Source organism: Xanthomonas sp. 3793, from assembly GCF_024806835.1.
Classification (GTDB): Bacteria; Pseudomonadota; Gammaproteobacteria; order Xanthomonadales; family Xanthomonadaceae; genus Xanthomonas; species Xanthomonas arboricola_F.
On sequence record NZ_JANTYU010000007.1, the window covers coordinates 1 to 113,636 of the forward strand.

Annotated in this window: 102 protein-coding genes and 1 other RNA gene (1 of these 103 running past the window's edge); 55 read left to right on the plus strand and 48 right to left on the minus strand. The window is 65.6% G+C overall.

Annotation, left to right across the window (positions count from 1 at the left end):
- Positions 1-193 precede the first annotated feature (193 nt).
- The 5 genes from FHY18_RS19780 (at position 194) to FHY18_RS19800 (ending at position 3,079) form a co-directional block, all read left to right on the plus strand.
- A complete protein-coding gene (locus tag FHY18_RS19780) occupies positions 194-559 on the plus strand; it encodes a hypothetical protein (protein WP_259159331.1) in 366 nt (121 codons plus the stop codon).
- A gap of 7 nt (positions 560-566) precedes the next feature.
- On the plus strand, positions 567-1,106 hold the full coding sequence (locus tag FHY18_RS19785; protein ID WP_259159332.1) for an RDD family protein: 540 nt from the start codon (positions 567-569) through the stop codon (positions 1,104-1,106).
- Between the two features lie 124 nt (positions 1,107-1,230).
- Entirely contained in the window at positions 1,231-2,040 is an 810-nt protein-coding gene (locus tag FHY18_RS19790; protein WP_259159333.1) for a hypothetical protein, read from the plus strand.
- A 298-nt stretch (positions 2,041-2,338) separates the two neighbouring features.
- On the plus strand, positions 2,339-2,521 hold the full coding sequence (locus FHY18_RS19795) for a hypothetical protein (protein ID WP_259159335.1): 183 nt from the start codon (positions 2,339-2,341) through the stop codon (positions 2,519-2,521).
- A 180-nt stretch (positions 2,522-2,701) separates the two neighbouring features.
- On the plus strand, positions 2,702-3,079 hold the full coding sequence (locus FHY18_RS19800; protein WP_259159336.1) for a DUF5329 domain-containing protein: 378 nt from the start codon (positions 2,702-2,704) through the stop codon (positions 3,077-3,079).
- 209 nt (positions 3,080-3,288) lie between these two features.
- Here FHY18_RS19800 and FHY18_RS19805 read toward each other — a convergent pair whose 3' ends face one another.
- From FHY18_RS19805 to FHY18_RS19815, 3 genes are all read right to left on the minus strand, one after another.
- Positions 3,289-5,388, minus strand: coding sequence for a methyl-accepting chemotaxis protein (locus FHY18_RS19805; RefSeq protein WP_259159337.1), 2,100 nt, complete (start codon positions 5,386-5,388; stop codon positions 3,289-3,291).
- Positions 5,385-5,882: a hypothetical protein gene (locus FHY18_RS19810; protein ID WP_259159339.1), complete on the minus strand. Its 498-nt coding sequence runs from the start codon at positions 5,880-5,882 to the stop codon at positions 5,385-5,387. The genes FHY18_RS19805 and FHY18_RS19810 overlap by 4 nt, the downstream gene beginning before the upstream one ends.
- A gap of 449 nt (positions 5,883-6,331) precedes the next feature.
- Entirely contained in the window at positions 6,332-6,769 is a 438-nt protein-coding gene (locus tag FHY18_RS19815) for a helix-turn-helix domain-containing protein (RefSeq protein ID WP_259159341.1), read from the minus strand.
- A gap of 135 nt (positions 6,770-6,904) precedes the next feature.
- On the opposite strand from FHY18_RS19815, the gene FHY18_RS19820 reads away from it, so the two are divergent.
- The 5 genes from FHY18_RS19820 (at position 6,905) to FHY18_RS19840 (ending at position 12,082) form a co-directional block, all read left to right on the plus strand.
- Entirely contained in the window at positions 6,905-7,792 is an 888-nt protein-coding gene (locus FHY18_RS19820; RefSeq protein ID WP_259159343.1) for an SDR family oxidoreductase, read from the plus strand.
- A 504-nt stretch (positions 7,793-8,296) separates the two neighbouring features.
- The gene (locus FHY18_RS19825; protein ID WP_259159345.1) at positions 8,297-9,748 is read left to right on the plus strand and encodes an OprO/OprP family phosphate-selective porin; all 1,452 of its coding nucleotides are present in this window, start codon (positions 8,297-8,299) and stop codon (positions 9,746-9,748) included.
- Positions 9,749-10,370: 622 nt separating this feature from the next.
- Complete coding sequence (locus FHY18_RS19830; protein ID WP_259159348.1) at positions 10,371-10,766, plus strand: DUF1801 domain-containing protein; 396 nt, start codon at positions 10,371-10,373, stop codon at positions 10,764-10,766.
- Positions 10,767-10,967: 201 nt separating this feature from the next.
- A complete protein-coding gene (locus FHY18_RS19835; RefSeq protein ID WP_259159350.1) occupies positions 10,968-11,600 on the plus strand; it encodes a dihydrofolate reductase family protein in 633 nt (210 codons plus the stop codon).
- A gap of 74 nt (positions 11,601-11,674) precedes the next feature.
- The gene (locus FHY18_RS19840; RefSeq protein WP_259159352.1) at positions 11,675-12,082 is read left to right on the plus strand and encodes a DUF4259 domain-containing protein; all 408 of its coding nucleotides are present in this window, start codon (positions 11,675-11,677) and stop codon (positions 12,080-12,082) included.
- Between the two features lie 323 nt (positions 12,083-12,405).
- Here the strand turns inward: FHY18_RS19840 and FHY18_RS19845 are convergent, their stop codons facing one another.
- The 3 genes from FHY18_RS19845 to FHY18_RS19855 all read right to left on the minus strand — a co-directional run bounded on the left by FHY18_RS19845 (position 12,406) and on the right by FHY18_RS19855 (position 15,075).
- Complete coding sequence (locus tag FHY18_RS19845) at positions 12,406-13,404, minus strand: NADP-dependent oxidoreductase (RefSeq protein WP_259159355.1); 999 nt, start codon at positions 13,402-13,404, stop codon at positions 12,406-12,408.
- Positions 13,405-13,462: 58 nt separating this feature from the next.
- Complete coding sequence (locus tag FHY18_RS19850; protein WP_259159356.1) at positions 13,463-14,323, minus strand: oxidoreductase; 861 nt, start codon at positions 14,321-14,323, stop codon at positions 13,463-13,465.
- A 158-nt stretch (positions 14,324-14,481) separates the two neighbouring features.
- A complete protein-coding gene (locus FHY18_RS19855) occupies positions 14,482-15,075 on the minus strand; it encodes a TetR/AcrR family transcriptional regulator (RefSeq protein ID WP_259159359.1) in 594 nt (197 codons plus the stop codon).
- Positions 15,076-15,321: 246 nt separating this feature from the next.
- On the opposite strand from FHY18_RS19855, the gene FHY18_RS19860 reads away from it, so the two are divergent.
- Together FHY18_RS19860 and FHY18_RS19865 are read left to right on the plus strand one after the other, a co-directional pair.
- A complete protein-coding gene (locus FHY18_RS19860) occupies positions 15,322-16,611 on the plus strand; it encodes an NAD(P)-dependent alcohol dehydrogenase (protein ID WP_259159360.1) in 1,290 nt (429 codons plus the stop codon).
- 1 nt (position 16,612) lies between these two features.
- A complete protein-coding gene (locus tag FHY18_RS19865) occupies positions 16,613-17,311 on the plus strand; it encodes a YafY family protein (protein ID WP_259159363.1) in 699 nt (232 codons plus the stop codon).
- 104 nt (positions 17,312-17,415) lie between these two features.
- Here the strand turns inward: FHY18_RS19865 and FHY18_RS19870 are convergent, their stop codons facing one another.
- From FHY18_RS19870 to msuE, 4 genes are all read right to left on the minus strand, one after another.
- Positions 17,416-18,153: an SDR family oxidoreductase gene (locus tag FHY18_RS19870; RefSeq protein WP_259159365.1), complete on the minus strand. Its 738-nt coding sequence runs from the start codon at positions 18,151-18,153 to the stop codon at positions 17,416-17,418.
- 688 nt (positions 18,154-18,841) lie between these two features.
- Positions 18,842-19,873 (minus strand): methionine synthase, encoded by a 1,032-nt coding sequence (locus tag FHY18_RS19875; protein ID WP_259159368.1) that lies wholly within the window; start codon positions 19,871-19,873, stop codon positions 18,842-18,844.
- Positions 19,874-19,901: 28 nt separating this feature from the next.
- Complete coding sequence (locus FHY18_RS19880) at positions 19,902-20,885, minus strand: DUF1852 domain-containing protein (RefSeq protein ID WP_259159682.1); 984 nt, start codon at positions 20,883-20,885, stop codon at positions 19,902-19,904.
- A gap of 163 nt (positions 20,886-21,048) precedes the next feature.
- Positions 21,049-21,645, minus strand: a complete 597-nt coding sequence (gene msuE / locus FHY18_RS19885; protein ID WP_259159371.1) for an FMN reductase — start codon at positions 21,643-21,645, stop codon at positions 21,049-21,051.
- A 97-nt stretch (positions 21,646-21,742) separates the two neighbouring features.
- Between msuE and FHY18_RS19890 the strand changes: the two genes are divergently transcribed.
- The 3 genes from FHY18_RS19890 (at position 21,743) to FHY18_RS19900 (ending at position 25,863) form a co-directional block, all read left to right on the plus strand.
- Positions 21,743-22,657 (plus strand): LysR family transcriptional regulator, encoded by a 915-nt coding sequence (locus FHY18_RS19890; RefSeq protein WP_259159372.1) that lies wholly within the window; start codon positions 21,743-21,745, stop codon positions 22,655-22,657.
- A gap of 101 nt (positions 22,658-22,758) precedes the next feature.
- Entirely contained in the window at positions 22,759-23,634 is an 876-nt protein-coding gene (locus FHY18_RS19895) for a methylenetetrahydrofolate reductase (protein WP_259159374.1), read from the plus strand.
- A gap of 276 nt (positions 23,635-23,910) precedes the next feature.
- Positions 23,911-25,863, plus strand: a complete 1,953-nt coding sequence (locus FHY18_RS19900) for a choice-of-anchor X domain-containing protein (protein WP_259159375.1) — start codon at positions 23,911-23,913, stop codon at positions 25,861-25,863.
- A gap of 61 nt (positions 25,864-25,924) precedes the next feature.
- On the opposite strand, the gene FHY18_RS19905 is transcribed toward FHY18_RS19900, so the two are convergent.
- From FHY18_RS19905 to FHY18_RS19935, 7 genes are all read right to left on the minus strand, one after another.
- Entirely contained in the window at positions 25,925-26,272 is a 348-nt protein-coding gene (locus FHY18_RS19905) for an HIRAN domain-containing protein (protein ID WP_259159376.1), read from the minus strand.
- A gap of 153 nt (positions 26,273-26,425) precedes the next feature.
- Positions 26,426-27,277 (minus strand): formyltetrahydrofolate deformylase, encoded by an 852-nt coding sequence (gene purU / locus FHY18_RS19910; protein ID WP_259159377.1) that lies wholly within the window; start codon positions 27,275-27,277, stop codon positions 26,426-26,428.
- Positions 27,278-27,494: 217 nt separating this feature from the next.
- The gene (locus FHY18_RS19915) at positions 27,495-27,887 is read right to left on the minus strand and encodes an XVIPCD domain-containing protein (RefSeq protein ID WP_259159379.1); all 393 of its coding nucleotides are present in this window, start codon (positions 27,885-27,887) and stop codon (positions 27,495-27,497) included.
- Positions 27,888-28,085: 198 nt separating this feature from the next.
- Positions 28,086-28,961, minus strand: a complete 876-nt coding sequence (locus tag FHY18_RS19920; protein WP_259159381.1) for an NAD(P)-dependent oxidoreductase — start codon at positions 28,959-28,961, stop codon at positions 28,086-28,088.
- 39 nt (positions 28,962-29,000) lie between these two features.
- A complete protein-coding gene (locus FHY18_RS19925; protein WP_259159382.1) occupies positions 29,001-30,131 on the minus strand; it encodes an NADH:flavin oxidoreductase/NADH oxidase in 1,131 nt (376 codons plus the stop codon).
- Positions 30,132-30,179: 48 nt separating this feature from the next.
- Entirely contained in the window at positions 30,180-31,061 is an 882-nt protein-coding gene (locus FHY18_RS19930) for an NAD-dependent protein deacetylase (RefSeq protein WP_259159383.1), read from the minus strand.
- Positions 31,062-31,332: 271 nt separating this feature from the next.
- Positions 31,333-32,259 (minus strand): alpha/beta hydrolase, encoded by a 927-nt coding sequence (locus FHY18_RS19935; protein WP_259159384.1) that lies wholly within the window; start codon positions 32,257-32,259, stop codon positions 31,333-31,335.
- Positions 32,260-32,347: 88 nt separating this feature from the next.
- On the opposite strand from FHY18_RS19935, the gene FHY18_RS19940 reads away from it, so the two are divergent.
- Positions 32,348-32,776, plus strand: coding sequence for a MerR family transcriptional regulator (locus FHY18_RS19940; protein WP_259159386.1), 429 nt, complete (start codon positions 32,348-32,350; stop codon positions 32,774-32,776).
- A gap of 101 nt (positions 32,777-32,877) precedes the next feature.
- On the opposite strand, the gene FHY18_RS19945 is transcribed toward FHY18_RS19940, so the two are convergent.
- Both FHY18_RS19945 and FHY18_RS19950 read right to left on the minus strand, forming a co-directional pair.
- On the minus strand, positions 32,878-33,258 hold the full coding sequence (locus tag FHY18_RS19945; protein ID WP_259159685.1) for a VOC family protein: 381 nt from the start codon (positions 33,256-33,258) through the stop codon (positions 32,878-32,880).
- A 1-nt stretch (position 33,259) separates the two neighbouring features.
- Positions 33,260-34,615, minus strand: coding sequence for an MFS transporter (locus FHY18_RS19950; protein WP_259159687.1), 1,356 nt, complete (start codon positions 34,613-34,615; stop codon positions 33,260-33,262).
- 16 nt (positions 34,616-34,631) lie between these two features.
- Between FHY18_RS19950 and FHY18_RS19955 the strand changes: the two genes are divergently transcribed.
- Together FHY18_RS19955 and FHY18_RS19960 are read left to right on the plus strand one after the other, a co-directional pair.
- Positions 34,632-35,540: a LysR family transcriptional regulator gene (locus FHY18_RS19955; protein ID WP_259159387.1), complete on the plus strand. Its 909-nt coding sequence runs from the start codon at positions 34,632-34,634 to the stop codon at positions 35,538-35,540.
- Positions 35,541-36,146: 606 nt separating this feature from the next.
- Positions 36,147-36,815: a hypothetical protein gene (locus FHY18_RS19960; protein WP_259159388.1), complete on the plus strand. Its 669-nt coding sequence runs from the start codon at positions 36,147-36,149 to the stop codon at positions 36,813-36,815.
- Positions 36,816-37,075: 260 nt separating this feature from the next.
- Here the strand turns inward: FHY18_RS19960 and FHY18_RS19965 are convergent, their stop codons facing one another.
- Positions 37,076-37,882 (minus strand): TatD family hydrolase, encoded by an 807-nt coding sequence (locus FHY18_RS19965; protein WP_259159389.1) that lies wholly within the window; start codon positions 37,880-37,882, stop codon positions 37,076-37,078.
- Between the two features lie 258 nt (positions 37,883-38,140).
- The gene (locus tag FHY18_RS19970) at positions 38,141-39,058 is read right to left on the minus strand and encodes a LysR family transcriptional regulator (protein WP_046962928.1); all 918 of its coding nucleotides are present in this window, start codon (positions 39,056-39,058) and stop codon (positions 38,141-38,143) included.
- A 126-nt stretch (positions 39,059-39,184) separates the two neighbouring features.
- Between FHY18_RS19970 and FHY18_RS19975 the strand changes: the two genes are divergently transcribed.
- The 10 genes from FHY18_RS19975 to FHY18_RS20020 all read left to right on the plus strand — a co-directional run bounded on the left by FHY18_RS19975 (position 39,185) and on the right by FHY18_RS20020 (position 51,991).
- Positions 39,185-40,237, plus strand: a complete 1,053-nt coding sequence (locus FHY18_RS19975) for an aromatic ring-hydroxylating dioxygenase subunit alpha (RefSeq protein ID WP_259159393.1) — start codon at positions 39,185-39,187, stop codon at positions 40,235-40,237.
- Between the two features lie 17 nt (positions 40,238-40,254).
- Positions 40,255-41,214, plus strand: coding sequence for a PDR/VanB family oxidoreductase (locus FHY18_RS19980; protein ID WP_259159395.1), 960 nt, complete (start codon positions 40,255-40,257; stop codon positions 41,212-41,214).
- A gap of 398 nt (positions 41,215-41,612) precedes the next feature.
- A complete protein-coding gene (locus tag FHY18_RS19985; RefSeq protein ID WP_259159396.1) occupies positions 41,613-42,929 on the plus strand; it encodes an NCS2 family permease in 1,317 nt (438 codons plus the stop codon).
- 117 nt (positions 42,930-43,046) lie between these two features.
- Entirely contained in the window at positions 43,047-44,591 is a 1,545-nt protein-coding gene (locus FHY18_RS19990; RefSeq protein ID WP_259159397.1) for an adenosine deaminase, read from the plus strand.
- A 352-nt stretch (positions 44,592-44,943) separates the two neighbouring features.
- The gene (locus FHY18_RS19995) at positions 44,944-46,404 is read left to right on the plus strand and encodes an AtzE family amidohydrolase (protein ID WP_259159398.1); all 1,461 of its coding nucleotides are present in this window, start codon (positions 44,944-44,946) and stop codon (positions 46,402-46,404) included.
- Positions 46,404-47,984, plus strand: a complete 1,581-nt coding sequence (locus tag FHY18_RS20000; protein ID WP_259159400.1) for a gamma-glutamyltransferase — start codon at positions 46,404-46,406, stop codon at positions 47,982-47,984. Before FHY18_RS19995 ends, FHY18_RS20000 begins: the two co-directional genes overlap by 1 nt.
- 295 nt (positions 47,985-48,279) lie before the next feature.
- Complete coding sequence (locus tag FHY18_RS20005; RefSeq protein WP_259159402.1) at positions 48,280-48,645, plus strand: hypothetical protein; 366 nt, start codon at positions 48,280-48,282, stop codon at positions 48,643-48,645.
- Between the two features lie 261 nt (positions 48,646-48,906).
- Positions 48,907-49,200: a hypothetical protein gene (locus FHY18_RS20010; protein WP_259159403.1), complete on the plus strand. Its 294-nt coding sequence runs from the start codon at positions 48,907-48,909 to the stop codon at positions 49,198-49,200.
- A 342-nt stretch (positions 49,201-49,542) separates the two neighbouring features.
- Positions 49,543-50,001 (plus strand): gas vesicle accessory protein GvpU, encoded by a 459-nt coding sequence (gene gvpU, locus FHY18_RS20015; RefSeq protein WP_259159405.1) that lies wholly within the window; start codon positions 49,543-49,545, stop codon positions 49,999-50,001.
- Between the two features lie 397 nt (positions 50,002-50,398).
- Complete coding sequence (locus tag FHY18_RS20020) at positions 50,399-51,991, plus strand: hypothetical protein (protein WP_259159406.1); 1,593 nt, start codon at positions 50,399-50,401, stop codon at positions 51,989-51,991.
- Positions 51,992-52,141: 150 nt separating this feature from the next.
- Here the strand turns inward: FHY18_RS20020 and FHY18_RS20025 are convergent, their stop codons facing one another.
- On the minus strand, positions 52,142-54,646 hold the full coding sequence (locus FHY18_RS20025) for a prolyl oligopeptidase family serine peptidase (protein WP_259159408.1): 2,505 nt from the start codon (positions 54,644-54,646) through the stop codon (positions 52,142-52,144).
- Positions 54,647-54,759: 113 nt separating this feature from the next.
- The gene (locus tag FHY18_RS20030; protein WP_326521226.1) at positions 54,760-55,647 is read right to left on the minus strand and encodes an alpha/beta hydrolase; all 888 of its coding nucleotides are present in this window, start codon (positions 55,645-55,647) and stop codon (positions 54,760-54,762) included.
- Between the two features lie 365 nt (positions 55,648-56,012).
- On the opposite strand from FHY18_RS20030, the gene FHY18_RS20035 reads away from it, so the two are divergent.
- Both FHY18_RS20035 and FHY18_RS20040 read left to right on the plus strand, forming a co-directional pair.
- Entirely contained in the window at positions 56,013-56,903 is an 891-nt protein-coding gene (locus tag FHY18_RS20035; protein WP_259159413.1) for a LysR family transcriptional regulator, read from the plus strand.
- 142 nt (positions 56,904-57,045) lie between these two features.
- Complete coding sequence (locus FHY18_RS20040; protein ID WP_259159414.1) at positions 57,046-57,495, plus strand: nuclear transport factor 2 family protein; 450 nt, start codon at positions 57,046-57,048, stop codon at positions 57,493-57,495.
- A 150-nt stretch (positions 57,496-57,645) separates the two neighbouring features.
- Here the strand turns inward: FHY18_RS20040 and FHY18_RS20045 are convergent, their stop codons facing one another.
- Together FHY18_RS20045 and FHY18_RS20050 are read right to left on the minus strand one after the other, a co-directional pair.
- Positions 57,646-58,845, minus strand: a complete 1,200-nt coding sequence (locus tag FHY18_RS20045) for an MFS transporter (protein WP_259159416.1) — start codon at positions 58,843-58,845, stop codon at positions 57,646-57,648.
- 523 nt (positions 58,846-59,368) lie between these two features.
- Positions 59,369-60,262 carry a LysR family transcriptional regulator gene (locus FHY18_RS20050; RefSeq protein WP_259159418.1) on the minus strand — a complete coding sequence of 298 codons (894 nt, stop codon included), beginning with the start codon at positions 60,260-60,262 and terminating at the stop codon, positions 59,369-59,371.
- A gap of 686 nt (positions 60,263-60,948) precedes the next feature.
- Here FHY18_RS20050 and FHY18_RS20055 point away from each other — a divergent pair.
- The 8 genes from FHY18_RS20055 (at position 60,949) to FHY18_RS20090 (ending at position 67,681) form a co-directional block, all read left to right on the plus strand.
- On the plus strand, positions 60,949-62,220 hold the full coding sequence (locus FHY18_RS20055) for an allantoate amidohydrolase (protein WP_276577375.1): 1,272 nt from the start codon (positions 60,949-60,951) through the stop codon (positions 62,218-62,220).
- Positions 62,210-63,466, plus strand: coding sequence for an alanine--glyoxylate aminotransferase family protein (locus FHY18_RS20060; protein ID WP_259159421.1), 1,257 nt, complete (start codon positions 62,210-62,212; stop codon positions 63,464-63,466). Before FHY18_RS20055 ends, FHY18_RS20060 begins: the two co-directional genes overlap by 11 nt.
- Positions 63,463-64,353: an allantoinase PuuE gene (puuE, locus tag FHY18_RS20065; protein WP_259159422.1), complete on the plus strand. Its 891-nt coding sequence runs from the start codon at positions 63,463-63,465 to the stop codon at positions 64,351-64,353. Before FHY18_RS20060 ends, puuE begins: the two co-directional genes overlap by 4 nt.
- The gene (gene hpxZ / locus FHY18_RS20070) at positions 64,350-64,745 is read left to right on the plus strand and encodes an oxalurate catabolism protein HpxZ (RefSeq protein ID WP_259159423.1); all 396 of its coding nucleotides are present in this window, start codon (positions 64,350-64,352) and stop codon (positions 64,743-64,745) included. The genes puuE and hpxZ overlap by 4 nt, the downstream gene beginning before the upstream one ends.
- Positions 64,742-65,233 (plus strand): 2-oxo-4-hydroxy-4-carboxy-5-ureidoimidazoline decarboxylase, encoded by a 492-nt coding sequence (uraD, locus tag FHY18_RS20075; RefSeq protein ID WP_259159424.1) that lies wholly within the window; start codon positions 64,742-64,744, stop codon positions 65,231-65,233. The genes hpxZ and uraD overlap by 4 nt, the downstream gene beginning before the upstream one ends.
- On the plus strand, positions 65,230-66,651 hold the full coding sequence (gene hpyO, locus FHY18_RS20080; RefSeq protein WP_259159425.1) for an FAD-dependent urate hydroxylase HpyO: 1,422 nt from the start codon (positions 65,230-65,232) through the stop codon (positions 66,649-66,651). The genes uraD and hpyO overlap by 4 nt, the downstream gene beginning before the upstream one ends.
- Positions 66,648-66,980 (plus strand): hydroxyisourate hydrolase, encoded by a 333-nt coding sequence (gene uraH / locus FHY18_RS20085; protein WP_259159426.1) that lies wholly within the window; start codon positions 66,648-66,650, stop codon positions 66,978-66,980. Before hpyO ends, uraH begins: the two co-directional genes overlap by 4 nt.
- Positions 66,981-67,207: 227 nt before the next feature.
- Positions 67,208-67,681 (plus strand): DUF1456 family protein, encoded by a 474-nt coding sequence (locus tag FHY18_RS20090; protein ID WP_259159427.1) that lies wholly within the window; start codon positions 67,208-67,210, stop codon positions 67,679-67,681.
- Positions 67,682-68,339: 658 nt separating this feature from the next.
- Here FHY18_RS20090 and FHY18_RS20095 read toward each other — a convergent pair.
- Entirely contained in the window at positions 68,340-70,457 is a 2,118-nt protein-coding gene (locus tag FHY18_RS20095) for a methyl-accepting chemotaxis protein (RefSeq protein WP_276577376.1), read from the minus strand.
- 306 nt (positions 70,458-70,763) lie between these two features.
- Here FHY18_RS20095 and hrpB point away from each other — a divergent pair, with 306 nt between their 5' ends.
- Entirely contained in the window at positions 70,764-73,265 is a 2,502-nt protein-coding gene (gene hrpB / locus FHY18_RS20100) for an ATP-dependent helicase HrpB (protein ID WP_259159429.1), read from the plus strand.
- Positions 73,266-73,569: 304 nt separating this feature from the next.
- Positions 73,570-74,001, plus strand: a complete 432-nt coding sequence (locus tag FHY18_RS20105; RefSeq protein ID WP_259159431.1) for a hypothetical protein — start codon at positions 73,570-73,572, stop codon at positions 73,999-74,001.
- Between the two features lie 384 nt (positions 74,002-74,385).
- Here FHY18_RS20105 and FHY18_RS20110 read toward each other — a convergent pair whose 3' ends face one another.
- Both FHY18_RS20110 and FHY18_RS20115 read right to left on the minus strand, forming a co-directional pair.
- A complete protein-coding gene (locus FHY18_RS20110; RefSeq protein WP_259159433.1) occupies positions 74,386-74,961 on the minus strand; it encodes a pseudouridine synthase in 576 nt (191 codons plus the stop codon).
- 318 nt (positions 74,962-75,279) lie between these two features.
- Positions 75,280-76,134 carry a methyltransferase gene (locus FHY18_RS20115; RefSeq protein ID WP_259159692.1) on the minus strand — a complete coding sequence of 285 codons (855 nt, stop codon included), beginning with the start codon at positions 76,132-76,134 and terminating at the stop codon, positions 75,280-75,282.
- A 233-nt stretch (positions 76,135-76,367) separates the two neighbouring features.
- Between FHY18_RS20115 and FHY18_RS20120 the strand changes: the two genes are divergently transcribed.
- The 4 genes from FHY18_RS20120 (at position 76,368) to FHY18_RS20135 (ending at position 79,921) form a co-directional block, all read left to right on the plus strand.
- Positions 76,368-77,336, plus strand: coding sequence for an aldo/keto reductase (locus FHY18_RS20120; RefSeq protein WP_259159694.1), 969 nt, complete (start codon positions 76,368-76,370; stop codon positions 77,334-77,336).
- Between the two features lie 105 nt (positions 77,337-77,441).
- Positions 77,442-78,470 (plus strand): NADP-dependent oxidoreductase, encoded by a 1,029-nt coding sequence (locus tag FHY18_RS20125; protein WP_259159434.1) that lies wholly within the window; start codon positions 77,442-77,444, stop codon positions 78,468-78,470.
- Between the two features lie 62 nt (positions 78,471-78,532).
- Positions 78,533-79,336: a 2,5-didehydrogluconate reductase DkgB gene (gene dkgB / locus FHY18_RS20130; RefSeq protein ID WP_259159436.1), complete on the plus strand. Its 804-nt coding sequence runs from the start codon at positions 78,533-78,535 to the stop codon at positions 79,334-79,336.
- A 282-nt stretch (positions 79,337-79,618) separates the two neighbouring features.
- The gene (locus FHY18_RS20135; RefSeq protein ID WP_259159437.1) at positions 79,619-79,921 is read left to right on the plus strand and encodes a hypothetical protein; all 303 of its coding nucleotides are present in this window, start codon (positions 79,619-79,621) and stop codon (positions 79,919-79,921) included.
- A gap of 379 nt (positions 79,922-80,300) precedes the next feature.
- On the opposite strand, the gene FHY18_RS20140 is transcribed toward FHY18_RS20135, so the two are convergent.
- From FHY18_RS20140 to FHY18_RS20175, 8 genes are all read right to left on the minus strand, one after another.
- A complete protein-coding gene (locus FHY18_RS20140) occupies positions 80,301-80,717 on the minus strand; it encodes a hypothetical protein (protein WP_259159438.1) in 417 nt (138 codons plus the stop codon).
- 498 nt (positions 80,718-81,215) lie between these two features.
- Positions 81,216-81,917, minus strand: a complete 702-nt coding sequence (locus tag FHY18_RS20145; protein ID WP_259159440.1) for an alpha/beta hydrolase — start codon at positions 81,915-81,917, stop codon at positions 81,216-81,218.
- A gap of 525 nt (positions 81,918-82,442) precedes the next feature.
- Positions 82,443-83,474, minus strand: a complete 1,032-nt coding sequence (locus FHY18_RS20150; protein ID WP_259159442.1) for an alpha/beta hydrolase — start codon at positions 83,472-83,474, stop codon at positions 82,443-82,445.
- 17 nt (positions 83,475-83,491) lie between these two features.
- The gene (locus FHY18_RS20155) at positions 83,492-83,920 is read right to left on the minus strand and encodes an organic hydroperoxide resistance protein (RefSeq protein WP_005989061.1); all 429 of its coding nucleotides are present in this window, start codon (positions 83,918-83,920) and stop codon (positions 83,492-83,494) included.
- Between the two features lie 99 nt (positions 83,921-84,019).
- A complete protein-coding gene (locus FHY18_RS20160) occupies positions 84,020-84,481 on the minus strand; it encodes a MarR family transcriptional regulator (RefSeq protein ID WP_259159444.1) in 462 nt (153 codons plus the stop codon).
- 379 nt (positions 84,482-84,860) lie between these two features.
- The gene (locus FHY18_RS20165) at positions 84,861-85,541 is read right to left on the minus strand and encodes a hypothetical protein (protein ID WP_259159446.1); all 681 of its coding nucleotides are present in this window, start codon (positions 85,539-85,541) and stop codon (positions 84,861-84,863) included.
- Entirely contained in the window at positions 85,538-86,632 is a 1,095-nt protein-coding gene (zapE, locus tag FHY18_RS20170) for a cell division protein ZapE (RefSeq protein ID WP_259159447.1), read from the minus strand. Before zapE ends, FHY18_RS20165 begins: the two co-directional genes overlap by 4 nt.
- A gap of 78 nt (positions 86,633-86,710) precedes the next feature.
- The gene (locus FHY18_RS20175) at positions 86,711-87,373 is read right to left on the minus strand and encodes an alpha/beta hydrolase (RefSeq protein ID WP_259159448.1); all 663 of its coding nucleotides are present in this window, start codon (positions 87,371-87,373) and stop codon (positions 86,711-86,713) included.
- Between the two features lie 66 nt (positions 87,374-87,439).
- Between FHY18_RS20175 and FHY18_RS20180 the strand changes: the two genes are divergently transcribed.
- Positions 87,440-88,321 (plus strand): EamA/RhaT family transporter, encoded by an 882-nt coding sequence (locus FHY18_RS20180; RefSeq protein WP_259159449.1) that lies wholly within the window; start codon positions 87,440-87,442, stop codon positions 88,319-88,321.
- Between the two features lie 71 nt (positions 88,322-88,392).
- Here FHY18_RS20180 and FHY18_RS20185 read toward each other — a convergent pair whose 3' ends face one another.
- On the minus strand, positions 88,393-89,718 hold the full coding sequence (locus FHY18_RS20185) for a GTP-binding protein (RefSeq protein WP_259159450.1): 1,326 nt from the start codon (positions 89,716-89,718) through the stop codon (positions 88,393-88,395).
- A gap of 60 nt (positions 89,719-89,778) precedes the next feature.
- Between FHY18_RS20185 and FHY18_RS20190 the strand changes: the two genes are divergently transcribed.
- Positions 89,779-90,165 carry a MerC family mercury resistance protein gene (locus FHY18_RS20190; protein ID WP_259159452.1) on the plus strand — a complete coding sequence of 129 codons (387 nt, stop codon included), beginning with the start codon at positions 89,779-89,781 and terminating at the stop codon, positions 90,163-90,165.
- Between the two features lie 286 nt (positions 90,166-90,451).
- Here FHY18_RS20190 and FHY18_RS20195 read toward each other — a convergent pair whose 3' ends face one another.
- A complete protein-coding gene (locus tag FHY18_RS20195) occupies positions 90,452-92,170 on the minus strand; it encodes an ExeM/NucH family extracellular endonuclease (protein ID WP_259159455.1) in 1,719 nt (572 codons plus the stop codon).
- A gap of 281 nt (positions 92,171-92,451) precedes the next feature.
- Entirely contained in the window at positions 92,452-92,970 is a 519-nt protein-coding gene (locus tag FHY18_RS20200) for a c-type cytochrome (protein WP_039412147.1), read from the minus strand.
- 281 nt (positions 92,971-93,251) lie between these two features.
- Here FHY18_RS20200 and FHY18_RS20205 point away from each other — a divergent pair, with 281 nt between their 5' ends.
- The 4 genes from FHY18_RS20205 to FHY18_RS20220 are packed head-to-tail and all read left to right on the plus strand — an operon-like array spanning position 93,252 to position 96,186.
- A complete protein-coding gene (locus FHY18_RS20205) occupies positions 93,252-93,896 on the plus strand; it encodes a DUF4198 domain-containing protein (RefSeq protein WP_259159456.1) in 645 nt (214 codons plus the stop codon).
- Between the two features lie 30 nt (positions 93,897-93,926).
- Positions 93,927-94,238, plus strand: a complete 312-nt coding sequence (locus FHY18_RS20210; protein WP_259159458.1) for a DUF3649 domain-containing protein — start codon at positions 93,927-93,929, stop codon at positions 94,236-94,238.
- The gene (locus FHY18_RS20215; protein ID WP_259159460.1) at positions 94,235-95,854 is read left to right on the plus strand and encodes a PepSY-associated TM helix domain-containing protein; all 1,620 of its coding nucleotides are present in this window, start codon (positions 94,235-94,237) and stop codon (positions 95,852-95,854) included. The genes FHY18_RS20210 and FHY18_RS20215 overlap by 4 nt, the downstream gene beginning before the upstream one ends.
- The gene (locus FHY18_RS20220; protein ID WP_259159462.1) at positions 95,851-96,186 is read left to right on the plus strand and encodes a DUF3325 domain-containing protein; all 336 of its coding nucleotides are present in this window, start codon (positions 95,851-95,853) and stop codon (positions 96,184-96,186) included. Before FHY18_RS20215 ends, FHY18_RS20220 begins: the two co-directional genes overlap by 4 nt.
- A 201-nt stretch (positions 96,187-96,387) precedes the next feature.
- Here the strand turns inward: FHY18_RS20220 and FHY18_RS20225 are convergent, their stop codons facing one another.
- From FHY18_RS20225 to FHY18_RS20235, 3 genes are all read right to left on the minus strand, one after another.
- Positions 96,388-96,915, minus strand: coding sequence for an RES family NAD+ phosphorylase (locus FHY18_RS20225; protein ID WP_259159463.1), 528 nt, complete (start codon positions 96,913-96,915; stop codon positions 96,388-96,390).
- Entirely contained in the window at positions 96,912-97,286 is a 375-nt protein-coding gene (locus tag FHY18_RS20230; RefSeq protein ID WP_104611827.1) for a DNA-binding protein, read from the minus strand. Before FHY18_RS20230 ends, FHY18_RS20225 begins: the two co-directional genes overlap by 4 nt.
- Positions 97,287-97,373: 87 nt before the next feature.
- A complete protein-coding gene (locus FHY18_RS20235; RefSeq protein WP_259159464.1) occupies positions 97,374-97,991 on the minus strand; it encodes a TetR/AcrR family transcriptional regulator in 618 nt (205 codons plus the stop codon).
- A gap of 129 nt (positions 97,992-98,120) precedes the next feature.
- On the opposite strand from FHY18_RS20235, the gene FHY18_RS20240 reads away from it, so the two are divergent.
- From FHY18_RS20240 to FHY18_RS20255, 4 genes are all read left to right on the plus strand, one after another.
- Positions 98,121-99,284: an isovaleryl-CoA dehydrogenase gene (locus FHY18_RS20240; RefSeq protein ID WP_259159466.1), complete on the plus strand. Its 1,164-nt coding sequence runs from the start codon at positions 98,121-98,123 to the stop codon at positions 99,282-99,284.
- Between the two features lie 10 nt (positions 99,285-99,294).
- Positions 99,295-100,905: a carboxyl transferase domain-containing protein gene (locus tag FHY18_RS20245; protein WP_259159468.1), complete on the plus strand. Its 1,611-nt coding sequence runs from the start codon at positions 99,295-99,297 to the stop codon at positions 100,903-100,905.
- A gap of 203 nt (positions 100,906-101,108) precedes the next feature.
- Positions 101,109-103,136: an acetyl/propionyl/methylcrotonyl-CoA carboxylase subunit alpha gene (locus FHY18_RS20250; RefSeq protein WP_259159470.1), complete on the plus strand. Its 2,028-nt coding sequence runs from the start codon at positions 101,109-101,111 to the stop codon at positions 103,134-103,136.
- A 102-nt stretch (positions 103,137-103,238) separates the two neighbouring features.
- Positions 103,239-105,332, plus strand: a complete 2,094-nt coding sequence (locus FHY18_RS20255) for a S9 family peptidase (protein ID WP_259159471.1) — start codon at positions 103,239-103,241, stop codon at positions 105,330-105,332.
- Positions 105,333-105,585: 253 nt separating this feature from the next.
- Here FHY18_RS20255 and FHY18_RS20260 read toward each other — a convergent pair whose 3' ends face one another.
- Entirely contained in the window at positions 105,586-106,830 is a 1,245-nt protein-coding gene (locus FHY18_RS20260) for a putative peptide maturation dehydrogenase (RefSeq protein ID WP_259159472.1), read from the minus strand.
- Here FHY18_RS20260 and FHY18_RS20265 point away from each other — a divergent pair.
- Entirely contained in the window at positions 106,829-107,140 is a 312-nt protein-coding gene (locus tag FHY18_RS20265) for an NHLP-related RiPP peptide (protein ID WP_259159473.1), read from the plus strand. The two genes, FHY18_RS20260 and FHY18_RS20265, sit on opposite strands and share 2 nt — an antisense overlap.
- 27 nt (positions 107,141-107,167) lie before the next feature.
- Here FHY18_RS20265 and FHY18_RS20270 read toward each other — a convergent pair whose 3' ends face one another.
- The 5 genes from FHY18_RS20270 to aceB all read right to left on the minus strand — a co-directional run.
- Complete coding sequence (locus FHY18_RS20270) at positions 107,168-109,660, minus strand: putative peptide modification system cyclase (RefSeq protein ID WP_259159474.1); 2,493 nt, start codon at positions 109,658-109,660, stop codon at positions 107,168-107,170.
- 3 nt (positions 109,661-109,663) lie between these two features.
- Positions 109,664-110,731 carry a GGDEF domain-containing protein gene (locus tag FHY18_RS20275; protein ID WP_259159475.1) on the minus strand — a complete coding sequence of 356 codons (1,068 nt, stop codon included), beginning with the start codon at positions 110,729-110,731 and terminating at the stop codon, positions 109,664-109,666.
- A gap of 193 nt (positions 110,732-110,924) precedes the next feature.
- Complete coding sequence (aceA, locus tag FHY18_RS20280; RefSeq protein WP_259159477.1) at positions 110,925-112,220, minus strand: isocitrate lyase; 1,296 nt, start codon at positions 112,218-112,220, stop codon at positions 110,925-110,927.
- A gap of 172 nt (positions 112,221-112,392) precedes the next feature.
- Positions 112,393-112,468, minus strand: a non-coding RNA gene (locus FHY18_RS20285) — sX9 sRNA.
- A gap of 60 nt (positions 112,469-112,528) precedes the next feature.
- Positions 112,529-113,636, minus strand: partial view of a malate synthase A gene (gene aceB / locus FHY18_RS20290; RefSeq protein WP_259159480.1) — the 3' portion only. The gene runs 509 nt beyond the window's last position; the window shows 1,108 of its 1,617 coding nt (coding positions 510-1,617); its start codon lies off the right edge, out of view; the stop codon is at positions 112,529-112,531.

Consider the following 113,636-nt stretch of genomic DNA (forward strand, 5'->3'; position numbering starts at 1 on the left):
AACTCCGCCGTGAACCGCTGCCGCTTCTGCATCGAACACCTCCGTGCGAGGATTGTCCTCGCTTTCAGGTGTCCGAGTTATCAGGGGTGGCTCAGAAATCGGGGGTAGCTCAGCCAGGCCCTTTTTTCCGCTAGCCGCTCACCCCAAGCATGAGACGCAACGACATTGTTTGCACAATCGGAACCTCGCACACGTGTTTGAGATAACTGCATTGATTTCATCGATTCTGTCGACGCTTATCGGGATTACCTGGATTGCAAAACCGGATGTCTTGTTGAAGAAGTGGGCAGTGCGCCAAGCAAGTTCTGGCTACATCGTTGAGCATCGACTCGGCGCGTTATTGATCACGGTTGGCGTCATCCTCTTTCTAAGCAGTGGGTCAGGCCCATCCGCTGCAAGAACCGCGATCTCCTGCGGAGTCATCTTTGGCTGTGCGACCTTATTTGTGCAGAACCTTCAGTCCTTACGATCGGGATCCATCGGAAAAGGGATCCTTCCAGGGATGCTATTGCAGGCAATGGCCATCGCAGCTTTCTCCTTGTCGGAATTTGTATTCTGATCGCGCGATGATGTACGTTGGCGCGCACCTGCCTGGGCCAAGCGTTGGCGAAAGCGATCCCATGCTTGGTGCAGACATCAACGTTGAAACAAGGAAGAGTATGGAGCGTTCGGGTATGGACTACGTTGGATTCTGGCCTCGTCTGGGCGCATCGCTCATCGATACCGTCATCGTGTGCTTGATCACCTTTCCGCTGCTCACACTCGTCTATGGACGGTCGTACTGGATTAGCGACAAGTTCATCCACGGGCCGGCAGATCTGGTGATCAGCTGGATTCTCCCGGCGGTCCTGTGCATCTGGTTATGGGTCGCAACAGGCCAGACCCCAGGGAAGATGGCGATTGGAGCGGTCATCGTTGATGCCGGTACCGGGCAAAGAATCACTGTGGGTAAGGCGGTGCTGCGCTACCTGGCGTACTTCCTCAGCATGATCGGCCTTTTCATCGGATATCTTTGGGTTGGCTTGGACCCGAAGAAGCAGGGCTGGCACGACCATATCGCCGGTACCGTTGTGATCAAAAAAGCAACGGCATCACCACACAGGTAGGCCTTGCACATTGGCCTCTCACACCGCCGCCGCTCTCCGGCGCAACGTCGGCTGACGCGTTTGACACTGCAGGCGTTCCTGCTCTGCCACGCTCGCGCCCAGCGCTCCAATCTGTCGTTCCAGCATGGCCGTCAAGGAAAGCATGTTCTCCATCTTCAAGAAGAAGGCCACTCCGTTACTGATCGTTCGAGCAAATGGACAGGAGTTGTGTCGTGTTACCCAGGGCGATGTCCCGTGCGAGATCAAGCCTTCTGCTTGGTTGAAAGCCGATAGCGTCCTGGAGTTTGCCGACTCGGCGGGAGAGGTGCATCGGCATGAACTTGGTGCCGCGACCGGGTGGTTCCACTTCTCGGTTCGCGTACACCCCAACCTCGGTTGCCAGGCGGACTGCGTCGTTTCGCAGAGCGAGCAGCTCGATCCAGACGCGTTTGCCAACGGCCAGGCATCCGGGATCAGGTTTCAGCCGTTCTTTCTCCCGGGTGCCAGCGTCAGCAGTTCCGCACTTGCTGGCAAGGGGCTTTTTGCAAGGGGTCTGCACTTCAGCGGATTGGTCACCGGTGGCAACGTGGTGCTTTCCTGCGAGTGCGACTACTGCAAGCGTTCGTTCCTGATCCGCTCCTATCACGCGGGTTTCAGCAACGCGGGATACCTCTACTCGGCGTCCGGCAGTTACACCATCACGGTCGATAGCCATCTGCCCGGCAGTCCTGTAGCGCTGTCCGAGCCTGATACCGAAGCGCTTGCTGCGCTGGAAGATGCACTGCCGTTGGCACCGGATGGGTCCCGCTACGCCTACCTCAATCCCTTTCGCTGCCCGCATTGTTCCGAGGCTTACATCGATTTTGAAGCGAACCCCGGGCTGCGGCCGAGCGAGTACTACGGGAACTACTTCGACGGTTCGATGCTGCTGCGATACGCTCCGGAAGATGTCTAAGCATCCTTCCTGATGACTCCATTGTTACGTTGCTGCTGGTCTGGCCTTGGTCGCTGAGGAACGCTTTACTAACGGTGCTGAGCCCGCTTGAGCAGGCGTCCAGCAATGCATCGCCCGCTGAAACATCGGCCTTTTTGCTGTGGTGGTGTCACGCTACCGCTGACACGACACACAGGCCTGGTGTTGCAACGCGGGCCCAAGACATTAAAATCAAAACCGTGGCGTGCGTCAGTGGCCGCCTGCGCAGTGACGCGCTATCGCCAGATGGATCGGTTCAACCATCAACGAAGGAATGCTCATGTTGAAGCCAGCAAATACCAAGCTCTATTCCAGGTTGGTCGGTACCAGCATTGCCATCGGTGCTGGCGTGGGATCGGCTCTTGGGGCAGCGATGGGCAACCTGCCTCAAGGCATCGCCATCGGTCTCTCATTTGGCGTCGCGCTCGGTATTGTCTTGGCGCGACGGCGTGGTGCCGTTTGACGCCTGCATGGCGTGATACGTGTCGTGCCGTGCGGCCGACTGTGGTTTGTCGCCGGGGCCGACGTTGACACCGCCTGATGGCGGCGGTGAAGTGCCTCACGGACTACGCATGCGCAGCGATCGCGCCAATGAATCCGGAGACTGGCGGAAAAGGGGACGTCATGCGCTACCATCCGGTCGATGAACGCTAACGCTTTTCTTGCCCTACCCATGCTCGCTGTCCTCATGCTCGGTGCGTCTGCCTCTGCATCTGCCCAGGGGGTTTCGCCGGCCACAACGCGTGAGGTCGGCCAGCTTTTCAAGGTCCTTGCGCAATCCAACTGCGAGTTCTCCCGCAATGGGTCCTGGTACGCGGCGCCCAAAGCCAGCGAACACTTGCAACGCAAGTACGACTACCTGCAGAAGAAGGGGCTGGTGACCTCCACCGAGTCGTTCATCGAGCTTGCCGCCACCAAGAGCAGCATGTCGGGCAAGCCGTATCAGGTTCGTTGCGGCACCGCTGCGCCGGTATCGAGCCAGTCCTGGTTTACTGGCAAGCTCCGGGAGCTGCGCAAGTAATCGGCAAACGTCGGCACCATGTCTGCGCGGTCGCATCCGCCTTGCGTCACAGCCTGATGCAGCACCGACCATTGCACTGGACCGTTTCTGTCACCCAGCCAACCCAAAGCAGTGGCTGCACAATCGGCTGTGAATACCCGGCGTCAACTCCCACGATGCGGCAAGATCGCCCGTGGCGCGGTCACGCGCCGACGATGCGCCAACCTTGATCAGGCCACACGCAGCCGCTGCACTGCGTCAGCGCCGGCATCGCGTTCATCGGCCACAAACGTACTCACCGCATCTTCCAGCTGCGCGGCGTGGTCGCTCATCGCGCGTGCGGCAGCGCTGGCGCCCTGCATCCGAGTGAGGCCGTCGCGCATGTCGGTGTCCACCTCGGTGAGGGTGTGATGCACCTGCGCGATGCTGCCGGCCTCCTGTTGCGAGGCGACGGCGATCTTGCTGAGCGTGCTGCTGACCTGTCCGATAGTGGCGACGATGTGCTGCATGCCGTCGCCAGCATGGCGCACTTGCTGCACGCCTGCCTGCATATGCGTGACCGACTCGCCGATCAGCGTCTTGATCTGGCTGGCTGCGGTGGACGAGCGTAGCGCCAGCGCGCGCACTTCGCTGGCCACCACGGCAAAACCACGGCCTTCGTCGCCGGCGCGTGCGGCTTCCACTGCGGCGTTCAAGGCCAGGATATTGGTCTGGAACGCAAGACCGTCGATCACCGAGATGATGTCCTGGATGCGGCGCGATGCGTGCTCCATCTGCTGCATGGTGCCCATCGCCTGCTGCATGGTGTCGCCGCCGCTGCGCGCAGCCTCCGATGCAGCGGCGGTGAGCTTGTCCGCATCCGCTGCCTGCGCGGTATGTTGCTGCATGGTGGCGAGCACCGTCTGCATCTGGGCCGCGGTGCGGCCCAGGGTTGCCGACTGGCGCTGTACCTGCTGCTCCAGTGCATCGTTGCGGGTGAGGATGTGGCCTGCGGCCTGGTTGATGGCGGTACTAGAGCTGCGGATCTGCGCAATGATGCGCGCCAGCTCATCGGCGGTGGCGTTGGCATCGCGCTTCATCTGCTCGAACACGCCTTCGCACTGGCGGTCGATGCGTTGCGACAGATCGCCGCGCGACATCGCAGCCAGCATCTGGCGCATGTCCTGCAGGCTATCGTCGGTGATGGCAAGAAAGCGGTTGACGCCTTCGGCCAGCTGGCCGAGCGTGCCGCCATTGGCATGCCCGTGCAGGCGTGCCCCCAATTCGCCGCGCGTTGCCTGTGCGATGACCGTCGCCAGCTGCTCTTCCAGCACCAGATCCTGAGTACGGTCCTGCCACTCCACCACCACGCCCAGCGAGCTGCCGTCGTGATCGTGCACAGGCGTGATGTTCTCCTGCAGCTGCAGTGCGGCCAGTGCGCGCGTCCTGCTGGTGCCGGTGGCATGCCCCAACTGCACCGCATCGGCCAGCGCGGTCTCCAGCACATCGGTGTCGACGTGCGTGCTCAGGTGCTGGAACGATTGGTTGCGATAGATGGCGGTGCCCTGCCCGTCGACGATGGCCACGGCCATCGCCGAGGCATCCAGTGCCAGACGGATGCGGCGGTTTTCCAGCAAGAGGCGTTGTTGCTGGGCGATGCGTTCTTCCACCTGCACGCTCATGCGCACCAGCGCTTGCGCCAGCGATCCGCTGCGGAAGGTCTGCTGCATGATGGCCGGCGGCAAGGTCGCACCGGTCGCCAACGTGTCGGCCAGTTCCGCCAATGCGTCGGCCTCGTGATCCAACGCATCGACCTGGCGCCGCAGTTGGATGGCCATCACGCAGACGAAGGCGGTTTCCACGATCACGTAGCCGGCATGCAACAGCACGATGCCGAAGCCGCTGCCGGCAGTGAAGGCCTGCACCGGCATCCCGCGCGCTTGCAGCCAATAGAACGCAAGATGGTGTACGGCGATGGCGCCGGCAGCCACCACCACCGGTAACCAGTCGCGGTAATACAGCAACAACGCCAGGATCACGAACACGCCGAAGTGCATTTCCACCAGGCCATGCGCCTGCTGGATGGTGGCAGCAACCAGGGCCATCAGCACCAGCGCGTTGGTGATGCGCGTCAGGCGCGTGCCGGGGTTTGCATGCACTTGCCAGGCCATCAGCATCAGGCTGGGCAGCGTGACCGCCAGAAAGGTGGTCCATTGGCCCTGGCTCCAGGCCAATGCCAGCGAGCCTGCGCTCTGCAGCACCGCCAGCCACAGGAACAACCGGTCGGCCTTGATGGCCAGACGCGTGGCGTAGTTGGAGGTCGGCGGCGCCGATGCGGACAGTTCCATCATGACAACGACTCCACGGCACACGGACAAGGGGACGCCACCGCCGCACTTGCCGCGCGGCTCAATACATCGGGCAACCAGCGCGACCATGCCGCCGCGCCGGCAGTCCCGCAGACCGCACCACCGTCCGCGGGGCCGGCATAGCGCGGTTGACCATCGGCACCGAGCAGCCACACCGCGTAGCCGCTGCCATGCAGTGCCGGGCGGTCGAGCAGCCGCACCTGGCCGCCGCGGGCGCGCACCGCGTCGCTGAGCACCACCCAGGCGCGATCCGATGCGAGATCGGTACAGGCGCAGGCGCCCACCACGCCGATCAACATCGGCGACGGCTGCGAGACTGGCAGGCTGGCCTGGACCTGCGCCCAGGCACCGCCCAGATCACCGGCCTGCGCGCGCGGGGTTGTCCAGGCCACGGCAATCCAACCGCACCACAGCGCGAGCAGGGCAGCGCCCAGGGTGCGTCGCGACGCGGAGGACAGGCTGCCGAAGATGGGCATGGAAGATGGGCTCGGCGAGATAAGGTGAGCCCTTATCGGACAAGGCGGTTTGCGCTTGAGCCAGCTTGCGATTGAAGTTTGCGATGGTTGCGATAGCCGGATGCGTGGCCATTGCGCTGCAAGGGTTTGCCGTCCGGCGCACCAATCTAGAGGCGATCGGGCGTTTAGCTGACGCGGGATTTTGTGAGCACGCGTTCACACAATCGCAGGTGCCTGCATCCATTTGAAACGCTGCTGTATGCGGGAAGCGCCGTCGCTCTGCGCGCCGGTCATCCCTGATGCGCCGTTGCTCCCGCAGATGCCACCAGGCGGCTGCCCTCGCCCTGCCATACGCCACCGGAGCTGAGCGCTGGCAGCGCGGGGCGCATCCGGCCACCAGACAGTCTGCGGCAGCCGGCAGCCACGCCGCAAACGTCGTCCGGCCGTCAGCGCAGCGGCAACTGTCGCCCTTACGCCTGTGCCATGGCCTCTTCGGCATCCAGCGCGACATGCGGCTGCTGGGCACGATCGAAGCGTTCGCGGGCGGCACGGATGCCGGCATGGTTTTCGCCGGCCCAGTTGAGCAGTTGCGAGACCGGGCCGAGCAGGGCGACGCCGAGCTTGGACAATGCGTATTCCACGCTGGGCGGCTTGGTGGCGTAGACCTTGCGGGTGATCATGCCGTTGCGCTCGAGGTTGCGCAGGGTCTGGGTCAGCATCCGCTTTGAGATGTCCGGCACGGCGCGCTGGATGGCACTGAAGCGGGATGGGCCGGGGATCAGCGTCAACAGGATCAGCAAGGTCCACTTGTCGCCGATCTGATCGAGCACATCGCGCACCGGGCACTTGGTGGCATCGAAGGGGCCTTCCAGGGAGGGCGGCGGTGGGAACAAGGCAATCGCATTCACTGGGGTATCTCACAGTAACCAGGGGGAGTAAAACTGCCTCCTTGCGAAGGACCGGGCGGTCCTGACAATAGGCTCGCTGACCACAAGGTCTAGATACTAGACCAAACCTCTTCTCTAAACCTATTGGAGCACGACATGGCACATGCCTCCCCCCTGATTCTTGTCACCGGCGCCAGCGGGCAGCTGGGCGCGCTGGTCGTCGACGCACTGCTGAACCATGTGCCTGCCAGCCGCATCGTAGCAACGGCCCGTGATACTGCGTCACTTGCCGAGTTCGCAAAACGCGACATCACGGTGCGTCAGGCCGACTACGCCGACCCGCACAGCCTGGACCTGGCGTTTGCGGGCGTCGGCCGGGTGTTGCTGGTGTCGTCCAACGCGGTGGGCGCGCGCGTGGAGCAGCATCGCAATGTGATCGACGCGGCCAAGCGTGCCGGCGTGAAGCTGCTGGCCTACACCAGCATCCTGCATGCCGATACGAGCACGCTGTCGCTGGCCGCAGAGCATGTGGTCACCGAGGCGCTGCTGCGCGAGAGCGGCGTACCGCATGTGCTGCTGCGCAATGGCTGGTACACCGAGAACTACACCGGCTCGATCGCGGCCGAAGTGGCGCACGGCGGGGCGATGGGCAGCTCGGGCGAGGGCAAGATCAGCGCTGCCACACGTGCCGACTACGCGGCGGCCGCAGCCGCGGTGCTGGCCTCGGATGCACCGCAGGCCGGGCAGGTCTATGAGCTGGCCGGCGATACCGCCTTCACGATGGCCGAGTACGCAGCAGAGGTCTCCCGGCAGGCCGGCAAGCCGGTTGCTTACCATGACCTGCCCGAAGCCGACTATGCCGCAGCGCTGGTGCAGGTGGGCGTGCCTGCCGGGTTTGCGCAGGTGCTGGCGCAGTGCTCGGCGTCCTCGCGCGGCGGCAGCCTGTTCGACGACAGCCACACGCTGAGCCGCTTGATCGGCCGCCCTACCACGCCATTGCGTGACGCCGTGGTGGCAGCACTGGCAGCACAGCCGGCCGGGTGAGCCAGGGCCGGCCGCTAGACGCAGCGATGCGTTGAACGGCCGGCGGCGAAGACATGCAACGCCATGCCCGCGGGTGTGGCGTTTTTTTTGGCCAGTGCCCGCGCGATGCGGATGACGCACTCGGTGGGACTGGGTGTGCCGGCCGGATATGGCGTCGCTTTGCGGTTGCCGCCCGCTGGCGGCTGGGCGGCCGTGCCACGCCGGCATCAAGGCAGCCAGGCAGCCTGGGCTCCCGCCGTAGCGGGTCGCCGCCTCTTCTCGACATGGCGGGCGTCGCCAGACTGACATCTACCGGACACGCGGTTGACACAGTCGTCGGTCGGTTGCCGGTCCGGATGTCACCAAACTGACATCAAACCTAAATATAACTGCACCCCATCGCTGCTACGGCAGCAGTGCGGAGCGCCATGACGGTGCCCGGCGCCTGGCCGCACGCGCCCCCTGCGAGGGCGCCCCTGAAGGGCCACGCCACCGCCGCCCAGTTTCCCTTGCCGAGCCGTGTCCATGAAAAAACGCAATCTCGCCACCGTCCTGTGCGCCCTCAGCGCGACCGCCAGCGGCAGCACGCTGGCTGCCGAGCTGGAGCTGTACGTCGACCGCAAGACCAAGCAGATCTTCGCCGAGCCGGCGCCCGGGCGCGACAAGCTGGGCACCTTTGTGCAGGTGGACGAAAACGGCAAGCTGCCGGCCTCGGCGATGCCTGCCGCGCCGGCACAGTCCCTGCCACCGGCACCTGGCGCAACCGTGCCTGCCGATACCGGCATCGCGCAGGCCGCCCCTGCACCGGCGCCTGCCGCGGCACCGGCCAAGGCCGCCGATGCCGGCAAGAAGTGGTACGACAAGCTGAGCCTGCGTGGCTACACCCAGATCCGCTACAACCAGGGCATCGGCGGCGATGCCCAGGACTTGCGTGCGCCGGGCGACCGCTTTATCGGCAACGACCAGAGCCTGGGCATCCGCCGCGCGCGCCTGGTGCTGAGCGGCGATCTCAACGAGCACGTGTCGCTGTATTTCCAGCCGGACTTTGCGAGCACGCCTACCGGTTCCACCACCTCCAACTTCGCGCAGCTGCGCGATGCGTACGCCGATATCTTCTTCGACAAGAAGCGCGAGTACCGCGTGCGCGTGGGGCAGTCGAAGATGCCTTACGGCTGGGAGAACCTGCAGTCCAGCCAGAACCGTCTCACCCTGGATCGTGCCGACGCGCTCAACTCCGGCCTGCGCGACGAACGCGATATCGGTGCGGTGTTCTATTACAGCCCCACCGTGGCCAAGGCCCGCTTCCAGGACCTGGTCAAATCCGGCCTGAAGGGCTCGGGCGATTACGGTGTAGTGGGCGCGGGCGTGTACAACGGTCAGGGCGCCAACCGCGCCGAGCGTAACGACGGCATGCATGCGGTGGTGCATGCCACCTACCCGTTCAAGTTCGCCAATGGCCAGTACCTGGAAGTGGGCGCCGATGCGTACAGCGGGCGCTTCGTGCCGACCGCTGCGGCGGTGAACATTGGTGGCCGCAGTTTCACCCCGGCCATCACCGACCCCAATGGCTATACCGACCAGCGCGTTGCCGCGCACGTCATTTACTACCCGCAGCCGTTCGGCCTGCAGGCCGAGTGGACGGTGGGCCGCGGCCCGGAGCTGGATGTGGCGCAGCGCCGTATCCGTACCCGCTCGCTGAGCGGCGGTTATGTGCAGGCGATGTTCAAGCACGACTTCAATTACGGCACCCTGCTGCCGTACCTGAAATGGCAGACCTACCGCGGCGGCTCCAAGTTCGATACCAATGCGCCGCGCATGCGCCTGGACGAAGTGGAAGCCGGTGTCGAATGGCAGCCGATGGATGCGCTGGAGTTGGTGTTTGCGTATTCGAAGATGAAGCGCACCGATGTCACCACTGCGCCGTATCCGGTGGTGGAAGGCGATCTGCTGCGGTTGCAGTTGCAGGTCAACTACTGAGGCAGCTCACGCGGCCTGCGCCGCGCGCCCCAGGTCAGCGTTGGGCATGCTGCAACGCTGCCGTGCCGGTACTGCCAACGCCCCGCTCTCTGCGGGGCGTTGGCGTTGCGGGGCGTTTGCGTTGCGGCGCTGCGCATTGTGGTGTCGATGCGGTGGAGTCAGGTGCTGCATGCAGATTGCGTAGATCGCCGTCGCTTGCCGCTGCAAGCAAGCCAACCCTCCACGAGCGCACACGGTGACCGGCGTCTGCCCCGGGGCCGCAGCCGGCGATGCCTGGCAGCGTGTGTCGGCGTGCCGCCTCGGCACCACTCCGGCGCTTTCGCACCCGGCTCTGCCGCACCTCTCGTCAAAGCAACCGCGACCGTCTCTCATCCCTCACGACGTTCCCGCCTCGCCCTCGCCCTGCGCTTCTGTGTCCAGTGCCTTGGCCGCCGCCGCGCGTCCGCGATCCCTGGTCAGAACCGCGTCACCGGTGCGTGTGGCATGCTCGCATGCATCGCTGCTCGTGGCGGTCGGCAACGATCTGTGCCAACGGTCTATCGCACAGCCATTTGATTCTTCAGTCAGGCCGATACGCTTGGCGGTGCGGCCTTGCTCGGGTCTCGGACTCCACGGCAGCATCATGGCGACCAACACGACACTCGCAACGCTCGACGACATCTTGTCCATTGCAAAACCGCAGCCGCGCCTGGTTTGCGCGGTATTGCGCAGCAAGATCGTTTCGCTGCACAGCGACGTTGTCGAGCTTGCATGGCCAAAACTCAAAATCATCAGCTTCGGCATTGGCCCCAGGAAGATGACCGAGCACTACGTCTACATCTCGGTCCACGACGCCCATGTCAACCTGGGTTTTTACCATGGCACCTCGCTTGCGGATCCGCACGGCATCATGCAAGGGACCGGCAAGACACTACGCCATGTCAAGGTTCGAGATGTCTCGACGATCAACAGTGCGCCCGTCATCGAGCTGCTGCAGTTGGCGATCGCCGATCGCAAGTGGCATGCAAATCGCGCCTGACCAGCCGCATGGGCGGACGCGTGCGAATCGGTGCGGCACGGCCGCGCGCCAACACGCGCCAACGATCGCCTGGCCAGGGTGTGAGGTTCGCAGTTCATCCCGGCCAACCGCGGGGCTGAGCACGCATTCAAGCCGGCGTCGCCTCGCGCGCAGGCTGACGTCCCACGGTCGGCACTACACAGGCATATGAGAGGTGAAATCATGAGCAAGGTATTCGTCAGTATCGGCCTTAGCCTTGATGGCTACATGGCGCCGGAGGGAATGACCATGGACGACCCCCAGCACAAGAACTGGGGAGCCAAATGGGGCGCGATGATGGGTTGGCTGATCACATCGCAGTACTTTCGCGAGAACGTCCTCAAGCTTGCATCGGGCGGTACGACCGGCCCGGTCAATGACATGGTCCGCAGCACCTTCGCACGCATCGGCGCCAACATCATGGGCAAGCGAATGTTCGACCAGGGCGAGGTTGCCTGGCCAGAGGAGGCCCCGTTTCACACACCGGTCTACGTACTGACCCACGAGAAGCGCGCGCCTTGGGTGCGCCCCGGCGGAACGATCTTCCACTTCATCAACGACGGGCCGGAACGTGCGCTGGAACTGGCTCGCGAATCGGCAGGCAGCCGTGATGTTCGGATTGCCGGTGGCGCGGCTGTGATCCAGCAGTATCTGGCCCTGGGCGTTGTCGACGAGCTGGAGATTGCGTTGGCACCGGTCCTGTTCGGCAGCGGACGACGCCTGTTCGAAAACCTTGGCGAGCCCGGGACACAATTTCGTATCGACAAGGTCTTTGACGGGCCTGCGGCTACACACCTACGCTATGTGCGGCAGTGAGCTGAGGCATTCTCATCCATCAGGCGGGACGCCAACACGCGTCTGTTGCCACCAATTCGATCCGGAGAACGTTCATGGGGTGCTGGGGCATCGGTTCTTTTGACAACGACACTGCTGCAGATTGGGTCTGCGACCTCACCGAGGCTGGCGACTTGTCGCTCGTTCGCGAGGCAGTTGCAGCAGTCCTTGCAACCGACGGCGATGTGGATGCAACGGATGCAACCACTGCGTTGGCGGCCATCGAGGTGATCGCTGCAGCCTTGGGACGTCCTACCGCCGAGGCGCTGGATGAGCCGGATGTCGTGGAATGGATCGACAGAGTGAAGCCGCTCGCTGACGCCCGGTTGGCCAGCGACGCTGCGCAGGCGATTGATCGCATTCTTGGTCCAACCTCGGAGTTGCGCGAGCTGTGGGAGGACACCGATGACTTCGACGACTGGCAAGCGGACGTGCGTGGTTTGCGATCCCGGCTGCAGGCCTGACGATTCATGCGATCCGAGGCCGCCTAGCAGCGCGCCTTCATTGATCTGCGAAGCCGCCATGCGACATCTTCCCGTGCGTGATATTCCAGCGAGATTTCGTCGCGGCAAGTCGGTCGAGCAATTGCTTGGACGCAGCCCCATGCATCCGCACTACCTTCGCCCTGCCGGGTTGCGTCCCGTTGTGGGATCGATACAGATCTGGGTAGCCAGCCCCGTAGATGGCACAGACACAAACGGGGTGGGCACCCTGCCCTCCCCGTTGTCGCTTCAACCCACGGCAGCATCGCTATCACCGATGCTGCAGCAGTGGGTAATCGCTGCTGCTACAACGTCACCACGACCTTGCCTTTGACGCGGCCGGTGTCTACATGCGCCAGCGCTTCTTGCGCGCGCGCGAACGGATACACCGTGTCGATCACCGGGCGCAATGCACCGCTGTCGAGCAACGCTGCCAACGTCCGCAGCTGCGGACCATCGCCGCGCATGAACAGGAACGTGTAGGACACCCGGCGCTGTCTGGCCTGCGCACGCACCTTGCGGCTGAGCAGGCGCATCACCAGCCGGAGCGGAAACGCCAGGCCGAGCTGCTGCGCGAATGCGGGGGTCGGCGGACCGGACAGCGAAATCAGGCTGCCGCCGGGCTTGAGCAGCTGCAGTGACTTGAGCAGCGTCGGCGTATCCAGGCTATGCAGCACCACATCGTAATCGCGCACCAGCGCCTGGAAATCCTGCTGCGTGTAGTCGATCACCAGATCGGCACCCAACGACTTGACCAACTCCACATTGGCAGTGCTGGTAGTGGCGGCCACGTACGCTCCCAGATGCTTGGCAAGCTGGATCGCGATGGTGCCCACGCCGCCGGAGCCGGCATGGATCAGCACCTTCTGCCCTGGCTTGAGCGCAGCGGTTTCCACCAGTGCCTGCCAGGCGGTCAGGCCGACCAGCGGAAACGATGCGGCCTGCTCCATGCTCAGGCTGGCCGGCTTGGGTGCCACCACTGCCGCATCGATCGCCACGTACTCGGCCAGGGTACCGATGCGGCCGGGTTCGATCTTGGCGAACACCGCATCGCCGACCGCGATGTCGCGCACCGCGGTGCCGACCTGCGTCACCACGCCGGCCACATCGTTACCCAGCACGAACGGCGTCTTGAATGGCAGCAGCATCTTGAATTCGCCGTCGCGCACCTTGGCGTCCAGCGGGTTGAGGCTTGCTGCGCTGACCTTGATCAACACCTCGTTGGGCCGCAGCTGCGGCATCGGCATGTCGCCGATCCGCACCGGGCCATGTTTTTTGTATTGATCGACGATGACGGCTTTCATGCATGTCCCCCACAGGCGCGTGCGCCCATCTTGGCATCGGTGCGATCGATCCTGCGCATCATGCGCGCGCTCCCGCAGCGGACGGGCCACTGGCGCGGGCCGGCGATGCGACCTGATCCAGCTTGAGTTCCTTGCGCAGCGCCTTGCCGAGCATGCGGTTGGGCAACAGGCGACGTAGCAGGCTCAGCTGCCTGGCCACCTTGCCGGCGGTGTAGCGCGCCTTCGGTTGCGGATCCTGTGCTGCCTTCACCACAACCTCGGCCACCACGCTCGGCGCATCGGCCTTGCGCATCACCTCAGCGACGTGCGCGGCCAGATGCGTACGCATGGCACGGTAGATCTCCAGCGGCGCATCCGGCTGCAGCGAATTGGCATCGAACGGCGTCCTGGTATACGCAGGCTCGATCACCGAGACCCGGATACCCCAATCGCGCAGTTCGTGATCGAGCGATTCGCTGTAGCCCTCGATCGCATGCTTGCTGGCGACATACAGCGCCGTGTACGGAATCGGCACCAGCCCCAGCACCGACCCGATGTTGAGGATGCGTCCACCGCCCTGCTTGCGCATCTGGCCGATCACCGCATTGGTCATGCGCACGGTGCCGAAGAAATTGGTGTCGAACACCGACTGCGCCTGCGCGATGGAGCTTTCTTCCGCGGCGGCGGGCGCGACGCTGAAGCCGGCATTGTTGACCAACAGGTCCAGGCGGCCTTCTTTGCGCAGCAGGATGTCGATGGCGGCGGCCACCGACGCGTCGCTGGTGACATCCAGCTCCAGCATCTGCACCCCGGGCGTCGTGGAGGGGCCGCCGCGGCGGCTGGTGCCATAGACGGTATAGCCGGCCTGGGCCAGGTGGGCGGCGGTGGCTTCTCCGATGCCGGAGGAGGCTCCGGTCACGAGCGCGATCTTGCGGTTCATAGGTGGCTGGTCTCAGGTGATGTGCAGAAGCAAGCCATTGAGGCGCTGCCGTCGCACGGGTGGAGGTGGAAGCCGCGGCTGCGGCGGACTGCTGTCTGCACGTCTAAAATATTATGAACATCATATTTTTTGACCAACGACAAACCCGGGCGCGCTGCTCAGGCTGCGTCGAAGTGTTCGAGTGCCGCCTTGCGCATCGCGGCCGACAAAGCGGGGTCGTCGACGGCACGCGCCAGCATCAAGGTGCCGGCCATGGCGCAAACCGTCACCAGTGCCCGCGCATGCGCCTGCGGCGTTCCCCAGTCCGGCGACTGGCGGGCGGCCAGATCGATCATCTCCTTGATGCGGCGGGTTGCCGCCTGGCGCACTGCCGGTGCCTGCCGGTGCATTTCCGACCCCAGCGCGGCGATCGGACAGCCGGATTCGACGTTGCCGACGTGCCCATCGGAGAGATACGCCCGCATCAGCGCCTGCGCCGCCTGCTCCGGCGGCGCGGCGGCAGCGATCTGCGCGGAGGTGGCCACCGTCTGCGCCCCGGCATGGTCGGCAGCCTCGGCCAGCAGCGCCTCGCGCGATGCAAAGTGCGCATAGAAGCCACCGTGGGTCAGCCCGGCCTCTTTCATGATGTCGGCCACGCCGGTGCCGTCGTAGCCGGTGCGCCGGATCGCGCGCGCAGCGACTTCGACGATGCGTGCATGGCTGTCGGCCTTGCGGCCTGACGCTGCCCGGGAACGTGGCGAGGTCTTTTTCATGATGGTCATCATACATAAGATCGGCCGCGATGGACGCTGCGCCAGCTGCTGTCCGACGAGCGGTAGGAGGCGGGCTCAGGCCATCGCCGGCTTTCAGGAGCCAGCGGCGCCGGGGCGGCACACACAAGGCACTGGCAGTCGTACGCTTCCCTGAAACGATGGTCTGGCCGGGCGCGGGTTTGCCGGCCAACCGCATGGCGAGGCCGGGCTTGCGCATGGCGGCCGCCGGGACATGCAGTTGGTCCCATGGTGCCGCCGCCTGCTGTCGCAGTTGCGCATCGCCGCTGCAGGAAAGCATGGTGCCAGAATCTGTCACCACCGATTCCTACACTGGGCGCCCAACCCGAGGAATGTCCTGGTGACCATCATCACTCGCTTCCGCAGCAACGCCACTGCGATCACGCCAGCGCCCGATGCGCATGCGCCGACCCTGGTGCCATCGCATGCGGCCACGTCTGCGGCCTGCAGCGCTGGCTGGCCTGGCGTTGGTCGCCGCACCGGGCCTGCCGCCCATTCCGGCAACCCGGTCGGCCGACCAGGCGTGGATCCCGCCTGCCAGGTCACATCCGCACGCACCTCTGCCATCGGAGCACCGCGCCGATGAAGCGTCTTCAATACAACCGATATGGCGGCCAGGACGTCATGCAGCTGGCCGACGTCGCGCTTGCTGCGCCTGCAAAGGGCCAGGTCGCGGTGAAGGTGAAGTACGCCGCGATCAATCCGGTCGACTGGAAGATGCGCAACGGCGTCATGAAGATCGTGACCGGGCGGCAGTTTCCGCGTGCGATGGGCATGGATTTCTCTGGCGTGGTGCTCGCAGTGGGCGAAGGCGTCGCCCGCTTCAAGCCAGGCGATGCGGTGTTCGGCCTGGCGCGTTTCAAGGAGTGCGGTGCACTGGCCGAGGCGGTGATCACCACCGAAGAGAATCTGGTCAGCAAACCCGACAGCGTCTCCTACGAAAGCGCCGCGTGCCTGGGCACGCCCGGGGTCACCGCGTGGAATGGTCTGGTCGACAAGGCTGCGCTGAAGAAAGGCCAGCATGTGTTCGTCAACGGCTGTGCCGGCGCAGTGGGCGAAGCGGCTGTGCAGTTGGCGCAGCTGCTGGGAGCGACGGTATCCGGGAGTTGTAGCGCCGGATCGATGGAGCGGGCCGGATCGCTGGGCCTGAAACAGGTCTACGATTACAGGGTGACCCGACCGGAGGACATCCGTGAGCGCTTCGACGTCATCTTCGACACTTCCGCCGTCATGAAGGCAGCCACGGGATTGGCGCTGCTGCGCGACAAGCGCGGCAGCTTGCTGGATCTGGAACCGGACCTGGGAAAGTTCGTCCGCGCGGTAGTGGACCGCCGTTTCAAACTGGTGTTCTGCAAGCCCTCCGCCGCCATCCTGGCCCACCTCGCCAACGCGGCGAATGCCGGAACCTTCGGTTTGCCGATCGGGGAGATCGTTCCGCTGGAAGGGGCCATCGACTTGATGAACGCGCTTGAATCCGGCCAGAAGCGCCCGGGCAAGGGCCTGGTCAGAATGGACTGACATGTCGCGTAGCCAACGCCTGTTGGATCTATTGCAAGTCTTGCGGCGACATCGGGGAACCGTGTCCGGAAGCACGCTTGCGCAAGAGCTTGGCGTGTCGCTGCGCACGATCCGGCGCGATATCGCGACCTTGCAGGCAATGGGTGCCGATGTCGAGGGAGAGGCAGGCGTGGGATACATCCTGCGACCGGGCTTTGTGCTCCCACCCCTCGCCTTTACCGAGGAAGAACTCCGCGCGCTGGTCACCGGCGCGCAGTGGGTCAGCCGCCAGAGCGACGCGGCGATGAGCGACGCGGTGCACAATGCGCTGGCAAAACTCGACGGAGTGATCTCGCAGGAGATGCGCCTGGCGCTGGACGACAGTGCGCTGTATATCAGCCGGGCACCCCGGCCAGAATCCATCGTCGACCTTGGCAAGATCCGCAAGGCGCTGCATGCACAACGCAAACTGCGCATCGGCTATACGAGCAAGACCGGTGTGGTGTCGGAGCGCACGGTTTGGCCGATCATGCTGGGCCTGGTCGACGCACGGTGGAAGATCGCCGCATGGTGCGAAGCATGCGGCGATTTCCGCATCTTCCGCACCGAGGCCATCGACAGGATCGAGTATCTGCAGGAGCAGTATCAGCACAATCGCCGCCAGTTGGTGAAACGATGGCGGGCCAGCGAAAGCCATCCCTGCAAGCAGGGCGATTGCTGAGCGCTCGAACGTCAGCGCCCCTCCCGCCGACCGCTATCGCAGCCAAGACGTCGCTGATGGCGTTCTGCACGACGCAACCACCACCAGCGACGTTGCCCAACAAACTAGCGGTGATTCATCCGCTCGAACAAGGCTTCACCCAAGCGACGGGTGTCGGCCGAGATCCCGATCAGCACCTCGTCCTGACCGGCTTCAAGCTGGGCGATCGCCTCCTGGGCGAACTGCTCGGCGGGCATCATGTTGCGCGTGGCGGTGCCCGCACTGCGCATACCGCCACCCAGACCGGTATCGACGATGGGCGGCGCGATCTCGATCACGCGGACGGTGCTGTCCTTCAGCTGGTGACGCAGACTCAGGGTGAAGGAGTGCAGCGCCGCCTTGCTGGCACAGTAGACCGGCACATCGGCCATCGGCGAGAACGCCAGCCCAGAGGTGATGTTGATGATGGCCGCGTGCTGTTGCTGCCGCAGCAACGGCAGCAGCTCGGCAATCAGATGGATCGGCGCGGTCAGGTTGATGGCGATTTCCTGGTCGAGATCGGCCACAGCATCGGTGCCGGTGAAATCGCGATGCCGCTGCACGCCGGCATTGTTGATCAGCATGTTGCAATGCGGATGGTGTGCCCGCAACCAGTCCACCAGTGCCCGACGACTTGCCGTGTCGGCGATATCGCAGACCTGGGTGATCAGCGCTGGCAGCGTGTCCTTGGCCTGGCGTAACGCAGCGGCACTACGCCCACAGATGATGACGGTGTTGCCCTGCTCCACCAGCGCGCGTGCGAGCGCAAAGCCGATGCCGGTGGCACCGCCGGTGATCAAGAGGGTGTTGGAGGTGAAATTCATGCGCAATATCCTTCCAGGGTCAGTGGAGGCGCGCCGATGATGGGTCGTGAGAGATCAGCGGGCACACCTCGTTCCGGCAAGGCCGGTCTCGGTGTCGCGGATACCCTCGCGGGAGAGCTGGCCACCCTGATCGGATGGATGACCGGGCTACCATCCGGCCTGCACTCTTTCGACCGCGCAACTGTAGCCAAGCCATGCAACGCGGGCAATCGGGCATGGCGCAGTGACGAACGGGGGTTCAGCATCGTCACTGTGTCGGCTGCACTCACCGAGCGCGATCCGCTGGCCGCGATGGCGCCACGGCACGCGGCCATCAGGCCGACGGCAGCGGCGTGCACGCGCAGGAGATGACCAGGTGGTTCGCCACCGATGCCCCGCGTCTGTGCCTGGATGCAGTGGAAACCGCTGTCCCAGGGCACCGATGGACGGCTGAGAAAGCCGGAGTCGCGTATTCGTAGACGACGCTTAGCGACGTCTCGGCAGCGCCGTCTTCGGTGGTCTACGGCGACCTGCTGCGGTTGCTGTTGCAGATCACTCACCGAGTCCTGCAACCCGCTGGAAGACATCGAGTCTCCGCCTGCGGGGGCTCGATGTTGTTGCAGCACCGGTGTCGGTCACCGATTGCTGCGGCAGGAGGGAGCGCGTCGCCCCACTCCTTCGGCCGCCGATCGACGCCAGCAACGGCGCGTTAACGCGCCGACAGTTCTGCCCGGATGATGTCCGCGCCCGCACTGAGGGCCTTGAGCTTGCCCCTTGCGACGTCCCGGGCAAGCGGCGCCATCCCGCAGTTGGTGGACGGGTAGAGCTTGTCGGCATCGACAAAGCGAAGCGCCTTGCGCAGCGTATCGGCTACTTCCTCCGCTGTTTCGATCGTGGTGCTTGCCACGTCGATGGCCCCGACCATTACCTTCTTGCCGCGCACCAGTTCGATCAGATCGATCGGCACGTGCGAGTTGTGGCACTCCAGCGAGACGATGTCGATGCTGGACGCCTGCAGCTTGGGGAACGACTCTTCGTACTGACGCCATTCCGAGCCCAGGGTCTGCTTCCAGTCGGTATTGGCCTTGATGCCGTAGCCATAGCAGATATGGACGGCAGTCTCGCACTTGAGCCCTTCCACCGCGCGTTCGAGGGTGGCAACCCCCCAGTCGTTGACCTCGTCGAAGAAGACGTTGAAGGCCGGCTCGTCGAACTGGATGATATCCACGCCGGCCGCTTCCAGCTCCTTCGCTTCCTCATTGAGGATCTTCGCAAATTCCCATGCCAGCTTTTCGCGGCTTTTGTAGTGCGCGTCGAACAGGGTATCGATCATCGTCATGGGGCCAGGCAGCGCCCATTTGATCGGCTGCGCGGTCTGCTGGCGCAGGAACCTGGCATCGTCCACGAAGACAGGCCTGGGGCGGCTCACCGCACCAACGACGGTGGGGACGCTGGCGTCGTAGCGGTTGCGGATCCTGACGGTCTCGCGCTTTTCGAAATCGACGCCGCTGAGGTGCTCGATGAAGGTGGTGACGAAATGCTGGCGGGTCTGCTCGCCGTCGCTGACGATATCGATGCCGGCGTGCTGCTGTTCCTGCAGCGACAGGCGCAATGCGTCCTGCTTGCCTTCGCTCAGTTCCTCGTCCTGCAGCTTCCAGGGCGACCAGAGTTTTTCCGGCTGCGCGAGCCAGGACGGCTTGGGCAGGCTGCCGGCGGTGGAGGTGGGGAGCAGCTTTTTCATGATGAGTGATGTCTTGCGTTCTTGTTGATTAGACAGCGTGGTGGGAAACCCACTGCGCGAGAATCTTGCCGTAGGGCCTGATGAAGTGCTCCTCGGTGAATTTGCCCTGCGTCACCGCGAGCTGGCTGCGCTCTTCCCGGTCGTAGACGATCTGGGTAGAGGAATAATCCTGATGCTTCAGGCTCGGCTGGTAGATAGCCCCCGCCGCGGAATTGGCGTTGTAGATCTCCGGGCGGTAAATCTTCTGGAACGTCTCCATGGTGCTGATGGTGCCGATCAGCTCCAGATTGGTGTAGTCGTTGAGCAGGTCGCCGAAGAAGTAAAAAGCCAACGGGGCGACGCTGTTGGGAGGCATGAAGTAGCGCACCCGCAGGCCCATCTTCTCGAAGTAGCGATCGGTCAGGGAAAATTCGTCCTGCCGGTACTCGATGCCGAGCACGGGGTGCCGGTTTCCCGTTCGGTGATAGACCCTGCTGCTGGAGACGCTGATGCAGATGACAGGCGGTTTGGCGAAACGCGCGCTATAGGCGTCCGAGTTCACGAAATGCTTGAACAACTGTCCATGCAGGCTGCCGAAATCGTCCGGGATGCCGAATGCGGACCTGTCCTGGTTGTGGGCGGGCAGCAGCACGCTGAAATCGTAGTCGCGGACGTAGGAGGAAAAGTTGTTTCCTGCGATGCCATCGATGCGCGCGCCGGTCGTTCTGTCGAGGATGTTGGTCTTGAGGATCTCGATCAACGGAAACTCATCGCCCCGTTCGCTCCCGGCAACCGTCATCTGCACCGAGATGATGTCCAGTTCCACAGCGTAGCGGTCGCGCCTGGGGTTATCCCAATGCGCAAGGTCGTTGAAGCGGTTGTTGATCATCGCAAGCGTGTTGCGCAAGTTTTCCTGGCGACGCTCACCCCTGGCGAGGTTGGCGAAGTTCGTGGTGTTGCGCGTATTGCCCGCGGGACGATAGTCCTCGTCGAAGCGGAGGCTCTTGATGCCGAAGGTGAATTCTTGAGTCATTGCGAGCTGACGCCTTGTTTCCGAGATGAGACGGGCGGGCTTGCCTGCACAGGCGGCGATGCCTGCTGGAGGGAGCCCGGAAATCCGGATCGGCAGGCGATCGCCCGCTGATCCGGTGGCCGGCAAAGGGCGTTGCGGCCCGCCGGCCTTGGCCGACTGGCCCTCAGGCTGCGGCCACGTTTTGTGCTGCGTCGATGGTGCCTGCCGGCCGCGTCAATGCGATCAGCGGCAGTGCGCGCTGCACTGCCAGCCTGGCGCGCTCGGCCAGGGCCTCGTTGTGCACGCGGTAGTCCAGGAAGTCGCGGTCGGTGGCGTAGACGCCCAGCGGCAACGTGCGCGCCTGGAAGAAACTGAAAAGTGGCCGCAGCTGGTGATCGATCACCAGCGCATGACGCTCGCTGCCGCCGGTTGCCGCCAACAGGATGGGCGTGTCGATCAAGGCATCCTGATGGATGAAGTCGAAGAAATGCTTGAACAACCCGGTGAAGGAACCGCGATAGACCGGCGTGGTCACCACCACAACGTCGGCCTGCTCCACCGCCGACAGTGCCTGCTCCACCGTTGCCGGCAGCTGCGAGCGCCACATCGCACCAGCAAACTGCGGTGCCAACGCTCCGAGTTCGACCAGCTGTTGCTCGCACGGCACCGCATCGGCGATCAAGGCCAGCAGGTGCTCGGCCAGGGCGACGGCCTTGGAGGGACGTTGCAGCCCGCCGGAGACGGCGACGACGCGGAGCGGGTGTGGCACGTTGACAGTCATGCGGGGCGGCCTAGAACGACGAGTCCTGATGCTAGGGCTCGCATTCGATGAAGTAAAATGGTGTTATTTCAACAATCCATGAATTCGGATCATCTGAATGCTTGAGCGCATCCATCTCACCATCGTCCAGCAGGTCGAACAGCAAGGCTCGCTGACCGCCGCCGCCGGCGTACTGAACCTGACCCAGTCGGCGCTGAGCCACAGCATGAAGAAGCTGGAGCAGCAGCTGGGCACCGACGTCTGGCTGCGCGAGGGGCGCAGCCTGCGCCTGACCCAGGCCGGCCAGTACCTGCTGGCGGTGGCCAACCGGGTGCTGCCGCAACTGGACCTGGCCGAAGAGCGCCTGGGGCAGTTCGCACAGGGCGAACGCGGCGCGCTGCGTATCGGCATGGAGTGCCACCCCTGCTACCAGTGGCTGCTCAAGCTGGTGGCGCCCTATCTGGCCACCTGGCCGGACGTGGATGTGGACGTGAAGCAGAAGTTCCAGTTCGGCGGCATCGGCGCGCTATTCGGTTACGAGATCGATCTGCTGGTCACGCCCGACCCGCTGTACAAGCCAGGGCTGCGGTTCGAACCGGTGTTCGACTACGAGCAGGTGCTGGTGGTGGCCAAGAGCCATGCGCTGGCGTCGGCTGCCTACGTCAGGCCCCAGCAGCTGACGCGCGAAGTGCTCATCAGCTATCCGGTGGACCTTGAGCGCCTGGACATCTACAGCCAGTTCCTGTTGCCGGCCGGTGTCACGCCCAGGCGCCACAAGGCCATCGAAACCACCGACATCATGATGCAGATGGTGGCCAGCGGCCGCGGCGTGGCCGCCATGCCGCGCTGGCTGGTGGAGGAATACGCCTCCAGGATGGAGGTGGTGCCGGTGCGGCTGGGCGCGCGCGGCATCCCCAAGCAGATCTTCCTGGGCGCACGCGAAGCGGATATCGCCGTCGACTACCTGCGTGCCTTCATCGAACTGGCGCGCCAGCCTGCCAATGGCACCGCCATGACACCCGAAGCCCACTGACGGACATCACCACAACGCGCGCGCGCGCTGGCGCTTTTCCAGCTCGATCGGAGTGGACACACCTCAGCCACCCAATCATCACCTCAGAACGGCAAGAGCCTTTGATGTCTCCGGATACGCCCCGCCTGGCCAGCACCATCACCGACGCCTATTCCCTGGAGATCGGCGCAACCGACATTGCCGGGCTGACCGCGGCGGCGCCTCGGATCATGCGCGGCTCGACCATTGCCATCCCCTACCTGCCCAACCAGGACGACGACGCGCGACTGGCCGCTGCACGGAGGGTGCACACACTCGGCTTTCAGCCGATGCCGCACCTGTCCGCGCGCCGCATCGCCTCGCGCGAGGAGCTCCACACCTTCGTCAGGCGCGCCGTCGATGAGGCCGGCGTCGAGCGTTGCCTGGTGATTGCGGGCGATCCACCCGCTCCGAGAGGGCCGTTTGCGGACAGCTTGTCGCTGATCGCTACCGGGATCTTCAAGCGCTGCGGCATCCGGACCATCGCCGTGGCGGGGCATCCGGACGGACATCCGGACATGCCTGCGGCCGACCAATGGGATGTGCTGGAACGCAAGTGTCGCAGCATCGCCGAGCGCGGCATGACGCCGCTGATCGTCACCCAGTTCGCCTTCGACGCCGACCTGGTGCTGGCGTGGTTGCAGGCGCTGCGCGCGCGTGGCATCGAACATCGCGTGCGTGTGGGCGTTCCCGGTCCCGCGGGCGTGGCGGTGCTCGCACGCTATGCCGCACGCTGCGGTGTCGGCGCCTGTGCATCGATGCTGTCCAAGTACGGCATCTCGCTCGGCAAGTTGCTGGGGACCGCCGGGCCGGATCGCTTTGTGGATCGCCTGGCCACAGGCCTGACTGAAGCGCATGGAGACGTCAGCCTGCACTTCTATCCCTTCGGCGGCATCGCGCAGACTATCGCTTGGGTGGAGCACTACCGCTCCAGCACCGCGCGGGTCAGCGCGGGCTGACACCGCGCCGAATTGAGCGCTGCACATCGATCGCAACCCTCAGGCTTTATCAAGCGATGCGTCGAGTGCCTCGCCATGTGCACGACCTGGATCACAGTCCGTAGTATTTACTTCTGGCGTTTTTGTTTGCTGCGCGTGAGGTGCTGCAGCGCACAGCAGACCTGTCACAAGCGCGAGGTATAACCATCGGCGAATCGCGGCGAGGGGGCGCTGCATCCGGTGTCGCTGCACTGCGCAGCGGCATCGCTTCTGCAACGCTCAAGGAGAGATGTCGCCATGCCGAAGCCGTCGCTGTTGTCATTGCTGTGCACCCTGTCGATCGTGACCACGCCGCTCGCAGCAGCCGAGCTGCAGCCCAAACAACTGGCTGGCCCACCGGAGGAGTTCGCGCAGATGCGCGCGCCCGATCCGGCCGAGTCGGCGATCCTGTCCAAGAGTGCGTTGCTGCCGGTGGAACTGACGCCCGCAGGGACTGCAGCGCGGTGGCAAGGCACGCTGCCGGTGGAGAACGGCCACCTGCGCTTCATGGTGCTGGCGGGCGAACAGGCGTGGGATGCGGCGATCAGCGCGCCACGCGTTGCCGGCGCGCGCGCCGCTGCCGTTGCACCGCAACTGCAGGCACAGCGCACACTGCTAGGCACGGCCGAGAGCGGCGCCAGCGGCATGCGCTATGCCGTGGACACCGCCCAGAACGGCAATTGGTCGCTGACGCTGCACTCGGCATCACCAGTGGCGCAGCGTGGCTATGTGCTGATGGAAGGCGATGCGCGCACGCAGCTGGCCTCATACCCGCGCGATCGCCAGCAGTTGGTGGGCAAGTCGCTCACGCTCAACGCCATGCTCAGCGGCAACGACGCGCATGGAGCCACCTTGCTTGCGGGCCAGGCCGGCCAGATCGATGAAGCCAGCCTGCGCGTGATCGATCCGCAAGGCGGCGTGCGCGTTCTACCGATGGCCGACGATGGTGCGCATAACGATGGCGCCGCCGGCGACGGCGTGTATGGGGGCAATTTCCAGCCAACGCGCGAGGGGACCTGGATCGCGCAGGTGATCGTGCGCGGCCACGACCAGGCCGGGCAGGCATTTGTCCGCACCAGCGAACACGTGTTGCCGGTGCTGGATACCTCGCTGCGATTGCTCGGCAACGCGCTCAACGCACGTGCTGGCGAGGCTACGCGGCTGACGGTGGCACTGCCGGTGGCCGCGCGCGGCAATGCACCGTCGCACTATCGGGTGTTCGGGCAGGTGTGGGGTACCGATGCCAAGGGCAAGGACGTGCCGGTGGCGTGGATCGGCGGCATGCTGACGCCGCAGCAGGGGCAGTTGCCGCTGAGCCTGGACGAACGCTGGATCGCGCGTGCCGGTGCGCGTGCGCCGTTCACGCTGCGCGGACTGCGTATTGAAGATCCGGATCACTATATTCCACTGGTGCAGGCCGGCACGCTGCCACTGCAGGTGCCCACGTTGCGACGTGCCAGCATTGCGCGGTCCAGCGCGGCGATCGATGAAAGCATGCGCATGGGGCCGCGCCCGTCGACGCTGGCCACCGCGATGGCACAGCCGCAGGCAACGGGCTCGCAACTGGTGCTGGTGCACGGCTATTGCTCCAACGGCGTATGGCCGCAGGCGCAGTTCACCAATGCCTCGACATTCCTGGATGCCAAGCAAAACCGCAGCAACGATCAGTTTGCGCAACGCATCGCACAGTTCGCCAGCCAGTGGTCGTCGTTCTCCACGGTGGCGCACAGCCAGGGCGGCATGGCCGCACTGCATCTGTATGCGTACTACTGGAGCGGCCTGGATAACGCCAGCGGCGGGCGCGTGATGCAATCGGTGGGTACGCCGTACCAGGGCACCAATCTGTCGGGCGTGCTTGCTGCGGTGGGCTCGTGGTTCGGGGTGGGCTGCGGCACCAACACCGACCTCACCTACGACGGCGCCAAGGCCTGGCTGGCCGGCATTCCCGCCGACGCACGCGCCAAGGTCAACTACTACACCACCTCGTTCGCCAAGACCAACTGGTACACCAACGACTATTGCAACGCGGCCTCGGACCTGGTCTTGAACGACCCGGAAGACGGCACCGTGGAGCAGGTCAATGCGCAGCTGCCGGGCGGCGTGAATCGCGGCCACACCACCGGCCAATGCCACACCACCGGCATGCGCGACCCGGCGCAGTACCTGGACGCAAACCGCAACGCGGTGATGAACGCCAACGCGGCGCGGTGATGCTCAAAAAGACGTCAGCGCACTCGGTGGCCGGCGCGTAAGCACCGGCCACCTGCGGTCTTCAAGCCTTGGTGATCCTAAGATTGACGCCTAGTGACCGCTCGCTTTCAGATCCGCCAGTGATTTTAGAAACCACGGCCGTCACTTCCCCGCCGTGATCCAGGTGTCTTGCCATTTCAGCTGCAAGGTCTGCGGGGGGATAGCCGATCTGTACGGATGCGGAAAAGAAAATCAGCACCCGTGCAGTAATGAAGACAGCGACGGCGTTCGCGCCGTAAGGGTTTGCAGGCTCGCGCCGAAGCACGACAGGCATACCAATCCGACAAAACTTCTCGATAGAGGCTTGTCGGGATACTCCATTTGCATTGGAGACCGAGACGCCAACGACCTTGGTAGGAAACGTGCCCATGAAAGTTTCCAAATAGTCTTGGATGTCTCAAGCAAGGGCGAGGCGCAGGCGTGATGCAACGGCGCTGGGCGTGATGCATCGATCAAGGGTTGGATGCGTGCGCCGGTCTTCGCCCCAGGTCGCTTTCTACGTGCATCTTGTTCGTAGTCCGGTTCAGCGAAACACCACCGTACGATGGCCGTTGAGCACGATGCGATGTTCGACATGGCGGCGTACCGCGCGCGCCAGCACCAGCGACTCGGTGTCGCTGCCCAGGCGCACCAGATCGCGCGGGGTCATGGCGTGGTCCACGCGGGCGACGTCCTGTTCGATGATCGGGCCTTCGTCCAGGTCTTCGGTGACGTAATGTGCGGTGGCGCCGATGATCTTGACGCCGCGCGCGTGCGCCTGGTGGTACGGCTGCGCACCCTTGAAGCTGGGCAGGAAGCTGTGATGGATATTGATCGCGCGCCCGGCCAGCGCGCGGCACAGGCCCGGCGAGAGAATCTGCATATAGCGCGCCAGCACCACCAGATCGATGTGCAGGTCCTCGACCAAGGCGAGCAGCTGCGCTTCCTGTTCGGCGCGCGTGTCTGCGCTCACCGGCAGATGATGGAAGTCGATGCCATAGGACGCGGCCAGCGGTGCGAAATCGGCGTGGTTGGAGACCACTGCGACGATATCCACCGGCAGTTGCCGGCTATGGGTGCGAAACAGCAGGTCGTTGAGACAGTGGCCCTGCTTGCTCACCAGCACCAGCAGCCGCGCGCGGCGACGCGCGTCGTGCAACTGCCATTCCATCCGGAACGCGCCTGCCAACACCGAAAACTGCTGTTCCAGGCTGGCGATATCGGTTGACGGCGGTTTTTCGAAATGCACGCGCAGGAAGAAGCGGCCGCTTTCGTCGTCGCCGAATTGCTGGGCATCGAGGATGTTGCAATCAAGATCGAACAGCAGGCCGGTGACGCGGTACACGATACCGGTGCGGTCGGGGCAGGACAGCGTGAGAATGTAGTCGGAGCGCATCGGCGCAATGATAGCCAATGCATGGCAGCGCGGGCACAGTGCTTGCGTCGGTAACCGTTACATTGCGACGCCGCGCAACTGACACGGCCGCCGCACCGCAGAGAAGCGCGACGGCACGTTACCCGCCGTGCTGCGGATCAGCCGATCAGCGCATGGCGGGCGTTGCGCTGGTGGCGTGCGTGGCCAAAGGCGATACGCATGCCACTGCCAATAAGGATCAACGCGGCGGCAGGCGCAGCATCAGCCGGCGATTGATCTCGTCCAGTTGCGCCATTGAGGTCTCCACCGAGGTCTCCATCGCTTCCTGGGTGGTGATGTGCGCACGCAGATGTGCGGGGTCGGAGAGTTCGCCACGTACCAGAAATACGTTCTCGCCTACTTCGCCGAGGTGGCGGCTGAGCACCACGTAATCCACCTGATCAAAGCCGTGCTGCTTGGCCAGCGGCAGCAAGCGCGCGGCCATGCGTACGCTGGCCTCGTCGGTGGGCTTGTCCAACTCGGCGTCGAGCACGCCCACCGCTTCGCGGATCTGCGCAAACAGATAGTGATCCGGATGCTCGGGATGGTCCGGACCCACCGGGCCCTGGTCGACAACCGGTTCGGCGGTCATCGTGCGCCACCGGCGCAGGTCGGTGCGCGTGGTGCGCGCTCGGTCGAACCGAGCGTGATATGCAGGTGTCGCATCGCATCCTCCCTGGAGCGGCGGCTATAACGAGCCGGCATTTTAGAAGGTCCGCTGCATGTTCGGGTGAGCAAGAGGCATCGCAGGTCGCTTTCGAGTAAGGCGCGCGACACTCTTGCATCGCGATCAGGCCTGTCCCGCCCGCCGCGCCGACACCTCTGCCAGCACGGCCCAGTCGGCGTTGCCGTCGCCGTGCGCGATGGCCTGGTCCAGGCTGGCGCGCAACAGTTCGCCCAACGGCATCGGCACCTGCTTGTCGGCGCCGGCCTGGATGGCCAGGTCCACATCCTTGCGCCCCAGCGTGGCGGTGAAGCCGGCCGGTGTGTACTGGCGCTGCATGATGAGCTTGCCGTAGCCCTGGTACGCAGGTGCGGCGAACAAGGTGGTGGTGAGCATCCCCAGGAACTGGGTGGCGTCCACGCCATGCCCGCGCGCCAGTGCGCTGGCCTCGGCCATGGCGCCGATGGCGCTGGCCAGGCAGAAATTGGCCGCCAGTTTCACCGCGTTGGCCTGCTCCGGGGCATCGCCGATGTGCCAGGTCTTTTGCCCCAGCACATCCAACATCGGCTGCACCCGCGCCAGCGCCGCAGCATCGCCGGCAGCCAGGATGTTGAGCTTGCCGGCCTCGGCCACGTCGACGCGGCCAAGCACCGGCGCGGCGACGTAGGCGATGCCGCGCTCGGCATGCAGTGCGGTCAACTCGTGCGCCAGCGCCACCGAGATGGTGGCCATGTTGACGTGCACGCTGCCGGCCGGCAATGCGTCCAGCACGCCGCCGTCCAGCACGGTCTGACGGACCGCGGCATCGTCGGCCAGCATCGAGAACAACAGCGGGCCGCACGCCGCCCCCACCGGCGCATCCACCACCGTCGCCCCGGCATCGCGCAGGCTGCGCGCGCGTTCTGGCGAACGGTTCCAGACACTTATCTCGAAGCCGCCGCGCAGCAGGTTGTGCGCCATCGGCAGGCCCATCGTGCCCAGTCCCAGAAATCCTATCGGCATGCGTGTGCGTCCTCTTCGGTATGACGTCGGTGGCGTGCGTCAGCTGGCGAACACGCCGCGTGCATCGCGCGGCTCGCAACGCAGATACTGCGGGGCTGGCGTGACCGATGCACCCAGCGCGGCGGCGGCATGCCACGGCCAGCGCGGGTCGTACAGGATGCCGCGTGCCAGCGCGATTGCATCGACCTGGCCGTCCTGCAGGATCGCCTCGGCCTGCGCCGGCTCGGTGATCAGGCCCACGCCGATCACCGGCGTGGCGACCTGCGCACGAATCGCCTGCGCAAACGGGATCTGATAGCCGGCCTGCACCGGAATCTGCTGGCGCGGATCCAGTCCGCCGCTGGAGACATGGATGTAATGCGCGCCGCGCGCATCCAGCGCCTTGGACAAGGCGATGCTCTGCTCCAGATCCCAGCCGCCCTCCACCCAGTCGGTGGCCGAGATGCGCACGCCGACCGCGATGCGCCCGGACACCGCCGCACGCACCTCATCGAAGATGCGCAACGTCAAGCGCATGCGGTTTTCCAGCGAACCGCCATAGGCATCGTTGCGCTGATTGCTCAGCGGCGACAGGAACTGATGCATCAGATACCCGTGTGCGGCATGCAGCTCGATCAGATCCAGACCCAGACGTTCGGCGCGCGTTGCCGCAGTGACGAACGCGGCAACCACCGTATCGATCCCGGCCTCATCCAGCGCCTGCGGTACGGGCTTGCCCGGCTGGAACGGCTGCGCCGAGGCAGACACGGTCTGCCAGCCATGCGCGTGATCGGGGGCGATGGCCTGCCCGCCCTTCCACGGCACATCGGTCGACGCCTTGCGGCCGGCATGCGCGAGCTGGATGCCCACCGGCATCGGCGACCAGCGCCGCACCGACTGCAGCACCTCATCCAGCGCCCGCTCGGTGGCGTCGTCGTACAAGCCCAGATCGGCGTAGCTGATGCGCCCTTCCGGCAGCACCGCGGCGGCCTCCAGGATCAACAGGCCCGCGCCCGATTGCGACAGCGTGCCCAGATGGATGCGATGCCAATCGCTGGCGCGGCCGTCCTGTGCGGAGTACTGACACATCGGCGCGATCACGATGCGGTTGGCGAGCGCGAGCGGGCCGAAGGCGATGGGGGTGAACAACTGGCTCAAGGCAACATCCAGGCGCGAGGTGGGGGTGCCCATTGCACTGCGCCGCGCGCCGCCGCACAACCGCTGCGATGGATCACTGCGTCATGCAGAGCGCGCACTGTCGTACCTGGCCGGCACACTCTGCGGCGGGTCAGGCGGCTGCCGCAGAAAGGCCAGCGCCTGCGCGCACGACTGCTCCACCTTCAGGCTGAGCAAGTCGTCGGCGCGGGTACGCCCGAAATTGAGCGCGGCGATCGGCAGGCCGTTGCGCGCGGCAGTCTGCACGAAGCGAAAGCCCGAATACACCATCAACGACGAACCCACCACCAGCACCGCATCGGCGGCCTGCAAGTGCGCGAAGGCACGCTCCACACGCTCGCGCGGCACGTTCTCGCCGAAGAACACCACGTCCGGCTTGAGCACGCCGCCACATGCCGGGCACGGCGGCACCACGAAGGTCTCGAAGGCGACGTCGTCCAGATCCGCATCGCCGTCGGGCGCCTGCGCCGCGTCCAGCGCGACCCAGCCGGGGTTGTCTCGCTCCAGCAGCAGCTGAAACTCGGTCCGCGGCATGCGCTGCTCGCAGCCCATGCAACGCACCACATCGAGCCGGCCGTGCAGGTCGATCACCGCCTGACTGCCGGCCGCCTGATGCAGGCGATCGACGTTTTGGGTCAGCAGCAGTTCCAGCTGGCCGCGCGCTTCAAGCGCGGCCAGTGCGTGGTGGGTGGCATTGGGCTGCGCCAGCCCGAAACGCGGCCAGCCGACCAGGCTGCGCGCCCAATAGCGCTGGCGCGTGGACAGCTCGCCCATGAACGCCTGGAACGTCACCGGTTGCGGACGCTTCCAGCCGCCTTGCAGATCGCGGTAATCGGGAATGCCCGAGTCGGTGCTGCAACCGGCGCCGGAGAGCACGAACAGGCGCTGGTGGCGCTCGATGAAGTCCTGCAGCGCGCGGTGGTCTTGGGTAGGGACAGCGGTCATCTGGCCATTCCGGAAGCGATGGGATCACGTTGCGCCAACGGCAAGCGGTTCGCCCGCTGCGGCGCGGCGTCGACGGCCGTCACCGTGCGACTTGCGCGAAGTGCGTCGAACTGTCGCATGGAGCAGGGTGGTCGCAGCGTGCGGATCAAACCGTTGTACGCACCACGCGCCGGACTGGATGCATCCGTGAAGACGATACAGCATCGGGCCGCGTCCACGCAGTTGGTTCAGCCGTCCTGTTGCTGCAGGCCAGGGACGCGGTCACTGTCGCTCAGCGTGCAACCTGTGCCTGATCGACAAACTGCACCAGGTCCCGATTGAAACGCACGCTGTCCTCCAGGAATGGCGCGTGGCCTGCATCCGGGTAGAGACGCGTCTGCGCACGCGGCTGCAATTGCCGTGCACGCGCCAGCGTCGGCTCGGCAGTCACCAGCGCATCGCGCGCGCCATACACCAGCAACACCGGCAGGCGCGTGCGCTGCAGGCCGGCGACATCGATCGACATGCCTTGCACGGCACGCTGCATGTCCCAGGAGGCCAGTGATGCGTTGGCCAGCAATGTCTCGAAGACCGGCACAGACGGTTGGGTGGCGAAGCACAGCCGCAGGAAGTCGTGCACCGCCTGCAGATGCGTGCGCAAGTCGTCGGAGACCAGATCGCGATAGATCGCCGGATGCGAGCCCAGCTGTTCCGCGCGGAATTCGATCACGCCGTCGACATACACCACCCCGCCAAGCCCTTCATCGCCGTAACGTGCGAGGTAGTTCGTGACGACGGCGGCGCCCAGCGACCAACCGACCAGCACCGCGTCTGGCGTCTTTGCCGCTTTCAGCACGGCGTCAAGATCGTCGGCCCAGCGCATGCCGTCCCGATAGGCCGACGCTGCAGTCGGCTTGCCGGACAAGCCGTGCCCACGCAGATCGTAGGTGATCAATCGATAGCCTTGCAGGCGCGCATCGGCCAGCTGCGCGTCCCAATTGATGCGGCTACCGAGCAGGCCGTGCACGAACACGATCGCCGGAGCATCGCTGGCGCCGTGCTCCTGCACGGCCAGGGTGACGCCATCGGGCGCGGTCACGGCGTAACTGCGCGAAGCAGGGGTGACCGCCGCGGCCAGCGTTGAAGAAAACAGCAACAGGCAAGCCAGCGCGTAGCGCAGCGGCAGCATGCCGATGACCGGGAAGAAGCGAACAGGCATCGAGTGAGCTCCAGGCAATGAGAGCGTCCATCCTCCAGCCTGACACCAATGTGAGGGTCAAGCAGTGCTTGCAACGTATGCTTGGCGCATGGCAACGCCTCCCGAACCCTCGCTGCGCATTGGCGCACTGGCTCTGCAGACCGGCGCCAGCGTGCGTTCGATCCGTCACTACGACGCGCGCGGCCTGCTGACGTCCGCGCGCAGCGCCAATGGCTACCGGGTGTTTCCCGCTGCCTGCGTTGCACAGGTGCGGCAGATCCAGCGGCTGATCGCCACTGGCTTCAGCCTGGACGACATTCTCCGGTTTCCCGATTGCATGCGCCTAGTGGAAGGCGCGCAGATGTGCCCGGAAACCGCACATGCGCATCGCGCGCGTCTGCAGCAGATCGAGCGCCAGCTGGCCGATCTGGAACGGCGGCGTGGGCGCCTGCTGGAAACCCTGGCACAGGGTGCGGCCGATGCGGTCGCCGCGCCGCCTTCTGCAGCGCAGACGGCGCGCAGCAAGCGGGCACGCTAGATCGGAAGGGTGAGCGACAGCCATCGCTTCAAGGTTGCTTGCATCGCGCCACCTGCCACCTGCCACCTCGCACAGCGCACACACGGCACAGCAATCGGCCGCTACAGCAGGTTGCTGACCTCGATCAGGTTGCCGTCCGGATCGCGGAAATAGACCGACAACAACGCGCCGGTTGCGCCGGTACGCTGGATCGGCCCCTGCTCGATGGCGACACCGGCAGCGGCGATGTGGTCCTGCGCCTGCTGCAGTGGGGTTGTGGTGATCAGGCACAGGTCTGCCGATCCGGGCGTCGGCAACCGCGCCTTGGGTTCGAACTCGCGCCCGGCGGCGTGCAAGTTGATCTTCTGTTGCCCGAAGGCCAGCGCACGTCGCCCTTCACCAAAACTCACCACCTGCATGCCGAGCACGCGCGCATAAAAATCGCAGGTGGCTTGCACGTCGGCAACGGTGAGCACCAGATGGTCGAGCCGCTCGATCTGCATGTCATTCGCCACGCGCAGGATGCGGCGCAAACCGGCCATACGGGCGTGCATCATCGGCGCGTTGGCGCAACACATGCGCGGCGGCAAACGCCAGCACCAGCAGGGTCAGGCACATGCCGACCAGCCCGGCCCAACCGCCGTGTTGCCAGAACCAGCCGCCGAGCGCACCGATCACGCTGGAGCCGGCGTAATAGGCCAGCAGATACAGCGAGGCGGCATGACTGCGGTGCGCGCCGCCGAGCCGGCTCACCCAGGCGCTGGCCGCCGAATGCGCGATGAAAAAGCCGATCGTCAGCAACACGATGCCGCCCACCACCAGCGCCAGCGCATGCGCCAGCGTCAATGCCACGCCGAGCACGCACAGCACGATGCCGGCACTGACCACCGGCCCACGGCCGAAGCGATCCGACGCGGCCCCAGCCACCGATGAGCTGACGATGCCGAACACATAGGCGCTGAAGATCATGCCGATCTGGCTCTGGCTCAGGCCAAATTCCGGCCCGCCCAAGCGAAACCCGGCGTAGTTGTAGAGGCTGACGAACACGCCCATCAACAGAAACGGCAACGCAAACAACCACGGCAGGTTGCGATCGCGCAGATGCCCCGCCCAGGCACGCAGATGGAACCGCAGGTTGACCCCATGCCGGCGCACGAAATGGCGCGACGGCGGCAGCAGCCACACGAATGCGAAGGCACACAGCAGGTCGAATCCGCTCAAGAGCGCCAGTGCGGTGCGCCAATCGGTGTGGTCGGTCAGCACGCTCATCATGATGCGCCCGGTCATGCCGCCGAATGCATTGCCGGCCACGTACAGGCCGGTGGCCGCGCCAAGTTTGTTGGCCGGCAGTTCTTCGCCCAGGTACACCATCGCCACCGCGGGCACGCCGCCCAACGCGATACCGGACAGGGTACGCACCACCACCAGCGCGCCCCAGTGCGGCAGGAACGCCGAGACCAGGTTGAGCACCGCAGCCAGCGCGATGGAGGCGAACATCAAGCCGCGCCGCCCCAGGTTTTCCGAGACCGCACCGGCGCAGAAGATCGCCACTGCCAGCCCGCCGGTGGCCAGCGATAGCGGCAACGAGGCGACCGCCGCATCTACGCCGAAGACCCGCGCGAACTCGGGCAACACCGGCTGCACGCTGTACAGCAGCGAGAAGGTGGCAAAGCCGGCCAGGAACAAGGCCAGCCGGATGCGGCCGGTGGCGGGCGCAGCGGTCTCGGGAACGGCGGCAGTGGCCGGCGGGGCGCTGAAGCGAGAGTCGGAAGCAGGCACGGGTATCTGGATGAGACCGGGGACAGGAAGTATTCGCCTGCCACCACCCCCTGTCCAATATATGATGCTGGCAGTTTCCATATGCAGAACAGATACCATGGAGCTGCGTCACCTGCGCTATTTCCTGGCGGTTGCCGAGGAAGGCAATTTCACCCGTGCCGCTGCCCGGGTCGGCATCGGCCAGCCGCCGCTGAGCCAGCAGATCCAGACGCTGGAGCGCGAGCTGGGTACGCCGCTGTTCCGCCGCACCCATAGCGGTGCGGAGCTGACGCCAGCCGGCGAGGCCTTTCTCGGCGAGGTGCGCCGGGTGCTGGCCGATGTGGAGCGCGCCGCCGAAACCGCCCGGCGTGTGGCGCGCGGCGAATCCGGCCGCTTGCGCATGGGCTTCACCGCCTCGGCCGCCTTCAGTCCGGTGGTGCCGCGCCTGATCCGCGATTTCCGCCGGCAATGGCCGCAGGTGGAACTGCTGCTGGAAGAAACCAACACCGCCAGCCTGCTGGTGGGCCTGGCCGATGGCCGCCTGGATGCGGCATTCGTCCGCTACGGCTTGAGCACGCCACAGGACCTGCAGCTGCTGCGCTTTGCCGATGAGCCGATGAAGATCGCGGTGCCGGCGGCGCATCCGCTGGCGGCCCACCACAGCGCGCCGCTGGCGGCGCTGGCGGGCGAGCCGTTCATCCTGTTTCCGCGCAGCTTCGGCTCCAGCCTGTACGACGAAATCCTCGCCGCCTGCCGCGAGTCGGGCGTGACCTTGCGCATCACCCAGGAGGCGCCGCAGATGTCGTCGATCATCAACCTGGTCGCCGCCGAACTGGGCGTGTCGGTGGTGCCCGCCTCCACCGCACAACTGCAGCGTCCCGGGGTGCGCTACCTCGATATCGAAGGGCGCATGCCGCTGGCCCGTCTGGCCCTGGCGGTTGCGCCGGGTGCGCTGGACAGCACTCCGCTGGTGCGACATCTATGGGCGCTGGCGGAACTGATCACTGCCGATGAGGTAAGCCAGTGATCGCCACTGGTGGAGCTGGCATGCGTGATCCCGGCGGTTGGGCAATGACCGTTGCGCGGTGGTGGCCTGCTGGATGCGCCGGTTCTGACTGCATCGCACACATTGCGGGGAGCATGGGTAAGCACCGACAAGCGGCTGCGCAACCGTGGCGAGCACTCGTGAGCTGGGTGTGGATGGCGCACAGGCAGCACGGTTGTCCGAGTGATCCACGCCGCGCCGAGCAGCGGCCGTGCTCGCCCGGCAGTGAGCGCAGCAGTTCTGTTTGCCGCGCCTGGTCGGCCCCTGATCGAAGGACAACGTTACCGGTGCACCGTGCCGTGTCACGCTCTTGCCTGAACGCATCAATGCACGCTGCACGTGCGAAAAGCCACGCCCCGATCAGGGTGGCAGGCGAGATCGATCGATCCAAGGCCATCGCTGTAATTGCAGGTGCACACGCCACCGGAAGATGTCGCTCTGCGAGCACTCATCGCCACGACCGACGACGCGCAGCCCGCCCAGCCAGACACGACGCAGCAGCATCTGCGCCGACTTCAGGTGGCAGCGCTTGACCTCAACTGCGATTGAGGTTGTTCAATGCGGGCCTCTTCCATCGATCCGAGTGCCATGCATCTTCGTCATCTCCTGCTGCCCTGCCTGGATCCGGCACTGACCCGGCGTTTTTATCGCGATGTGCTGCAGCTGCCGTTGCACGGCGACACCGTCCACATCGGCTGGACCACGCTGGACTGCGTGCAGGCGCAACATCCGGTCGGCAGTGTGCATCTGGCCTTCAATGTCGCGCCCTCACGCTTCGAGGCCGCAGCGCGATGGATCGGCGCACGCGCCACGCTGCTCGCCGACCCGCAGGGCCGCCAGCGCTTCGCCCTGGACGGGGTGTGGCAATCGCAGTCGGTGTATTTCGCCGGCCCGGATGGTGCGGTGCTGGAGCTGATCGCGCGCGCTGCGCTGCACGATGTGGCGACCGGCAAGGGCGAGTTCCACGGCGAAGAATTGCTGTGCCTGAGCGAAATCGGCTTGCCCAGCAATGATGTCGATGCAGTGACCAGCAGCGTGGCCCATCATTTTGGCGTACAGCCGTTTGCGCCAGCCGTGGAGGGCTTTGCCGCGCTGGGCGACAATCATGGCCTGTTGATCGTGGTGGACCAGCGCCGGCGCTGGTTCCCGCAACAGCGCCAACTGCCGTGGGCCGACGGCTTGCGGGTCAGTGTCGATGCACCGCAACCGGGCCTGCGGCTACGCGATGCGCAGGGCTGGGAACTGCTGGCTGCGTAAGCGACGGCAACGCGCGGGCGTCGTATTTCAACGCGCTATCGAGCCGGATCGGTGCCACTTCCGCCATGCATGCCCTGCCCGCTGCCGGGCTTGTGGACGAGCGCCGCAGGTCCGCTTGCTGCCATCGCGCCATGCACTGCGCCACCGATGCGGCAGCGCAGTGCATGCACGCAACAGCACGCGATGGTATCGATCGCCAGCCTGCTCCCTTCCGCGTTGCGCCAGTTCGCCAATGCGGCAGCCGATGCCCGTGTGTGTCTTCAACTGTCCGGTTGAGCGGCCGGCAAACGGAAAAACGCACGTGCCGCAGCGGTGCTGTTGGCGGCGGTCACGGCGACGTCTTCGCCGCGGTCGCGCGCCAGTTCTTCGACGATATGCGACAGAAACATCGGCTCGTTGCGGCGGTCCTTGGGCATGGGCTTGAGCGTGCGCGGCAACAGGTAGGGCGCGTCGGTTTCGATCATCAAACGGTTGGCGGGGATATTGCGTACCAGCTCGCGCAGATGCGCGCCGCGGCGTTCGTCGCACAGCCAGCCGGTGATGCCGATGTAGTAATCGCGGTCCAGATAGGCGAACAGCTCTTCGCGCGTGCCGGTGAAGCAATGCACCACGGCCGCCCCCAGCTTGCCCTCTAAGCTGCGCATGATGGACAGGAAGTCCTCGTGCGCATCCCGCTGATGCAGGAACAGCGGCTTGCCATTGTCGGCAGCCAGTTGCAGCTGGCGCTCGAAGGCCTTGTGCTGTGCCGGGCGCGGCGCGAAATCGCGGAAGTAATCCAGCCCGCATTCGCCCACCGCCACCACCTGCGGATGCGCCTGCAAGGTGCGCATTTCGGCCTCGCACTCGGCGGTGAATTCCACGGCGTGATGCGGGTGTACGCCGGCGGTGGCATACAGAAATCCGGGATGTTGTTGCGCCAGTTGCAGGGCCAGCGGCGAATGCTCGCGGCTGGCGCCGGTGATCACCAACTGCGCCACACCCGCCTCGCGTGCGCGTTGCAGCACAGCATCGCGGTCGCGATCGAAGGAATCATGGGTGAGGTTGGCGCCGATATCAATCAACTGCATGGTTCGGGTGTCGCCTGAAAGAGCAGATGCGATTGTACTGGGTGGGCGTTGCCCTCATCCGCCCTGCGGGCACCTTCTCCCGCAGGCGGGAGAAGGGACATCTACAACGGGATCTGGATCTCCACGACAGGTTCTCCACAACGGGATCTGCATGCAGTCCGCCACACCTGCACACCATCAGCCTGCGCGAACGCCGTGCCTTTCCCCTCTCCCGCCTGCGGGAGAGGGGCAGGGGTGAGGGCCGCTTGCGCAGCACGCTCAGCCAACCACCGGCACCGCCATCGCATCGATCTTCGCCGCCAGCGCCTGGATCGCCAGCTGCGCCGAGCGCGAGAGCTGACGCTGCGGGGCCACGCACAAGGCCAGCGTCATCGGTTTGGTCAGGTGCTGACGGAACGGCACGAACGCCAATCGCCCGTCGGCCACGTCGGGCGCGGCGTCCAGCCACGACATCAGCCCCACGCCCGCACCGGCGCGCACCAGCCCGCGCAAGGTGCGCACGTCGTTGCAATGGGTGAGCCGCTTCACGTCGATATGCTGGCGCTGGTACAGCACCTTCGCGTGCTCGCCCACGATCAACGGCGCGGCCGGCAGCAGCAACCGGTGCTCCAGCGTCTCGCTCAGCTGCAGCTCGGTGCGCGTGCTCAACGGGTGGCCCACCGGCATGGCAATCCCCAGCGGGATATCCGCAAATGCGCGCACCTCCAGGTCCACGCTGCTCACCGGGTCCAGCAGCAGGCCGATGTCCACGTCCGCCGAGGTCACCATCTCCATCACCCGCTGGTTGCGCGCGGTGGACAGGTTGAAGGTGATGCCGGGGTACTCCTGCACCAGCGCGGCCACCGCCGCCGGCACCACGCCCTCGCTGAGCGCGTCGATCATGGCGATCTCCACGTGCCCGCGGCGCAGCCCCTTGAGCTCGTCGAAACGCTCCAGGGTGCGCGCGTAGGCCTTCTCCCAGCCGCGTACATCGACCAGCAACAGCTCGCCGGCGGCGGTCAGCCGCAGCCGGCCGGGCAGGCGCTCGAACAGCTGCGCGCCCAGCTCTTCCTCGGCCTTGAGGATCTGCCGGTCGATCGCCGAGGCCGACACATGCAGCACCTCCGAGGCCTTGCGGATGCTGCCGCAGCGGGCCACTTCGATGAAATAACGGGTGAAGCGGGAAAAGGTCAGCATGTGGCGGAGCCCGGTTGGCGTTGCATTTTTTGCAATGGCTTGGCTGAAAATCGATGTTTGATAACACACCCCCGGCTTCCTAGAGTCAATCCGGCACTGCTCCCGCCTCACGCCAGAGACCGCCCCATGGATGTCGCCGTTCCCACCCTGCCGCTGCACTGCACCTTCGAAGCCGCCGACTGGCAGCGCCTGGCCCAGCATTGGCACGCGGTGGCGCTGAGCAGCGAGGTGAGCGAGGCGCCGTTCAAGGCCACCCTGCTGGACGAGCCGCTGGTGCTGTACCGGCTGGGCGAGGAACTGGTGGCCGCGCGCGATGTCTGCCCGCACCGCGGCGTGCCGCTGAGCATGGGCACCGCCGATGGCGGCGGCGTGGTCTGCGCCTACCACGGGCTGCGCTTCGGCTCGGGCGGGCGCTGCAACCATATCCCCGCCAGCCCCAGCCAGAACATCCCGGCCAAGATGCGCCTGCACACCTATGCGGTGGCCGAGCGCTACGGCTTGATCTGGGTGTGCCTGTCCAAGCCGGCCGGGGTGAGCGAGGCCGAAGTGCAGATTCCGCCGATGCCGGGCTGGGACGAGGACGGCTTCCAGCAGATCGTCTGCCCGGCCTTCGACATCGGCGGCAGTGCCGCGCGCCAGCTGGAAGGCTTCATCGATGTGGCGCATTTCGCCTTCGTGCACACCGCCACCTTTGCCCAGCCGGACAAGCGCGAGGTGCCGGCCTACACCACCACCGAGACGCCGACCGGCTTCAATGCCGATTACCTCAGCAGCGTGGCGAACTATTCGGTGGACATGCCGTTGCCGGAGGTGGCGCCGGATTTCCAGTGGTTACGCCATTTCGAGGTGCATCTGCCGTTCACCGCAACGCTCACCATCCACTTCCCGGTGCCTGGCAAGCGCTTGGTGATCATGAATGCGGCCAGCCCGGTGTCCAAGCACAAGACCCGCCTGCTGGTGCCGATCGCGCGCAATTTCGACACCCATCTGCCGGTGGAGGACGTGCACGCCTTCAACCTGCGCGTGTTCGAGGAAGACCGCGCCATGGTCGAGGCGCAGCGCCCCGAATACCTGCCGCTGGACCCGCTGCTGGAGGTGCACATCCCGGCCGATCGCAGCTCGATCGCCTACCGCCGTGGCCTGCGCAGCCAGGGCTACAGCGACTTCTTCCTGCGTTGACCGCCAAGGAGCGCGCCATGAGCCTGCATGAAGTGCGTGTGGCCGCAGTGGCCGAGCAAGGCCACCGCCAGCGTGCGATCCGGCTGGAGCCGATCGACAGCGAGTTGCCCGCGTTCGAGGCCGGCGCGCATGTGGACCTGCACCTGCCCGATGGCTTGATCCGCCAGTATTCGATCGCCAGCGCGCCGCATGTGCGCGATCACTATCTGCTGTGCGTCAAATTGGCCGATGCCTCGCGCGGCGGCTCGCGACATCTGTGCGAGCAACTCAGCGCCGGCGATCGCCTGCAGATTTCCAGCCCGCGCAATCTGTTCCCGCTGCATCCGGGCGAGCGGCATGTGCTGCTCGCCGCCGGCATCGGCATCACCCCGCTGCTGTCGATGGCCGAGGCGCTGGAGGTGCGCGGCGAGCCATTCGTGCTGCACTACTACGCGCGCCGGCATGCCGACGTGGCCTTCGTGCAGCGGCTGCAACAAGGCTTCGCCCATGGGCAGGTGCATGTGCATCTGAGCGATGGCGGGCAAAGCCCGCGCGTGCATGTGCCCGACGCGCTTGTCCAGGCAGGCGCGCACGACCAACTGTATCTGTGCGGGCCGGCCGCGTTCATGGACCACTTCACGCAGCTGGCCAGGACGCATGGATGGGCTGACGCGCAGCTGCACCGCGAACACTTCGCTGCCGCCAGTGCCGGCCTTGCGCATGACGCCGACAGCGCCTTCGAGGTGGAGCTGGCTGCCAGTGGTCGCGTGGTGCAGGTGCCGGCCGATTGCAGCATCGCCAGCGCCTTGCTCGCTGCCGGTATCGAGGTACCGCTATCGTGCGAGCAAGGCATGTGCGGCGCCTGCCTGACCGGCGTGCTTGCCGGGACCCCGGATCATCGCGACAGCGTGCTCAGCGACAGCGAGCACGCCGCCAACACCCAGATCACGCTGTGCTGCTCGCGCAGCCGTTCGTCACGCCTGGTGCTGGATCTTTGAGCGCTGCGCGTGTGTTGCGCCTGTGCAGGCAGGACGACAGCGGGCGCGCAGGTGGCTGATGCCGGTCACGCCGCAGCGCGAAGCAGCCGCCAACGTTGCAGTGGCCTGTTGGATGGGCGTGGGCTGCGCATCGTCTTGCACGATGCGGTTGCTGCATGCACAAGGCAACGCGGGCGCAGCCGCGCCAGGCGCTGGCGATCATGCCACTGCGCTGCACAACAGGCGTTGCGCTGGCCACGCATTCCGTGCCCAAGGTCCGTGGCAATTGCCGTTGCGCAGTGCAAGATGTTCGGCCCGCGCGTCTGCGCAGCGACCGCGCGGGCCCCCCCTGTGCCAATGAGATGTCTGCCGATGGTCGTGTGTGTGATCGCCCTCCCCCACCGTTGCCGGAGCGTCCGATGAGGCGCTGGCCCGGATTTGCGCTGGCTGCCAATGGCAGCAGCGTGCGCACGGAGGTCCTGGCCGGCGCCACCACCTTCCTGACGATGGCCTACATCGTCTTCGTCAACCCCGACATTCTGGCCACCACCGGCATGGAGCACGGCGCGGTGTTCGTGGCGACCTGCCTGGCTGCCGCGCTCGGCTCGCTGCTGATGGGCGTACTGGCCAACTACCCCATCGGCATGGCGCCGGGCATGGGTTTGAATGCATTTTTCGCGTTCTCCGTGGTGGGCACGCTTGGCTACAGCTGGCAGCAGACGCTGGGGCTGGTGTTCGTGTCCGGCTGCGTGTTCCTGCTGCTCAGCGTCACCGGCGCGCGGCGCTGGCTGGTGGACGGCATCCCGGCCCCGTTGCGCAGCGCGATTGCGGCGGGCATCGGCCTGTTCCTGGCGTTGATCGGCTTGCAGAAGGCCGGCCTGGTGGTGGCGCATCCGCAGACGCTGGTGACCCTGGGCGACCTGCATCGGCCCGAGCCCTTGCTTGCGCTGGCGGGGCTGCTGCTGATCGGCGTGCTGGAGGTGCGCCGCGTGCGCGGAGCGATGTTGCTTGGCATCCTGGCGGTCACCGTCGCGGCACTGGCGCTGGGTCTGGTGCACTACCAGGGCGTGCTGTCGCTGCCGCCAAGCCTGGCGCCGACGCTGCTGCAGCTGGACATTGCCGGCGCCTTGCAAGGCCATGGCAGCGGTGGCGCATTGACCGCCGTGCTGCACGTGGTGCTGGTGTTCGTGCTGGTGGAAATGTTCGATGCCACCGGCACCTTGATGGGCGTGGCCCAGCGCGCCGGCCTATTGCACACACACACGCACCGTCGCCAGTTCGACCGCGCCCTGCTCGCCGACAGCACCGCCATCCTGGCCGGCTCGCTGCTCGGCACCTCCAGCACCACCGCGTACGTGGAGAGCGCTGCCGGTGTACAGGCAGGCGGGCGTACCGGGCTCACCGCACTGGTGGTGGCAGCGCTGTTTCTGCTGGCGCTGCTGTTCTCGCCAGTGGCGGCGATGGTGCCGGCGTATGCCACCGCTCCGGCGCTGATCTACCTGGCATCGGTGATGCTGCGCGAGTGCACGCAGATCCAGTGGGACGACGTCGGCGACGCGTTACCGGCCGCGATCTGCATGCTGGCCATGCCGCTCACCTACTCCATCGCTACCGGCCTGGCCTTCGGCTTCATCACCTATGCGGCACTGAAGCTGGGCAGCGGCCGCTGGCGCGCCGTGCATCCGGCCACCTGGGCGATTGCCGGCCTGTTCGTGCTGCGCTATGCGCTGGAGTGAGCGAGGCGCCGCGGGAGTTTTCTGCTCCTCCCACTGGCCACCCAACGCGCCGCGCGGCAAGCTGCATCGCAACCGGCGGCGCCGCAACGCCGCCGTCTCACTCTCAGAGCTCACCGCATGCCACATCGTTATCGCTGTCTGATCCTCGGCTTGTGCACCCTGTTGCCCGGCATGACGCTCGCACGCCCGGTGCAGGCGCCTGCGCAACAACGCGAGCAGCAGGTGGCGCAGCTGTTTCGGGACGCGGCCGCGCAACCTGCGCAATTGCGCGCATGGCTGCAGGCCATGCCCAAGGGCGGCGACCTGCACAACCACCTCTCCGGTTCGGTGTATGCCGAGAACTATCTGCACTGGGCCAGCGAAGACGGCGCCTGCGTGCAGCTGGACGACCTGAGCCTGCGCGCCGCGCCGTGCGGCAAGGGCCAGGAGCCCGCCCGCGGCCTGGCTGCGCGTAATGCAGACTTGTACGGCCGGGTGGTCGATGCGTTGTCGATGCGCAAGTTCCTGCCCAGTACGAGCCAACCCACCGGGCATGACCAGTTCTTCAGCACCTTCGGCAAGTTCGACGCGGTAGTGCGTGCGCGTGTGGCAGACACCGTGGCCGCAGTGCTCGATCAGGCCGCACGCGACCGCGTGCCGTATGTGGAGATCATCGCCAACCCGCCGCAGATGGCGCAGGCCGCACAGCGCATGCAGTCGCTGCCGTGGAATGGCGATGACGATGCCGCCAACCTGCGCGCCCTGCAGGACGCCCTGCCGCCGCTGGTGCAGGCCGCGCAACGCGAGCTGGCTGCCACCGACACGCAGGTGCGCCGCGTCCTGCACTGCGACCAGGCCGATGCGCGCCCCGGCTGCCGGGTGAGCTACCGCTACGTGCCGTATGTGCTGCGCGTCCTGCCGCAACCGATGGTGTTCGGGCAGATGGCGCTGGCGCATGCGCTGATCGCTGCCGGCGGCAGCCGCGCAGTGGCGGTGAACATCGTCGCGCCCGAGGACAACCCGGTGGCATTGGCCGATTACACCCGGCACATGGCCATGTTCCGCTTCTTCGCCACGCGCTATCCGGGGGTGCCGCTGTCCCTGCATGCCGGCGAGCTGACGCTGGGGCTGGTGCCGCCGGCGCAGCTGCGCTCGCATATCCGCCAGGCCGTGGACGCCGGGGCGCGGCGCATCGGCCATGGGGTGGACCTGCCCTATGAAGACGATGCCAATGGGCTGCTGCAACAGATGCACGGCAAACAGGTCGCGGTGGAGGTCAACCTCACCAGCAACGATGTGATTCTGGGCGTCAAGGGCGCCGCGCATCCGCTGGCGATGTATCTGCGCGCCGGTGTGCCGGTGGTGCTTTCCACCGATGATGCCGGCGTCTCGCGTGCGGACATGACGCACGAGTATCAGCGCGCGATGCAGGAGCAAGCCATCGACTACCCGACTCTCAAGCAGCTGGCACGCAATGGCCTGACCTACAGCTTCCTGCCCGGCGCCAGCCTGTGGACCGCCGAGGGCGCCGCCGTGCCGGACTGTGCGGCAGCGCTGCAGCACGACACCGACGACGCGGCCTGCAGCCAATTCCGCAAGGCCAGCGAAAAGGCACGTCTGCAATGGCAACTGGAAACCGATCTTGCGCAGTACGAGCGCACGCTGCTGGCGCAACGCAACTGAGGCCGACACCATCCCCATCAAACGCACGACCCAGGCACGCTGCTGTGATGCGACGCCCGCCCCATCGTCGCCGCACTGCAGTGCTTGCCACGACTACAGCGCAGTGATCCACCGGCATGCCGCCAGTACTCCGGACATTCCCCACCTATCGGGCACGCTTGCGCCCAATGCATCCCCCATCGGATGGGTCGGCAGGCCCGAACCGGACGCGCTGAGACAAAACCGCCGCACTTTCCCGCCGCAGCGTGCTTTGATCGTGTGTCCGCAGCGTCGCCTGGCCCCACAGCCGCAGGCGCAGCGGTCAAGCATCGCACCGCACACCCGCCGCTTCCCCAGCAACCCAAGGTGACCCATGCAACTCCCAGCGCAGTGGCAGGCCGGCATCGATCGCAATAGCGAGGTCCTACGCGGCCACGCACAATTACTCGCCAACTTCGTCGCTCCACGTCCCGCATCGCCGGACGCAGCCATTCCGCGCGGCCAGATCGCAGCGATCGTCAGCACCACCCGCAGCCAGCCCACGCTGGCCGCACGTCATGCCACCCAGACGCTGACGCGCATCAACCAAGCCAACGACCGGCTGTGCGCGATCACCCGCCTGCTACCCGCACGCACCGCTGCCGATGCGGCGCGGGTGCAGGCCGCACTGGCCTGTGGCAGCGATGGCGGTGGGTTGGCCGGGGTGCCGTTCGTGGTCAAGGACCTGTTCGATGTCGCCGGCCAGGTCACCACCGCCGGTGCGGTGATCCGCGCGCAGTGCGCCCCTGCCGTCCGCGATGCAGCGGTGGTGCAGCGCCTGTGCGATGCCGGAGCGGTGCTGGTGGGCACCGCCAACATGGACGAATTCGCCTACGGCTTTGCCACCGTCAACGCGCATTACGGCACAACCGCCAACCCGCACGATCACCGGCATCTGGCCGGCGGCTCGTCGGGTGGCTCGGCAGCGGCGGTCGCGGCCGGGCTGGTGCCGTTTGCGCTGGGCTCGGACACCAACGGTTCCATCCGCGTGCCGGCCGCGTTGTGCGGCGTGTACGGCCTGCGCCCAACCCACGGTGCGTTGCCGCTGGAGGGGGTCTTTCCGTTCGTCGATGCGCTGGATGTGGTCGGCCCGTTCGCCACCTCCGTGGCCGATCTGCGCCGCGTCTACGAGGTCATGCATGGCCATGCGCTGCGTCATTGCAACGTCGCCAACCTGCGTATCGCCCGACTCGGCGGCTGGTTTCAGCGCAATCTCGATCCCGAGCTGGATGCCGGCATCGGCGCCTTGCTGACCGCCTGCAACAGCACCACGCACATCCAATTGCCGGAAGCAGAACGCGCCCGCGCCGCGGCCTTCGTGCTCACTGCGGCCGAAGGCGGCCATCGCCATCGCACAGCGCTGGGCACGCACGGCGATCAATTCGACCCGGCCACGCGCGACCGCCTGTTCGCCGGCCTGCAGCTGCCGGCCAGCGCGGTGGCCGATGCACAGCGCTTCGCGCAGTGGTTTCGCGCAGCCATGCAACAGCTATGGGACGACGTGGACGTGCTGATCGCCCCCGCCGTGCCCTGCGTTGCGCCACGGATCGATCAGGACACCATCGTGATCGATGGCCTGCCCGTGTCTGCGCGCGCCAATCTCGGCATCTTCACCCAACCGCTCGGCCTGGCCGGCTGCCCGGTGCTGGCCGCACCGTTGCCGCGTCCGGGGCGGCTGCCGCTGGGCGTGCAGTTGATCGCCGCACCCGGCCGCGAAGACCGCCTGTTCGCACTCGCCGCGCAACTCGAGCGCGACGGCCTGCTCGCCTTCAACGCGCCACCGGAGACACCTTGATGCTGCATACCCTGCGCGCGCGCCGCGGCATGGTCGTCGCCCCGCACCATCTGGCCGCGCAGGCCGGTCGCGACATCCTGCGTGCCGGCGGCAACGCCATCGAAGCGGCTGTCGCCACCGCCGCCAGCCTGGCCGTGGTGTATCCGCACATGACCGGCATCGGCGGCGATGGCTTCTGGCTGATCCATGAGCCCGATGGCCGCGTGCACGCCATCGATGCCTGCGGCCGCGCCGCGCAGGCGGCCACGCCGGACTTCTATCGCGGTCACACGCAGATCCCCTGGCGCGGCCCTGGCGCAGCCAACACCGTGGCCGGCACCGTCTCCGGCTGGGCGCTGGCGCTGCAGCACGGCGGTGGCGCACTTCCCTTGCCGCAGTTGCTGCAAGAGGCCATCCATCACGCCGACACAGGCGTCCCCGTCACCCTGGGCGGTGCGCAGGTTGCCGCCAGCAAGGGCAATGCACTGCGCTGCCTGCCCGGTGCGTATGCACGCATCTTCGAGCCGCGTGGCGCGCCCCTGCACGAAGGCGCGGTGCTGCAGCAGCCGCAGCTCGCGCGCACCCTGCAGCGGCTGGCAAGCGATGGGCTGGACGGTTTCTATCGCGGCGCGCTGGCGGCCGACATCGCCGCCGATCTGCAGGCGCTCGGCAGCCCGCTGCACGCCGACGACCTGGCCACGCATACCGCCGAGGCCAGCGTTCCGCTATCGGTGGCCGTTACGGGGGCGCGCTTGTACAACCATGCACCGCCTACGCAAGGCCTGGCCTCGCTGCTGATCCTGGCCTTGTTCGATCGCCTGCATGCCGAGCAGCCCGACGGCTACACGCATCTGCACGGATTGATCGAAGCCACCAAACAGGCCTTCCTGATCCGCGATGCGCACATCGGCGACCCGGCCTGGATGTCGCTCGATGCACAGGCGCTGCTGGACGACAGCGCCGCGCTCGATGCGCTGGCCGCTCGCATCGACATGACCACCGCGTTGCCTTGGCCGCAGCCATCGCAGGCCGGCGACACTGTCTGGTTCGGCGCCATCGACGCGCATGGCCGCGCGGTCAGCTGCATCCAGTCCACCTACTTCGAATTCGGTTCCGGCCTGGTCCTGCCACGCACCGGCATCACCTGGCAGAACCGCGGTTGCAGCTTCCGTCTCGCCCCCGACGGCTGGAACGCCCTGGCCCCGGGACGCAAACCGTTCCACACCCTCAACCCCGCCTTGGCCACCTTCGACGACGGCCGCGTCATGGCCTACGGCACCATGGGCGGCGAAGGGCAACCGCAGACCCAGGCAGCGCTGTTCTCGCGTTACGCCCGTTACGGCATACCGCTGCAGCAGGCCATCACCGCACCGCGCTGGCTGCTCGGCCGCACCTGGGGCGAAGACAGCACCACGTTGAAGCTGGAAGACCGCTTCGACCCGGCCGTGGTGCAGGCACTACGCGATGCCGGACATGCAGTGGAGCTTTGTCCTGCATATACCTCGGTGATGGGACATGCTGGCGCGTTGGTCCGCGAGGTCGACGGCGTGATCAGCGGAGCAAGCGATCCGCGATCGGATGGGGCGGTGGCTGGATGGTGATGGCTTCACACATTGAACAGCTTTTCCCGAAGCAACTTCATGATAGCGTCATACCTAGTTGGCCAAGGAAGCGCTAAGCCATGAAGACGCAACTACAACTTTTCAAGCAGGCACTGCTGGATGCCATCCCACGCATCGCCGTTGCCAAATGAAAACCTAAGGATTTCGACTTTGAACGCCTTCATTCTGTCCTGTTAAATAGCCTGAGCACACTTTCCTTGGAGCATTGCACAGGCCCTCAAATGGCATCGACTGCATCCAACCTGAAGCACTTCATACGGCCAACTAATCAATCATGAAAACCACCTGGGCAATTTCAGCTGCACTTTTGTTGGTTGCGACACCAGCCACCGCCAGCAGCACAATGTGCACGTTCACTGTCCCGAGCGGCAGCTCAACTTATGACCTTGAGTTCCTTGGCTACGGCGAAATTCAGCAAATCCTGTTCCGCCCACCTGGATCAGATGAGCCGAAAAGCCTGCCAATTGGCTCGTATCAAGTCATTGAATTCCAAGAAACAACCAGAACAATTGACTTGACTTATCGCAACCCTGGAAATGCGCACCTTCCACAATCCCTGACACTCAGGGGAGTTGGCAAAAACACCTTGATGAAGATCGCTGGCAAGACAATTGTCGGCGAATTTAATTGCGACCACTAATTCTGCCTCTAAATTGGGTAGCTTGCCGATGCAATTTTTCATCGCGCCCAATGCGCAGACACGGCAGGACCCGCGATTGGTTTTGAGCCAAACCCACGTGAGCAAGGACATCCCCGGGAAGATTGATTTATTCTGTCACATCATCGCTCACGGACTACTCACAAGGATGGATTGACGGCAGGGCGTCTTTACCAATTTCACAGACGGCACTTAATTCCAGATCCATGCGAAAGCCAATCTTGCGACTGAACTGAGTTTACGATGAAACCGTCCTTGAAGATTCTTAGCGCTGCATGGCATTTCTTTGCGGTGCTTCGCATCACCTTCTTTCTCACACTGACGCTTGGGGCTGCCCTGCTTATATCAGGCAGGGATCATGGAATTTTTGTTGTAATGCTTTCTTTTATCCTCGGCTATGCCTCTACCTTCTATCGTTGTCGCAACTGCCACAAGCATGTTGCTCATATCGATACATTCTGGATCGCATTCGCCCATCCGTTTGCCACTCGTTGCATCCATTGCAGCCACCCAATCCGCAGGCCTCGTGACGAGTAAGTTCGCTCGATCTTTCGCTCTGCGGTGTCGACTCAACTTGGACGCGAGGGTCGACATGCAAGATCTTTTGCCCGGCCTGTGGCGCCAGCAGTGGTGCGCGGGATGATGCAGTGGTGCCGCAGCACACGCTAGCGCCGAGGATCAAGACTCCAGCCAGGGCGGGCCAACAAGGGAAACATGTCATAGACTCTGGGCATGCTCTCCAAGGCGACGATAGCGGACCCAACCGCGTCACTCACTGGACAGGACGCACTTGCTTTCTTGGGCATGCGGGGCGATGCGCAGGCACGTCGTCACGCTTATTTCGACATACGCGTTAGACCTTTCACCAAGGAGAGCCACATGACAGAGCAAGACGACAATCAACCGAGCCTGGAAGACGTCAAACTGGCGTTCGACGGCCAGAGCGTGGATTGGTATCTGCAGAAGCTGGTCGCCACCGTCAATACCTCGAACGTGCAGTTCGGCATCACGCTGTTTGTCGAAGGCATCATCGTGTCCGGCCAGCTTGTCAGCGGGAAGCAGTACTTCGAGGCATTTGCACAGGAATTCTCTGCTGCCTATCCCGGCGATGCGGAGGAAAAAGAGGATATCCGTCGCGCGTTTGCCAGCCACGCCAGCATCTACGACACCGAGGACGATGCGCAGCAAAGCAGCAAGCCGCCGCAGTTCATTCACCTGATCGAATCGCGTTGCTTCTCACCCGGTGGACAGCCGCTGCCCAGCAACCGTGGTGTGCTCTGGCGCGGCAAGGTGAATGCCGTGTCCGGCTTTACGCTGGGATCGCTGTCGGCAGATTAAGCCCGGCACGCTCCCCGCGCTGGTGTGAGGTGCTCGCCACCTCACATCGCACCGTTGTACAGATCGCCACGCATGCTCCAGCGCTACGCAACGGCCCAAGCTGCCTGCGTTGCCGCCATCGTTCCAAATCGATCGCCGCATGGCTGCCGCGTTGCCACCTGCCGGTATGCCGGTGGCACCCAGTTGTTGCGCCCGGTTAAATCAGTGGGCCAGTGCGAGCCACGCGCCGGACTATGACTGAAGCCAGGGTTCTTTACGCCTTTTCGTGTTCGACTCTCTCTTGCTGGATCAAGCTCGGCACGCCGCTGTGCGCGCGCATCGCGCAGCGCGTGGATGCGGAGCCCCCAGGCTTGCGACGACGCATGTGAAACGGTGAAGCACCACACGGGGAGAATACATGGCGACATTCAGCGTGGTAATCGATCCACTGGGCACCCCTCCAGGCCAGACGCCGTCGACTGCGGTCGGTATCTGTCTCTCCGGCGGCGGCAGTCGTGCGCTGTCGTGTGCGCTGGGCCAACTGCGCGGGTTGCGCTATCTGGGGCTGCTGGACAAGGTGGCCGCGATCTCCTCGGTGTCCGGCGGGACGTGGGCCAATGTCCTGTTCAGCTATCTGCCGGAGTCGATCAGCGACGACGATTTCCTGGGGCCGGTGGTGCTGGATCCGTCAACGCTCACGCTGGAAGTGCTGGGCCAGATGGGGGACAACAATCTCGGCCAGGTGCCGTATCGGCTTGGCACGCTGCCGATCGTCGATGAACTGGCAGAGTATCGGCTGAGCAAACGCTACGCGCCCTCGGACATGTGGCAGGCGGTGATTGGCAAGCTGGTGCTGAAGGATTTCGGCTTGTGGAATCCGGATGTCACCGGTGTCGACCCGCGTTATTTCAGTGGCACGGCGAAGTATCTGGCGGAAGGCCCGCTGGTGCGCAATCCGCAGCTGACCAGCGACGACTTCTACACCGTGCGCGACGGGCGGCCGTTGCCGATCTTCAATACCTCGGTCTTCCTCAACGATAGCGTGAGCTCGGATCTGGTGCCGTTCGAGGCCAACTGGTTTCTCGGCGTGCGCAGCGTCTTCAACCAGCCGCAGCAACTCGGCGTCATCGGGGGAGGCCTGATCGAATCGTTTGCGATGGGCAGCGATTACATCGCCGACAACGGTACGGGCGAGGTCACCACCAGCGTGCCGCCACGCGCCTTCAGCCTCGCCGATATCGCCGGCTGCAGCAGCATGGCGCCGGCGCAGGACTTCGAAGAGAAGTTTCCCGAGATCAATGGCCTGGTGCCGCGGTATCCGTACTGGCCGGTCGATGGTCGTGAAAGCCAATCGACGCTGAGTTACCGCTTCGCCGACGGCGGCAACCTTGAAAACCTGGGCATCATGCCGCTGCTGGCGCGCGGCGTTCCGCGTCTGCTGGTGTTCGTCAACTCCGATCAAGGGGTCAACATCGATCCGGAATCGGGCGAGACGGTGGTGGCCGACGACCTGCCGCCGCTGTTCGGGCTGCAGCCGTTCTGCGACAAAACCCGTAGCTACCCCGCATACGCCGACGAGCAATTGTGCGTGGACGCCAATGGCATGTTCCGGCAAAACCAGGTGTTCGACACCGCCGCATTCGATGCACTGAAACAGGGGCTGTTGGCGGCCAAGAAATCCGGTGGTTCGCTGCTGGTGCGACAGACCCTGAGCGTGCTGGCGAATGACTGGTTCAATGTGCCTGCGCAGCAGTCGGTCGAGGTGCTGTGGGTGTACAACGATCTGGTGCGTGCATGGTGGAAGCAATTGCCGGATGAAACGCAGGCCGACCTGGATCTGCAAAGCGTGGACGATTTCCCGCTCTATGGCACGGTCACCCAACTGCATCTGTCCTACACGCTGGTCAACGCACTGGCGCACCTGAGTTGCTGGAACCTTGCCTCCGACAGCACGGTCGGCAATCCCGATGGGCAGAGCAATGCCGATGTGGTACGTGGCATGTTTGCGTGATGCGTGCACGGCGACGTGGCTGCCCATGCAGCCACTGACCAAGTGGCAGCCGCAGCGTGCTTTACCGGACCGCATCCGCCTGCAAGGAACGCCTCAAGCCTGCACTGCTGCCACGCCAGCTTTGAATAACACGCTGCATTGGCGTGCCACTCACTGCTTCGGCTTGCTGGTGGTGTCGCGCGGCGGCGCGTTTTTCACGTAACGATCGAACCAGTCCAGCATCTCGGCAACCACATCTTCGGTGGATTCGCGCGCGGTATACCAATGCGGTTCGAACGGCAGGAGTACCAGCCGCGCGGTGCCACCGTTGCCGCGGATCGCCTGGAACAGCCGCGGCGCCTGTGTGGTTTCGGTGCCGGGATTGGCGTCGTCCATGCCGTGCACGATCAGCAACGGCTCGTTGATCTTGTCGGCGTGGAAGAACGCCGAAGCCTGCGCATAGACCTCCGGCGCGGCCCAGAACGAACGGCGCTCGTTCTGGAATCCGAACGGCGTCAGCGTCTTGTTGTAGCTGCCGCTGGTGGCAGCGCCGGCGCGGAACAGGTCGGTCTGTGCGAGCAGGTTGGCCGTCATCAGCGCGCCATGGCTATGCCCGGTGACGCCGATCCGCTGGCGATCGACCACGCCCAGTTCCACCGCCTTGTCCACCGCAGCGGTGGCGTCGTCCACCAGTTGCTGCAGGTAGGTGTCGTAAGCGGTCTTCGGGTCGCCGACGATGGGGAAGGCGGCATCGTCGATGATCGCGTAACCGGCCAGCAACAACAGTTGGTAGTAGCTCAGGCGGGTGAAGTCACGCTCGCTGGCGCCACTGACCTGTCCAGCCTTGGAGGGATCGGCATAGTCCAGCGGATAGGCGTACAGGATCGCCGGCACGCGCGTGCCTTCGGTGTAGCCGGGCGGCGTGTACAGGGTGAATGACAGCTCCACCCCGTCCTTGCGCTTGTAGGTCACCAGGCGTTTTTTGATCTGACGCACCAGCGGGGTCGGATCCGGAAAATGGGTCACCGGCGTGGCAGTGGAGGCAAGCACCGCCTCACCCGTCGCCGCTGTCGGCAGCGCTTGGCCCAGCGTGCGCAGATACACATTGGGCGGGTCGGTCAGCGACTGGTGCCAGGTCAGCAGCCGCGCCACGTCGTCGCCGGCAAACCCGAAGAACACCTCGTCCACACTGGCATCGCTGCGAAACAGCCGCTGGGTCTTGCCACTGGCCAGCGCATAGCGATCCAGAAACGGCCGGTCTCCCGCCGGGGAGGCGCCCTGCCCGCTCAGGAACACCGCGCCCTGTTCTTCGCGCAACACGGCCTGGCCGTTGGCAACCACACGCATCTCCGGCAGACCGGGATCGGCGTACAGGTCGTCGGTGGACAGGTCGAACAACACCCGTCCGGCAGTGCCGGGGCGGTCGGCATCCAACAAGGTGGTGCGACGCCAGTGGCGGTTTTCATCGTAGTCGTCCAGCAGCGCCTGGCCGCCTGCGGCAAACCACGACAGGCCGGCATAACGCTGCTGCACGCGCGTGAGTTCACGCGGCTTGGCGGTGAACGGTGCCGCCAGCGACATCAACCTGTCGCGCGCGGGCACGCTGGTTTTCCAGTCGCCGCCATCCAGCGCCTCGGCCCACACCAGGGTGGCCGGCTGGTTGGCGCGCCAGGAATAGGCACGCGGACCGACAGGCACGCCTTGCACCGGCACCCGGTCGGCAACCGGCAGATCGGCCAGCACGCGCTCGCTGCCGTTGGCCAGATCCAGCACCGCCACATCATGGGCAAACCGCGCATAGGTGGTGACGTAGGAATACGGCTGCTTCAGCCGTTCCACCAGCACATGGCGGCCATCGGGCGCGCCATCCACATTGCTGTACACCGCTGGCGTACCGAGCTTGCGCTGGCTGCCGCTGCCCGCATCCACCGTGAGCAGCTGGGAGGTGGCGTAGTAGGTGAACAAGGCCTCGTCTTCAGGGCTGGAGAGCGTGTCGCGCGCCTCGTAGGTGCTGCTTTCGCCCTTGCCCTGAATGGTTTCCTTGACCTCCGGGCCGGGCGGCACTGCAGCCTTGCGTGGCGCCGCGCCCAGGTCTTGCGGCACCGTCTTCAACAGCAGGGTGTCGCTGCCGCCAAGCCACTGGATCTCACCGCCCAGCACCGGGTTGAGTTGCACACCCTCGATCCTGCGCACGTTGCCGGTGGCCACCTCGCCCACCCATAGCTCGACGCGGTCGGCGGCAGTGTTGTTGAAGGCGAAACGACGCCCGTCCGGCGACCATACCGGCGATGCCGGACAGGCGCCGGCCGGCAAGCTCACCGCGGTCTGCCTGCCACTGGCGACATCCACCAGGCTGAAGCCCTGCAGGCAGGAGCGAATGCCGTAGCCGTTGGACATGTCGTGGCGGCTATGCGTGCGCGGCTCCACACGCACGCCGGCCAGCTTCAGATACGGCTCGGCCACGCGCGCGATCGGCGGGTACTGGGTGCGCTGCACCAGCAACAAGGTCTTGCCGGAGGGATCCAGCCGCGGCGATGGATTGAGCGGCGCCCGCAATACGCTCAATAGCGGCTCCGGCGGCTGCCGGTAACCCCCATCGGGCGTGCCGGCAAGGACAGCCACAGGCAACAGGCTGGCAAGGATCAGTAGCCCGCTCCATCGGTACGCGCTGAGCATCTTGGCAATCTCTGGGGGAGTGATCGCAGCAAACTAGCACGCGCATGCAGCCTGCACCCGCACGCGGACGCAGCCCCGTCGCCGCGCCCGCAGTTCCCGCGCAAATGCACCGGTTACGCCGATGCGGCAAGCGTACGCCGCAGGAAATCCTCGATGTGCTGCGCGATCTCAGGCGCATGCGTTTCCAGTGCAAAATGGCCGGCATCCAGCAACTGCACCTCGGCCATCGGCAGGTCCGTGCGATACGCCTGCGCACCCGCCGGAATGAAGGCCGGATCGTGCCTGCCCCACACCGCCAGCAACGGCGGCTGATGCTTGCGGAAATACGTATGGAATGCCGGATAGGCGGCCACATTGCTGCGGTAGTCCAGGATCAGATCGAGCTGGATGTCTTCGGCACCCGGTCGCGCCATGTATGCGATATCCAGCGTGTAGCCATCGGGCGAGAGCTTGCGCGGATCGGCACCGGTGCCGTATTGCCAGTCGCGTGTAGTTTGCGGCGACAGCGAGGCACGGCATGCCTGGCGATTGGCCACCGTCGGCTCGCGCCAATACGTCTGCCACGGGCCCCATTGATCGCTGAAGCCTTCCAGATAGGCATTGCCGTTCTGGCTGATGATGGCACTCACCTTGTGCGGGTTTGCCGCAGCCAGACGAAACCCGACAGGCGCGCCGTAATCGAACAGATACAGTGCGTAGCGACTCAGTCCCAGTGCTTCGGTAAAGCCTTCGATCACCTTGTAGAGCTGTTCGAAGGTGTATGCGAACTGCCCGCGTGGCGGCGCCTTGGTATTGCCGAAGCCTGGCAGGTCCGGCGCAATCAACCGGTAGTGACGTGCCAGCAGCGGCATCAGATCGCGGAACATGTGGCTGGCGCTGGGAAAGCCGTGCAGCAACAGCAGGACAGGCGCATCCGCGCGCCCGGCCTGGCGATAGAACACTTCGACATCGCCAACGCGTTGGGTCTGGTAGCTGATGCCGATGCTCTGGTCATGGGACATGGCGGTTCCTTGGTCGGTCTGCGTGTTGCCGGAGCGTTCGCCTGCACGCACCGCACAGGCGCCCAGCGCGAACGCCGTTCCAATACTGGAGACCAGCATCTGGCGGCGGCCGAATGCAATCGGAAGATCGGCGTTGCGCGGCATGGACGAATCGGAGTGCGTCATGGCAAATCGGGGACCGGAGGGAGTAGCCGACATGCTAGGCATCGTCCGCCGGCAGCAGAACCGCCATGCCCATCAATTGATCATTGCGGCTGACGCAATGCTGCAGCCTTGCCTGCACCGCGCATCGACGATCCGCCACGGCGCACTGCTATTCTGTAGCGATCGCCAAGCGTGAGATACCGGTGGATCGCATCCAGGAAATGACGCTGTTTGCAGCACTGGCAGAGCAAGCGAGCTTTGCCGGCGTCGCGCGTCGCCTGGGCATTTCCACCGCCACGGTGACGCGCACCATCGCGCAGCTGGAAAAGCGTCTCGGCGTGCTGCTGGTGGTGCGTACCACCCGCAACATGCGGCTTACCGAGGCCGGCCTCCAGTACGCCATCGACTGTCGACGGCTGCTTGCCGATCTGGAGGATGTCGAGAACACAGCGGCCGGATTGCATGCACTCCCCAGCGGATCGCTGACCGTGACGGCTCCGCAGATGTTCGGCGCGTTGCATGTCATGCCCGTGTTGACGCGCTTTCTCAGTCGCTACCCCTCGGTTACCGCACGCGCCATTCTGGTCGACCGCGTGCTACCGCTACTGGAGGAGGGCATCGACGTCGCGGTGCGCATCGGCGCACTCCCCGATTCATCGCTGACCGCGATCCCGGTGGGCAGCGTGCGTCGCATGGTCTGCGCGTCGCCCGGCTATCTCGCAGAACAGGGCATTGCGCAGCATCCGGACGATCTGGTGCAGCACACCACCATCTCCACCGCATCGTCCGAGCGCGCACCCAGGTGGCCGTTTCGCATCGATGGGCGCGGGTCGCTGGTCGAGGTTGGCTCACGCCTCAGCGTGACTTCCTCCGGCGCTGCCATCACCGCCGCAGTGCAGGGCTGGGGACTGACGCAAGTGCCGGCTTACCAGATCCGCCAACACCTGCGCAGCGGCACGCTGGCCTGCATCCTCGAGGCCTTCGAAATCGCACCGGAACCGGTGCATGTGGTCTACGTGGAAGGCCGTCGCGGCTCATCCAAGATACGCACGTTTGTCGACGACTGCGTGGATGCCCTGCGGAAGGACCTGGGTTTTGACGTTGGCGTCTGAGCTTACGCTGTGATCGAGCAGCTGCACCATCGAGAGCTGGGCACCGGGTTGGGTTGATGGTGCGTTCTCATGACTTTCGATGCATGCGCATATCCTGCCCCGTGTGGGATGCTCGGCATCCTCGATGCGCGAAAGGATGCACATGATCACCTCTCGCTGGCTAAGCGCAACTGGCCTGATGTTTCTGCTGTATGCCGGCATCGGCAATGGCAGAGCGGCGACACCATCCACCGCGCAGGAGGCCCTGCGCCAGTACGTGAATGCTGAAAACACGTTCGACCTGAAACGCCTGGATGCAGTACTGGGCCCGCAGTTCGTGGAGATCAGTCCGCTGGGCCAGGTGGACACGCGCGCAGCTGTGCTGTCGTTCTATGCACCGGACAAGAAGGTTGCGGCACCGCCAGTGACGCTGGGCGAGATCGCGCTGCACACACAGGCAGACGTGGCCGTCATGACGACCCAGATCAGCTACCGCGTGGGCGAGCGCAGCATGACGCTCGCCATTGGGGCGGTCGCCCGGCATGCGCCATCGGGCTGGACGTTGCTTTCGGTGCAGTACACGCCGATCAGGCCGAGTCGGAACACGCCTTGATGCTGTTGTTGCCGGCTTGCATTGCTACGTGTGATGTCGGGCTCTGCCAGCCGGCAAGCCAATATGAAAGAGCCGGCGCCGACTCCGGCATCGTCGCGTGGTACGTGCTGACGCGGTGCGATGCGCGCGGCATCGTACAACCGCCATCACTCACGGCTGCAAGCGATCGCCCCGCCCTGCAACCAACGACGATGCCAGCAGCAATACGCTTGCGCCGACGAATGTGGCGCCGATCGACAGGTGATCCAACAGCGCGCCGCCCAGCGCGCCACCGAGCATGATGGACAACTGGATCGCGGCCACCATCAGGCCGCCGCCGCTGTCGGGCGCATCCTTGATACAGCGGCTCAGCCAGGTGGACCACGCCACCGGAATGGCGGCGTTGAGCGCGCCCCAGGCGATCATGGCCATCGCAACGGCCCACAACAGATGGCCGCCCAGCAGCATGCCAAGCGTGACGATGCCCAGTGCGGCCGGCAACACCGTGAGCAGCTTGAACAGACGCTTCGCGACCAGCACGGTTGCCGCGTAGGTGCCAGCGAAACCGGCAAGGCCCAGACCAAGCAACAGCAATGACAACTGCGACACATCGACCTGCGCAACGGTTTCCAGGAACGGGCGGAAGTAGGTGAACGCGGAGAATGCGCCAGCAAAGCCGAGCATCACCGCGAGCATTGCGCGAGCAACGTAACGACGCTTCAACAAGCCGGCGATGTCGCCCAGCGAGCTGGCGCCTTGCGCCGGCATCGACGGCAGGCTGCGCCATTGCCACGCGATGGCCAGCACCACCAACGGCGCCATTCCCCAGAACACACCACGCCACCCGATCACCGCACCGAGATAACTGCCCAACGGTGCAGCGAAGGCGGTTGCCACGGCATTGCCGATATACACGATGCCCAATGCCTTGGGCACCGCATGCTCGGGCATGATGCGCATCACTGTGGCGGTGGATAGCGCCCAGAAGCCACCGATGGTGATGCCGAGCAGCGCACGCGCGGCCATCAACAGGCCAAAGCTGTGCGCGCTGGCAATCAGCAACAACGACAGCAACATCACCGCGCTCAGGCCCAGCAAGACATGTCGGCGGTTCAATCGCGACGACAGCGGCGCGATCAGCAGGCTGGCAATGACCGCAAACAGACCGGAGATGGAGATCGCCTGCCCGGCCATGCCGGCGCTTGCGTGCAGGTCCGCTGCGATCGGCGTGAGCAGGCTCACCGGCATGAATTCCGATGCGATCAGCAACGCAACGCATAACGACATCGAGCCAACCGCACTCCAGGTCTGGCGCGTGGCAACAACGGTGTCGGGCTGGGCTGTGTCGGCAATCAAGGTATTGGCTGGCATGGATGAAGCCTTACGTGGGAGGCAGCACGCACGGCGCATCGCGAGGGCGCGCAGAGACGAGTGCTGTTCGGGACGGGAGCGCCAGGGGAGGCGACGGACTGCAGCGGCCCGCTTGCTTCTGCCGCATGAGCAACGCGACACAGCGCGCGATCGCGGCACGCGAGGGCGCGTCTGTGCAGGTAGCGCAGGTTACGTGGTCCGCATGCAGCGAGTAAGACGCCTGCGCCGCACGGGTTTATGAAACGCACTCATGAGCGTGGCAGGAGGCTGATCGTGACCGGACGCGCGGGGCGCTGCAGTTCGATGGTGCCTCCATCCGAGTACAGATCGGAAGACCGACTGCATGTAGTCGTGCAGCATCCGGGCAGACATGCCCTTGTGGAAGCTATTGGCCCGCGCCCTCCATCCTGGGCGCGACGCTCTGGCCCGCAACACCATCATTGGACGCACGCCGGCGACGCCGTGCTGATCCATGCAACGCTTCGCACAACTGCCGCGCATGCTCAACCACCACGCTCGCGCATCAGGCCTTGTAGCGCAATGCATCCAGCACCAGGTTGAAGGCTGGCGAAGAATGCCGGCGACTGGGATAGAAGGCATGCAGGCCCGGCCAGGTCGGCGACCAGTCCTTCATGATCCAGCGCAGACGCCCGGCCTTGAGATGCGGGCGTACAAGATCCTCCTGCACGAAAGCGATACCGAAACCGTCCACAGCCGCATCCACCGCTTCATAGACACCGTTGAAGGTCAGCTGGCCCTGCACGCGCACGATGACTTCGCGGCCGTCCTTCTCCAGTTCCCAGGCGTACAACCCACCGGCCGTTTTCATGCGCAGGTTGATGCAGCGATGCGCGGTGAGATCCTGCGGCGTTTTCGGCAAAGGCCGGCGTGCCAGATACGACGGCGCTGCGACGATGGCCATGCGCATGTCCGGCGCGATGCGCGCGGCGATCATGTCCTTTTCGACCTGATCGCCCAGACGCACGCCCAGGTCGTAGCGGTCGGCGACGATGTCGGTCAGCCCGTTGTCGACGACCATTTCGACGTGGATGTCCGGGTACTGCTGCAACAGGTTGGATAGCTTGGGCCACAGGATCTCGCGCGCGGCATAGTCGGTGGCGGTGATGCGCACCGTGCCTGCCGGGGTATCGCGCATTTCGCTCAACGCAGACAACGCCTCTTCGATTTCCGTAAAACGCGGCGCCACGGTCTGGATCAGTCGCTCGCCCGCTTCGGTCGGTGCCACGCTACGGGTGGTACGCGTCAGCAGGCGCAAGCCGAGGGTGGCTTCCAGCCCGCGGATGGTATGGCTCAGCGCCGATTGCGAAACACCCAGCTTGGCCGCTGCCCGGGTAAAGCTGCCTTCGCGAACGATGGCGATCAGCGCCAGCAGGTCCCTGAAATTGTCGCGGGCCATTAGTGAATCTCTTTCATGGAATGCGCCGACTGTAGCAGGCGCTTGTAGTCGGGGAGCGCGGTTATTGCCCCTCCCCGGCGGGACGTCAAGCTGTGGCCTGCGCGCTGCTGGCGCGCGTGCAGTGGTACGCCCTCGCCGCTTGCGCGGGCCGGGCTGGGCCGCAGCGGTGGTTGGGGTGAGGGGCTCGGCGAACCAGGCGGTGCGTCACTTCCAAAGCGTTGCCACGCGTTTGTCATTGCACGCACTGACATTTCTCTGTGACACATCCGCGTCTGCCCCGCAGGCACCTGCTCCCGGCGTGAGGAGGAAGAGCAAGCCCCTCCCCTTCGAGAGAAAGGGGTTAGGGTGAGGGTACGGCTGCTCAGCTCGATGCTGCCGCACGCTCGCCCCGCCCCGCAGGCACCTTGTCCCGGCGTGAGAAGGGACACCGTGCAGCACACCCTGCCTGTCGCGTTTTTTGCAACGCGCGACCCTAAAAAAACCGCTTTGGGGTGACGGGGGCGGTTCGTATAGTCGATTGAAGGCCTCGCACGCTCGCCGCGCCTGACCCACGACCTCGTTCGGGCGCTCCATCGCCCGGCGATGCCTCGCCCTTTCTCCACCGCCTGCGGAGGCTCCATGCATCAGTCGCTATCGCATCGCGGTCCGTACAGTGCCGATGGATCGGCGCACCCGCTTGGCGCCCTATGCTGAGCATGCAACGCAGCGCCTCGTCCGACGGTGCCGGCGCACGCGCGGTGGCGCGCTGCGATGCATTGGGCGTGGCGCCCTATAGCGACACCCCGGGCGGACTGTTCCGCGCCTGGCTCAGCCCGGCGCACCGCGCCGCCATCGCGCAGGTCAGCGAGTGGATGCGCCAGGCCGGCATGCAGGTGCGTCTGGACGCGGCGGCAAACCTGATCGGCCGCTACGACGGCACCCATGCCGACGCACCGGCGCTGCTGATCGGCAGCCATCTGGACAGCGTGCGCGATGCCGGCCGCTACGACGGCCCGCTCGGCATCCTGCTCGGTATCGAATGCGTGGCCGCACTGCAGGCGCAAGCGCGGCGCTTGCCATTCGCCATCGAAGTCATCGCCTTCGGCGACGAAGAAGGGTCGCGCTTTTCCGCCTCCATGTTCTGCAGCCGCGCGGTGGCCGGCACGCTCGACCCGACCACGTTGGCGGTGACCGACGCCGCCGGCATCGACGTCGCCAGCGCGCTGGCAGACTGGGATCTGGACATCGCGCAGATCCAGCGCGCCGCGCGCGCCCCGGGCAGCGTGCTGGCGTATCTGGAGACCCATATCGAACAAGGCCCGGTGCTCGAGGCAGCAGGCCTGCCGGTGGGCATCGTCACCGCGATCGCCGCGCAACGCCGGTTTGCGCTGCGCTTCGACGGCCGCGCGGGGCATGCCGGCACCACCACGATGGCGCTGCGTCGCGATGCCCTGAGTGCAGCGGCCGAAGCGTTGCTGGCGATCGAGCGCATCGCACGCGATGGCAGCGACGATCTGGTCGCCACCGTCGGCAAGCTGCAGCTCGCACCCGGCGCCGTCAACGTGGTGCCCGGCCGCGTGGACTGCACGCTGGATGTGCGCGCCGGCGATGACGCCACCCGCGACGCCGCCGTGCGTGCCATCGAACACGCACTGGCGCGCATCGGTGCGGCACGTGGCATCGCCATCGCCATCGACCCGCTGCAGGCCCTCGCCGCCAGCCCGTGCGCGGCGGCGCTGATGACCCGGCTCGAACACGCTGTCACTGCGCAGGGCATCGCCCCCCGGCGGCTGGTCTCCGGCGCCGGTCACGATGCGATGACCATGGCCGCGCTCTGCCCGACCGCGATGCTGTTCGTGCGCTGCGCCGGCGGCATCAGCCATCATCCGGACGAACACGTCGACCCGGGCGATGCCGAGGTCGCCCTGGCGGTCATGCGCCACTTCATCGAACACCTGGGAGCGCCCCTTGTCACCTGATCTGCGTCACCTGCACACCTTCGCCGAACTCGATCCTCCACAGCGCCTGTTGATGGGGCCGGGCCCGGTCAATGCGCATCCGCGCGTGCTGCGCGCGATGGCGGCCGATCTGCTGGGACAGTTCGACCCGGAAATGACCACCTACATGAACGAGGTGATGGCGCTCTACCGGCCCTTGTTCGGCACCGAGAATCGCTGGACGTTTCTGGTCGACGGCACTGCGCGTGCCGGCATCGAAGCGGCGCTGGTGTCGCTGGTGCAACCGGGCGACCGCGTGCTGGTGATCAACTTCGGCCGCTTCGGCCTGTTGCTCACCGAAATCCTGCAGCGCCTCGGCGCCGACGTGCACAGCGTGGATGCGCCATGGGGGCAGGTGGTACCGCTGGCAGCCATTGCCGAGGCGATCGAACGGGTGGCGCCCAAGCTGGTGGCCACCGTGCACGGCGACACCTCCACCACCATGGCGCAGCCGCTCGATGGCCTGGGCGCGCTGTGCCGCACGGCCGGCGCGCTGAGTTACGTGGATGCCACCGCCACCATCGGCGGCATGGAGATCGCCAGCGATCGCTGGGACGTGGACGTGGTGACCGGCGGCCTGCAGAAATGCCTGGGCGGGCCGTCCGGATCTGCACCGATCACCGTCTCCAACGCGGCAGCCGAGGCGATCTTCGCGCGCCGCCATGTCGAACGCGGCATCGTGCGCGATGACATCGTCAATGGCCGCGGGCCGCGCATCGCTTCGAATTATTTCGACCTGGCGATGATCATGGATTACTGGTCGGACAAGCGCCTCAACCACCACACCGAGGCCACCACCATGCTATACGGCGCCCGCGAATGCGCACGCGTGGCGCTGCAGGAAGGCCTGCACGCACGCTTCGCGCGCCACGCCGCCGCCGGCCGTGCGGTGAGCGCCGGCGTCACCGCGATGGGCCTGGAGGTGTTTGGCGACGCAGCGCATCGCATGACCAATGTCACCGGCGTGGTGATCCCTGCAGGAATCGACAACGACGCCGTGCGTCGGCGCATGCGCGAGGATTTCGAGATCGAGATCGGCACCGCTTTCGGCCCGCTGCAAGGCAGGATCTGGCGTATCGGCGCGATGGGCTACAACGCGATGAAGCACAAGGTACTGATCACCCTGGCCGCGCTGGAAGCGGTGCTGCGCGCCGAGGGCTACACCTGCACACCAGGCCTGGCGGTGGAAGCCGCCCTGGCCGCCTGGCATGCGGAGCCGGCTGCATGAGCGCGATGCGCGATCTGGTCGGCTACGGCGCCACACCGCCGCCTGCGCAGTGGCCCGGTGGTGCGCGCATCGCGGTGCAGTTCGTCATCAATTACGAAGAAGGCGCGGAAAACTGCGTACTCAACGGCGATGCCGGCTCGGAAGCCTTCCTGTCGGAAATGGTCGGCGCACAAGCGCAGCCCGGCGCACGCGCCATCGCCATGGAAAGCCTGTACGAGTACGGCAGCCGCGCCGGGTTCTGGCGGCTGCATCGGCTGTTCGCCGCACGCGCGGTGCCGGTGACCGTGTTCGGCGTTGCGAACGCGCTTGCCGCCAATCCAGAAGCAGTGGCCGCGATGCAGGCCGCCGACTGGGAAATCGCCAGCCACGGGCTGCGCTGGATCGACTATCAACACATCGACGAGGCCACCGAGCGCGCGCATATCGCGCAGGCCATCGCCTTGCACACACGCGTTACCGGCAGCCGCCCACTGGGCTGGTACCAGGGCCGCACCAGCCCCAACACCGCACGGCTGATCGCCGAAGAAGGCGGCTTTGTCTACGACGCCGACAGCTATGCCGACGATGTGCCGTATTACGACGCCCGCCACGGCCGCACGCAGTTGATCGTGCCTTACACGCTGGATGCCAACGACATGAAATTCGTCGCCTATAACGGCTTTGCCGATGGCGAGCCGTTCTTTCGCTATCTGCGCGACAGCTTCGAGCAGCTGCGCAGCGAAGGTGGGCGCATGCTGTCGATCGGCCTGCACGGGCGCATCGTCGGCAAGCCGGCGCGCGCCGCAGCCCTGGCGCGTTTTGTCGATCACGTGCTGGCCAGCGGCGATGCCTGGATTGCGCGCCGTATCGACATTGCGCAGCATTGGCTGCAGGTGCATCCGGCATGAGCATCGACACCGCCGACATCGACCTGCCCGAGGTGATCGCGCAAGTGACCGCCGCCTTCCATGCCTACGAACAGGCCCTGATGGACGACGACATCGCCGCGATGGATGCGCTGTTCCACCCCGCACCCAGCACGGTGCGCTACGGCGTGGGCGAGGTGCTGTACGGCATCGATGCGATCCGCGCGTTTCGCATCGGCCGCGGCGGCTCGCCACAGCGCCAGCTCGCACATGTGGAAGTGCATGGCTTCGGCCACGACTTCGCCACCACGCACGCAGAATTCGTCCGCGTAGGCAGCAGCGCGCGCGGCCGCCAGAGCCAGAGCTGGGTGCGCTTTGCCGACGGCTGGAAAGTGGTGGCCGCGCACGTCTCGCTGCAGGGCACCCACGCATGAGCGTGACCGACGATCCGGTGCTGGACGATGCTGCCTTCGTGGCGCGCTACCGCGAGCTGTTCGAGCATTCGCCGTGGGTGGTCGAACGCGCTGCGAGGCGGCGCCCGTTCGCCGATGTGTACCGCGGGCTGATGCAGGTGGTGTTCGACGCGTCGCAGGAAGACCAGCTTGCGTTGATCCGCGCACATCCGGAGCTGGCCGGCAAGGCGGCGATCGACCGCACGCTCACCGCCGCGTCGGCTGCCGAGCAGGCATCGGCAGGTCTGGACCGGTTGAGCGAGGACGAATTCAAGCGCTTCCATGCGCTCAACCGGGCCTATCGCCAGCGCTTCGGTTTTCCGTTCGTGATCTGCGTACGGCTGCACGACAAGGCCGGCATCCTGGCCGCGCTGGAGCGCCGCCTGGATGCCGCGCGCGATGCCGAGATCGCCACCGCTCTCGCCGAGATCGGCAAGATCGTCCACCTGCGCCTGGAGGCACTGCCATGAGCCTGGCCCAACTCGAACGCGAGCTCGCCCGCGACCTGCAGCATCTGGCCCATGGCGGCGAGGCCTGGGTGCAACCGCGCGTGCATCCTGCAGGGCACGTGTACGACGTGGTGATCGTCGGCGCCGGCCAGAGCGGCCTGGGCGCGGCATTCGCGCTGCAACGCGAGCGCGTGCACAACGTCCTGGTCATCGACGAAAACCCCGCCGGGCAGGAAGGCCCGTGGGTGACGTACGCACGCATGCAGACGCTGCGCACGCCCAAGCAGATCACCTCGATCGACCTGGGCGTGCCCTCGCTGACCTTCCGTGCCTGGTGGGAGGCGCAACACGGCAGCGCCGCCTGGGATGCGCTGGACAAGATTCCGCGCGGCAGCTGGATGGACTATCTGCGCTGGTACCGCGCGGCGCTGCGGCTGCCGGTACGCAACGCCACGCAGCTGGCGCGCGTCGAACCCGACATCGCGCCCGGCATCCACCGTTTGCATCTGACGATGGGCGCGCCGCTGCTGACGCGCAAGCTGATCCTGGCCACCGGCATCCAGGGCGGTGGCCAGTGGGTGGTGCCGGAGTGGATCGGCCGTGCCCTGCCCACCCACCGCTACGCACACACCTCCAGCCACATCGACTTTGCCGCATTGGCCGGCAAGCGTGTGGGCATCCTGGGCGGCGGCGCTTCAGCGTTCGACAACGCCTGTTTCGCGCTGGACCAAGGTGTCGCCAGTGCCGAGGTGTTCGTGCGTCGCAGCGAGTTGCCGCGTATCAACCCGTTCCGCCACATGGAGCAGGCCGGCATCATTCCGCGGTTCCTGACCCTGCCCGATGCAGACAAGTACCGGATGATGGCCAGCTTCTTCGCACACAACCAACCGCCCACCAACGACACCTTCCAGCGCGCCTGCGCCCATGCCGGCTTTGCGCTGCATCTGGGCGCGCCGTGGCTGGAGGTGGCCGAGCGCGATGGCGCGGTGGTGGTACGCACCCCGCACGGCGAACACCGCTTCGATTTCCTTGCCATCGCCACCGGCCTGGTCACCGACCCGCAGCTGCGCCCGGAACTGGCCGCACTGTCCGGGCGCATCGCCTGCTGGGCCGACCGCTACCAGCCACCACCGGGACAGGCCAATGCGGTGCTGGATGCGCATCCCTACCTGGGGCCGGGCTTCGAGCTGCTGCCGCGCACGCCCGACGACGCCGCACTGCTGCACGGCGTGTTCGCCTTCAACTATTCCGCGTTGATCAACCACGGCCCCTCGGCGGCGGCGCTGTCCGGGCTCAAGGTGGCGTTGCCACGGCTGGCGCGCGCGGTAGCGGACCAACTGTTTCTGGACGACCGCCAGGCCATCGTCGATAGCTATCTGGCTTACGACCAACCCGAATTCGTCGGCCAGTGGCCGCAACCGACCCGGGCGGTGGCATGAGCACGCTGTCCACCCACGTGCTGGACACCGCGCTGGGCCGCCCGGCGGGCGGCGTGCCGCTGCGCCTGTTCGCCGGCGACACGCTACGCCTGGAAGCGGTCACCAACCACGACGGGCGCTGCCCGGCGCTGGCGGCCCTGGTCCTGTCGCCGGGCCGCTACCGGCTGGAATTCGATGTCGCCGGCTACTGGCGCGCCATCGGTACCGCGCTGGCCGACCCGCCGTTCCTGGAACAGGTACCCATCGCCTTCGGCATCGCCGACGACGGCCACTACCACGTGCCGCTGCTGCTCTCGCCCTATGGGTATTCCACCTACCGCGGCAGCTGAGCCCAGGCATGCCGGGGCCAGGCGGCCCGACCGCAAACAATCCTGCAGCGGGGCGCTAGCCCAGCCCGCGCTGTCCGCCGCGCAGCCTCCACCGTGGCCGCTGCAGCCAGCGCTGTCGTAGATACGGTCGCCATCGGAGGCGCGGCCGGTGTCAGCACACGCCCGACTTCTGCTCGCGCCCGTAGAATGGCCGCTTTCCGGCACCGCGCCGGGGCCCCGGAATTGCCATGATCCACAACGATGTACTGCGCAGCATCCGCTACATGCTCGACCTCAGCGACGACAAGGTAGTGGAGATCACCCACCTGGCCGACCCGGAGTTCGCGCTCGACAAGCCGCAGGTACAGGCCTGGCTGAAGAAGGAAGACGAGCCCGGTTTCGAGCCCTGCACCGATGCGATGCTGGCGCGCTTTCTCGACGGCCTGGTACTGCGCTTCCGCGGCCGCGACGACAGCCAGCCGGCACGCCCGCTGGAAGCGCGCGTCGGCAACAACCTGGTCCTGAAGAAACTGCGCGTGGCCTTCGAACTGAAGGACGTGGACATGCATGCCATCTTCGCCGGCGCCGGTTTCCCGCTGTCCAAGCCGGAGCTGTCGGCGCTGTTCCGCCAGCCCGGCCACAAGAACTTCCGCCCCTGCGGGGACCAGTTGCTGCGCGCCTTCCTCAAAGGGCTGACTGCCCGGGTGCGCGAAGCGGGTTGATGTCTGGGTGGTGAGATTGGTCTGATCCGGTCGTCTGCCGCGTGTCACGAGCATCGCCTGGCGTGCGCAATTTGAAGTCCTTCAACAACGGCGGAGTAGTGCGGAACAGCCGGCCCTGCTCCTGTCTGTTATCCCGCTGTCATCGCAACCAGTTGGACAACACGGATAGATCAGTTGCAGAGCGGCTGATCTGCGGTTTGGCTGCAGGGCCCTTGCCCGCCCACCATCGCGGGACACGCCGCAAGTACGTCCCTGTAGGCTCTTACGCGGCATCCATGCCGCGTAAGGTCCCGCGACGGTGGGCGGGCAAGGACCAGTCGAGATGGTCGGTGTGCATAGTGCAAGCAATGCAGGACGTTCTTCTGGTTGGCTAGCTATCGTGTCGTTCTGCGACCCGCACCGGCAAGCCCACGCAACTTGCGAGACGCTCAGCTTTTTACCCGGCGACCGACTAACTCTCTGGCGCGGTGCCCTCGCCGATTGCGGGACCGTGTGGCGGCATGGATGCCGCCACCGAGCCTACAAGGACGTACTTGCGGCGTGTCCTGCGAGCGGTGAGGGCACCGCGCCCTCGACCAACCAGCGACCAACTTGACGTTTGACCTAGCTTTTGGCTGCATCTAAACGCATGGCGTGCATCTTTACTCGTGGTCCTGTCTCACGCCGCAACCGCCAACCGCGGCCGGCGTGCATCCAGGCGGAACACCGACACCGCCTCGCTCAGCTCCGCCGCCTGTTCTTCCATCGCACGTGCGGCCGCCGAGGCTTCTTCCACCAGCGCGGCATTGCGCTGGGTGGTCTCGTCCATGTCGTTGACGGTACGCGCCACCTGCTCGATGCCCGACGACTGCTCGCGCGAAGCGGCGGAAATCTCGGCGATCAACGTGGTGACCTGCTGCACCGATTGCACGATGTCCTGCATCGTGCGCCCGGCCTGATCCACGCGTGCGCTCCCGCGCGCCACGCTCTCCACCGACGCATCGATCAACTGCTTGACCTCCTTGGCCGCCCCGGCCGAGCGCTGCGCCAGCGCGCGCACCTCGGAGGCCACCACCGCAAAGCCGCGGCCCTGTTCGCCGGCGCGCGCCGCTTCTACTGCCGCATTCAACGCAAGGATATTGGTCTGGAACGCAATGCCGTCGATGACGCTGATGATCTCGGCGATCTTCTTCGACGACACTTCGATCTCGCCCATGGTATCGACCACGCTGGCGACCACCTCGCCACCACGCCCGGCGATGTCGGCAGCGGCCTGTGCACCACGGCTGGCCTGCTGCGCGGTGTCGGCGTTCTGCCGCACGGTGGAGGTGAGCTCTTCCATCGAGGCGGCGGTTTCTTCCAGATTGGCAGCTTGTTGTTCGGTGCGTTGCGCCAGATCGCTGTTGCCGGCGGCGATTTCTGCCGAGGCGGTGCGAATGGTCTGCGCGGCCAGGGTGATATCGCCAACGATATCGGTCAGGCGCTGCACGGTGGCGTTGGCATCGTCGCGCATGCGCGCAAACACGCCCTGCTGGTTGCCGTGCATGCGCGCGGTCAGATCGCCATCGGCAATAGCCTTGAGCAGCTGCGACAACTCGGCCAGATTCTGGTCCACGTTCTGCATCAGGCCATTGAGGCCCTCGACCATGCCGCGGAATTCGAATTTATAGGCATCGGCATTGCCGCGGGTGGCGAAGTCGCCGGCAGCGGCGGCATCCACCAAACCACGGATCTCGCCGTTGATGGCGGCCAGGTTGCGCTTGGTGGTGTCCATCGCATCGGTGATCTGGGCCTTTTCGCCCGGCAGGCGCGGCATGTCCACCGACATGTCGCCCACCGCGTAATGCTGCATGACCTGCAACATCGTGCCGATCAGGCCCACCTGCGCGCCGATTAATCCGTTGGTGTCATCGACCATGCGGCCGTAAGCACCCGGAAAGGCCTGCGCATCCATGCGGTAGCTCATCTGCCCGGCTTCGTGGCGCTGCGCCATGTCCGCCTGCGCGCTGGAGACATCGGTGAGCGTATTGACCACCTGCCCCATCGCCTGGCCGAGCAGGCCGATCTCGTCGCGATTGCTGACCGCAGCGTGCGCGGACAGATCGCCGGCCGCCACCAGGCGTGCCGCACGCGCAACGTTTTCGATGGGGCGCACGATCGAGCGCCGGATCCACCACCCCAACACCGCCACCAGACAGAGCGCGGCAGCAATGGTGGCCAGTGCCGAATACACCAGCATGCGCTGCGCCGATTGCGAACTTGCAAGGACGGCGGCATCGGCCAACGCCTTGCTGCGCGCGACCAGTGCCTCCAGCGTGTGGCTGGGTGCGCGGTCCTTGCCCTTGACCAGCTGGTCGCCCACCTGGGTGTCGTAGCCGGACGCGGCGAACTTGCCCAACGCCGCTTCGTAGCTGGTCTGCAGTTCCAGATGCGCCTTGGCGAAGTCCTGCGCCAACGCACGCGCCTGCGGATCGGCCAGCGCACCCGCCAACGTCCTGACACTGGCCTGCACGCTCTTGCCTTTGTCGCGGAAGGCGGTCAGATGCTTGTCGAGCAGTGCGGGGTCGCGGCCACGGATCAGCACGTTCTTCCATTCCTGCACCTGCAGGCGGAAATCGCGGGTGAGTTCTTCGCTGGCCGAGGCCTGCGCCACTTCCACCGGCACCTTGCCGGACAGGCTCAGCCAGGCAGAGCCCAGACCGCCAAGTGCGCATAACAGGATGATCGACAGACCAAGCGCAAGGGCGCCCAGCAGCTTGCTTTGCAGACTGACAAAACGCGGGGATGGGGTGGACATGATCAATCCGGTGACGGGTTCATCCGGGTTATCGACGCCAGCCATGCACTCTGAAGCATGCAAGCCTCCTGCATTTGCCCTCGTCCGACCCGCTGCGCGGCGGCCGAGCGGACGCTACCGGATCCGCCGGGTGACGCACACCCCCGGGCACGCGCAGCTCTCGGTTGGCAGCGCGTCCCGACCAGCAAGCACCGCCGGCAATCCCGGCTGGTGCGTCGCCAACGGACCCGGCGCCATTCCCCGACAGGCTTCACCTCCCTTCCCGACCATCGCACCGGCGCGAGCAGGCCCGTATCCTTGCCGCGCATGACTGAGCCTGTCTTCCCCATCGCCCCACTGTTACCGCAGATCCGCGACAGCCTCGCCGCCCATCCGCGGCTGGTGCTCGAAGCCCCGCCCGGCGCCGGCAAGACCACCCAGGTGCCGCTGGCACTGCTGGATGCGCCCTGGCTGGCCGGTCGCAGCATCGTGATGCTGGAACCGCGCCGGGTGGCCGCGCGCAGCGCTGCGCTGTTCATGGCGCGCCAGTTGGGCGAGCCGGTCGGCGAGACGGTGGGCTACCGCATCCGCTTCGAAAACAAGACCTCGGCGCGCACCCGGATCGAAGTGGTCACCGAAGGCATCCTGACCCGCATGATCCAGGACGACCCGATGCTGGAACGCGTGGGCGCGCTGCTGTTCGACGAGTTTCACGAACGCCATCTGGCCGGCGATCTGGGCCTGGCATTGGCGCTGGACGTGCAGGCGCAGGTGCGCGATGACCTGCGCATCGTGGCGATGTCGGCCACGCTCGATGGCGAGCGGCTGGCCGGCTTTCTGGATGCGCCGCGCCTGAGCAGTGCCGGGCGCAGTTTTCCGGTGGAGATCGCGCATTTCCCCGCGCGCCGCGACGAAGCGCTGGAACCGCAGACGCGGCGTGCGGTGGAGCATGCCCTGCTCACCCATCCCGGCGATGTGCTGGTGTTCCTGCCCGGCCAGCGCGAGATCGCGCGGGTGCAAGCCGCCTTGCTCGATGTCCTGGACCCGACCATCCAGGTGCTGCCCTTGCACGGCGAGTTGTCGGTGGACGCGCAGAGCCAGGTGCTGCAGCCGGATGCGCAGGGCCGCCGCCGCGTGGTGCTGGCCACCAACGTGGCCGAATCGTCGGTGACCTTGCCCGGCGTGCGCGTGGTGATCGACAGCGGCCAGGCGCGCGAACCGCACTACGATCCCAACAGCGGCTTTTCACGGTTGGATGTGGCCACCATCGCGCAGGCGTCGGCCGACCAGCGTGCCGGCCGCGCCGGCCGCGTGGCCAGCGGCTGGGCATACCGGCTATGGCCGCAATCGCAGCGGCTGGAACCGCAACGGCGCGCGGAGATCACCCAGGTGGAACTGGCTGGCCTGGCGCTGGAGCTGGCGGCCTGGGGCAGCGATGCGCTGCGCTTTGTCGACGACCCGCCCACCGGCGCGCTGGCGGCCGCACGCGAATTACTGCAACGGCTGGGCGCGCTCAGCGACAGCGGCGGCATCACCGCGCTGGGCCGCCGCATGCTGGCGCTGGGCACGCATCCGCGTCTGGCGGCGATGCTTGCGCAGGCCGGCGAGGCAACGCGCCTGGCCCTGGCCTGCGATCTGGCCGCACTGCTGGAGGCGCGCGATCCGCTGCGCCAGGGCGGCGATGGCCTGGCCGCGCGCTGGCGTGCCCTGGCCGCATTCCGCCAGGGCCGCAGCGCGCCCGACGCCAACCGCGGCGGCCTGGCTGCCATCGATAGCGCCGCCAAACAATGGCGACGCCGGCTGCGCTGCGACTGCGCCCCGCCCACGAGCGTGGAGGCGCACGCGCTGGGCGACCTGCTCGCGCATGCCTTCCCCGACCGCATCGCCGCACGCCACCCGGCCGACCCGTTGCGCTACCTGCTCGCCAATGGCCGCAGCGCGCGTCTGTTCGACCACAGCGACCTGCGCGGCGAACCCTGGCTGGTCGCCAGCGAGCTGCGCTACGAAGCCAAGGATGCGTTGCTGTTGCGGGCAGCTCCGGTGGACGAGGCCTATCTGCGCCGCAGCCTGCCAGAGCGCTTCGTGCAGCAGGACGTGGTGCAGTGGGACGCCGACAAGCGCGCCCTGGTCGCGCGCCGGCAATCCAGCTTCGACCGCATCGTGCTCGACAGCCGCCCCGCCGGCCGCGTCGACCCCGCGCAGGCGGCCGGCGCACTGACCGAGGCAGTGCGCCAACTCGGCCTGGACGCCCTGCCCTGGACCGAGACCTTGCAGCAATGGCGCGCCCGTGTGCTGTCGCTGCGGGTGTGGATGCCGGAGCTGGAGCTACCCGATCTCTCCGATGCCGCGCTGCTCGCCTCCTTGGATGCCTGGCTGCGTCCGGCCTTCGCCGGCAAGACCCGGCTCGACGCGCTGGACGAATCCAGCCTGGGCGAAGCGCTCAAGGGCGCGCTGCCGTGGGAGCGCCGCCAGGCCATCGACCGCCATGCCCCCACCCGCATCAACGTGCCGTCGGGCATGGAGCGGCAGATCAGCTACGCACTCGACCACGCCCAGCAACCGCTGCCGCCGGTCCTGGCGGTCAAGCTGCAGGAACTGTTCGGTCTGGCCGAAACCCCGCGTATCGCCGACGGCCGCATTCCGCTGACCCTGCACCTGCTCTCGCCCGGCGGCCGCCCGCTGCAGGTCACGCAGGATCTGAAAAGTTTCTGGGTCAATACCTACCCTGACGTCAAAAAAGAGATGAAGGGGCGGTATCCCAGACATCCGTGGCCCGACGACCCCTGGACTGCGATGGCAACCCATCGGGCAAAACCTCGTGGCACCTAGAAGACTCCCGGCCCGCGGCGGCGGTGAAGCACGACAGCGATTCAACGGCTGCTGCGGCGCGCTTCGCTCGTACCCTCATCCGCCCTTCGGGCACCCTTCTCCCGGCGGGAGAAGGGTGACTTACACGCGCATCGAATCTGTTTTACCGCTACCCATCTGTTTTACCGCTGCCCGGACTCCCACGCATAAAGCGCGGCGCAATACTCCTTAACCGCAACCCAAACGAGCCCTGCCACCGCTAACACCGTCTATACGCATCAGCCTACACACTGCGGTCCACGTACTCAGAAAGGAAACGCCTCCAATGAGCAAGCTGACTGTGATCACCGAACGCGCCCTGGAGCGTGCCCTGGAACTGGCCGGCACTGCCGGTGACCAACTGCGTCATGCCGCGTCCAGTGCGGGCGACCAGGCACGTAGCGCCGGCAGCAGCCTGCGTCATTTCGGTCCGGGCGCCAGCGAGTGGCTGAAGACCGGCGTGGCACTGGGCGCCGTGCGCAGCGGCGGCAAGGCGGCCAGCAAGCTGGTCAAGCGCAACCCGGCCATCACCGTGGCGGCGGCCGTCGCCGGCCTGGGCCTGATCGGCTATGCGGTGTACCGCAAGCGCCAGCGCGATCAGCAGGTGCTCGGCGGCAATGTGCACCGTCTGGATCGCGAACACGCCAGCAATGCCAATGCACGCCGTGCTGCCTACCAGCGGCGCGCTGCAGTGACCCCGAGCGACGGCGTCGAATAAGACGACGGCTCCGCCAACAGGCGGGTTGTAGTACACGCCACGACGCCACGGCCTTCCGCCGTGGCGTTGTCGTTTGTGGGCAGGCAGTACACATCGCTGCATGGCATTGAGCCGCACGGCAACGCATTGCGTTGCCAGATCGCTACGCCGCTGTCGCGCAGCCAATAGAACCACTGCGCCGACCACCTGGCAGGCATGGCCGATGCTCGGCACGCAGGGCTCAACCATACAAACCGGCTCCGGGTACGCCATCCACACCCAGCCGAGAGCGGCTCGCTGCGTTTTGCCAGCGGCCCTTTCAAAGATGCATGCAACCGCCGCAGTTCGATCGCATCGCCGACGCTTGCATCATTGCGCCATCGACCTGATCGCCATAACGCAGCGCTATCTGCGCATACCGCGTCCCGGTCGTGGGCGCGACGTGTCATCCGCACGCCATTGGCCGGGCGCAAGCCCATCCACGCTCCAGTCGCCGATCGCCACCCGCACCAGACGCAAGGTCGGCAGACCGACCGACGCCGTCATCCGGCGCACCTGACGATTGCGGCCTTCGCTGATCTGCAGTTCCAGCCAGGCATCGGGCACGGTCTTGCGCACACGCACCGGAGGATTGCGCGGCCACAGCGCGGGCGCAGGGTCGAGCGTGCGCACCGTTGCCGGCCGGGTCGGGCCATCGTTGAGCAGCACGCCATCGCGCAGCGCCTGCAGCTGTGCCTCCTGCGGCTCGCCTTCCACCTGCACCCAGTACGTCTTGGGCTGCTTGTGCCGCGGGTCGGTGAGCCGATGCGCCAATGCACCATCGTCGGTGAGCAACAACAACCCTTCGCTGTCGTGATCCAGGCGGCCCGCCGCGTACACGTCCGGCGGCAGGCCGAACTCGGCCAACGTGCGCTTGGGCGGCTGCGAGCGGTCGCTGAATTGCGACAGCACGCCATAGGGTTTGTTCAACAGCACCAACATGGACGGACCTGTGACAGGGAGAGCGCTGCGCGGCGACCGCCGCGCGTGGCTGTGCAGCGTAGCCAGGATGCCTGCAGCCCGCCATGCAATGACGGGCCTGCGGCATCGCACGAAAACAACGGGCCGCTTGGGTATGCAGATCACAGCATGGTCAGCGGCAACGTCTGCCACGCATCGCGCACTGGTGTTGAAGCGCGCGTAAACCCTGCGTTGCATGCTTGCGCCGCCTGACATGCATCCAACTGCGCGGTGCTTGAAAGGCATACACGCACAACCGCTGCATGCCGGCCGCGGCTGCGCCGGCATGCAGACACACGCTTACTGCTTGACGAACTTCAACGTCATGCGGTCGCTCTCGCCGATGGCCTTGTACTTGGCATCGTCGGCCGCGTCATGGCTGTTGCTCGGCGGCAACGTCCACACCCCGCCCGGGTAGTCCTTGGTGTCGCGCGGGTTGGCGTTGAGCTCGCTCTTGCCGGCCAGCTTGAAGCCGGCCGCTTCGGCCATCGCGATCACCTGCGCCTGGCCGACATAGCCGCTCTTGTCGTCGGCCGGCACGTCGGTCTTGGCGCGGTGTTCGACCACGCCCAGCACGCCGCCGGGCTTGAGCACCTTGTAGAAGCCGGCAAACATCGCCTCGGCATTGCCGGCCATGCGCCAGTTGTGCACGTTACGGAAGGTCAGCACCAGGTCGGCCGAGTTGTCCACGCCGAACGACGGCGACTTGGGCACATAGGACACGAACGACGGCTTGCCATATATCTCGGGCTTGGCCTGCAATTTCTTTTCCAGCTCGTCGCGCGCACGCTGGGCGTAATCGCGGCTACGGCCTTCGGGTGCCGATACCGGGTCGACCACCGCTGCCACGTACTTGCCCTTCTGGCGCAGATACGGCGCCAGGATTTCCGAATACCAGCCGCCGCCGGGCGTGATTTCGATGACGGTCTGGGTCGGCTTGATGCCGAAGAACGCCAGCGTCTGGCCGGGGTGGCGGTACTGGTCGCGCTGCACGTACACGCGGTCGCGCCAGGTGCCGTTGATGGCCGCCTGCAGCGCCGCATCGGGCGCCGGCAGGCTTGCGCTGTCGGCCGGCTTCATCGCCATCGCCAGCGGCGCACTCATCGCCACCATGACACTCATCACACACGCACAGGCCAGCTTGTTGCGGATCATCGCAGCGCCCTCTTCCGGGTAAAAGTAGCGCGAGCCTAGCATGCGGCCCGGGGCCTGCCATGTGCCCGAATCGCGGCGCTCAGCCCTGGTTCGCATCGCCGTGCAGCATCCAGATGTTCATATCCTGTGAGCCGATGGACACGATCGACGGAACGCTGAATCCACATCGATGTCACACGCATGATCGGTGCGCATGACTATCCTGTCGGCAGTTCGAATCAGGAGCTTCCATGATGACTCACCCCCGCGCACTGGGCCGCTCCGGCCTGCAGGTTCAACCGATCGTCTTCGGCGGCAATGTCTTCGGCTGGAGCGCCGACGAGGCGACCTCCTTCGCCTTGCTGGATGCGTTCGTCGATGCCGGCTTCAATCTGATCGACACCGCCGATGCGTATTCGGGTTGGGTGCCGGGCAATCGCGGCGGCGAGTCGGAAACCATCATCGGAAGTTGGCTTGCCCGCAGCGGCAAGCGCGACAAGGTGCTGATCGCCACCAAGGTCGCCAAGTGGAGCGAGCATCCCGGCCTGTCGCCGGAGAACATCGCAGCGGCGGTGGAAGATTCGCTGTCCCGTCTGCAGACCGATGTCATCGATCTGTACCAGGCGCACGAAGACGACGAGTCCATTCCGCTGGAAGCCACGCTGGCTGCGTTCGGCCGCCTGATCGAACAAGGCAAGGTGCGTGCGATCGGCGCCTCCAATTACAGCGCTGCACGCCTGCGCGATGCGCTGGATATTTCCGAGCAGTACGCGCTGCCGCGCTACGAAAGCCTGCAACCCGAATACAACCTCTACGACCGCACCGGCTTTGAGGCCGAACTGGAACCGCTGGTACGCGAACGCGGCCTGGGCGTGATCAGTTACTACTCGCTGGCCAGCGGCTTTCTGACCGGCAAGTACCGCAGCGCCGACGATGCCGGCAAGAGCAGCGCGCGCGGCGCCTCGGTGGTGAAGCAGTACGTCAACCCGCGTGGGCTGCGCATCTTGCAGGCATTGGACGATCTGGCCGCGACCCACAACGCCACGCCGGCGCAGATCGCGCTGGCCTGGTTGATCGCACGCCCCAGCCTCACCGCGCCGATCGTCAGCGCCACCAGCGTGACCCAGCTGCACGACGTGCTGGCTGCCGCGCAGCTGTCGCTGAGCGACGCGCAGATTGCGCAACTCGATGGTGCGAGCGCGCCGGAGCCGGCCGCAGCGTAACGCCGCAGCAGCGCAGCAGCGATCCATTCCCTCATTCGCGCAGCCACTGCGGTGGCTGTGTTCCCTCGGCCGCGCACGCGCGGCTCCCCTGCGAGGATCTTCCGCATGATATCGATCACCAACCGCCGCATCGTGCTGGCATCGCGCCCGTATGGCGAACCCAACGCGGACAACTTCCGTATCGAAGAAGCCCCCTTGCCGCCCACTGGACACGAGCAGATTCTGGTGCGCAACCGTTTCCTTTCGCTGGACCCGTACATGCGCGGTCGCATGGACGACGGCCCGTCGTATGCGGCGCCCGTGGCGATCGATGCGGTGATGGAAGGCGGCACCATCGGCGAAGTGGTGCAGTCGCATCATGCCGACTATCAGCCCGGCGACCTGCTGGTGCTGCACGGCGGCTGGCAGACCTACAGCCTGATCACCCCGACGACGCCGCTACGCAAATTGCCCAAGGACGACAGCCTGCCGCTGAGCACTGCGCTCGGGGTCTACGGCATGCCCGGCTTTACCGCCTATGCCGGCCTGCATGAGATCGGCAAGCCGCAGCCCGGCGAAACGCTGGTGGTGGCAGCGGCCAGCGGGCCGGTTGGCGCGACGGTGGCGCAGTTGGCGCGTCTGCAAGGCTTGCGCGTGGTGGCCATCGCCGGTGGCGAAGAAAAGGTGCGCTACCTGCGCGAATCGTTGAAGGTGGATGTGGCACTGGATCATCGTGCCGACGACTTTGCCGCGCAGTTGCGCGCCGCCACACCCGACGGCATCGATATCTATTTCGAAAATGTCGGCGGCAAGGTATTCGATGCGGTGCTGCCGCAACTCAACGACTTTGCGCGCATTCCGGTCTGCGGCGTGATCGCGACCTACAACAGCCGTGGCCAGGCACTGCCCGGGCCCGATCGCCTGCCGGACTTCATGGGCCAGGTATTGCGCAAGCGGCTGACCGTGCGCGGCTTCATCCAGCACGATTTCATCCGCTTGATGCCGGCGTTTCTGCGCGAAATGGGCCAGTGGCTGCGCGAGGACCGCATCCAGTATCGCGAGCATGTGCTGCACGGGCTCGATGCCGCACCGCAGGGGCTGATCAGCCTGTTGCGCGGCGAAAACTTCGGCAAGGCCGTCGTCGCACTCGACTGACCAATTCGCAGCGCTCCATCGGCTCTTACGATTCCCCATTCCCCATTCCCAAAAGGAACACAATGACTGTCCCCGCATTCGGCCTCGGCACTTTCCGTCTCAAGGACCAGGTCGTCATCGACTCGGTGCGCAACGCGCTGGCGTTGGGATATCGCGCGATCGATACCGCACAGATCTACGACAACGAAGCCCACGTTGGCCACGCGATCAGCGCCTCGGGCGTGCCGCGCGACCAGTTGTACCTGACCACCAAGATCTGGGTCGACCGGTTCAGCCGCGACACGCTGCAGCCCAGCCTGCAGGAAAGCCTGCGCAAGCTGGGCACCGACCATGTCGACCTCACCCTGATCCATTGGCCCTCGCCGAAGGATCAGGTGCCGATGCGCGAGTACCTGGAAGCCTTGGCGGAGGCCAAGCAGCAGGGCCTGACGCGTGCGATTGGCGTGTCCAACTTCACCATTGCCCTGATCAAGCAGGCCATCGAGATCCTGGGGGCCGACGCGATTGCCACCAACCAGATCGAAGTGCACCCGTATCTGCAGAACCGCCCGCTGATCGGCTTCCTGCGCGAGCAGGGCATCCATGTCACCTCCTACATGACACTGGCCGTGGGCGAGGTGCTGAAGGACCCGGTGATCGTGGCCATTGCCGCACGCCACAACGCCACCCCGGCGCAGGTGACGCTGGCCTGGGCGTTGCAGCAGGGATATTCGGTGATTCCCTCATCGACCAAGCGGGCCAATCTGGAAAGCAATCTGAAGGCGCAGGAGCTGCGTCTGAGCGAGCAGGACATGGGCGAGATCGCCACGCTCGACCGCGGGCAGCGGCTGGCCAACCCGCACGCCATCGCACCCGATTGGGACTGATGGCGCACCGACGTATGCAGCAGGCTGGGAGCGGCTAACCGGACGACCGCACTCGCCGTCAGGCGGGCGCAGCCGTTACTCGGTGCGGCTGGGACCATGCGTCCGCTTCGTTTCCGAATGCGCTATCCAAACCCGCACGGCGACTGCCATCAGGTTCTAGCCACCTCTAGCGCTGCATTCCACCAGCACGCGACGACCGCTCGTCGTCGCGTGCTGGTGAGCGGCCAGCGGCGCTGCTACGGTGCCCGCACAGGGGGGTAGCCCGGTCACGGAGTCCTACCCATGCTTAGTGCAGCCGTTCTGACCCGCAGCAGCGTCAATGTCGACGCAGAGCTCGCCTACTGGCGCGACGCCCATGCCGAAGGGCATCTGGGCGGCTACGCGTTTGCCGATTACGCCCGCGTGCTGATGTTGGGTTACGGCATCTATCTTGCGTATCCGCGCGCAACCGAAGCTCAGTTGTACCGTGTGTTGCAGGATGCGTACTACCAGGACCAACCGATGCTGTCGGTGCCATGGGACCAGGCACGCTGGATCGTGCGACACGCCTGGCAGCATTTGCGCGACGCGAGCATGCGGCACTGAGCGCACCTGCGCGTCTGGACAACGCGAGAACGATGCAGGCCGGGAGGCAACGCCTTCCTATCGGCAAACGCTTGCTGGGTGCCGTGCGGAGCGCCGTTTGGTCACGACCAAGTGCACGCCATCGCGTTGCTCGATGGCAGCGGATGTCCTTCGCTCACCGCATCACAGGTGCTCGGGCGCCACGAACCAAGGGCCGATGTTTCAAGGGCGTACTGGCGCTACAACTTTCCAAGACATATCGAGGCGATAAGCCTGCTGGCCACACCAACGACACGCAGCATGCGCTGACCCGGACGCGGTGTTGCAAGCGCCCTGCGACGCGGCCCATCCATCCAGTAGACGCCGGCCGCGCAGCATCGCGCGGCAACCTGGACAGCAGTCAGTTCAACTGACCCATTGCCATCGCCTGCCGGTCGATACGGTGCTTTTCGGCCAGCGCCTGCATGCCTTGCAGCGTCGATGCGATCAGGCTCGCATAGCGCAACCGCCACAGGTTGGCGCGGTCGTCGTCGTCGTGCGTGCTGCCTAGCCCGTCCAGCACCTGCGGCAGGCGGCGATCTGCCAGGGCGGAGGCGGCCAGGTAGGGCTTGGCCGGTGCGATCACGTCCACCGGTGCGCGCCAGTCGTTGGCGACGTGGCGGGCAATGCCGGCCAGGTGCGACAGCTGATGCATGCCGATCAGGGTCTCATGCAGCATCTCGCGGCACGCCCACTGCCACAGCGCCACCTTTTCCGAGGGGTCCTGGGCAATCTCGGTCAGCGCCAGGTCAACCTTTTCGATACGTGTGTCGAGCATTGCTGAGCTCCGATGCTGCTATGCAACATAATTCACACCATACGCCGTGAGAATCAAGTGAGCCAGTCGTTTGGATAGCGTCATCGCACCGATGCTCGACCCGGTTCACGCTTTGCCACGACCGCTGGTCGGACAGCGCGGGCGGCACCCCGACTTCCTGCCCCTGTAACCCGGGCACCGCTGCGTGATGCTGCAGTCCCCGCCAGCGGTCACCCCCCATGCGCCTCGCCGTTCGCGTGCCGCTGCTTGCCTTGGCGATCTGCGCTGCGCGGGCCGAAACCGCCAGGCCGCACTTGTCGTCGCGGCAGTGCGAGGCCAGCACCTACGCCCACGCACAAGGACGATGCGCCGGTGTCTGCCAGTGGCGCATTAAGCTCCGCGCCTGCATGCTGGATGTGTCAGTCCAGGACCATCGCCTGATGCGCCATGTACTCGTCGTACGAGCCACGCGCTGGCGGGACATCGCGTGATGCTCGACCGCGTTTAACGCATTGCTGTCTAGCGCAGCAGCCAGTTGCGTAACGCATCGGACACTGCCTGCGGCTGTTCCAGGGGCGAGAGATGCCCGCACATCGGCAAACGCACCAGCTGCGCGTGTGGTGCAAGCATCGCCATTTCTTCGTGCAAGGCCGGTGGCGTGATTGCATCGTCCTCGCCGCACAGCACCAGCACCGGTCCGGCGTAGGCGCGCAACACCGCGCGCCCGTCCTGGCGTTGCAGCCGGTTCTGGCGCAAGAACACCTCCACGCCCAGGCGCTGGGTCATGCCGCGCACACGCTCCAGCAAGGCCTCATCCTGCCAGCGCGAGGGATGCACGTAGTGCCGCATCAGGCGTTCGCCGAACCCGTGGAACGTGCTGCCGGCACGCACGCTGGCTTCCTGCGCACGTCGTTGCGCCACCCGCTCAGGCGCATCGGCACGCACGGAAGTATCCAGCAGGGCCAACCGCTCCACCCGCTCCGGTGCGATGCGCAGGATCTCCTGCGCCACATAACCGCCCAGCGAGAAACCCGCTAGCGCAAATCGCGGCGGCAACCGGTCAAGCAGTTGCAGTGCCAGCGCGCGCATGCTGTCGGCCCGGGTGAGATCGCCGACCACGCACTCGGCGATTCCGGCCAGCGCGGCGCGCTGCGCATGCCAGAGCTCGGCATCGTTGAGCAGGCCGGGAAGCAGCAACAGCGTCGGGCGATCGGCGCTCATGCATGCCCCTTGCCGCTCGATTCGAACGCGGCGACGTGGGAGGTCGTGGAAATCGTCATCGCCATAGTGTGCCGGGCGCCAGCTGCGCGCTCAAACCGCAAGGCGCGGTCTGCGCAGGGACGGGTGATCCACGTGCCCTCGGCTGGAGTGTCCGCGCAGGAAGTTCGGTAGACCGCGTTGCGGTTGAAGGCAACCCGACCCACGTCGAGAAAGCTTCAAACGCCCTACAAGCATGCAGACGTCAGGTCGCGCGCAATCAAGACATGCAGCGCGTTGCGCGGAGTGCAGGAAGCACACGCGCAGGAAGGACAAAGGAACGCGCACACGGATGCCCGATGCGGCTGCACCGGGCGTCTGTGCTGTGGCACTCAACCATCGCAAGAGAGTGTCTGTCCGCGCGCACATCGGTCCCGTTCACCGCACTATGACTGCGCAAGCTCTCTTGAAGGGGATGCACCGCTCGGACTGTGCGCTGACGAGCGCGTCGTCAACAGGTGCTGACGAACAACCGGTCAGCGGCCCCGGTTACCTGGCCAGATGCTGCTGCAACGCATCGCCCGCCTGGCCGATGGCGGTACGGACGGCCGGCACGTCGCTGAGCGCATTGAGCAGGCCGTAATCGTGGATCAAGCCGTTGTAGCGGGCGACCGTGACAGCCACACCGGCCTGGTCCAGCTTGCGGCCGTAGGCTTCGCCTTCGTCGCGCAACACATCCAGCTCGGCGGTCTGGATCAAGGTGGGCGGCAGGCCCTTGAGCTGCTCAACGCTGGCCTGCAACGGCGAGGCATAGATCTCGCGGCGCTGCGTCGGGTCGGTGGTATAGCTATCCCAGAACCAACGCATCATGTTGCGGCTAAGGAAATAGCCCTGCTGGTACTGCTGGTAGGAGCTGTTATCGAACGCGGCATCGGTCACCGGCCACAGCAGCACCTGGTAGCGGATCGCCGGCGTGCCGGCCGCCTTGGCCTGCAAGGCCACCGAGGTCGCCATGTTGCCACCCACGCTGTTGCCGGCCAGCGCCAGACGCGTGCCGTCCACGCCAAGTTCGGCACCGTGCTCGGCGACCCACTTGGTGGCCGCATAGGCCTGGTGGATGGCCACCGGATAACGCGCTTCCGGCGATGGGCTGTAGTCCACGTACACCGCCGCCGCGCCAGAGGCCCGCGCCAGATCGCGGATCAGCCGCTCATGGGTGGGGAAATCTCCCAATACCCAGCCGCCGCCGTGGAAGAACATGAACACCGGCAAGGTCTTGCCGGCGCTACCCGGCGGCTTGACCACCACCAGGCCGAGCGGCTTGCCGTCGACGGTGATGGTCTTGCGGGTGAGCTCGGCGGCCGGCAGCGTGGCGCCGGCCTGCGCGTCCACCAGGATCTTGCGGGCCTGTTGCGGGGTGAGCTGCTCCATCGGCGTGCCGCCAGCGGAGTTGAGCGCGTCCAGGAAGGCCTGGACCTTGGGCGAGGCGGCCGGTGCGCTGAAATCGGTCGGCGCGGCAAGCGCGCCGCCGATTGCCGACGCCAACGTGCCAACCAGCAGCAACGATGCGTAGGGTTTCATGGGGCGTCCGGCTGGGATCAGGCCAACGTCAGGGTGACGTCGATGTTGCCGCGGGTGGCATTGGAATACGGGCAGACCTGGTGGGCCTTGTCGACCAACGCCTGCAGGTCGGCCTTGTCCATGCCCGGCACGGCGACGCGCAGTTCGACCGCGATGCCGAATCCGCCCGGAATCTGGCCGATGCCGACGCTGCTGTCGATGCTGACTTCGCCCGGCAGCTTGAGCTTGTCCTGCGCAGCCACGGCCTTCATCGCACCGATGAAGCAGGCCGCATAACCGGCAGCGAACAACTGCTCCGGGTTGGTGCCGTCGCCGCCAGCGCCGCCAAGCTCGCGCGGGGTGGACAGCTTGGCGTCCAGCGCGTTGTCCGAGGACACGGCACGGCCTTCGCGGCCGCCGGTGGCAGTGGCGTGGGCGGTATAGAGGATCTTTTCGGGTGAGGCCATGGTGGTTCTCCTGAGTGAGCGCAGTGCGCGGTGAATAAATTGTTGTCGATTAAATCGTGTGCTATTTGATGTCGAAGCGATTGGATGCAGGAACAGGTTTTATCCCGCACCCAAACTGGAGCGTAGCTTCTCCAGCTCCTGCTTGAGTTGACGCAGTTCGTCCAACGAGCAGGCCGAGGCGCAAAACACCTGCTCCGGCACGCGACCGGCCTTGCTGCGCAGCGCGCGCCCGGCATCGGTCAGCGCAATGATGACCTGGCGCTCGTCGCTGACGGCCCGCGTGCGGGTGACCAGTCCAGCGCTCTGCAACCGCTTGAGCAGCGGCGTCAGCGTGGCCGAATCCAGATACAGCCGCTCGCCGATCTCCGACACGCTGCGGCTGTCGGTTTCCCACAGCACCAGCATCACCAGGTACTGCGGATAGGTCAGATCCAGATCCTTCAGCAGCCCGCGGTAGAGCTTGTGCATCGCCAGATTGGCCGAATACAGCGCAAAGCACAGCTGGTTGTCCAGCTGCAGCAAGGCGGTGGTGCGGTCGGCTGTGGTGATGGCGGTGTCCATGGGCTGCACTTTATATAGCGCGCTATTTAATTGCAAGCGATTTTTGAAAGACAGATGCGGTTGACCGCCAGGCCCCTGTCGCAGCACGACAACCGACACAGGGCCACCGCATCTGCAATACCCCACTGACCCATCCGCTGCCGACGCGCGGCAGTCGGCAGGTGGGAGTGGACTGCGCACCGAAGATGGGGGGCCATGACGTGCCGATCTCAGGCATCGGTCCGCGCCGCGGCGGTGCAGCGTGGCTTGCTGGCAGCACCAGGTAGCCGGTGTTCGCTGCGCATCTGCTGCCATGGCCTCCCGGGCGAGCCCTGCGCATGACGCGCGTCGCCGCGGCGGCCGAGCACTCATGGCTCGGACCGGCGATCCGCGCCTGGACTCAGGTGAACTGGATAAAGAAATAGCCTGCGGTATCGCCCTCGCGCAGGACGTTGGCGCGATGCTCTGCGAACAGGTAGCCCATGCCGTCGGCAAAGATGCCGTCATAGGCTGCATCGGTACGCCGCAACTGCGACTCGACGAACTGGGCAAGGAAATAGTGACGCGGGTGCTCGGCAATCGCGTCCTGCAGCCAGCACGGCCGACCCAGCTGCTTGCTCATCCCTGCCCCATTGTCGGCGTCGCCCAGCTCTTCGGCGTGATCGTGATCATCGAACGACTGCAGCCCCACGAAGTACCGCGGCAGCATCCCCGCGTCACAGGCCAGTTCCTGCGCGGCACGACGGTGCAACAGCACCTTGCTATGGACCGACGCGATGGTGTCCAGTTCGCCCTGCTGATGGATGGTGAACTTGCGCAACGCGGCACGGCTGTAGCGGTCGCCTTGCCATTCGATCGCTGCGAACACCGTGACCGCCATGCCCTCGGGCAGCCAGGGGCTGGGCAGGAACAGGTCGGTCAGCATGACGATCGGCAGCATCGGTTGGTCGGTCGACGGGTCGCAGGGCCACAACGCCCTATCGTTCAACCATGCGCCACCGCCAAACTGGCCAAAACCGCCATCTTGGTCGGTGACGTTGATCTTGTAGCGCCCCGGTGCAGGGCGCGCGCGTGGGCTCACGCCCGATGCGCCGTCGCCAGATACTCGGCGCTTTGCATTTCGATCAAACGCGAAGCGGTGCGCTCGAAAGCACCGGCCAGGCGCTGCCCGCTGTACAGCGCCGGCGGTGCGTCCTGCGCGGTGCAGACCAGGTTGACATGGCGGTCGTAGAGCTCGTCGATCAGGTTGACGAAGCGCCGCGCGGCATCTTCATTCATGCGATCGAAATGCGGAATGCCGCCCAGCAGCACGGTGGTGAACTCGCGTGCGATCTCGATGTAGTCCGCCGGGCCGCGCGGGCCTTCGCACAGCGCGGCGAAATCGAACCAGGCAATGCTCTTGCCACGTGCGCGCACCGCGATCTTGCGCGCCTCGATTTCGATATTGCCGCCGCGTGCCTCGGCATTGCCGCTCAATTCGCTCCAGCGCTGCAGCAGCCAGTCATCGGCTTGCGCATCCAGCGGCGCGCGATACACCGGCGAGCGCGTGAGTGCGCGCATGCGGTAGTCCTCGGTGCCTTCGGCATAGAGTTCCACGCAGAACTTCTGCAGCAGGCCGATCGCCGGCATGAAGCTGTCGCGCTGCAGACCGTTGGCGTAGAGGTTTTCCGGCGCGGTATTGGAGGTGGTCACCAGGGTCACGCCTTCGGCGAACAGGCGCTCCAGCAGGCGCGCCAGCAGCATCGCATCGCCGATGTCGGTGACGAAGAATTCGTCCAGCACCAGCACGCGCAGATTCTCGCGCCACTGCTGCGCGATCTTGGCCAGCGGATCGCTTTGCCCGGCATGCTCGCGCAATTGCTCGTGCACCCCGCGCATGAAACGGTGGAAGTGCGTGCGGTATTTCTGCTTGATCGGCAGACCGTCGTAGAACAGGTCGACCAGGAAGGTCTTGCCGCGCCCCACCCCACCCCAGAAGTACAGGCCGCGCACCGGCTCGGGCTTTTTCCAGAACGCCGACAGCCGGTCCAGCCAGCCGTCCTGCGCGCTGTCCACCAAGGCCTCGTGGATACGGTCCAGTTCCGCCAGGGCCGCCTTTTGGGCGGGGTCGGCGCGCCAGTCGCCGCGTTGTACGCCGGCGGCGTAGCGCTGCGACGGGGTCATCTCACTCATCGTGTTCTCCGCGGGCCGGCTGCTGCCTTGCCCGCTCAACGGCGTATCGCCAGGCGATACGCGTGGCCCATGCCGCAGTCAGACAGCGGCCGGCAACCAGCGCCGGACACCATGCTGGATCGCACCGCGCAGGTCGATCAGTTTGCGGTGGAAGAAATGGCTGGTATCGGGCATGCGCACCAGCTCGGGCTGCTGCTCCAGGGTCTCCAGCCAGTCGTAGACCGCTTGCGGGTCGACGATTTCGTCGGCATCGCCTTGGATCACCAGCCACTGCGCCGGCGGTTGCACGTCGCTGAAATCCCAGCGTCCGGCCGGCGGTGCGATCGAGATCAGCACCTGCGGGGCGAGCGCGCCGGCAGCACGCAACGACACGTACGCGCCGAAACTGAAACCGCCCAGCCAGAGCGTGTCGCCGGACCGTTGTGCACGCACCCAGTCGGCAACCGCGCGCAGATCGTCCTGCTCGCCATCGCCGTGATCGAAGCTGCCGGCAGAGGTACCCACGCTGCGGAAATTGAAGCGCACCACGGTGATGCCCAGCTCGCGCAGCGCGCGTGCGGCCATGGTGACGACCTTGTTGTGCATGCTGCCGCCCTCGGTGGAGAGCGGGTGGCAGAAAATGGCGGTGACCGGTTGCGCGACAACGTCCGGCTCGGGCAGATCGACCGCGACATCGAGCGGACCGACCGGCCCGTCCAGCGTCAACGTTGCCGATTCGGTGGGGAATGGGGGATTGGACATGCCCTCATAATAGCCGCCCCGCCGGCCGCGTTCATCGCCCTGCCTGCACACTTCGTTGCGTTGCCCATGCATTTTCTGCTGTTTGCCGTTGTCTGCAGTGTTCTGGTGTCGGTGTTGTTGAAGCTGGCACCGCGCCGGGATATCGACGTGTTTCAGGCCATTACCTGGAATTACGCCGCCGCCTGCGTGCTGTCCGTGGCACTGCTGAACCCCGCGCTTTCCACCCTGGGCGCAGCGACCACGCCGTGGCTGGCACTGGTGGGACTGGCGATTGCATTGCCGAGCATTTTCCTGGTGCTGGCGCGCTCGGTGCGCGTGGCCGGCATCGTGCGCACCGACGTGGCGCAACGGCTGTCGCTGCTGTTGTCGCTGGCGGCAGCGTTTACCGTCTTCGGCGAAGACGCCGGCCCCTGGAAGCTGGCAGGGCTGGGCGTGGGATTGCTGGCGATGGTCGGCATCGTGCAGCGCGCGCATGCGCCGTCGACGGTCGAGCCTGCATCTACCATCGGCACGCAGACCCGTGCTTGGCCCTGGCTGTTGGGCGTGTGGGTGGGCTTTGCGCTGATCGACATCCTGCTCAAGACGATTGCGCTTTCGGGCACCACCTCGCTCACTGCGCTGACGCTGTGCTTTGCAATCGCGTTCGGGCTACTGCTGTGCGTGCAGCTGGTGCGCATGTGGCGCGGCCATCGGCTGCATCCGCGCAGCATGGCTGCCGGGCTGCTGCTGGGCGTGCTCAATTTCGGCAACATCCTGTTTTACGTGCGCGCCCACCAACATCTGCCGCACAGCCCCGCCACGGTCTTTGCGACGATGAACATCGGTGTGGTGGCATTGGGCGCGCTGGCCGGCATCGCATTGTTCGGCGAGCGCACCACGCGCTGGACGCGCGTGGGTCTGGGATTGGCGGTGCTGGCGATTGCGCTGATTGCCCAGGGCTCGCGCTGAGGGCCCAGTTGCCTCGCTTTGCGGCCGTCATGCCTGCGCCACCGACATCGGCATGACAGCGCGCGCAGACCTCAACGCTCCCACTGCGGGAACGGGTCGTCCAGCAGCTGCCAGTGCGCCGGGCCCTGACGCAGTTCCTGATCGCTTAGCAGGCAGGCATCCAGCGCCGCGCGCGTGCGCGGTGCATCCATCTCCACACCGATCACCGCCAGTTCCTGACGGCGGTCGCCCCAGAGCGGGTGCCAGAGCCGCTGCATGGCCGCGTATTCGGCGGGATCGCCCACTTCATGCAGTTGCGGCAGCGGCGCGGTCCAGCACTGCATCTGCTGCCGCTGCCAGCCGATATCGGTGTAGGGCAACGGGGTCATGCCGGTGTGCGCCGGCTGTCCGATCACCTGCGCATCCACACGGTGGCGCGCGGCGAACCAGAAGCCGGCGGCATTGGCCTGGGTTGCGCCGCCGACGCTGGACAATTCGCCCACCCAATCCATGCGGCTGGCCAGCCAGAAGAAGCCCTTGCTGCGGATCACCTGCGGCAACCCGCTGTGCACCATGCGCGCGAATCGCTGCGGGTGGAACGGCCGACGTGCGCGATACACGAAACTGCTGATGCCGTATTCCTCGGTCTCCGGTGTGTGCTGCCCGCGCAGCTCCTGCATCCAGCCCGGCGCCAGCTGCGCGCGGGTGAAATCGAAGCGCCGGGTATCGAGCAGCTGATGCAACGGCACATCGCCGTGCGCCGCATCCACGATCGCCGCGTCGCGATTGAGTGCACGCAACACCGCGCGCAGACGCTGCAGCTGCGATGCATCGATACGGTCGCACTTGCTGATCACCAGCACATCGGCGAACTCCACCTGCTCGCCCAGCAGTTGCACCACGCCGCGCGTGTCGTCCGGACCAGCTTGTTGCCCCAGCTCGGCCAGCGTGGCAGCCGAGCCGAAATCCTCCAGAAACCGGCTGCCGTCCACCACCGTCACCATGGTGTCCAGGCGGGCGATATCGGACAGGCTGAAGCCGTCCGCATCGCGCACCGCAAAGGTCGCAGCGACCGGCATCGGTTCGGCGATGCCGGTCGATTCGATCAGCAGATAGTCGTAGCGCTTCTGTTCGGCCAGCCGCCGTACTTCCTGCAGCAGGTCGTCGCGCAGCGTGCAGCAGATGCAGCCGTTGCTGAACTCCACCAGCGTTTCTTCGGTCCGCCGCAATGCCGCGCCGCCGTCGCGTACCAGCTGCGCATCGATATTGATCTCGCTCATGTCGTTGACGATCACCGCCACGCGCAGGCCGTCGCGGTTGTGCAGGATGCGGTTGAGCAAGGTGGTCTTGCCGGCACCCAGGAAACCGGACAGCACGGTGACGGGAAGACGCGGATCGCGGACGGGGGACAGGGACATCCAGGCAGCCTCGAGGGGATGAAGTGTTACTATATAACACTTATTCGACGGGACTGGGCCATGCGTGCAACCGCTTCTTTCTTCGATACCTCGGCCATCGCCTTGTCTGGTCTGTGCCTGCTGCATTGCCTGGCACTGCCCCTGCTGGCCGCCGCGCTTCCGCTGCTGGGCGCATGGACGCGTGCCGAGTGGGTGCACGTGGTGTTCGCCGCTGCGGCAGTCCCGCTGAGCAGCTACGCGCTGTGGAGCACGCATCGGCGCCACGCGCTGCCGGCGTCGGTGTGGACCCTGGCGGGCGTGGGACTGGCCGGCCTGGCACTGGGCGCAAGCGGCATTGCAGGCGGCACCCTGGAAACCCCCATCACGGTTACCGGCAGCCTGCTACTGGCCAGCGCGCACCTGCTCAATCTGCGACTGCGTCGCCGCGCGGGGCGATGCGTGGGCTGAACCTGACCAGGCGCGCCGACTGGATGCCGTCGTGGACGATGACGTGCGAGGGGCGCGCAGCAGCTGCAACACCACGCGCCGATGTGCGTTTGGCAAAGACTGGCCGCTGCAGTGGCCGCGGCGGCGGTCGGCCCCCGAGGTTGGCGACGGTACGGTGGCCGGGCCGCCTGATCTCAGGTATCTCGCGAGAACGCGCCTGCGTGCGTTCTCGCAACCTGGCACTGCATGCAGGCATCGATTGCGCGCCTTCGCCGGCGTCGACGCGACGACCCTGCCTCGGCATCAGCTACAACGAAAAGCCCAGCAGGACCGGGTCGTGGTCGGAACTGCGCCACGGGCCGGGCAGGTTGCGCTTGGCATAGCCGGCGTCGTCCATCGCATCGGCATTGACGTGCCATTCCACGGCGCCACGCAGTTGCTTGGCCATCGCCGGGCTGAGCAAGGCATGGTCCAGGCGCCCGCTCATGCCGTCGTAGACGTAGCTGTAAGGCTGCTTCACGCCGGCCACTGCGAAGGCGTCCTGCCAGCCGCTGGCACGCAGGCTGCGCATCGGCGTTTCCATGGCGTAGGCATTGAAGTCGCCCAGCAACACGGCCAGCTTGGTCTGCGCGCCGGTCGGGTCGGTCTGCAGCCATTGGTGCAGGCGCTTGGCCGATTCGGTGCGCGTGGCATTCCAGCAGGCCTGACCGTCGCGCTGGTCGGCATCGGCGCCGCTGGCGGTACCGCAACCCTTGGACTTGAAGTGGTTGGCGACCACCACGAAGGTCGCGCCGCGGCTACTGCGGAAGGCTTGCGCCAACGGCACGCGGCTGTGGTTGTCGAACGGCCCGCCGGTCAGCGTGGCCGGCTTGCCCACCGGGGTGACCTGCGTGCTGCGATAGATCATGCCGACCCGGATCGCGTCCTCGCCCGGGCCGCTGCCGGTATCGACGAACTGCCAGTCCTTGTCCTTGCCGGCGGCGTTGAGCGCGGCAACCAGCTGCGCGACGGCTGCATCGGCACCGTTGCCGTCGTTTTCCAGTTCCATCAGCGCGGCCACGTCGGCCTGCAACGGCATGATGGTGGCAACCAGCTTGGCCAGCTGCGCCTGAAATTGCTCGTGCGTTCGCGCACCGCGCTTGGTCGGGAAACCGCCGCCACGCCCATTGCCGTTGAAGAAGTTCTCCAGATTGAACGAGGCGATGCGCAGATCGCCGCCCACCTGCGGCGCCACCGCAGTCGGCATGGCCGGCAGCGTCAACGGGTTCAGCACCTGGATGCGGTATTGGCCGTCATGGCGTTGGTCGACGATGCCATCCACCGACTTGAGCAGGCTGCCGCTGCGCAGCGTCGCATCGGGCTGCAGATACGACACCGTCTTGGGGCTGCGTCCGTTGCGCGCATCGTCCAGCAGCACGCGGCGGCGTGCATTTTCCGCTTCGACCTGGGCAAAGGCCGGCGTGCCGGCGGCGGCCACTTCGCTCGGCTGCCACAGCCGCCCGCCGAAGGCGGCGACCAGCTCGCCATAGGTGTCCAGGCGGTCGCTGCCGTTGAGCGTCAGCGCAGCGATGCGCACGTGCTCGCCTTCCAGCGCTTCCCAGTTGGCTGGCGGCCCGCTGAGCATGCGCACCGGTACCGGCTGGCCGCCGGCGAGCCGCTCGATGCTGCTGGCATCCAGCGTGGTCATGCTCGCTTCGCCGCCTGCCGACACCTCGCGCACCGTGCCGACGATGCGGACGCGATCGCCCACCGCCAGCTCGGCGTTGCCGGCGCCGGTGACGAACAGCCCATGCGAGCGCCGCGGCTCGAAGCCGGGCTGCTGCACGAACAGGCCGGCCAGCCCGGTTCGCGTATCGGCAGTGACGATGCCTTCGAGCTCGACCACGCGACCGTCGTAGGGGCTGCGGCTGTCCTCGCCCTGTACATCGGCAATCGACAGACGCTGCGGCGCGCTATCGGCAGCGCCACACAGCAGCGGCGCCAGCAAACCGATCACACCGAGCACAAGCAGCGGGCAACGCGACATCGAAACACTCCAGAAGATGGATCAAACGCAAACGCCGCCCGGAAGGCGGCGCGTGATGGCAGGGGCGCAGAAGCAGGCTAACAAAACGCAGCGATGCGCCGCCAGATCATCCGTCGACAGATCGGTGCCAGCCAATTGCCGCCGGTGAGCGCGGTTGTCGCGCGGCGCTTCGCGGGCAGCCCGTGCAGCGAGGCCGAACCGACACCACAGGCAACCTCGACGGAGGCCCGCATCGCAGCGGGCGCGGGCCGATCCTTCGCCAGGCCCGGCACCAAAGCGGCTTATTTCAGATTGCCCAGCATCCAGTCGACGGTGGCACGCACCTGTTCTTCGGTCAGCGCCGGATTGCCGCCCTTGGGCGGCATGATGCCGCCGTCCGGGCCGGTGTAGCCCTCGATCGCATGCTTGTACAAGGTGTCCTTGCCCTGGGCGATGCGTGCATCCCAGTGCGAATGGTCCAGCGTCGGCGCCTTGCCCACGCCGGTGGTGTGGCAGGCGGTGCACAGGTTGTCGAAGATGGTCTTGCCGTCGGTGGTACCACCGTAGGCGGACTGCGAGGACGCCTTGGCCAGCGCTGCTGCCTGGGCCGCCGCCTGTGCGGCGGCACCGGTGGTACCGGCATAGACCGCCCCGGCCGGTGCGATGCGTTGCTGCACGCGCTTGGCGGCAGTCGGCGAGACCTCATCGGGAATGGCACGTTGCAAATAGGCTGCCAGGGCGATCAAGCCCAGGGTGATCACCACCAGTAAACCGATCACCATCGAGAATTTTTTCAGGAACTCGAGGTCGTAATTCCGCACGCGCTCACCCCTGGCTGTTGGTCGAAGACCTCTGCTAGCGCCGGAGTATAGAGCACAGTTCATGCCAGTCTGACCAGCGTGCATGACAGTTTTTGCCGCGATGTGCGCTGCGCCCTGACGGGTAGTCGCTCCTGCATGCAGCCACGCTCGCGCCCGCCGACGAATTGCCGCAATGCCGCATGGCACGTTGGTCTCGCCGAAGGGAATTGCGTATCATTCCCATCAATCCACGGTGACGCGCACCCCGCCTCGCCCGGTCCCGTCTACGAGGAGTCGCCGCGATGAAGTCCTTCCTGCTGTCCTGCCTGGCCTTGGCCAGCATCAGTCTGTCCGCCCAAGCCCACGAAATCTGGATCGAACGCGATGGCAGCGGGCCGGTGCGCATCTTCTTCGGCGAGCCCGCGCAGGAAACGCTCGACCACGGCCAGGACGAGATCAAGCGCGTGGTCAAGCCGACCGTGTTCGGCGCCGCCGGCAAGGCTGGCGCCCTGACGCGCGGCAACGACTTCCTCACCGCGCCGCTGTCCGGTGCCGGCGATGCGTGGCTGAGCGATGACAGCGTGTTCGAGCCGTGGAAGGGCGAAGCCGGCGGGTTCGAGACGGTGAGCTACTACGCCCGTGCCGGACGCAGCACGCCGGCAGCCAAGCTCGATCTGGAACTGGTACCCACCAGCGCCAACGGCAGCACGCTGACCGTGCTCTACCGCAACAAGCCGCTGCCCAAGGCCGAGGTCACCGTGATCGACCCGCAGAAGTGGCAGAAGACGCTGACCTCCGACGCCAAGGGCCAGGTGACCCTGCCGGCACTGCGCGCAGGTCGCCACATCCTGGTGGTCAACAACAAGGAGCCGGTGAAGCGTGAGATTGCCGGCAAGCAGGTGTCGATGGTGCATCACATCAGCACGCTGACCTTCGTCGCCGAATAAGCATCGCTCTCTCGCATCCACGCCCGCCTGATGTCCAGCGCACCACCCCTGTCGCTTCCCTGGTTCCGGCGCCCGTGGCTGGGCGTGCTTGCGCGCACGCTGGCGGCTATTTTCGGCGGCTATGCGCTGGCCAGCGCGACCAATCTCTTGCTTGCACTGGCATTGCCGTTGCCGCGTAGCGAAGCGGTGTTGACCAGCATGCTGATCGGCATCGTGGTGTGCGCATGCGCGCCGCTGTGGGCATTTGCCACCGCCAGCGTCTGGCGTGCCTGGGCAGGCATCGCCGTGCCGGCGGCGCTGATGTTTGCGTTGGCCGCCTGGCTGCAACGGGGTATGGCATGAAGCAGGGATTTCGCCAATCGATGGCCTGGTTGCATACCTGGACCGGGTTGCTGGTCGGCTGGGTGTTGCTGCTGATCTTCATGGGCGGCACGGCCAGTTATTACCGCGACGAAATCAGCCGTTGGATGCGCCCGGAGCTACCGTCCACCACGGTAAGCACGGAAACAGCACTGCGCAGTGCCGAACGCTATCTGCGGACGCATGCGGCCGACGCGCTGAGCTGGAACATCACCTTGCCGGACACGCGCAATCCGGTGGTGAGCATGTACTGGCAGAACCCTGCGCCAGCCGATGGCAAACCGGCCAGTCGCCGCCAGATGTACGGCAACGCCATCATCGACCCGGCCACCGGCAAGGAGATCGCTGCGCGCGACACGCTGGGCGGCGAGTTCTTCTACCGGCTGCATTTCGATCTGCATTATGTGCCGGTGCTGTGGGCGCGCTATATCGTGGGTTTCTGCGCGATGTTCATGCTGGTGGCGATCATCAGCGGCGTGATCACGCACAAGAAGATCTTCAAGGACTTCTTTACCTTCCGCCCGGGCAAGGGCCTGCGCTCGTGGCTGGATTTCCATAATGTCAGCGCGGTGACCGCGTTGCCGTACCACGCGATGATCACCTACACCGGCATCGTGACCTTGATGTTCATGTACCTGCCATGGGGCATCAAGGCGCGTTATGCCGACGAGGAGATGCGCTTCTACGACGAGTCGGCCAACCGCGTGGCCGACACGCGGCAGGCGGCCGGTACGCCGGCGCCCATGCTGCCGCTGGAGCAGTTTGTGGAGCGTGCGCGCCGCGACCTGCGCGGGGCCGACATCGGCAATGTGGCGGTGTCGCTGCCCAACGATGCGCATGCCGCCGTCGGGGTGAGCCAGCTGGCAGCCAACCTGTCCACCAGCGCGCCGTCCATTCTGTACGACGCGGTCAGCGGTGCGCGTCTGCAACGCAGCAGCGCGCCCGGCGGTGCGAGCGAAACGCGCGGCGTGATGGTCGGACTGCATATCGCGCACTTCGCCGGCCCCTGGTTACGCGCGCTGTTTTTCGGTTCCGGGTTGCTGGGCTGCCTGATGGTGGCCAGTGGCGTGGTGATGTGGGCGGTGAAAGAACGACCCAAGCATCTGAAAGCCGGCCGCATCGGGTTTGGATTGCGCCTGGTCGATGCGCTCAACATCGGCACGGTGGCCGGTTTGCCGATCGCCTTTGCCAGTTTCTTCTGGGCCAACCGGCTGTTGCCGGTGGCGCTGGAATCGCGTGCGGCGATGGAAGCGAACCTGTTCTTCGCCGCCTGGGGCGCTGCGTTGCTGGCCGCGTTCGTCTGGCCGCGTCGCGCGATGTGGAGCTGGCAGCTGTATCTGGGCGCGGCATTGTTCGCACTGGTGCCGCTACTGAACGCAGCGACCACCGACCTGCATCTGGGCGTGACGCTGCCGGCCGGGCAATGGGCGTTGGCCGGCATCGATCTGGTCTGCCTGGGTCTGGGCGTGTGTCTTGGCATCGCCGGCTGGCGCCTGCAGCGGTGGAAGGCGCCGCAATCGGCGGCAGCGCGCCGTGCACGCGCCACCATGCCTGCGACAGCGGCGCAAACCAACGTTGCCGTGCAGGAAGGCGCATGAGCGTGTTGCTGTTGCTGGCGCTGAATTTTTCCGGGTTTGCCGCGCTATGCCTGGCCATGGAAAAACACCAGCACGAGGTGCGCGGCCGCAGTCTGGGCGCTGCCCGAACGCGACAGCTGCGCGGCACCGGCTGGGTGCTGTTGCTGTGCACGTTTGGCCTGGCGGTATGGACGCGGGGCTGGGGCATCGGGCCGGTGCTGTGGCTGGGGACATTGACCGCTGCGGCGGCACCGCTATCGCTATGGCTGCTGCCGTATCGACGCGCGGCGATCCTGCCGGCGGCGCTCCTGGCACCGGTGGCGGCCGGCATGGCGCAGCTGCTGGCCGGTTGAATCAGCCTGCGATGTGGTCGCGGCGGCGCTGCGTTGGTGTGCAGCGCTTGACGATGCCATTGGCGTCAGCAGCGTGATGGGACATGCCTGCGGGCCAGGCAGCCGTCAGGACATTGGCAAGCGGCGTGTTCGCAGCGCGGCCGCAACGATATCCGGTGCGTCCGGTGCAGGATCTGCAGTTGTCCGCCGCACGTGTTGCCACTACACCACTGTCGGCGGGTCGCCCCAGCTGCGGCCATCGCGCGGCAGACGGCCATCGTCAAGCACGCGTAGCACCTGGTCGGGCTGCAGCTTGTCCAGGAACAGCACCACGTTGACGCCCTTGGGCGCCGCGATGCTCGGGAAGATCACCCCGGGAATCAGCGCCTCACGCAGCATGTCGCCGAGCACCCAGCTGACCGGTTCGACCTTGTTGACCAGGGCCTTGCGCCAGTCGTCGGTCCAGTCGGCCCATAGCGCGTCCCAATCCGAGTCGAGCAGGCGCAGGTCGGCCAGTGCCGGCAACTCGGCGGCATAGCTGACCAGCGTAAACGGCGGCAGGAACGGCGCCGCCTGCGCATATTCGGCGGCGGCGGTGTCCAGTTCCATGGCCAGATACAGCGCCGGCTGACCGAAGCGATTGAAGCGCCCGCCGGATCGCGCGGCACCTGCGCCGCTCAGCGGTTCGGCGGCCCAGCGCGGCGTGAAGGCGCGATACAACGTGCAATGCGCCGGGGCGCTCAGCCTCAACCCGCGGCCCCGGCGGCGACGGTCCGCAGATACGTCAGCGCGTCGTCGGTGCGGCCTTGCTTGACCACCTCCAGCAGCGTGGCGAATTCGAACGCGGGGATCGGCGTGTTTTTCAGATGGAACACCAGCTGTTGCTCGTCCGGTTGAATCTGCGCCATCGCCACCAACAGGCGCGACAGGTTGCGCAGCAGATCCTGCACGCGCGGACTCTCCGGATGCACGCGCAGGCTGTTGCGATGCACGCCGGCCAGCTCGGCCAGCTCCTGCTGCGACAACTCCAGCAGACCTGCCATCGCCGACGGCGAGAGGATGGTGCGATCGGGCGCGCGCAGCCGCTCGGTCAGGGACAGGGGATTGAGGACGGCGACCATGACATGTGCCTCGACAAGGGGTTTGCACAGTATATGCACAGTAATTTACCTTGATCCAGCACAGCCGGACACATGGTCAGTGCAGTGTCAGGCCGGGGCAGGTGCGCCGACGGCGCGCAGGCAGAAGCCGCAGATCGCCTCCACCAGGTGCTCGCCCTGCTGCGGGTCGCCCCGGCTTGGCGCAATCGGCCCGACCAGGGCTTCGGTGAAGGCGCCGACGATGCAGGCCGCGGCCGCGTCCAGCGACTGCTCGGGGAACTCCCCGGCTGCCACGCCTTCGGCCAGCAGCTGCCGGAACACTTCGCCAAAAAGGCGACGGCCGCGGATACGTTCGGCATCCACCTCGCTTTCCACCGGCTCGGCGATGAAGGCGTAGGCCAGCGCCGGGCCGGCCAGCGCCCGCCGTACAAAGGTGGCAATCGCGCTGCGCAGGCGCTCGGCCGCGCTGGCCTCGGTGGTGGTGATGGCGCGCAGGATGGTCATCTCACGCTGCACTGCCTCATTGAGAACTTCCACGAAAAGTTCTGCTTTTGACGGGAAATGTCGGTAAATCTGCCCGGTCGAGACGCCGGCGGCGGCCGCGACCGCGGTGATCGGGGCGTTGCGATAGCCGCCTTCGGCAATCAGGGCACGGGCCGCGTGCAGGATGCGTTCGCGGTTGCCGGCCAGGCGTTCTTCCATCAGGGCGGAGCGTCGATAAGCCATGGTGTGATTCTTGGTTCAATAGTTGAATTTTAGTTCACTTTTTTGTCGCGGACCGCTAGGCTGCCCCACATACGCCGTGCGGCCCGCCCGCTCCCACCCGGCACGTCCCGATCCTTGTGGAGTTGCTGCATGCATGTGCCGTCCTTGAACTTCGAGCTTGGTGAAGAGATCGATCTGCTGCGCGAAAGCGTCGCCGCGTTCGCCGGTCACCATATCGCCCCGCTCGCCGCTGCGGCCGATCACGATAATGTGTTCCCGTCGCAACTGTGGCCCCTGTTCGGCGAACAGGGCCTGCTCGGGCTGACCGTGGAAGAAGACTACGGCGGCAGCGGCATGGGCTACCTGGCGCATGTGGTGGCGATGGAAGAAATCTCGCGCGCCGGCGGCGCCATCGGGCTGTCCTACGGGGCGCATTCCAACCTGTGCCTCAACCAGCTGCGCAAGAACGCCAGTCAAGAACAGAAGCAACGCTACCTGCCCAAACTCTGCACCGGCGAGCATGTCGGCGCATTGGCGATGAGCGAAGCCGGTTCCGGCTCGGACGTGGTGTCGATGAAGCTGCGCGCCGACGCGCGCGGAGACCGCTTCGTGCTCAACGGCAGCAAGATGTGGATCACCAATGGCCCCGATGCCGACGTGCTGGTGGTGTACGCCAAGACCGACCCGGATGCGGGCGCACGCGGCATCACCGCGTTCATCGTCGAAAAGGGCATGCCCGGATTTTCGACCGCGCAGAAGCTCGACAAGCTGGGCATGCGCGGCTCCAACACCTGCGAGCTGGTGTTCACCGATTGCGAAGTGCCGGCCGAAAACGTGCTGGGCACGCTCAACGGCGGTGTGCGCGTGCTGATGTCCGGGCTGGATTTCGAACGCGTGGTGCTGGCCGGTGGGCCGCTTGGGCTGATGGCCGCCGCGATGGATGTGGTGCTGCCGTATGTGCATGAGCGCAAGCAGTTCGGCGAGCCGATCGGCACCTTCCAGTTGATGCAGGCCAAGCTGGCCGACATGTACGTGGGGCTCAATGCCTGCCGCGCGTACGTATACGCGGTGGCGCGCGCCTGCGATGCGGGGCGTACCACACGCCAGGATGCAGCCGGGGCGATCCTGTACGCGGCAGAAAAGGCGACCTGGCTCACCGGCCAGGCGATCCAGGTGCTGGGCGGCAACGGCTACATCAACGACTATCCCACCGGGCGCTTGTGGCGCGATGCGAAGCTGTACGAGATCGGTGCGGGCACCTCGGAGATCCGCCGTATGTTGATCGGCCGCGAGCTGTTCGAACGCACTGCCTGACGGAGCCATCATGAGCGTGATCACCAGCCAGCTGCAGGTCAGCAGCGACAGCTTTCAGGCCAATGCCGCAGCGATGCGCGCGGTAGTCGATGACTTGCGTCGCACCCTGGCGCAAACCGCGCTCGGCGGCAGCGAGGCCGCACGGCAAAAGCATGTCGCACGCGGCAAGCTACTGGTGCGCGCACGTATCGATGCGCTACTGGACGCGGGCAGTGCGCTGCTGGAAATCGCGCCATTGGCGGCGCATGGCCTGTACGACGATCAGGTGCCGTGCGCGGGCGTGGTGGCCGGCATCGGCCGCGTGTCTGGCGTGGAATGCGTGATCGTGGCCAACGATGCCACCGTCAAGGGCGGCACCTATTACCCGATGACGGTGAAGAAGCATCTACGCGCGCAGGAAATCGCCCAACAGAACCGCTTGCCGTGCATCTATCTGGTCGATTCCGGCGGCGCATTCCTGCCGCTGCAGGATGAAGTCTTCCCGGACCGCGATCACTTCGGGCGCATCTTCTACAACCAGGCCAACCTCTCGGCCAACGGCATCCCGCAGATCGCCTGCGTGATGGGCTCTTGCACCGCCGGCGGTGCCTACGTGCCGGCGATGAGCGATGAGACGGTGATCGTGCGCGGGCAAGGCACGATCTTTCTCGGTGGCCCACCACTGGTCAAGGCGGCCACTGGCGAAGAGGTCAGTGCCGAAGAACTCGGCGGTGCCGATGTGCATACGCGCATCTCCGGGGTGGCCGACCACTTCGCCGACAACGATCTGCAAGCGCTGGCCCGCGTGCGCGCCATCATCGCGCAGCTCAACTGGCGCAAACCGCCTGCATCGCTGGCGATGCAGGCGCCGTTGCCGCCGCGCCATGCTGCCAACGAGTTGTATGGCGTGATCCCCGCCGATACGCGCAAGCCGTTCGATGTGCGCGAAGTCATCGCGCGCATCGTCGACGACTCGCAGTTCGACGAATTCAAGCCGCGCTATGGCAGCACCCTGGTCACCGGCTTTGCGCACCTGCACGGCTACCCGGTGGGCATCATCGCCAACAACGGCATCCTGTTCTCCGAGTCGGCGCTCAAGGGCGCGCACTTCATCGAGCTCTGCACGCAGCGCGGGATTCCGCTGGTATTCCTGCAGAACATCACCGGCTTCATGGTGGGGCGCAAGTACGAACATGGCGGCATCGCCAAGGATGGCGCCAAGCTGGTGATGGCGGTGGCCTGCGCCAAGGTGCCCAAGTTCACGGTGGTGATTGGCGGCTCGTTTGGTGCCGGTAACTACGGCATGTGCGGCCGCGCGTATTCGCCCAATTTCCTGTGGATGTGGCCCAACGCGCGCATCGGCGTGATGGGCGGCGAGCAGGCGGCCAGCGTGTTGGCCACGGTGCGCCGCGACGGCATCGAAGCCAAGGGCGGCACCTGGTCGGGCGACGACGAAGACGCCTTCAAGGCGCCGATCCGCGCGCAGTTCGAACAGCAAGGTCATCCTTACTACGCCAGCGCACGGCTATGGGACGATGGCATCATCGACCCGGCCGATACCCGTCGCGTGCTGGGCCTGGGCTTGTCGGCGGCGTTGAATGCGCCGATCGAGCCAACGCGTTTTGGCGTGTTTCGCATGTGAGCGGCAACGCGCCCTGGCGCTGTGTGCAGCGGTCGCTCCATCACCGCGCGTGCAGCGTGTGGGACCCGATGAGGGCATCCGGCCGGTCTCCAGCGTCTGCGTCGCTCTTGCCGCCTGTAGTCCGCACCACATCCGCGCATTCAATCGCACGACCTTAATCGCACGAGTGCCGGCCACGCCGGCGATGTGCAGAGACCGACCCGATGACACAGCACGACTCGATCGTCACACCACCGCAGCGGCCCTTCGCCAAGATCCTGATCGCCAATCGCGGCGAGATCGCGTGCCGCATCATTGCAACCTGCCGCAGGCTCGGCATCGCCACGGTGGCGGTGTATTCGGACGCAGACCGCGATGCGCGGCATGTGCGCCTGGCCGACGAAGCGATCCATCTCGGCCCGGCACCGGCGCAGCAGAGCTACCTGCGCGGCGATGCGATTCTCGATGCGGCACGCGTCAGTGGCGCCGAGGCGATTCATCCGGGTTACGGATTCCTGTCTGAAAATGCCGCGTTTGCCGAGGCCTGCGCGCAGGCCGGCGTTGTGTTTATCGGCCCGCCGGCAAGCGCGATTCGCGCGATGGGCGACAAGAGCGCGGCCAAGGCGGTGATGGAACGTGCGGGCGTGCCGTTGACGCCGGGTTATCACGGGCCCGAACAGGCGCCCGCGTTTCTGCGTGCGCAAGCCGATGCCATCGGCTACCCGGTCCTGATCAAGGCCAGCGCCGGTGGCGGCGGCAAGGGCATGCGCCGGGTCGATGCCGGCGCCGCGTTCGAGGAGGCACTGGCCAGTTGCCAGCGCGAGGCGCAATCGGCGTTCGGCAATGCGCATGTGCTGGTGGAGAAATACGTCGAGCGTCCGCGACATATCGAGATCCAGGTATTCGGCGATGCGCATGGCGAGGTGGTGTATCTGTTCGAACGCGACTGCTCGGTACAGCGCCGGCACCAGAAGGTGCTGGAGGAAGCGCCCGCACCGGGCATGACCGAACAACGTCGTGCGGCGATGGGCAAGGCGGCCGTGGATGCAGCGCGCGCGGTGGGGTACGTCGGCGCCGGCACGGTGGAGTTCATCGCCGGGCCGGATGGCGATTTTTACTTCATGGAAATGAACACCCGGCTGCAGGTGGAGCACCCGGTCACCGAGTTGATCACCGGCACCGATCTGGTCGAATGGCAACTGCGCGTGGCCGCAGGCGGGCCGTTGCCGCAACGCCAGGAGGCGCTGCGCATCCACGGCCATGCGCTGGAAGCGCGCCTGTATGCCGAAGATGCCGACCGCGGTTTTCTGCCTTCTACCGGCACCCTGCGCCAGCTGCAGCTGCCGGCCACCAGCGCGCATGTGCGGATCGATGCAGGTGTGGAGCAAGGCGACACCATCAGCCCTTACTACGACCCGATGATCGCCAAGCTCATCGTCTGGGACATCGACCGCCCGGCGGCACTGGCACGCATGCGCGAGGCGCTTGCGCAGGTGCATGCAGTGGGCGTGACCACCAATAGCGCCTTCCTTGCGCGGCTGGTCGGCACTCATGCGTTTGCGACTGCCGATCTGGATACCGCGCTGATCGAACGCGAGCAGGCGGCGCTGTTTCCGCAGGCAACCGTACCGCAACCTGCATGGTGGTGCCTGGCCGCGGTGCTGCTTGCCGAACAGGCGCCACTTGCCCGCAACGATCCGGCCGATCCGTACTCGCCGTGGCAGACCCGCGACGGATGGCGCATCGGCCTGCATGCAGCGCGTAGCGTGACGCTGGAGGCCGCCGGCGAACGCCGCGCACTTGCGTTGCGTCCGCTCGCCGATGGCTGGGAGGTGAGGTCCGCCGATGCCACCCACCTGCTGCGGTATCACGTGCAGGACGACGGGTTGCGCGTGGAGGTGGACGGCCGGCAATGGCGCGTACAGGCGCTGCACGACGGCGCTGCGGTGACCTTGCGCGATGGCAGGCACAGTGCGCTCTTCCGTCATCACGATGCCCTGGTGGAGGCCGATCAACCGGCGCATGCCGGCGGCGGCCTGACTGCCCCGATGCCCGGCCGCATCGTGGCGCTGACCGCGCCGGTCGGCGAAACGGTGACGCGCGGGCAGGCGCTGGTGGTCATGGAAGCGATGAAGATGGAGCACACCTTGCACGCCCCCAGCGACGGCACGGTACAGGCCTACCTGGTGGCCGAAGGCGATCTGGTCGCCGATGGCGCCTTGTTGGTGGAATTCGTGTCCGCGAAAGCGTAGCCCCACCCGGCAGGGTGACCAACGGCACGTCCGCACGCCTCGATACTGCACGTAGCGTGGCCGGATCGGCTGGATTGGCCGCGATTCCCACCGGAGGCTTTCATGCAACGCCTGCTTCTCGTTTCCAGCATGCTGCTGGCGTTGTCCGCCTGCAGCGACAAGACCGCTCCACCCACCAGCACCGCGGCAACCGCCGCGCAGACGCCCACGGCCGCGCCCGCACCGGTCACCGCGCCTGAGCTGATCACCCGCGATGCGCTGTTCGGCAATCCGGAGCGCGCCAACGTCAGCATCAGCCCGGATGGCAAGTACCTCAGCTGGGTGGCCCCGCTGGATGGCGTGCTCAACGTCTGGGTCGCGCCGGTGGATGCACCGGACCAGGCGCATGCGATCACCAAGGACACCGCGCGCGGCATCCGCAACTATTTCTGGACCTATCACACCGACACCTTGTTGTACCTGCGCGACAACGGCGGCGACGAGGATTTCCATCTGTTCTCGGTCAACCTGAGCGATAGCAGCAGCAAGGATCTCACCCCCTTCCAGAAGACCAATGCCGAGGTGGCCGCGATCAGCGCGCACCATCCGGAATCGATCATGGTCGGCATGAACGACCGCGATGCGAAGTGGCACGATCTGTATCGCGTCGACCTGGCCACGGGTAAACGCACCCTGGTGCAGAAGAACACCGACAGCCTGGACAGCTACCTGCTCGATGGCGACTTCCGGCTGCGCTATGCGACCCGCGCCACCGACGATGCCGGCAGGGAATTGCTGGTGCCCGATGGAAAGGCATGGAAGAGCGTGGATCGCATTCCGTTCGAGGATGTCACCAACACCTCGCCCGAGGGACTGACCGACGACGGCAAGACGCTGTACATGCGCGATTCGCGCAACCGCGATACCTCCGCGTTGTATGCCATCGACACCGCCAGCAACGCACGCACACTGCTGTTCGAGAACCCGAAGGCCGACGTCGGCGACACCTTGAGCGACCGCAAGACCGGAGCCGTACAGGCAGTGTCCACCGATTATCTGCGCGAAGAATGGAAGGCGCTGGATACCGGGATCGCTGCCGACCTGCAGAAACTCAAGTCGCTCGGTGCCGGCGATGCCGCGGTGGCCGCACGCACGCTCGATGACCGCACCTGGATCGTCGCTTACTCGGCCGCGGAAACGCCGACGACGTATTATCGCTACGACCGCGCCGACGGCGGCAAGCTGAGCAAGCTGTTTTCCGCTCGGCCTGCACTCGAGGGCAAGCCGCTGGTGCCGATGTGGCCGCAGGCGCTGACCGCGCGCGATGGCCTCACCCTGGTCAGTTACCTCACCCTGCCCGCCGAGGCCGACGCCAACCACGACGGCAAGGCAGACAAGCCGGTGCCGTTGGTGCTGTTCGTGCATGGCGGCCCGTGGGCGCGCGACAGCTATGGCTATGGCCCTTACGAGCAATGGCTGGCCAATCGTGGCTACGCGGTGCTGTCGGTCAATTTCCGCGGCTCCACCGGCTTCGGCAAGGCCTTCACCAACGCCGGTAACGGCGAGTGGGCCGGCAAGATGCACGACGACCTGCTCGATGCGGTGCAGTGGGCGGTCAAGCAGGGCGTGACCAAACCCGACCAGGTCGCCATCATGGGCGGCAGCTACGGCGGCTACGCCACGTTGGTAGGCATGACCTTCACCCCGGACAGCTTCAAGTGCGGCGTAGACATCGTCGGCCCGGCCAATCTCAACACCTTGCTCGGCACCGTGCCGCCGTACTGGGCCAGCTTCTACAAGCAGCTGACCAAGCGCATGGGCGACCCGGCCACCGTCGCCGGCAAGCAATGGCTGACCGAACGCTCCCCGCTCACCCACGTCGACAAGATCAGCAAGCCGCTGCTGATCGGCCAGGGCGCCAACGACCCACGCGTCAAACAGGCCGAAAGCGACCAGATCGTCAACGCGATGAAAGCCAAGAACATCCCGGTCACCTACGTGCTGTTCCCCGACGAGGGCCACGGCTTCAAGCGCCCGGAAAACAGCAAGGCCTTCAACGCAGTGACCGAAGGCTTCCTGAGCCAATGCCTGGGCGGCCGCGCGCAACCGATCGGCGCCGACTTCGAAGGCTCCAGCATCACCGTCCCGGAAGGCGCCGACAAGGTCACCGGCCTGAGCGATGCGTTGAAGACGCATACGCAGGCGATTCGGAAGTAGGCTCTGATCGCGTCGCGCGGGGCGACTGAATGTATCTGCGGATCCTGATCGCACTGCGCTCGGCGGTTATCCACCGAGCGCAGTGCGGGATGAGGCACATCGTCCGAACGTCATCACTGTAAGGCCGATGCCGTGACATCAGGTAGCCACCCGTGCAGTGCGCGGGATGGCACACCGCTCTCAATCTGAATGCATGCGCTCGCGTGGTACCCCGGCGGCGCCAAACGTGGCAGCCGATCAGGCGAATCGTCAGCTAGCTCGACACCCAGACTTCGTTGTTGGGATCGAGCTCCATATTTTGCATGATATCGCCGCGCACACCGAAGCCACACAATGCCACCACCCCTTCCATGATCGGCTCCAGTCCGAGCAACGCTTCGATCTGGACTTCATTGATTGCGCAGGTGACGAATGCACCCAATCCCACATCTGTGGCTGCCATATACAGCGTTTGCGAGAAATGACCTGCTTCCAGCGCAAGCGCTCGATACGCCTTCGCATGCATGCGGTACTTCCAGAAATTGCGGTAGTAACGCGGGCAGAGCGCCACGATCACCTGTGCATTGGCGAACCAGTCCTGCCCCGCCAGTAGACTCAGCGCGACATCCTGCAGATTGTCCACCTCCACACGAAGCGGCTCCAGGGCATGATCGATGGGAAGGTAGTGGTAAATCCCATCCGCGATACCCGACACGTTACGGATCAACAGATACGCGTCCAACGGATGCAGGCCGCCACCCGACGGACTTGAGCGCTTGATAAACACTGTGTCTGGATCGGCCTCCAGCACTGCATTGGCAGCGAAGGTTCGCTCGATGATCTGCGCAAACATCGCAGCATCCATGTGCGCATGGGTCGCGAAGTTTCTGCAGGTGGTACGACGTCGGAGCACTGTATCCAGGTGGCTGTGATTCTGGGCCCGTGTGAGGCAGATTGCATCGGTCGTTCCCCGTAGCACCTGCTCGGGCGGCGGCGGGCCGAAGGTCCGCAGCAATCCGGCAGCAGTGTCCGCACCTGCGTCCTTGGCTGCTTGCGCAGAGTCGACATCATTCCAACGGGTAAAGGCGTGATAGGTTGCCGCGAGAGGATGCCACTGACTGTGGCGTTGGACGGTATCGCGGTGCTGTACCAGATGCGTCTGTTCGCTGTCCTCTAACAGCAGACCCTTGTCCAACAGCGATCGCACAACAGATGGTTCTTCAACGGCCATCGCGTCTTGCCAGCTGCTCGGACTCAACCGGCCCAACACAAGCGCCTCCGCCTCGGTCAGAACACACTCCCCATCCAGATGCGGCGCAAGGGCGACCCAGCGCAATGCACGCGAGGCACCGGCACCTCCCGCACACAGATCGACAAGATCAATCGCAACAGACTCTCTGGGCTCGAGATAGACAACCGCACAACGCCTTACTCGCATGTTCTTGGACTCATCTTTAGATTGATCTTCTAGCGGTCTGGATTTAGATTTCTTGAAGACCTCCCTACCATTGAAGAGCATGAACGAGAACGAGAAAGGCCCTGTCCCACTGCAACCGGACACAGCACACAGGCTGCTGGATCTTCTGGCAACCGATGATGGATTCCGCGACCTGTTCAAGAACGACACGAAGGCCGCATTGGTGCAGGTCGGTCACCCCCCCGAGGATGCCGAGCTGCTCGCGGCTCAACTCAAGGTAGAAAATCTGGCCGACAAGGCTTCCATTGCACAGGCACGCGACGACATCCACGCCAGCCTGACGTCGTCGGCCAATATGCAACCGATTCGACTGAATGTTCCCTCGGGATCGACGCCCCAACTCAAGAAGTAATCGTGCTGCGGCAAATGACACCCTCGGTCATTCGCCGCCAGCTTTCATGGCATCAAAGACATTCATCGGCTGCTGGCACCACCCACAGCCGCCGAACTCGGCATAAGCGCGCCCATGCGCGTTTTGTAGCCATCCGGATTCGTTTGCCGCGGAGTGTTGATCGCCTAAAGACGTGTACGCCTCTTTCAGCACGACGTGGTACTGGTAGGCCTCAGTCCCATCCAGACGCGGCTTGAGCAGTTGCACGGCCTCGCTGGCGCGCCCCTCAAGAAGCGCCGTCCGTGCCTGCAGCAGCAAGACCAGCTCTGCCACAGAAGGCATCTTGGCCAGCTCTGGCTTAGCCATCAGTGCCTGCAGGACTGCCTTGGCCGTTGCAGCGTTCCCCAGGCGCTGCCCCAACAGTGCCAAGGAAGCGGCAACTACCGCGTTGGAGCGCTGACTGAAACCATCCGCGCTTGTTGAGATACTCGCCAACGCCTCAGGGACCGTCGCCTCGATTGTCGCCAGGACTTCGGCATGCTGTCCCTGCGCATATTGCGCTGCGGCCGTGGCCACCAACGATTGGCGGTAGCGCGTGGAAGTGTGCTCGATACCTTTGGAAAGACGCAGTATTTCCGGAAGCGCTTTATCGCTGCGCCCTTCATCGATATAGATGGAGACCTGATCGAAATAGGCGACATCCAGGCGTTTTTCGTCCGGCCAGATGGCGTGCGCAGCCGCAAAGTCCCCCATCACAGCCAGGGTCACCGCTTCCCAGACTGCAGCCGATGCGAGGCCAGAGGCTCTGGCTGAGCGGAATGCTGCCAGTGCTTCCTTCTTTTTCCCCAACGCCAACTGCATCCGACCGAGAAGCTCCAATGCTAACGGGTCGTATTCGTAGCGGGATGAAGCGGCACTCTTGGCGTAGACAAGCGCTTCCCTGTAGCGATTACGCGCTTCCAGGGCATACGCGGTATTCTCGGCGGCAGCGAAATCGTCCGGATACAGATTGGCCATCTGCATCCATTTTTCGTATGCGTTTATTGGATCCTTGATCTGTGCGTACCACGCGTCCAAGTAGACCTGCTCGCGTGGAGGAAGCTTTCCTCGGAAGCTGAGAGCCTTCTCCAGATAAGGCAATCCGAGTGATGGCTCTTCCAAATAATAGTTGCAGCGCGCTACGCCTACATTGGCCAGCGCAAATGTCGGATCAAGCTCTACCGCCCTCATGTAATAGTCGCGTGCACGCAGATAATGCCCGGTGCCAAATTCGCGCTGCGCCAGTGCGTACGCGTTCAATGCATCCATATTTGCGGTGGACACGCGCGGAAGCGGTGCAGAATTCACCTTGATAGACGCCAGCGTTTCGCCAAGTCCTGCGCGCAGATTGGAGCTTACCGCGTCAATCGAAGACAGCAGCGAGCGCTGGCCGCGACCCTCGGAGTGATACATGTAGACCGTCGCCTGCGTTACAGGATCGATCACTTCAACGGTCACACGAAGGTTGCCGCCAACATCCGCCACGCTCGGCAGTATCAGGGCTTTGGCGCCAGATCGAAGGGCAATTTGCGCACCCAGCGCACGGTCGATCTTGGCACGATCGCTCTGCTTCATCAGTTCCAGCATGTCGTGCGCGCGTTTCTCGGACACGAGGTTGACGTGCTTTGACTGCTGGAGACTGAGTCGTAATGCTTGCTGCAACGGGTCATCGAGGACAGCGCTGTCGGTAAGGTTGTGCAGATCGCCGACCACCACCCAATCGCGCTCGGCGAAAGCGATGGCAGGCTCCGGACGACCGATGATCCACAGGATGCCTGCGGTAAGCAGGATCAATGCGACCTCCGTCATCAACGCCGCCGGCCGGCGCCACAGCGGCACATCGCGCCAGGCCTTCGCCGAGTTTTTCGGCATGCGCAGCGGGGTCAGGCCGACTTCGCCGACTTCGTAGATCTCCATCGGCGTGGGCACGCCCTTGAAGCGCCAGCGGCCGTGGGACTTCCACAGGATGCGTTCGGCGCGGTCGCCCAGTTCGCGTGCGGCGCGGTGGGTCAAGGATTCGGCCACGGCCGAGATCAGGATCTGCCCCGGCCGCGCCATCGACATCAGGCGTGCGGCAGTCGGTTTGGCCAGGCCTTCGACTTCCAGCGGTTTGGCGCCGATGCTCACTGCCTCGTCGCTGTTGCGCCAGGTCAGCACTTCGCCGACGTGCAGGCCCTGGCGCGCGCACAAGGTGAGCGCGTGGGCATCGCCCATCGCCTTGAGCCCGCGCGCGTAATCCAGTGCAAAGCCCAGCCCGTCGATCGGGCGGTCGAACAACAACAGCAAACCGTCGGAGCGGTCGATCAGGCGGCCGCGCCACTGCTGCTGCAGCTTGACCACCAAGCGGTCGTGTTCGCGGAACAGTGCCGCGGCGGCGTTGTCGCCGATGCGTTCGACCAACGCGGTCGAATCGCATAGGTCGGTCAACAGCAAGGTACGAAGACGCGGGGCCTGCATCGCCTCCGACGACGCGTCCTTGCGTGCGTGGGTGCGGGCGCTCATGCCTCAGCCATGCCCCGGAGCAGGCGCAGCGCCGGATGGCGGCGGTGCGAGCGCTTGGTGCATGGCCAGCACATTGCCGCCTTGCCGCTTGGCTTCGTACAGCGCGCTATCGGCGAGCGTGTACCAGTCGTTCCAGGACGCCTCCGCATCGATCATGCACAGGCCGACGCTGACCGAGCAGCCCTGCTCGCCCTGGTTGTTGCATAGGCGCGCTTCCACCGCGCGCACGATGCACTCGCCGATGTGGTGCACCAGCTCCGGGGTGCCTTGCGCAACCAGCACGCAGAATTCGTCGCCGCCGAGACGGCAGGCAAGATCGCCCTCGGCGATGACCGAACGCAGGGCATGCGCCACGTTCTGCAACACGCGGTCGCCGGCCAGATGGCCGAACTCGTCGTTGATGCGCTTGAAGCGGTCGCAGTCGATCAGGATCAGCCCGACGCCCGGCACGTTGCCGACGCGTCGACATTCCTGCAGATACAGCGCCAGACCGCGCCGGTTGTGCAGCCCGGTCAGCTCGTCGGTGCGGCTGAGTTCTTCGGTGTGGTTGAGCTGGTGCGAGGTGACGTAGAGATTGTCCAGCGCCGCTTCCAGATCGTGGTTGCGACGGCGCAGCTGACGGATCAGCAGCTGCTCGTTGTTGACCACACGCACGATGGAGCGGCGCAGAAAATGCGCGACCATCGAAGGATCGTGGTCGACCAGACGCTGAAAATCGTCGTGCGCCAGTTCGATCAGGCGGCTGTCCATGGATGCGCTGGCACCGGCACTGCGCGCGTGATCGCCGATGAGCAGGCCGAGCTCGCCAAAAAATTCGCCTGGCCCCAGGTGCTTGAGCGTCAGGTCTTCGCCGAAATCCAGGTCGATCTGGCCACTGACCACGATGAACATCTGGGTGCCGATCGCACCGCGCTCGAACAGCGCCTGGCCCGCGGCAAGCTCACGGGGACGGCCGAAGCGGGCGAAAAACGCCAGTTCGTCAGCGGTCATCAACGCATGCAGCCCGTCCGAGAGCGTCTTGGCAACGCTTCCGGTCGGCTCAACTGCGCCTGCAGTGTTGTGGCAAGTCATCCCGTTTCCTTAGGCCGGCCCGCACCATTAGCCCGTGGGCAAATCCTACAGGAACCCCACGGCCCCGCACCAGATCACACTCTTTCTCTCGGGAAAAGAGACGGAATGTCGGGTATTGCCGCAAAAAAAAGGGCCCGGTTTCCCGAGCCCTCTCCCCCTCCCGGGGTGGCGAAACGCGGCGGCCCGCTGCAGGCTAGGCCGCCTTCTCGCCGTGGAACTGCTCTTCTTCGGTGGAGCCGCGCAACGCGGTGGTGGACGACTGGCCCTGCTGGATCGCCTGGGTCACCGCATCGAAGTAGCCGGTGCCGACCTCGCGCTGGTGCTTGACTGCGGTAAAGCCCATCTCGGCCGCTTCGAATTCGGCCTGTTGCAGTTCGACGAATGCGCTCATCTGGCGGCGTGCATAGCCATGCGCCAGGTGGAACATGCCGTAGTTGAGTGCGTGGAAACCGGCCAGGGTGATGAACTGGAACCTGTAGCCATAGCTCGCTAGCTCGGTCTGGAACTTGGCAATGGTGGCATCGTCGAGATTCTTCTTCCAGTTGAAGCTGGGCGAGCAGTTGTAGGCCAGCAATTTGCCGGGAAACCTGGCATGAATGGCCTGTGCGAAGGCGCGCGCGAAGTCCAGGTCCGGCTTGCCGGTCTCGCACCAGATCAGGTCGGCGTAGGGTGCATACGCCAGGCCACGGCTGATGGCCTGGTCCAGTCCGTTGCGGGTCTTGAAGAAGCCTTCGACCGTGCGCTGCCCGGTGGTGAAGGGCTGATCGTTGGCATCCACGTCGCTGGTGATCAGGTCGGCCGCTTCGGCATCGGTGCGTGCGATCAGCACCGTCGGTACGCCCAGCACGTCGGCGGCCAGGCGCGCGGCGTTCAATTTTTCGATCGCCTCGCGGGTGGGCACCAGCACCTTGCCGCCCATATGGCCGCACTTCTTCACCGATGCCAGCTGATCTTCGAAGTGCACGCCGGCCGCGCCGGCTTCGATCATCGCCTTCATCAGCTCGAAGGCGTTGAGCACGCCGCCGAAGCCGGCCTCGGCGTCGGCCACGATCGGCTGCAGGAAGTCGATGGCGTCATTGCCTTCGGCGTGATGCAGTTGATCGGCACGCAACAAGGTGTTGTTGATGCGCTTGACCACCGCCGGCACCGAGTCGGCCGGGTACAGCGATTGGTCCGGATACATCTGCCCGGCCAGATTGGCATCGGCCGCCACCTGCCAGCCGGACAGGTAGATCGCCTTCAGGCCGGCCTTGACCTGCTGCATGGCCTGGTTGCCGGTCAAGGCGCCCAGCGCGTTGACGAACGGGGTGGCATGCAACGAGGTCCACAGCTTGTCGGCGCCCAGTCGCGCCAGCGAGTGCTCCACATGCACGGTGCCGCGCAGGCGCACCACGTCGGCGGCGGTGTAATTGCGGGTGATGCCGGCCCAGCGCGGGTTGCTGGCCCAGTCCTGCTGCAGGTGGTCGGCGCTTTGCAGTGCAGTGCTCATCTTGCGTTCTCCTGAAGAGGTACGACGGATGGAACGAGGAAGGAACGGCGCGCATGCGATGCACGCGGCATGGCGAGGCCGTCGTTGCGTCTGCGCGCAACGGGCGGTGTGCTGCATTGAGGTGAGGAGTGCAGGGGCACCATGGGTGTCGCTGCAATGCGGTGATTAGAGCGGCTACCAGAACGTAGCGAGCAGTCGTCAGGTGGGTGCGGACGGCGCGGAGGAACCGGAGTGTACGAGCGGCACATGAGGATTCCGAGCACCGGCCGCGCCCGCCTGCAGGCTGCGCAGTAGTTCTGTTGGCTGCTCTAGTCGATCAGGCGGTACGCCGGCACGGTGAGAAAGTCCGCCAGTTCATCGGCACGGCTGAGTTCTTCCAGCAACGCGATTGCCTCATCGATTCGCGTGGCGCCAGGGAGTGCCGTGGCTGTCCCCAGGCGCGCCGGCAATGCGCGCAGGGTTGCCTGCAGCAGTTGCTGATCGATGGCGGTGCCGTCGTCCAGATGCTGGCCGTGATGCAGCCACTGCCACAGCTGCGCGCGACTGATTTCGGCGGTGGCGGCGTCTTCCATCAGGTTGTGGATCGGCACGCAGCCATTGCCTTCCAGCCAGGCGGCCAGATAACGCACGCAGACTTCGACATTACCTTCGAAACCGGCGCGGGTGATGGTGCCCGGCGAAGGCGCGATCAGCATGTCGCGCGTCACCTGCACATCGTTGCGCAACACATGCTGCTGATGCGCGGTGGGCATGTGTTCGTCGAACAGTTTCATCGCCACCGGAATCAACGCCGGATGCGCCACCCAGGTGCCGTCGTGGCCGGCGGTGACCTCGCGCAGCTTGTCGGCGCGCACGCGTGCCATGGCCTGTTCGTTGGCAGCCTCATCGTGGTTGATCGGAATCTGCGCGGCCATCCCGCCCATCGCATGCGCGCCGCGGCGGTGACAGGTCTTGATCAGCAGTTCCGAATACGCCTTCAAGAACGGTTGGGTCATGGTGACCTGGCCACGCTCGGGCAACACACGGTTGCGGTGCGCGCGGAAGGTCTTGAGATACGAAAAGATGTAGTCCCAGCGCCCGCAATTGAGCCCGACGATGCGCTCGCGCAGCGCATGCAGGATCTCGTCCATCTCGAACACTGCCGGCAGCGTTTCGATCAGCACGGTGACCTTGATCTGGCCGTGCGGCAGACCCAGCATCGCTTCGATGTGCGCCAGCGCGGTCTCCCACAGCGCGGCTTCTTCCATGCTCTGCAACTTGGGCAGGTACAGGTAGGGGCCGCGGTCCTTGGCCAGCAGCGCGCGGGCGTTGTGGAAGGCGAACAACGCCGCGTCGAATAGGCCGCCCGCCAGCGGCTGGCCATCGATATGGACGTGTTTTTCGTCCAGGTGCCAACCGCGCGGGCGCACGATCAGC

Excerpts from the sequence above, each read along its gene's own strand:
- FHY18_RS19785 (WP_259159332.1), top strand. The coding sequence starts at position 567 with ATGATGTACGTTGGCGCGCACCTGCCTGGGCCAAGCGTTGGCGAAAGC.
- FHY18_RS19790 (WP_259159333.1), top strand. The coding sequence starts at position 1,231 with ATGGCCGTCAAGGAAAGCATGTTCTCCATCTTCAAGAAGAAGGCCACT.
- FHY18_RS19795 (WP_259159335.1), top strand. The coding sequence starts at position 2,339 with ATGTTGAAGCCAGCAAATACCAAGCTCTATTCCAGGTTGGTCGGTACC.
- FHY18_RS19800 (WP_259159336.1), top strand. The coding sequence starts at position 2,702 with ATGAACGCTAACGCTTTTCTTGCCCTACCCATGCTCGCTGTCCTCATG.
- FHY18_RS19805 (WP_259159337.1), bottom strand. The coding sequence starts at position 5,388 with ATGATGGAACTGTCCGCATCGGCGCCGCCGACCTCCAACTACGCCACG.
- FHY18_RS19810 (WP_259159339.1), bottom strand. The coding sequence starts at position 5,882 with ATGCCCATCTTCGGCAGCCTGTCCTCCGCGTCGCGACGCACCCTGGGC.
- FHY18_RS19820 (WP_259159343.1), top strand. The coding sequence starts at position 6,905 with ATGGCACATGCCTCCCCCCTGATTCTTGTCACCGGCGCCAGCGGGCAG.
- FHY18_RS19825 (WP_259159345.1), top strand. The coding sequence starts at position 8,297 with ATGAAAAAACGCAATCTCGCCACCGTCCTGTGCGCCCTCAGCGCGACC.
- FHY18_RS19830 (WP_259159348.1), top strand. The coding sequence starts at position 10,371 with ATGGCGACCAACACGACACTCGCAACGCTCGACGACATCTTGTCCATT.
- FHY18_RS19835 (WP_259159350.1), top strand. The coding sequence starts at position 10,968 with ATGAGCAAGGTATTCGTCAGTATCGGCCTTAGCCTTGATGGCTACATG.
- FHY18_RS19840 (WP_259159352.1), top strand. The coding sequence starts at position 11,675 with ATGGGGTGCTGGGGCATCGGTTCTTTTGACAACGACACTGCTGCAGAT.
- FHY18_RS19845 (WP_259159355.1), bottom strand. The coding sequence starts at position 13,404 with ATGAAAGCCGTCATCGTCGATCAATACAAAAAACATGGCCCGGTGCGG.
- FHY18_RS19850 (WP_259159356.1), bottom strand. The coding sequence starts at position 14,323 with ATGAACCGCAAGATCGCGCTCGTGACCGGAGCCTCCTCCGGCATCGGA.
- FHY18_RS19855 (WP_259159359.1), bottom strand. The coding sequence starts at position 15,075 with ATGAAAAAGACCTCGCCACGTTCCCGGGCAGCGTCAGGCCGCAAGGCC.
- FHY18_RS19860 (WP_259159360.1), top strand. The coding sequence starts at position 15,322 with ATGGTGCCGCCGCCTGCTGTCGCAGTTGCGCATCGCCGCTGCAGGAAA.
- FHY18_RS19865 (WP_259159363.1), top strand. The coding sequence starts at position 16,613 with ATGTCGCGTAGCCAACGCCTGTTGGATCTATTGCAAGTCTTGCGGCGA.
- FHY18_RS19870 (WP_259159365.1), bottom strand. The coding sequence starts at position 18,153 with ATGAATTTCACCTCCAACACCCTCTTGATCACCGGCGGTGCCACCGGC.
- FHY18_RS19875 (WP_259159368.1), bottom strand. The coding sequence starts at position 19,873 with ATGAAAAAGCTGCTCCCCACCTCCACCGCCGGCAGCCTGCCCAAGCCG.
- FHY18_RS19880 (WP_259159682.1), bottom strand. The coding sequence starts at position 20,885 with ATGACTCAAGAATTCACCTTCGGCATCAAGAGCCTCCGCTTCGACGAG.
- msuE (WP_259159371.1), bottom strand. The coding sequence starts at position 21,645 with ATGACTGTCAACGTGCCACACCCGCTCCGCGTCGTCGCCGTCTCCGGC.
- FHY18_RS19890 (WP_259159372.1), top strand. The coding sequence starts at position 21,743 with ATGCTTGAGCGCATCCATCTCACCATCGTCCAGCAGGTCGAACAGCAA.
- FHY18_RS19900 (WP_259159375.1), top strand. The coding sequence starts at position 23,911 with ATGCCGAAGCCGTCGCTGTTGTCATTGCTGTGCACCCTGTCGATCGTG.
- FHY18_RS19905 (WP_259159376.1), bottom strand. The coding sequence starts at position 26,272 with ATGGGCACGTTTCCTACCAAGGTCGTTGGCGTCTCGGTCTCCAATGCA.
- purU (WP_259159377.1), bottom strand. The coding sequence starts at position 27,277 with ATGCGCTCCGACTACATTCTCACGCTGTCCTGCCCCGACCGCACCGGT.
- FHY18_RS19915 (WP_259159379.1), bottom strand. The coding sequence starts at position 27,887 with ATGACCGCCGAACCGGTTGTCGACCAGGGCCCGGTGGGTCCGGACCAT.
- FHY18_RS19920 (WP_259159381.1), bottom strand. The coding sequence starts at position 28,961 with ATGCCGATAGGATTTCTGGGACTGGGCACGATGGGCCTGCCGATGGCG.
- FHY18_RS19925 (WP_259159382.1), bottom strand. The coding sequence starts at position 30,131 with ATGGGCACCCCCACCTCGCGCCTGGATGTTGCCTTGAGCCAGTTGTTC.
- FHY18_RS19930 (WP_259159383.1), bottom strand. The coding sequence starts at position 31,061 with ATGACCGCTGTCCCTACCCAAGACCACCGCGCGCTGCAGGACTTCATC.
- FHY18_RS19935 (WP_259159384.1), bottom strand. The coding sequence starts at position 32,259 with ATGCCTGTTCGCTTCTTCCCGGTCATCGGCATGCTGCCGCTGCGCTAC.
- FHY18_RS19940 (WP_259159386.1), top strand. The coding sequence starts at position 32,348 with ATGGCAACGCCTCCCGAACCCTCGCTGCGCATTGGCGCACTGGCTCTG.
- FHY18_RS19945 (WP_259159685.1), bottom strand. The coding sequence starts at position 33,258 with ATGCAGATCGAGCGGCTCGACCATCTGGTGCTCACCGTTGCCGACGTG.
- FHY18_RS19950 (WP_259159687.1), bottom strand. The coding sequence starts at position 34,615 with ATGGAAACTGCCAGCATCATATATTGGACAGGGGGTGGTGGCAGGCGA.
- FHY18_RS19955 (WP_259159387.1), top strand. The coding sequence starts at position 34,632 with ATGGAGCTGCGTCACCTGCGCTATTTCCTGGCGGTTGCCGAGGAAGGC.
- FHY18_RS19960 (WP_259159388.1), top strand. The coding sequence starts at position 36,147 with ATGCATCTTCGTCATCTCCTGCTGCCCTGCCTGGATCCGGCACTGACC.
- FHY18_RS19965 (WP_259159389.1), bottom strand. The coding sequence starts at position 37,882 with ATGCAGTTGATTGATATCGGCGCCAACCTCACCCATGATTCCTTCGAT.
- FHY18_RS19970 (WP_046962928.1), bottom strand. The coding sequence starts at position 39,058 with ATGCTGACCTTTTCCCGCTTCACCCGTTATTTCATCGAAGTGGCCCGC.
- FHY18_RS19975 (WP_259159393.1), top strand. The coding sequence starts at position 39,185 with ATGGATGTCGCCGTTCCCACCCTGCCGCTGCACTGCACCTTCGAAGCC.
- FHY18_RS19980 (WP_259159395.1), top strand. The coding sequence starts at position 40,255 with ATGAGCCTGCATGAAGTGCGTGTGGCCGCAGTGGCCGAGCAAGGCCAC.
- FHY18_RS19985 (WP_259159396.1), top strand. The coding sequence starts at position 41,613 with ATGAGGCGCTGGCCCGGATTTGCGCTGGCTGCCAATGGCAGCAGCGTG.
- FHY18_RS19990 (WP_259159397.1), top strand. The coding sequence starts at position 43,047 with ATGCCACATCGTTATCGCTGTCTGATCCTCGGCTTGTGCACCCTGTTG.
- FHY18_RS19995 (WP_259159398.1), top strand. The coding sequence starts at position 44,944 with ATGCAACTCCCAGCGCAGTGGCAGGCCGGCATCGATCGCAATAGCGAG.
- FHY18_RS20000 (WP_259159400.1), top strand. The coding sequence starts at position 46,404 with ATGCTGCATACCCTGCGCGCGCGCCGCGGCATGGTCGTCGCCCCGCAC.
- FHY18_RS20005 (WP_259159402.1), top strand. The coding sequence starts at position 48,280 with ATGAAAACCACCTGGGCAATTTCAGCTGCACTTTTGTTGGTTGCGACA.
- FHY18_RS20010 (WP_259159403.1), top strand. The coding sequence starts at position 48,907 with ATGAAACCGTCCTTGAAGATTCTTAGCGCTGCATGGCATTTCTTTGCG.
- gvpU (WP_259159405.1), top strand. The coding sequence starts at position 49,543 with ATGACAGAGCAAGACGACAATCAACCGAGCCTGGAAGACGTCAAACTG.
- FHY18_RS20020 (WP_259159406.1), top strand. The coding sequence starts at position 50,399 with ATGGCGACATTCAGCGTGGTAATCGATCCACTGGGCACCCCTCCAGGC.
- FHY18_RS20025 (WP_259159408.1), bottom strand. The coding sequence starts at position 54,646 with ATGCTCAGCGCGTACCGATGGAGCGGGCTACTGATCCTTGCCAGCCTG.
- FHY18_RS20030 (WP_326521226.1), bottom strand. The coding sequence starts at position 55,647 with ATGTCCCATGACCAGAGCATCGGCATCAGCTACCAGACCCAACGCGTT.
- FHY18_RS20035 (WP_259159413.1), top strand. The coding sequence starts at position 56,013 with ATGACGCTGTTTGCAGCACTGGCAGAGCAAGCGAGCTTTGCCGGCGTC.
- FHY18_RS20040 (WP_259159414.1), top strand. The coding sequence starts at position 57,046 with ATGATCACCTCTCGCTGGCTAAGCGCAACTGGCCTGATGTTTCTGCTG.
- FHY18_RS20045 (WP_259159416.1), bottom strand. The coding sequence starts at position 58,845 with ATGCCAGCCAATACCTTGATTGCCGACACAGCCCAGCCCGACACCGTT.
- FHY18_RS20050 (WP_259159418.1), bottom strand. The coding sequence starts at position 60,262 with ATGGCCCGCGACAATTTCAGGGACCTGCTGGCGCTGATCGCCATCGTT.
- FHY18_RS20055 (WP_276577375.1), top strand. The coding sequence starts at position 60,949 with ATGCTGAGCATGCAACGCAGCGCCTCGTCCGACGGTGCCGGCGCACGC.
- puuE (WP_259159422.1), top strand. The coding sequence starts at position 63,463 with ATGAGCGCGATGCGCGATCTGGTCGGCTACGGCGCCACACCGCCGCCT.
- hpxZ (WP_259159423.1), top strand. The coding sequence starts at position 64,350 with ATGAGCATCGACACCGCCGACATCGACCTGCCCGAGGTGATCGCGCAA.
- uraD (WP_259159424.1), top strand. The coding sequence starts at position 64,742 with ATGAGCGTGACCGACGATCCGGTGCTGGACGATGCTGCCTTCGTGGCG.
- hpyO (WP_259159425.1), top strand. The coding sequence starts at position 65,230 with ATGAGCCTGGCCCAACTCGAACGCGAGCTCGCCCGCGACCTGCAGCAT.
- uraH (WP_259159426.1), top strand. The coding sequence starts at position 66,648 with ATGAGCACGCTGTCCACCCACGTGCTGGACACCGCGCTGGGCCGCCCG.
- FHY18_RS20090 (WP_259159427.1), top strand. The coding sequence starts at position 67,208 with ATGATCCACAACGATGTACTGCGCAGCATCCGCTACATGCTCGACCTC.
- FHY18_RS20095 (WP_276577376.1), bottom strand. The coding sequence starts at position 70,457 with ATGTCCACCCCATCCCCGCGTTTTGTCAGTCTGCAAAGCAAGCTGCTG.
- hrpB (WP_259159429.1), top strand. The coding sequence starts at position 70,764 with ATGACTGAGCCTGTCTTCCCCATCGCCCCACTGTTACCGCAGATCCGC.
- FHY18_RS20105 (WP_259159431.1), top strand. The coding sequence starts at position 73,570 with ATGAGCAAGCTGACTGTGATCACCGAACGCGCCCTGGAGCGTGCCCTG.
- FHY18_RS20110 (WP_259159433.1), bottom strand. The coding sequence starts at position 74,961 with ATGTTGGTGCTGTTGAACAAACCCTATGGCGTGCTGTCGCAATTCAGC.
- FHY18_RS20115 (WP_259159692.1), bottom strand. The coding sequence starts at position 76,134 with ATGATCCGCAACAAGCTGGCCTGTGCGTGTGTGATGAGTGTCATGGTG.
- FHY18_RS20120 (WP_259159694.1), top strand. The coding sequence starts at position 76,368 with ATGACTCACCCCCGCGCACTGGGCCGCTCCGGCCTGCAGGTTCAACCG.
- FHY18_RS20125 (WP_259159434.1), top strand. The coding sequence starts at position 77,442 with ATGATATCGATCACCAACCGCCGCATCGTGCTGGCATCGCGCCCGTAT.
- dkgB (WP_259159436.1), top strand. The coding sequence starts at position 78,533 with ATGACTGTCCCCGCATTCGGCCTCGGCACTTTCCGTCTCAAGGACCAG.
- FHY18_RS20135 (WP_259159437.1), top strand. The coding sequence starts at position 79,619 with ATGCTTAGTGCAGCCGTTCTGACCCGCAGCAGCGTCAATGTCGACGCA.
- FHY18_RS20140 (WP_259159438.1), bottom strand. The coding sequence starts at position 80,717 with ATGCTCGACACACGTATCGAAAAGGTTGACCTGGCGCTGACCGAGATT.
- FHY18_RS20145 (WP_259159440.1), bottom strand. The coding sequence starts at position 81,917 with ATGAGCGCCGATCGCCCGACGCTGTTGCTGCTTCCCGGCCTGCTCAAC.
- FHY18_RS20150 (WP_259159442.1), bottom strand. The coding sequence starts at position 83,474 with ATGAAACCCTACGCATCGTTGCTGCTGGTTGGCACGTTGGCGTCGGCA.
- FHY18_RS20155 (WP_005989061.1), bottom strand. The coding sequence starts at position 83,920 with ATGGCCTCACCCGAAAAGATCCTCTATACCGCCCACGCCACTGCCACC.
- FHY18_RS20160 (WP_259159444.1), bottom strand. The coding sequence starts at position 84,481 with ATGGACACCGCCATCACCACAGCCGACCGCACCACCGCCTTGCTGCAG.
- zapE (WP_259159447.1), bottom strand. The coding sequence starts at position 86,632 with ATGAGTGAGATGACCCCGTCGCAGCGCTACGCCGCCGGCGTACAACGC.
- FHY18_RS20175 (WP_259159448.1), bottom strand. The coding sequence starts at position 87,373 with ATGTCCAATCCCCCATTCCCCACCGAATCGGCAACGTTGACGCTGGAC.
- FHY18_RS20180 (WP_259159449.1), top strand. The coding sequence starts at position 87,440 with ATGCATTTTCTGCTGTTTGCCGTTGTCTGCAGTGTTCTGGTGTCGGTG.
- FHY18_RS20185 (WP_259159450.1), bottom strand. The coding sequence starts at position 89,718 with ATGTCCCTGTCCCCCGTCCGCGATCCGCGTCTTCCCGTCACCGTGCTG.
- FHY18_RS20190 (WP_259159452.1), top strand. The coding sequence starts at position 89,779 with ATGCGTGCAACCGCTTCTTTCTTCGATACCTCGGCCATCGCCTTGTCT.
- FHY18_RS20195 (WP_259159455.1), bottom strand. The coding sequence starts at position 92,170 with ATGTCGCGTTGCCCGCTGCTTGTGCTCGGTGTGATCGGTTTGCTGGCG.
- FHY18_RS20205 (WP_259159456.1), top strand. The coding sequence starts at position 93,252 with ATGAAGTCCTTCCTGCTGTCCTGCCTGGCCTTGGCCAGCATCAGTCTG.
- FHY18_RS20210 (WP_259159458.1), top strand. The coding sequence starts at position 93,927 with ATGTCCAGCGCACCACCCCTGTCGCTTCCCTGGTTCCGGCGCCCGTGG.
- FHY18_RS20215 (WP_259159460.1), top strand. The coding sequence starts at position 94,235 with ATGAAGCAGGGATTTCGCCAATCGATGGCCTGGTTGCATACCTGGACC.
- FHY18_RS20220 (WP_259159462.1), top strand. The coding sequence starts at position 95,851 with ATGAGCGTGTTGCTGTTGCTGGCGCTGAATTTTTCCGGGTTTGCCGCG.
- FHY18_RS20230 (WP_104611827.1), bottom strand. The coding sequence starts at position 97,286 with ATGGTCGCCGTCCTCAATCCCCTGTCCCTGACCGAGCGGCTGCGCGCG.
- FHY18_RS20235 (WP_259159464.1), bottom strand. The coding sequence starts at position 97,991 with ATGGCTTATCGACGCTCCGCCCTGATGGAAGAACGCCTGGCCGGCAAC.
- FHY18_RS20240 (WP_259159466.1), top strand. The coding sequence starts at position 98,121 with ATGCATGTGCCGTCCTTGAACTTCGAGCTTGGTGAAGAGATCGATCTG.
- FHY18_RS20245 (WP_259159468.1), top strand. The coding sequence starts at position 99,295 with ATGAGCGTGATCACCAGCCAGCTGCAGGTCAGCAGCGACAGCTTTCAG.
- FHY18_RS20250 (WP_259159470.1), top strand. The coding sequence starts at position 101,109 with ATGACACAGCACGACTCGATCGTCACACCACCGCAGCGGCCCTTCGCC.
- FHY18_RS20255 (WP_259159471.1), top strand. The coding sequence starts at position 103,239 with ATGCAACGCCTGCTTCTCGTTTCCAGCATGCTGCTGGCGTTGTCCGCC.
- FHY18_RS20265 (WP_259159473.1), top strand. The coding sequence starts at position 106,829 with ATGAACGAGAACGAGAAAGGCCCTGTCCCACTGCAACCGGACACAGCA.
- FHY18_RS20260 (WP_259159472.1), bottom strand. The coding sequence starts at position 106,830 with ATGCTCTTCAATGGTAGGGAGGTCTTCAAGAAATCTAAATCCAGACCG.
- FHY18_RS20270 (WP_259159474.1), bottom strand. The coding sequence starts at position 109,660 with ATGAGCGCCCGCACCCACGCACGCAAGGACGCGTCGTCGGAGGCGATG.
- FHY18_RS20275 (WP_259159475.1), bottom strand. The coding sequence starts at position 110,731 with ATGACTTGCCACAACACTGCAGGCGCAGTTGAGCCGACCGGAAGCGTT.
- aceA (WP_259159477.1), bottom strand. The coding sequence starts at position 112,220 with ATGAGCACTGCACTGCAAAGCGCCGACCACCTGCAGCAGGACTGGGCC.